Genomic DNA, 115,343 nt, shown 5'->3' with positions numbered 1-115,343 from the left:
GCTGCGCGGGTGCCCTGGCGGCGCCGCGCTGCCGTTCGGCGGATATGTCACCTTGACCTCGACCTCCCCCTTGGTCATCGGACGGTTCCTCCCGCCCGACGCACGCGGCGCGGGAAGAAGTGCACGGCCGCAAGTATTGCCCCAGGGACTGACATCCGCACAGGCCTTGTCGCGATCTTGCGCGGATCCCTGCCTTTGAACACGTATGGGGGAGAGGTTCGGTTCCCGCCCGCGCACACGGCGCGCGCGGGAACCGCCGCCGGCGCCGGTGTGCGCCGCCGTGTCGGGCGAGGCCCGGGGCGGGACTGACCTGTCTGTGCGTCAGTCCCGCGTGCCCCCTTCGTAATGGCTTCGTACGCGTGCGTACGTCTCGGAGGGTGCCCCTGCCTGGTCGAGGCCGAGTAGGGCCGCGCCCAGGACCGGGCGGGCCGTGACCACGCGTGGTTGGGCCTTGGGGGCCCGTTCGGAGAGCAACAGGCGGACGCGGTGGTCCAGTTGAGGGTGGCGGGCGGCCAGTACGCTGCCGCCGAGCAGTACCGGGGCCTCCTCGTCGAGCAGAGCCAGGCGGTCGAGCGCCACGGTCGACATGGCGACGACCTCATCGGCCATCCGGTCCACCAGCGAGCGCGCCACCGCGTCGCCCGCCGCCGCCGTGGCGAAGAGCACCGGTGTCAACTCATGCCGCCGAGCAGCGGCGATGTGACCCAGATGCAGCGCCTCGATCAGCGCGTACATGGACGGGAGGCCGAAGTGCGCGGGCAGCGCCTCCCGCAGTGCGGTCGGGCCGCCGCGGCCGTCCTCGGCGCGCGCCGCGTGCCACAGCGCCTCCTCGGCGAGGCCGCCGCCCCCGCCCCAGTCGCCGGAGATGCGGCCGATCGCGGGGAAGCGGGCGGTGCGTCCGTCGGGCAGCATGCCGACGCAGTTGATGCCCGCGCCGCACACCACGGCGACGCCCCGCGGCTCCGCGTCCTCCAGGAGCCCGGCGCGCAGCACCGCGAAGGTGTCGTTGTAGACCTGCGCCGACGTGCCCCAGCCGCGCCGGCGCAGCGCCCGCGCCAACTCCCGCTCCTCCACCGGGAGGTCGGCGTTGGCCAGGCACGCCGACACGTGGCCGACGGTGTCGGCGCCCGCCTGGGCGAGCGCCCGCGTCACCGCCTCCGCCAGCACGTCCACCGCCGGTTCGACACCGACCCGCGGCGGCTGGAACCCGCCGCCGCGGGCCGCGCCGACGACCTGGCCGTCGGCCGCGACCACCGCGACGTCGGTCTTGCTGTTGCCCGCGTCGATCGCGAGCACGCTCGTGCCTACGCCCACGCCAGGTGCTCCCGGTTGTGGGCGATGAGGTGGTCGGTGAGCGCCTCCGCGTACGCGTACTGGCCGACCAGCGGGTGGGCGAGCAGCGCCTTGAAGACGCGGTTCCGGCCGCCGTGCAGGGCCGCCCGGAGCGCCAGGTCCTCGTACCCGGTGACGTGGGAGATCAGCCCCGAGTGCAGCGGGTCCAGCTTCTCCACCGGGAGCGGCTTCGCGCCCGTGCCGTCCACCGTGGCCTGCACCTCGATGACCGCGTCGTCGGGGAGGAACGGCAGCGTGCCGTTGTTGACGGTGTTCACCACCTGGTAGGGGCTGCCGCCGTTGCCGAGCAGCGAAGCCGCCAGGTCCACGGCCGCCTCGGAGTAGAAGGCGCCGCCGCGCTTGGCCAGCAGCTCCGGCTTCTCGTCGAGCGCCGGGTCCCCGTACATCTCCAGCAACTGCCGCTCCATCGCCGCCACTTCGGCGGCCCGTGACGGCTTGGTCCGCAGCTCCTCCACCACCGCGTCGTGCTGGTAGTAGTAGCGCAGGTAGTACGAGGGCACGACGCCGAGCCGGTCGACGATCTCGCGCGGCATGTGCAGGTCCTCGGCGACCGCGTCCCCGTGCTCGGCCAGCAGCTTGGGCAGCACGTCGTCGCCGCCCGGACCCCCGATGCGTACGCCCGTCTCCCACGTCAGGTGGTTGAGCCCCACGTGATCGAGATGCACCTGCCCCGGCGCGACGTCGAGCAGCTTCGCGAACTTCCGCTGGAAGCCGATCGCCACGTTGCACAGTCCGACCGCCTTGTGCCCGGCCTGGAGCAGCGCCCGCGTCACGATGCCGACCGGGTTGGTGAAGTCGATGATCCAGGCGTCCGGGTTGGTGCGCCGTACGCGCTCGGCGATGTCCAGGACCACCGGTACCGTGCGCAGCGCCTTCGCGAGGCCGCCCGCCCCGGTCGTCTCCTGGCCGACGCAGCCGCACTCCAGCGGCCACGTCTCGTCCTGCTGCCGGGCCGCCTGCCCGCCGACGCGCAGCTGAAGGAGGACCGCGTCGGCGTCGGCGACGCCCGCGTCCACGTCGGACGTGGTGACGATGCGCCCCGGATGGCCCTGCTTGGCGAAGATCCGCCGCGCGAGGCCGCCCACGAGTTCGAGCCGGTCCGCGGCCGGGTCGACGAGGACCAGTTCCTCGATCGGCAAGGTGTCCCTCAAACGGGCGAAGCCGTCGATGAGTTCGGGTGTGTAGGTCGACCCTCCGCCGACCACTGCGAGCTTCATTACGTGTCTCAGCCCTTTACTCCGGTGAGGGTGACGCCTTCGACGAAGGCCTTCTGTGCGAAGAAGAAGACGAGGATGACCGGCGCCATGACGAGCAGTGTCGCCGCCATGGTCAGGTTCCAGTTGACGCTGTGGGCGCTCTTGAAGGACTCGAGGCCGTACGAAAGAGTCCACGCGCCGGGGTTCTGGGCCGCGTAGATCTGCGGCCCGAAGTAGTCGTTCCAGCAGTAGAAGAACTGGAAGAGCGCGATGGCGGCGATGCCGGGCTTGGCCATCGGCACCACGATCTTGACCATGGTGCGGAACTCCCCGCAGCCGTCCACCTTCGCCGACTCTATGTACTCCTTGGGAATGGTCAGGAGGAACTGCCGCAGCAGGAAGATCGAGTACGCGTCACCGAACGCCATCGGGATGATCAGCGGCCACAGCGTGCCCGACAGGTGCAGCTGCTGCGCCCACACCAGGTACATCGGGATCACGATGACCTGCGGCGGCAGCATCATCGTGGAGATGACGAGCATCATCGCGGTGCGCCGGCCGCGGAAGCGGAACTTGGCGAGCGCGTACGCCACGGGGATCGCCGAGCAGACCGTGAGGAGGGTGCCGAGCCCCGCGTACAGGAGCGAATTGCGCCACCAGTCCAGGAAGCCGGGTGTGTCGAACACCGTCTTGTAGTTGGACCAGTGCCAGGAGTCCGGCCACAGCTCGCCGCTCATCGCCTGGGAGTCGCTCATCACCGACGTCAGGAAGACGAAGACGAACGGCAGGACGAACAGCAGCGCGACCGCGATCGCCACACTGTGTACGGCGATCCAGTGCAGGATCCGCTTGCGGCGGGCGCGGGCTGCGGCGGGGCCCCGGAGCGGGGCGGCGGTGCGTTCGGGCGCGGCCGGCGCGCTGAGAGCGGTAGTCGTCATGAGTCCTCAGTCCTCCGCCGAGAGCAGTCCGGAGCGCTTGCGCATCAGGAGCATCGTCACGGCCATGGCGATGGCGAAGAGCACGAGCGAGAGCACGCACGCGGCGCCGGTGTTGAAGTTCTGGAAGCCCATCGAGTAGACGAGCTGGGGGACCGTGAGGGTCGAGTGCTCCGGATAGCCGGGCTGGATCACCGAGCCGGGGCCGATGTTGACGCCGGAGGCCACCTTCCCCGCGACCAGGGCCTGCGTGTAGTACTGCATGGTCTGCACGACACCCGTGACCACCGCGAACATCACGATCGGCGTGATCGAGGGCCAGGTGACGTAGCGGAACTTGGCCCATGCCCCGGCGCCGTCCAGTTCCGCGGCCTCGTACTGCTCCTTGGGTACGTCGAGCAGCGCGGCCATGAAGATCACCATCAGGTCGCCGATGCCCCACAGGGAGAGCAGCACCAGCGAGGGCTTGGCGGTGTCCGGGTCGTTGAACCAGTTGGGCCCGGAGATCCCCATCGTGCCGAGGATCTCGTTGACCGGGCCCGTGCCCGGGTTGAGCAGGAAGACGAAGGCGACGGTGGCGGCCACCGGCGGGGCCAGGTACGGGATGTAGAAGGCGGTGCGGAAGAACCCGGCGCCTGTCTTGATCTTCGTGATGAGCAGTCCGAGCGAGAGCCCGAAGACCACCCGCAGCGCCACCATGATCACGACCAGCCACAGGGTGTTCCACAGGGCGGGCCCGAAGAGCGGCATCTGGTCGAACACGTACGTCCAGTTCCTGAGGCCCACGAAGGTGGGCTCCTTGATCTGGTTGTAGTGCATGAAGGAGAAGTAGACGGTCGCGATCAGCGGGTACGCGAAGAAGACGCTGAAGCCGACCAGCCAGGGGGAGAGGAAGCCGAGCGTGCGCAGTCTGCGGCGCGCGGGGCGGGAGAGTGTCAGGGAACGTGCCATGGCGCAGGGGTCCTCAGCTCTTCGACTGGAGCGTGTCGGCGTCGATCTGGTCGTCGAGCTTCTTCAGGCCCGCGCGCAGGTCTCCCGCGCGCCCGGCTTCGACGGAGTACGCGAAGTCCGCAAGCGAGACGATGTAGGAGCCGCCGTTCGTGGAGGGCGGCAGGGCCTCGCTGTGCTTGTTCTCCAGGATCTTGAAGAAGGTGCGGAACGTCGGATCGGCGTCCAGGCGCGGGGACTTGAGCGCCGCGTACGTGGACGGCACGTTGTGGATGGCGTTGGCGAAGTCCACCACCTGATCGGTGTCGGTGGTCAGGAACCTCACCAGCTCCCACGCCGCGTTCTGGTGCTTGCTGCTGTGCGCGATGCCGGCGACCGTGCCGGTGATGAAGCCGCGTCCGTAGGTGTCCGCCTGGTCGTCGGGGACGGGCAGCGGCGCGACCCCCCAGTCGAAGTCGGCCTTGGCGTCCTTGAGCATGAGACCGCGCCACTCGCCGTCCAGGTGCATGGCGAGCTTGCCCGTGAGGAAGGCGTTCTGGCTGGACATCTCGTCGCCGAAGGTCAGCCGGAACTTCTCCAGGTCGTCGAAGCCGCCCTGGGCGTCGGCGAGCTGGCGGGCGGTCTTCAGGAAGTCGTACGTCGCCGGTTCCTCGGCGAGCCGCGAATTTCCGTCCGCGTCGAAGTACTTGGGTCCCCACTGCGCGAAGAGGCGGTCCGGACTGTTCTGGTAGAGCCGGAAGTTGGGCATGTACCCGACCCGCTCGTACGAGTCCTCGCCGCGGCGCACGGTGAGCTTCTTGGCGACCCGCTCGAACTCGGACATCGTGCGCGGCGGCCGCTCGATGCCGGCCTCTTCGAAGGCGTCCTTGTTGTAATACATGCCGAAGGCGTCGGCGAGGAGGGGGAGGGCGCACTGATTGCCCTGGTAGCTGGTGTAGTCGAGCAGCGTCTTGGGGAAGACCTCGCGCTTGTCGACGCCGGTCTTCTTCATGAAGGGGTCGAGGTCGACCCACATCCCGGAGTCGCAGTACTGCCCGACGTTGTTGGTGGTGAAGGATGACACCACATCCGGGGCCTTGTCGCCGCCCGCGCGCAGCGCCTGGTTGACGGTGGTGTCGGTGACGTTCCCGGTCGACTCCACCCTGATGTTGGGATGCAGCTTCTCGAACCGCTCGATGCTGTCGTCGACGGCCTTGACCTCGCCGGGCGTGGCCCAGCCGTGCCAGAACTTCAGGGTGACCGGCTTGGTCGGGTCGTCGTTCGCGCTGCCGACGCTCGGGTTGGCGCAGCCGGAGAGCAACAGGCCGGCTGCGGCGAGCGCCGCGGACGCGCAGGTGGACATGCGCCATCGCGGCATGGCGGGCTTCCTTTACGGGGAGGAGGAGGGAGCTACGGGGCTACGGGCTGGGAGGGCGGGGCTCAGGCGGTGTCGAAGACCTGGTCCCGGGCCTGGGTGAGGGCGGAGCGGAGGGCGCCGGTGAGGATCGGGTCGCCGTTCAGTTCGCTGATGCGGATCTCCGGGCGGGGCAGCGCGAGCCCGGTCAGCTCCTCCTCGACCCTGGCGCGCAGTTTGTCGCCGCCCGCCTGGGCCACGGAACCGGAGAGCACGACGAGTTCGGGGTCCACGACGGCGACGACGGCGGCGATGCCGGTGGCGATGCGCCGCGCGACTTCGCCGAGCGTGCCGTCGTCGGCCATGACGTCCGCCAGCGTCCCGCCCGGGCCCCCGAGTTCCCGCACGACGTACGCGGAGACGAGGCTTTCGAAGCCACCGTCACCGCCGCCGTCGCGGTTCTCCTGCGAGCCTCTGCGCACCAGGGGGGCGTCCGGCAGCGGCATGTAGCCGATCTCGCCCGCGCCGCCGGTGGCGCCGCGCAGCAGGGTGCCGCCGAGCACGATGGCGGCGCCGACGCCTTCGTCGAGCCACGTCAGGACGTAGTTGTCGTGGTCTTGGGCGGCGCCTTCGTACTGCTCGGCGACGGCGGCCAGGTTCACGTCGTTCTCGATGTCGACGGGGGTGCCGAGGACGGCGGCGAGGTCGTCGCGCAGCGTCCGCGAGTGCCAGCCCGGCAGGTGCGGGGCGTAGCGCAGCTGGCCGGTGTGCGGGTCGATGGCGCCGGGGGTGCCGATGACGGCGGCCCGCAGGTCGTCGTGGCCGAGGCCCGCCTGGCGCAGCGCTCCGTCGACGGCCTCCGCGACGAGCTGGGCGGTGCGGTGGCGCACGTCGTCGGCGATGGCGTCGGCCTCCACACGCTCGGTGCCGAGGACGGTGCCGGTGATGTCGGCGACGAGGGCGGTGATGCCGGTCGGGTCGGCGGACAGCGCCGCGACGTGCCCGGCGCCGGGGTCGATCTCGTACAGCAGGGCGTTGGGCCCCGGCCGCCCGCTGAGGCTGCCGGTGGTGTGCACGAGCCCGGCGGCTTCGAGCCGCCCGAGGAGCTGCGAGGTGGTCGGCTTGGACAGGCCCGTCAGCTCACCGATGCGGGTGCGGGTGAGGGGGCCGTGGGCGACCAGCAGGTCCAGGACGGCGCGGTCGTTCATGGCGCGCAGGACGCGCGGCGTACCCGGGGTTCCCGGCGTGCTGCCTCCCGCTGCCATGACGGCACCTGCCCTTCCGTGGCCACTAACTGTTAGGAAACTTTCCAATTGGTGAGGACCGTACGGCTGGCGTGAACAGGCCGTCAATAGAAGAGGCCCCCGCGGCAACCAAGTCGTTACCTGCGGGGGCGGGGTGTTGCACGGGGTGCGGCACGGCGTGCTCGCGGGCGCTACTCCTCCACGAGGAACGCCGTGTCGAGCTTCGGGTAGGGCTCGGGGAGCGGCAGCGGGTGGCCCAGCTCGACCTCGACCTTGGTGGCGTAGTGGGCCTTGGCGGGATCCTCCTCCTGGACCGGGTCGGAGTAGGCGTACGCCTTGCCCTCCTGGCGGTGGAGCAGTACGTAGACGGGGACGCCCGCGGCGGCGTAGGTGCGGTACTTCGGGCCGGTGTCGGTCTCGTGGTTGCTGGAGGTGACCTCGCCCACGAGGGCGAGCAGTTCGATGGAGTACCAGCCCTTGTGGGCCTTGCGGTACGACTCGTCGAGCTCCGACGGCCTGCGGCGGCGCACGTAGAAGTCGGGAATGACGAGGGCCGTGGTACGGCCCCCCCTGGGGCCGACGCGGTAGCCGTTGCCGAAGCCGGCCAGACGAATGCCGGCCGAGCGGAGCTGGAAGTACAGCTCGGCGGCCTCGTGGTTGTGTTCGTCGTCGGGCTGTGGTGGCACGATGCCCATCCCCTCGAAGTACTCGGGACGAATCGGCACCTCGGATGCCTCTTCGAACGCGATCAGTAGATCGATGGGGTCCTGCTGCGGCAGCATGCTCGGCTCCGTGATGGGATCGGCGCTCATCGCTGGTCCTCCCTGTCGCTGATGCCAGGCTACGCCCGTTCCGGGTGCCCCAGCGGGAGCATGGCGGCGCCGAGCGGGCGCCCGGGGAAGATCATGCGCGGTTCACCCGGACGGGCGGGTCTACTTCGACAGGTTCGGCGGCGGGGTTATCGGGGCCGTCGCCAGGGACTGCGGGGAGGTCGTCGAGGCGTACGCGGACGGGGGTGCCATGGCCGCCGTGGGGTCGCCGGACGGGGTCTCCTCCGGCTGGAGGGGCAGGCCGCCCACGATGCGGATGCCCGCCTCGTCGAAGGCCCGCTTGATGCGCCAGCGCAGCTCGCGCTCGACGCCCAGGGACTTGCCCGGCATCGTCTTCGCCGAGACGCGGATCACCATGGAGTCCAGGAGGACGCTGTCCAGGCCGAGGATCTCCACCGGGCCCCACAGGCGCTCGTTCCACGGCTCGTCCTTGGCCATGGCCTCGCCGACCTCCGCCAGCGTCGCCTTCACCTGGTCGAGGTCCTCGTCCGGGCGGACCGTCACGTCGACGCCCGCCGTGGACCAGCCCTGCGAGAGGTTGCCGATGCGCTTGACCTCGCCGTTGCGGACGTACCAGATCTCGCCGTTGTCACCCCGCAGCTTCGTCACGCGCAGGCCCACCTCGATCACCTCGCCGGAGGCGACGCCCGCGTCGATCGTGTCGCCCACCCCGTACTGGTCCTCCAGGATCATGAAGACACCGGAGAGGAAGTCCGTGACGAGGTTGCGGGCGCCGAAACCGATCGCCACGCCCGCCACACCCGCCGAGGCCAGCAGCGGGGCGAGGTTGATCTCGAAGGCGCCGAGGATCATCAGGGCCGCGGTGCCGAGGATCAGGAACGACGCCACCGAGCGGAGTACGGACCCGATGGCCTGCGAGCGCTGGCGGCGGCGCTCCACGTTCACCAGGAGGCCGCCGAGCGCCGTGCCGTCCACGGCGTTCGCGGTGCGGTTCATGCGGTCTATGAGCTTGGTGATGGCACGCCGGACCAGGATGCGCAGGACGACCGCGATCGTGACGATCAGCACGATGCGCAGGCCGATGCCGAGCCACGTGGACCAGTTCTGCTCGACCCAGCTCGCCGCGTTCGTGGCGCTCTCCTGGGCGTCCTCGAACGTGGGCGGCTTCGGCGTCGACGTGTCGTCCGGGTCCGTTCCGGCTGCCGACAGGACGGACAAGAACACGGCAGGTACCTCCAGGTATCGCGGCCTGCCCGGCGGACGAGAAGTCAAGGGGGGAAGCGGGCAGACACACCACACTAACGGGGCATTGTGTGTGGATCGTTGTCATGTTCGAGGGAGAGACGGGGCTCACCTGGGCAAGAAGCAGGTGACGTGCCGGTGGCATGTCGCTGTGGTCGAAAACACTTCGAGCCCGTTACCGGTACATGCTGGCGCTTCGACCAGGCATGAGGGGAGACTGTCCACAGATCGTCCCGGCGCGAGCCACGCGCCGCCGGCGTTATAGGAGGCATCCGTGCCGCACGTCCTGGTCCTCAACGCGTCGTACGAGCCCCTCGGCGTCGTACCGCTCCGCCGCGCGCTCGTCCTCGTCCTGGAGAACAAGGCTCTCTGCCTCGAGGAATCCGGCGCCTTCATGCACAGTGCGACTCGCACCGTCCCCGCACCCAGCGTGGTCCGCCTCAAGCGGTTCGTCCGGGTCCCTTATCGGGGGCCCGTTCCTCTGACCAGGCGGGCGCTGTTCGCCCGCGACGGCGGTCGGTGCATGTACTGCGGTGGCGTCGCAACCAGCGTCGACCACGTCGTTCCCAAGAGCCGGGGCGGACAGCACGCCTGGGAGAACGTGGTGGCCGCCTGCCGCCGCTGTAACCACGTCAAGGCCGACAGGCACCTCATGGAGCTCGGCTGGCGGCTGCGGCACAAGCCCGCGCCGCCCTCGGGCCTCGCGTGGCGCATCATCGGGACCGGACACAGGGATCCGCGCTGGCTGCCGTACTTGCAGCCGTTCGGCGCGGACGACGCGATGGCCCGGATCGATGGCATTTCCGCCTAGGAAACGATCCGGGCCTTCGTCGTAGGTGGGGCGTTCGCCGCGCGGTGCGCTAGCCGCGCGGCCGCTGCCCGTCGGCGACCGCGTACGCCTCGACCGACCAGAGCGAGTAGCCGAAGCGGGTGGCGCGCTTGTCGCCCTGGACGCGGAGGTAGCGCGTCCCACGCGCGTCCATGCGGATCGCCTCGCGCCCGCCCCTGCCGTCCCGCACGGTCGCGGCCGTGCGCCACGTCCTGCCGTCCGCCGACGTCTGCACGCGGTACTCCGCCGCGTACGCGTCCTGCCAGCGCAGCACGACCTGGCCGAGCCGCACCGGCTCCGCCAGCTCCACCTGCCACCACGCGCCGTCCTCGGCGGGCGAGGACCAGCGGGTCGACGGATCGCCGTCGTTCGCGGCCGACGCCGGGAAGTCCCTGGTCTCGTCGCCCGACGACGAGGCCTTCGCGCCGCGCGCCAGGTCCGGGCCCGCCGTGCGCGGATAGGCGCGGACCGACACCGTGCGCGTCTCGTCCCCGAAGGACACCGGGATCTCGTACGTCCCCGCCCGCGTGCCCGCGGCGACGCTGATCTCGACCGGCACCTCCACCTCCGTGCCGCGCGGCAGCGTGGTCCGCGCCGGCACCCGCACCTCGATGCCCTTCGGCGCCCTGGCCTCGACCTGCCCGCGCAGACTGCCGGGCCGCAGGGAGCGCAGCTTCGCCGTGACCTCGCGGGGCTCCCCGCCGATCTCCGCGTCGGCCTCGGTGCGGGCCAGCGAGAGCCGGGCCTCGGGGGCGTCGGCGTACCAGGGGACGACATGGCGCACCGTACCCGTGCCGTCGGTGAGGGAGACGCGGACGGCGTCGGCGCGCACGCCCTCGCCGTGCTTCTTCGCGCCCTCACCATCATCCGTACGGGTGAGGTCGAGCTCGGTGAAGCCGCTCCTGGCGAGGGCCCCGACGCGCCGCCATCCCTTGCCGGGCATGTGCACCTCGACGCTGCCCTTGGCGCCCGGGTCGGTCAGCGCCGTCACCGCCGCGAGCGGACGCTCACGGCCGAACCGCGCCGTCGCGCCGTCCGATGCCCGCCCGCCGTCGAGCCCCGCCCAGGACGCGTACGCCATACGGGCCCGCGTCAGGAACGGGTCGAGGACGCCCTCGCCGACGGTGACGCCATTGGCCCGCAGCTCCTTGCGGAGCTTCGTCAGCTCACGCGAGGCACGCCAGGCGGCCGCGCCGTCACCGTGGGCCTGCGCGCGCAGCATGTCCACGGCCGCCTCACCGGCCTCGCCGTACAGCGCCAGCTTCTCGATCCACGGGCGCACCTCGCCGTCGAGCGCGCTGCCCGCGAGCCGCCGCGGCGCCTCGCGCATCACACCGAACGCCGCGCGCAGCCGCCGGGCGGAGGCGTCCAGGCGGGCGCGGTCCGTCGTCGTGCGCGCACGCCAGAAGTCGTCCATCAGGGGCCGCAGGTACGCCGACTCGTCGGCGCCGAGCACGGAGGAGGCGTCGTTGCCCGCCAGCGCCCGCAGCGCGCCCCGCGCCTTCACGTCACCGCCCGCGAGGTCGTCGATCGCGGCGAGCCACGACTCGTGCGGGCGGTACGCGCGGGGGTTCCAGGCGTAGTCCGCGGCCGTGAAGAGCGGGATGCGGGAGGCGGCGGGCTGCTCCATGGCGTTGCCGAGGAGGGCGGCCGAGCCGGTGGCGACGGCGGGCTGGCGGCCGGTGTAGGGGCCGAGGAAGATACGGTCCTGCGCGAAGTCGTTGACCGGGTAGTTGTCCATCGTGACCAGCGGGTGCGGGCCGAACGCCTCGCGGGCGCCCGCCAGGTCGCGTCCCGTGATGGTCTTGGGGACCACGCCGACGCCGGTCCAGGCCACCTGCACCCGGTGGTCCAGGCCGGACGCGAGGGCCGCGCGGTACGCGGTCGTGCCGTCCTGGAAGTACTCGGTCGGCATCAGGGAGAGCGGCTCGGCGCCCCGGTGGCGCCCGGCCAGGTGCGCGGCGACGGCGTTGGCCACCCTGGCCTGCGCCTTCGCGGCGGCCTTCGGACCCCTGCCGAACGTCTCGGCGTCCTGCTCGCAGTGCCACTCGCTGTAGCTGACGTCCTGGAACTGGAGCTGGAAGGCCCGCACCCCGAGCGCCCACATCGCGTCGATCTTGCGGGTGAGGTCCCTGAGGTCCCGGTCGGACGACATGCACATCGCCTGGCCGGGGGAGACGGCCCAGGCCAGCGTGACGTGGTTGGCCTTCGCGCGGGCGGCGAGGGCCCGGAAGTCCGCGCGCTGGTCCGCCGGGTAGGGCTCGCGCCAGCGGGCCTGGCGGTAGAGGTCGTCGCCGGGGGCGTAGAGGTAGCGGTTCTGCTTGGTGCGGCCCATGAAGTCGAGCTGGGCCAGGCGCTGCTCGCGGGTCCAGGGGGTGCCGTAGAACCCCTCGGTCAGTCCGCGCACGGCGGTGCCGGGCCAGTCGCGGATCCGCACGCCGGGCAGGGTGCGGGCGCCCTTCGCCGGGCCCGCCCCGCCGGTGAGCTGCCGCAGGGTCTGCACCCCGTGGAAGAGGCCGTCCTCGCCGGCTCCCGCGAGCGCGACGGTGTCGCGCCCGTCGACGCGGCCGACGGCCAGGCGGTACCCGCCCGACGGCAGGTCGCCGCGCTCACCGGCGCCGAGGCCGCGCAGGGCCCGCTCGGCGCCGGGACCGCCGACGCGCACGACGAGGGCGCCGCCCATGGGCAGCGGCTCGCCTTCGCGCACCTCGGTGACACGGCGGGCACCGGCGTCGTGCAGCACTTCGCGGAGCGCTTCGAGGGCGTACGGGTCGAAGGCGTCGCCGGAGTCCTCGCCGAGCGTGCCGCTCCGGTCGCTCCGGTCGCCCCGGCCGCCTCGGCCGTCGTAGGTCGGCGTCACGAGGACGACATCGTCCCTCACGGTGACGGCGCTCCCGGCGGCGTCCATCGACTGGGGGCGCGGCCAGACGGACGGCAGCGCGACGCCGCTCCCACGGTCACCGGAGCCGATGCCGTCGCTGCCACCGTCCGGGGAGGTGGCCGGGGCGCTGGGTCCGCCGGGGCCCGGGGCCGCCATGGCGCCGGGCGCACCGCCGAGCGCACTCGCGATGACGGCTGCCGCGATGGCGACCGCGCCCTTCCTGCGCCGCACCTGCACGCCCACTCCTCGTTCTCGCCTCGTTCCACTGGGGGCCCTGACGTCACGTGTGCAGTGAGCCCACCACTGAGGTGCCGGGGGTGTCAACGGAAGTGAGGAAGAGGTGGGGGATTCTTCGCGGAACATGCGCGGACCACGGGGCTCCGGGCCCTCGCGAGACCTCCCGCGAAGCAACTCCCGCACGGGAGAAGCAATTGTGACCAGGGTCACGTTGATGCACGCTATACGTCTGCGGCCCCGCGCAGTGGGTAGGGCTGCCGTGACCTGCCCCCTGATTAGGAGCCCCCACGTGGCCGCTTCCGCGAATCTTCTGCTCTCCGCCCTCTCCAAACAGGTCCCCGCCCCCGACACGCATCTCATCTCCGCCCCCGGCACGCATCTCGTCTCCGGTCCCCACTCGCGCCGGCTCTCCGGCCTCGGCGCGCGCCAGGCCGCCAACCCGGACACGCGCCAGGTCTCCGGCCCCGACTCGGGCCTCGACGGCTCCTCCTCCTGCACCTGCCTGGAGCCGCCGCTCACCAGCGAGCCCCCGCTCGCCGACGCCGCGCCGCTCACCAGCGAGCCGCCCCTCGCCGACGCCGCCCCCCTCACCAGCGAGCCCACCGCCACCGGTACGGCCTCGGGCCTGGACCCCATGGGGGTCTGATGGCCCTTTCCCGGCTGGCCGCCTCGTACGGGGTGGCCACCTCCTACTCCCCGTCCCCCGGGCGCACCGTCCCCGTCAGCGACGCCGCGGTCGTCGCGGCCCTCGCCGCGCTCGGCGTGGACGCGAGCGGCCCCGAGGCGATCCGCGCCGCCCTCGCCGCGCGCGAGGCGCACCTGGCCGAACGCCTGCTCCCGCCGACGGTGGTCGCCTGGACGGACGAACCCCTGTCCGAGGCCGCACCCCTCGCGGGGCTGCCGCGGGGGACACGGGTGCGGGTGGAGGCCGAGCGGGGCGAGGTGATCGAGTGGACGGTGCCTCCGGCGGACGCCGCCGCCCCCGCGCCCGAAGGCCCGGCAGGGCTGCCGCCCGGCGTGCACCTGCTTCTCGTACGGAGCCCCGATGGGCGCCGCGCCGAGGCCCACCTCATCGCCGCCCCCCGCCGGATCAAGACCCCGCCGCGCCGTACGCACGGGCTGCTGGTGCAGCTGTACTCCCTGCTGTCCCGCGACTCCTGGGGCATGGGCGACCTCGGCGACCTGGCCGAGCTCGCCGCCTGGTCCGGCCACGCCCTGAACGCCGGGTTCGTGCAGGTGAACCCGTTGCACGCCGCCGTGCCGAGCCCGTCCGAAGGCCCGGGCGGCGACCCGTCCCCGTACCGCCCCTCCTCCCGCCGCTTCCCCGACCCGGTGCACCTGCGGGTCGAGGCCGTCCCGGAGTTCGCCCGGCTGACGGGGGACGCCCGCGACCGCGCCGACGCCCTGCGCCGCCGTGCCGGTGCGCTGCGCGAAGGGGTCCTGCGCGAGGGCCGGTTGATCGACCGGGACGCGGTCTGGGCCCTCAAGCGCGAAGCCCTCGAACTGCTCCACGAGGTGCCCCTCGGCCCCGGCCGCCGCGCCGACTACCACGCCTTCCTCGCCGGACAGGGCGCCCCCCTCGAGGCCCACGCCACCTGGTACGCCCTCGCCGAGGTCCACGGCCCCGACTGGCACTCCTGGCCGGCGGCCCTGCGCGACCCGTCCTCGCCCGCGACCGCCCGGGCCCGGCGCGAGCTGATGGACCGCGTCGACTTCCACTGCCGCCTCGCCTGGCTCACCGACGCCCAGCTGTCCGCCGCCCAGCGCACCGCCCGCGACGCGGGCATGGACATCGGCCTGGTGCACGACCTCGCGGTCGGCGTGCACCCGGGCGGCGCCGACGCCTGGGCCCAGCAGGACCACTTCGCGCCGCGCATGACGGTCGGGGCCCCGCCGGACGCGTTCAACGCGCGCGGCCAGGACTGGGGCCTGCCGCCCTGGCGCCCGGACCGCCTCGCGGAGTCCGGTTACGCCCCGTACCGCGCCCTCGTACGCGGACTGCTGCGGCACGCGGGGGCCCTGCGCATCGACCACGTCATGGGTCTGTTCCGCCTCTGGTGGGTCCCCGAGGGCCGCGAGCCCACCGAGGGGACGTACGTCCACTACGACGCCGAGGCGATGCTCGCCGTGCTCGCCCTGGAGGCGGACCGCGCGGACGCCCTCGTCATCGGCGAGGACCTCGGCACCGTCGAGCCGGGCGTGCGCGAGACGCTGCGCGAGCACGGCGTGCTCGGCACCTCGGTGCTCTGGTTCGAACGGGACTGGGCGGGCACCGGCCGCCCGCTGCCCGCCGAGGCGTGGCGCGCCGACTGCGTGGCCACCGCCACCACGCACGACCTGCCGCCGACCGCCGCCCGCCTCACCGGCGAGCACGTGCAACTCCGCCACGAACTGGGCCTGTTGACCCGCCCCCTGGCCGAGGAGCGGGCCGAGGCCGCCCTCGACGTGCGCGAGTGGCTCGGCCTGCTCTGCCGGCTCGGGATGCTGCCCGGCGGGACGGGCTGCGAGGAGGACGAGATCCGCGCCCTGCACCGCTTCCTGCTCGCCACGCCGGCCCGCATGATCGGCGTCTGGCTGCCGGACGCGGTCGGCGACCGCCGCCCGCAGAACCTCCCCGGCACCTGGGACCAGTACCCCAACTGGCGGCTGCCGGTCGCCGACGCCACCGGACGCCCCGTCACCCTGGAGGACCTCGCCGCCTCGCCGCGCCTGCACGCGTTCATGGCCGTCTTCCGGGAGGGCGCGGAGAGCGGCGACACGGCGCGTACGGCACCCCCGGGCGCGCGCCCCGTTTAGGAGTTCGCTACGTTTGCACCGTGGACAAGAAGAACGCTCTGCGCGCCGGCGCCCTGGCCTCCGGCACGACGCTGATGATGCTGCTCATGTCGTCCCCCGCGCTCGCGCTCACGCGCGACGACGGCGACGACCCGGGCCCCGGCCTGAGTGTCATCGACACGCTCGGCCTCTATGTCGCCGCGCCCATCGTGCTGTTCCTGGTGATCGCGGGCCTCGTGATGGTCGGCGACAAGTCCCGCAAGCAGCAGAAGCAGGGCTGACGCCACCTCTTTCGCAGACCTCGTCTTCGTAGCCTGGTCTTCGTAGCCTCGTCCGAGGGCCCGGTCCGCCGGCGTACGCGCAAGTCGCGCACGTCGGTGAACCGGGCCCTCGGCGTGCGTTCGGGCGCCCTCAGGGCCGGTCGGCCGTCAGATAGCGCTGGAGCGTCGGCGCCAGCCACTGGGTGATCTCCTCCCGCGTCAGCGCGGCCGACGGCGGGAACCGCAGGACGTAGCGCGTCAGCGCCAGGCCGAGCACCTGCGCGGCACAGAGCGCGGCCCGCGTCGGCGCCTCGGCCGGATCCGGGCAGACCTCGCGCGCCACCGGCAGCAGCTGCTCGGCGAAGATCTCCCGCATGCGCGCGGCGCCCGCCTGGTTCGTGATGCCCACGCGGAGCAGCGCGGTGAGTTCGTCCGCGTCCTCCCACACGTCCAGTACGTGGGTCACGAGGTGCCGCCCCACGTCCTCGCGCGGCACCCGCGTGAAGTCCGGCATCCGCAGGTCGACCGAGGTGGCGGCCGCGAAGAGGCCCTCCTTGTTGCCGTAGTAGCGCATCACCATCGACGGGTCGATCCGTGCGTCCCGGGCGATGGCGCGGATCGTGGCGCGCTCGTACCCGTCGGCGGCGAACCGTTCGCGGGCCGCCGCGAGGATGCCGGCGCGGGTGGCGTCGGAGCGGCGGGGCGGGGCGGCGGACGCGGGGGCCGTGGGGGATGTGGCGGAGGCTGGGGCGGGTGGGGCCGGGGGCTCGGGATCGGTGGGCGGCTCGGCGGTGGCGCGGGCTCTCTCGGTCATGCCAACAAACGTAGGCCAACATCTGTTGACAGTCCATAGTGGCAGTTCTACCGTGGCCAACAAGCGTTGACCAACAGGTGTTGGCATCAGGAGGCGGCCATGAACGGTACGACCGGGGACAAGGGCACCGCCGAGAGCGCGGCGGGCACGGACGGCGGCGGCGTCGTGGTCGTGGGGGCGGGGCCCACCGGGCTGCTGCTCGCCGGGGACCTCGCCGCGGCGGGCGTCCCCGTCACTCTCGTGGAGAAGCGGGCGCCCGGCATCAGCAACCTCTCCCGCGCGATGGTCGTGCACGCCCGCACGCTGGAGCAGCTCGACGCCCGCGGCCTCGCCGACGAACTGGAGGCCAAGGGGGAGCCGCTCGGCAGGCTGCGCCTCTTCGACCGCTTCTCGCTCGACCTCGCGCGGCTGCCCTCCCGCTTCCCGCACGTCCTGGTCCTGCCGCAGTACGAGGTCGAGCGGGTCCTGGAGCGGCGGGCGGCGGAGGCCGGGGTGCGGTTCGCGTACGAGACGGAGGTCGTCGGCCTCACCCAGGACGCCCACGGGGTGAGCATCGAGGTCCGGGGCGCCGAGGGTGGGCCGGGCACACTGCGCGCGGCCTACGCGGTCGGCGCCGACGGTCTGCGCAGCGCGGTGCGCGAGGCGGTGGGGCTGCCCTTCCCCGGCAGGTCCGTCATCCGCTCGCTCGTCCTCGCCGACGTCAGGCTCGCCGAGCCGCCGCCGACGCTGCTCACCGTCAACGCCGTCGGTGACGCCTTCGCCTTCGTCGCGCCCTTCGCCGACGGCTACCACCGCGTCATCGGCTGGAACCGCGCCCGCGACGTCGCCGACAGCGAGCCGCTCGGCCTCGACGAGGTCAAGGAGATCGTCCGGGCTGCGCTCGGCCGGGACTTCGGGATGCACGACCCCCGCTGGATGTCCCGCTTCCACAGCGACGAGCGGCAGGCGCCCGCGTACCGCGTGGGCCGGGTCTTCCTCGCCGGGGACGCCGCTCACATCCACTCACCGGCCGGCGGGCAGGGCATGAACACGGGGCTCCAGGACGCGGCCAACCTGAGCTGGAAGCTGGCGGCCGCCGTCAACGGCCGTGCGTCGAAGGGGGCGTTGGACGGCTCGTCGGACAGGCTGTTGGACACGTACCACGCCGAGCGGCACCCGGTCGGCAAGACGGTCCTGCGCACCAGCGGCGCGCTCGTCCGCCTCGCGATGGCCAAACATCCGTGGACGCGGGGCGCCCGGGCGGTGCTCGCCGCCGTCGCCACCCATGTGCGCCCGGTGCGGACGAAGGTGCTCGGCACGGTCACCGGCATCGGCTTCGCCTACCCGGCCCCGAGGGGCGCCCACCGCCTCGTCGGGCGGCGGGCCCCCGACGTCGCGCTCAAGGAAGGGCGGCTCCACGAAGTCCTGCGCGCGGGCGAGTTCGTCCTCATCGCACCGCAGGGCGAGGAGTGCGGGCGGGAGGCGGGGCGTGCGGTGGTGGCGCACTGGGCGAGCGCACGACGCATGTGGCTCCTGGTGCGGCCGGACGGGTACGTGGCGTGGGCGGGGGAGCGCCGCCCCACAACCGTTCGGTTCCCCTACAAATAAACAGCGGAAACTTTCGATGGACCTGATGGGTGCCGGGGTGTCACGGTGGTCGCGCAACACACCGAGACACCCCGCCGAGGCGGGGAGAGAGGCAAGGGATACCTCGTGGCACTCCTCGACCGGACCCCCGCTCCCACCCCGGGCGCCGTGGCGACCGCCACGGCGAAGGCCGCGCAGCCCATCGGTGTCGGCCTCGCCCTCGCGGCACTCGCCACGGTCGTCTGGTCGGGCAGCTTCGTCACCTCCCGTGCCCTGCACGACTCCGTCCCGCCCGTTCAGCACGCGTTCTGGCGCTGGATCATCGCCATCGTGGCGGTGGCGCCGTTCGCGGTGCGGGAGACCTGGCGGCAGCGGAAGCTGCTGCGCGAGCACCTCCGCTTCCTGCTGCTCGCCGCCCTGTTGGGCGTCACCGTCTACAACACCCTGGTGAACCAGGCCGGCCTGACGACCACCGCCGGCAACATGGGCATGATCATGGCCGCGTCGCCCGTCCTGATGGCCGTCCACGAACGCCTCGGCGGCACCCGGCTCGGCGTGCGCCGAGTCACCGGCATGCTCGTCGCCTGCGCGGGCGTCCTGCTGCTGGTCAGCAAGGGCTCCCTCGTCATGGATCTCGCGGTCGGTGACCTGTGGGTGATCGCGGCGGCGGTCTCCTTCGGCTCGTACAGCGCGCTGCTCAGGCGCAAGCCCGCGGCGATCGGCGGACTGCCCTTCCTCTTCACGACGTTCGTGCTCGGTGCGCTGATGCTGCTGCCGGTGTTCGTCGTCAGCTACGCCGTGCAGGGCGGGTTCGAACCGACGGCCGGCACGGTCTCGCCACTCCTGTACGTGGGCGTGGTCTCCTCGGCGGTCGCCTTCTTCGCCTGGAACAAGGCCATCTCGATCATCGGCGCCGCCCGCGCCGGAGTCGTCTACTACCTCCAGCCGGTCTGCGTGGCCCTGCTCTCCTTCGCGCTCCTCGGCGAGGCGATGGGGTGGCTCCAGGTGCTGTGCATGGGGCTGATCCTCGGCGGGGTCGTGCTCGGCGCGGCCCGCGCGAAGTAGGGGCGGGCGGGGGTGCGGCCGGGCCTGTCGGCCGGTCGGTACGTTGACCCCATGAGCGAGTGGGACATCAAGAAGCTCCAGATCCTGCGTACGTTGAGTGAACGGGGCACCGTCACGGCGACGGCGCAGGTGCTGCGCATGACGCCGTCGGCGGTGTCGCAGCAGCTGTCCAACCTCGCCAAGCAGCTCGGCGTACCGCTTCTGGAGGCCCATGGCCGCCGGGTGCGGCTGACCGACGCGGCCCATCTCGTGCTGCGGCACGCGGAAGCGGTCTTCGCCCAACTGGAGCGGGCGGACGCGGAGTTGGCGGCCTACGTGCAGGGCGAGGCGGGGGAGGTGCGGGTGGGGGCGTTCTCGACCGCCGTGCCCGCGCTCGTCGTGCCGGCGGTGCGGGCGCTGCGGGAGGCCGCGCCGGGCATCTCCGTACGGGTACGGGAGACCGAGGCGGCGGAGGCGTACGAGCTGCTCGCGGCGGGGGAGGTGGACGTCGCGCTGTCCCTCGCGGTGCAGGCGCCGGCCTCGTCCGACGCGGACACGCGCTTCACCCGGGAGTCGCTCGTCGCCGACCCCCTGGACGTGGCGCTCCCCGGTGACCATCCGCTGGCGGCGGCCGAGGGGCTGCGGCTGGCCGATCTGGCGGGGGAGCCGTGGATCTTCGGAGGGAGCGGGCCCTGGTCGGAGATCACGCGGGCGGCGTGCGAGGGGGCCGGGTTCACGCCGGAGCAGGCGCATTCGGCTTCCGGGTGGACGGCGATCCTCGCGATGGTGGAGGCGGGGATGGGCGTGGCGTTGGTGCCGCGGATGGCGGCGGTGCGGCGGGACGGGGTGGTGATGCGGGGCCTCACGGAGGACCGGCCGCGGCGGCATGTGATCGCGGCGGTGAGGAGGGGGGCGGCGGGTGGGGCGGGGGTGTCCCGGGTGCTGGCAGCGTTGCGGGGGGTTGTGGTGGGGCGGGGGTAGGGGACAGGTCTCTCACCCGCCCGCCCTGCACCGCGCCCCGCAGCCGAGAGCCACGGGGCGCGACCCCCGGCCGCCCGCGGCCGAAGCCCACGACCAGCCGCCCCCTGGAGGGCCCCGCCCCGCCAAACCGCTACACGTCAGCCGAGCGCGCCCGCAGGGCCCGCTCCACCCCCGCCCGTGACTCCGTGATCAGCCGCCGCAGGGCCGCGGACGGGTTCGCCGAGGCGAGCCACGCGTCCGTGGCGTCCAGCGTGGCCTGGGAGACCTGGAGCGCCGGGTAGAGGCCGACGGCGATCTGCTGGGCCATCTCGTGGGACCGGGAGTCCCACGCGTCCTTGACCACCGCGAAGAACTTCTCCGTGTAGGGCGCGAGCAGCTCCCGCTGATCCGTCTGGACGAAGCCGCCGATCACCGCTTCCTGCACGGCGTTGGGCAGCGTGTCGGACTCGACGACCGAGGCCCAGGCCGCCGCCTTCGCCTCCGCGGTGGGCCGCGCGGCCCGCGCGGACGCCGCGTGGCGTTCGCCCGCCGCCGTCTTGTCCCGCTCCAGCTCCGCCGCGATCCCCGCCTCGTCGAGGCGGCCCGTCGCCGCGAGCCGGCCCACGAACGCCCAGCGCAGCTCCGTGTCGACGGCCAGGCCCTCGATCGTCTCCGAGCCGTCGAGCAGCCGCTCGAGGAGCGACAGCTCCGCGTCCGTGCGGGCCGTCGCCGCGAAGGCGCGGGCCCACGCCAGCTGGTGGTCGCTGCCCGGCTCCGCGGCCCGCAGGTGGGCCAGCGTCGCCTCCGTCCAGCGCGTCAGCGCCTCCTCGCGGCGGGCGGGCGCCGCGTACAGGTCGAGGGCCAGCTTCACCTGGCGGTGCAGCGACTGCACGACGCCGATGTCGGACTCCTTGCCGATGCCGGAGAGGATCAGGGAGAGGTAGTCCCGCGTCGGGAGTTCCGCGTCGCGCGTCATGTCCCACGCCGAGGCCCAGCACAGCGCCCTCGGCAGCGACGCCTCGAAGTCGCCGATGTGCTCCGTGACGAAGGCGAGGGACTCGGTGTCCAGGCGGACCTTCGCGTACGAGAGGTCGTCGTCGTTCAGGAGGATCACCGCCGGGCGGGCCTTGCCCACCAGCGCGTCGACCGCCGTCAGTTCGCCGTCGACGTCCAGCTCCACGCGGTCCGTGCGCACCAGCTTGCCGGACGCCTCGTCCAGGTCGTAGAGGCCGATCGCGATGCGGTGGGGACGGAGCGTCGGCTCGCCCTTGGCGCCGGCCGGCAGCGCCGGGGCCTCCTGCTTGACCGCGAAGGAGGTGATGACGCCGCGCGTGTCGACGTCCACGACCGGACGCAGGACGTTGATGCCCGCCGTCTGGAGCCACTTCGTCGACCACGTCTTCAGGTCGCGCCCGCTGGTCTCCTCCAGCGCGCCCAGCAGGTCGGACAGGCGTGTGTTGCCGAACGCGTGCTGCTTGAAGTACGCCTGCACGCCCCGGAAGAACTCGTCCATGCCGACGTAGGCGACGAGCTGCTTGAGCACGCTCGCGCCCTTGGCGTACGTGATGCCGTCGAAGTTGACCAGGACGTCGTCCAGGTCACGGATGTCCGCCATGATCGGGTGCGTGGACGGCAACTGGTCCTGGCGGTACGCCCACGTCTTCATGGAGTTGGCGAACGTCGTCCAGGAGTGCGGCCAGCGCGAGCCCTCCGCGTACGCCTGGCAGGCGATGGAGGTGTACGTGGCGAACGACTCGTTCAGCCAGAGGTCGTTCCACCACTCCATCGTCACGAGGTCGCCGAACCACATGTGGGCCAGCTCGTGGAGGATGGTCTCCGCGCGCGTCTCGTACGCCGCGTCCGTCACCTTCGAACGGAACACGTACTGGTCGCGGATGGTCACCGCGCCAGCGTTCTCCATCGCGCCCGCGTTGAACTCCGGCACGAAGAGCTGGTCGTACTTGGCGAACGGGTAGGCGTAGTCGAACTTCTCCTGGAACCAGTCGAAGCCCTGCCGCGTCACCTCGAAGATCGCGTCCGAGTCGAGGAACTGGGCGAGCGAGGGCCGGCAGTAGATGCCGAGCGGCACCGACTGCCCGTCCGGGCCCTCGTACGAGGAGTGCACCGAGTGGTACGGGCCGGCGATCAGGGCCGTGATGTACGTCGAGATGCGCGGCGTCGGCTCGAAGACCCAGACGTTGCCGTCGGAGTCCTTGGGCTCGGGCGTCGGCGAGTTGGAGACGACCGTCCAGCCGTCCGGCGCCTTCACGGTGAACTGGAAGGTCGCCTTGAGGTCCGGCTGCTCGAAGCTCGCGAAGACCCGGCGCGCGTCCGGGACCTCGAACTGCGTGTACAGGTACGCCTGTTGGTCGACCGGGTCGACGAAGCGGTGCAGGCCCTCACCGGTGTTGGTGTAGTCGCAGTCGGCGACGACCCGCAGTTCGTTGCGGCCCGCCGCCAGGTGCCGCAGCTTGATGCGCGAGTCGCGGAAGACCGCGGCCACCTCCAGCGGGTGACCGTTCAGGGCGACCTCGTGGACCGCGGGGGCCACCAGGTCGATGAAGGTCTCCGCGCCCGCCTCGGCGCAGTCGAAGCGCACCGTGGTCACGGACCGGAAGGTGCCGCCCTCCTGCGCTCCGGAGAGATCGAGGTCGATCTCGTACGAGTCAACGGTCAGCAGCTTCGCCCGCTGCTGCGCCTCTTCGCGGGTCAGATTGGTGCCGGGCACGCGGTCATCTCCTCGGGTACGACGAGTGGTCTGTCGGACGGTGGTTCAGACGGATGGGTCAGACGGATGGTTCTGTCATTCGGGGGGTGCGACTTGTGGTGTTTCCGGCCATCCTTCCATGCGCGTTCGGGTGGCCGCCCGAGCCATTGTTCTCCCGCTGCCGTGCCGCTACGCTCCGCGCGACCGCCCCGGCCCGGACAGGCCGCCGACCACGGCCTGACGACCACCCGCCGGGACCACGGTGACCACAGGGGGATGCGGGGGATGCGGGAGATGCTGAGGACCGAAGGGCCGGGCGGCGCCGGCCCGGCCGCGCGGCAGTCATGATCGACGTACTCGTGGCGGGCGCCGGTATCGGCGGGCTCACCGCCGCGCTCAGCCTGCACGCGGCGGGCATCGACGTACGCGTGGTGGAAGCGGGCGACGAGCCGCGCCCGATCGGCGTGGGGATCAACCTCCTGCCGCACGCCGTACGGGAGTTGACCGAGCTGGGGCTCGGCGGCGAGCTGGCCGCGACCGCGGTGGCACCGGAGGCCATGGTCCACTTCGACCGGCACGGCAACCGCATCTGGGGCGAGCCCCGCGGCCTCGCGGCCGGCTACCACTGGCCGCAGTACTCCCTGCACCGCGGCGCCCTGCACCTCCTGCTGCTCGCCGCGGTCCGCGAACGGCTCGGCGACCACGTGGTGCACACCGGCACCGCCTTCGTCCGCCTCGCCGAGCGCGAGGGGACCGCCCTGCGGGTGATCCTGCGGGACGTGGCGCGCGGCCGGGAGCAGGCGGTGCGGGCGCGGGCCCTGATCGGCGCGGACGGCCTGCACTCGGCGGTACGGGCCATGCTGCACCCGGGCGAGGGACCGCCGCTGTGGAGCGGCATCCGGATGTGGCGCGGCGTCGCCGAGTGGCATCCGGTGCTCGGCGGCCGCACGGTCGCCGTGGCGGGCAGCAACGCCGCCGCCAAGCTCGTCGTCTACCCGATCTCGCGGGCGGCCGAGGAGCGGGGCAGGGCGCTGCTCAACTGGGTGGCGGAGGTGCGGTTCCCGCGCGCGCACCGGCACGCCATGGCGGGGCCCGCCGACTGGAACCGCTCGGGGCGGCTCTCGGACGTCCTGCCGTACTACGCGGGGTGGCGCGTCGGCGACCTGGACGTCCCCGCGCTGCTCGCCTCGACCCGGCAGATCCTGGAGAACCCCATGGTCGACCGGGACCCGCTGCCCCGCTGGGGCCGGGGCCCCGTCACGCTGCTCGGCGACGCCGCGCACCCCATGTACCCGGTGGGGTCCAACGGCGGCTCGCAGGCCGTCCTGGACGCCCGCGTCCTCGCCCGCTGCCTCGCGTACACCTCGCCGGACCGCGAGGCGGGGCTGCGGGCCTACGAGGAGGTGCGCACGGAGGCGGTCAACGCCCTCGTCCTCGCCAACCGCGACATGCCGGCCGACCGCGTCCTCCAGACGGTCGCGGAGCGGGCCCCGGACGGCTTCGAGCGCGTGACGGACGTCCTGACGCCGCAGGAGCTGGCCGCCCTGGGCACGGCGTACCGCAGGACCACCGGCGTGGACGCGGCGGAGCTGAACAGCCGCGGGTCGTGGGGCGTCGGCTGACCGCCCCGCGGCGCGAACGCCACGTCCGAAAACCGCCAGCCTCCGCCGCCCCCCGCGCGCGAGGCTCGACCCATGAACACCACCGCGCACCCCACTACCGCCTACGTCCCCCACCCCATCGCCCCCGACGCCCTCGCCCGGCTCCGCGACACCGACGACGCGGGGCGTCCCTGCGTCCCGTACGTCGACCACGAGGGCGGCTCCCCGCTGCGCTGCTGCCTGCGGCCGGTAGCCCCCGGTGAGCGCGTCGCCCTCGTCTCGTACGCGCCCCTGCGCCGCTGGGCCGCCGAGACCGGCGCGGACCCCGGCGCCTACGACGAGCAGGGCCCCGTCTTCATCCACGCCGACCCCTGCGGGGGACCGGCGCAGGAGCGTGCCGACTACCCCTTCTCCCGCGCCGGGGCCCTGCGGACGCTGCGCCGCTACAACGCGCGGGGGCAGATCATCGGCGGGCGCCTGCTGGAGATCCCCGAGGACGGGACGCGGGGCTTCGACGCCGCGTTCGACGAGGCCTTCGCCGACCCGGAGACCGCCCTCGTGCACGTGCGCGCCGTGGAGTACGGCTGCTTCCACTTCGAGGTGCGCAGGCCCGCCTGACGCGCTACCCCTCGCCCCCCGCCAGGACCCGTGCGAACTCCCGCACCCGCGCCGTCTCCCCGTCCCGGTGCCACACCATCCCGAGCACCGAATCCGGCAGCCCGTCCACCGGCACGAACGTGACGTCCTTGCGGCCGTGGTACTCCGCCGTCGGCCGGCACAGCAGCATCGCGCCCCGGTCCGCCGCCACCAGAGTCAGCCCCTCCTGGAGCGTGCGGACCGCGGGCGCGGGGACGTCCGAAGGGGCGTGCGCGGCGCGCCAGTACGCCGGCGCGGGCGCCGTCGCCGCGATCAGCGGGGTGTCCTTCAGGTCCGCCGCCGTCAGCGACTCCCGCCCCGCGAACGCGTGCCGCACCGAGACGGCGACGGTCTGCCGCTCGCTGGAGAAGACGGGCCCGAGGACCAGGTCCGGCTCGGCCACCGGCAGCAGCACGATCGCCGCGTCCACGTCGCCGTGGCGCACCGCGCCGAACGGATCGGCGAAGGGGATCTCCGCGATCTCCGTCACGCACCCGGGATGCCGCTCCTGGAAGGCCGCGATGGCCCGCATCAGCCGCGCGTCCGCCGTCCCCTGGAAGCCGATCCGCAGCGTGCCCTCGACACCCCGCGCCGCCGCCCGCGCCCGCTCGACCGCCGACGCCAACTCATCGTAGGAGGGGCGCAGTTCGCGCAGGAACCGCTCGCCGAGCGGGGTCAGCCGCACCCGGCGGCTCGTCCGCTCGACGAGCCGGGCGCCGATCCTGCGCTCCAGGGCGGCGAGCAGCTGGCTGACGCGGCTCTGCGAGACGTACAGCCGCTCGCCGGTCCGCCCGAAGTGCAGCTCCTCGGCGAGCACGAGGAAACATTCGAGCTCCCGGATCTCCAGCCCCTGCATGTCCGCGCCCCTCCCGTGCCATGCTCATGCGGGATCGATGAGCCTGGCTCATACAAGGATGAGATCTCCGGCGTTGTTCCGCGTGCGGCCACGCCCGAGGGTGGACGACATGTCACAGAGCGCACAACTCCCCCCACACCCGGCCCCCTTGGGCCGCGCCCCTCTCGGCCCCGCCGTCGTCGCCGTGGCCACCGCCACGTTCTCCGTCGTCACCACGGAGATGCTCCCCGTCGGCCTCCTCACCTCCCTCGGTTCCGGCCTGCGCGTCTCGGACGGCACCGCGGGCCTCGCCGTCACCCTGCCGGGCCTCGTCGCGGCGCTCGCCGCCCTGCTGCTGCCCGTCGCGGTGCGCCGCGCGGACCGGCGTACGGTCCTGTGCGCGTTGATGGCGCTGCTCGCCGCCGCCAACCTGGCCTCGGCGCTCGCTCCCGCCTTCGGCGTCCTGCTCGCCGCGCGCGTCCTGGTGGGCGTGTGCATCGGCGGCGTGTGGGCCATCGCAGCCGGTCTCGGGGTGCGGCTGGTCCGCGAGGAGGCGGCCGCCGGACGGGCCACCGCCGTGATCTTCAGCGGGATCGCGGTGGCGTCCGTCCTCGGCGTCCCCGCGGGCACGCTCCTCGGCGAACTGGCGGGCTGGCGCTGGGGGTTCGCGGCCCTCGCCGCGCTCTCGCTGGCGGTCGCGGCGCTGCTCGCCACGGTCCTGCCCGCGCTGCCCGCCGGCGAGGCCGTGCGGCTCGGCGCCTTCGCCCGGCTGCTGCGCATCGGGCGGCTGCGGGCCGGGCTGCTCGCCGTCACGCTCCTGGTCACCGGCCACTTCGCCGCGTACACCTACGTACGACCCGTCCTGGAGCGGGTGCCCGGCATCGGCGCGGGGCTGATCAGCGGACTGCTGCTCGCCTACGGGACGGCCGGCATCGCCGGCAACTTCGCGGGCGGCGCCGTCGCGGCCCGCGACCCGCGCCGGGCGCTGCTCGCCATCTGCGCGGGGCTCGGCACGGTGGTGCTCCTGCTGGTGCCCGCGGGCGGCTCGCTCGCCGCGTCGGCGGCGCTGCTCGTGGCGTGGGGCCTGGCGTACGGCGGGGTCTCGGTCTCCGCCCAGAACTGGGTGATGGCCGCCGCGCCGCACGCCCGCGAGGCCGCGTCGGCGCTCTTCGCCGCGGTCTTCAACGTGGCGATCGCCCTCGGCGCGTTCGCCGGGGGCCGGGTCGCGGACAGCCGCGGCGCCGACGACGTGCTGTGGCTGGGCGGCGGCCTCGCCGGGCTGGCGCTGATCACCGTGGCGTACGCGAGAGGGGCGGCCACCCGCGAAGGGTGACCGCCCCCGTCGGGACGTCGGGACGTACGCGGCTGAGGTCAGCCCTTGAGCTCGGCCGCGACCAGCTCCGCGATCTGCACGGCGTTCAGCGCCGCGCCCTTGCGGAGGTTGTCGTCGGAGATGAAGAACGCCAGGCCGTTGTCGACCGTCTCGTCCTTGCGGATGCGGCCGACGAAGGAGTCGTCCTTGCCCGCGGCGACCAGCGGCGTGGGCACGTCCGTGACGACGACACCCTCGGCCTGCGCGAGCAGCTCGGCGGCGCGCTCGGGGCTCAGCGGACGCGCGAAGCGGGCGTTGACCTGGAGGGAGTGGCCGGTGAAGACGGGCACGCGCACACAGGTGCCGGAGACCTTCAGCTCCGGGATCTCCAGGATCTTGCGCGATTCGTTGCGCAGCTTCTGCTCCTCGTCGGTCTCGTTCAGACCGTCGTCGACGATGGAGCCCGCCATCGGCAGGACGTTGTACGCGATGGGCGCGACGTACTTGTCCGGCTCGGGGAAGTCGACGGCCGAGCCGTCGTGCGTGAGCTTCGGGGCGTCCTCGCCGACCTTCTTGACCTGCTCGAACAGCTCGTCCACCCCGGCGAGGCCGGAACCGGACACCGCCTGGTAGGTCGCGACCACCAGCGCTTCGAGGCCCGCCTCGGCGTGCAGCGGCTTGAGGACCGGCATCGCGGCCATCGTCGTGCAGTTCGGGTTGGCGATGATGCCCTTGGGGCGGTCCGCCACCGCGTGCGGGTTCACCTCGGAGACGACGAGGGGGACCTCGGGGTCCATGCGCCAGGCGGAGGAGTTGTCGATCACGACGGCGCCCTGGGAGGCGACCCGCTCGGCGAGGGCCTTGGAGGTGGCGCCGCCGGCCGAGAAGAGCACGATGTCCAGGCCGGAGAAGTCGGCCGTGGAGGCGTCCTCGACGGTCACGCCGTCCACGACGGTGCCGGCGCTGCGGGCCGAGGCGAACAGGCGCAGCTCGTCGACCGGGAACTTCCGCTCGACGAGGATCTTGCGCATGACCTTGCCGACCTGACCGGTGGCTCCGACGATTCCGACCTTCACAGGGACTTCCTCCGTATGTGCGTGCGGCCTCGTGACCTCGGCCTGGCTGTGGGGGGTGGCTCCATCATGCGTCTGTCCGGGCCCGCCTTGTCCAATCCATTGTCCGAGGTGCGGGACGCCACACTCGCGGTGAACGTTTCCGGCGGCCCCGGCGTCGTAGGGGAAAGGCGGGGGAGGGGAGGGGCATTTTGCCGCGCATCGGGACGCGCCGCGCGCAGCGGCGCCGCGAGACGGAGCGGGCGGATCCGCTCGATCCGGCCCAGGAGGACCGGGTACGGGCGGTGCTCGCGCTCGGCGGGGTGCCGCACGCCGACCTGCCGGACGGGGTGCAGCAGGTCAGGCTGAAGCTCCTGGAGCGGGCCGCGGACGGGCGTGAGGCGCCGCGTGACGTCTCGGCGTGGGCGGCCGTCGTCGCCTCCAACCTCGCCATGGACTGGCACCGCGCCCGGCGCAGGCAGGAGCGGCTCGGGGAGCGCCTCGCCGTGCTGTGGCGGGAGACCACGGACGAGGACGGCGCGGAGTCCCGGGCCCTGTCCATGGCCGTGGCGCAGGGGCTCGGCGAGCTGCCGGACGCCCAGCGGCAGGTCGTCGTGCTGCGCTTCTACGCCGATCTGCCGGTGCGCGCCATCGCGGCGGAGCTGGGCATTCCGGAGGGCACGGTCAAGAGCAGGCTGCACACGGCGGTACGGCTGCTGCGCGCGCGGCTGCACGAAGGGGAGGTGGTGTGACGGTGCCCGGCGATGACGGCTTCGACGCGCTGATGGCGGCGATCACCGAGGACCCCGTCCCCGAGGAGGCGCTGCGCGACCCCGCCTTCGCCGCCGAGCACGCGGCGGCTGTGGCGGATGTCGCACTCCTGCGGGAGCGGCTCGGGGCGATCGGCGAGACGCTGGCGGCCGCTCCCGGGGCGCCGCCGGAACGGGTCGTCCCGCTCAGGGCCCCGCGTACGGCCCGGCAGCGGTTCACCCTCGCCCTCGGCGCGGTCGCCGCGGCGGTGGCCGCCGTCACCGTGATCGGCGGGCTCGGCTGGCTCGCCGTGGACGCGGGCATGGGGGTGGGCGGCGGTGACGCGGACGCGAGCGGGGCGAAGGCGGCGGCGCCCGACGAGCGGGGCGACGGCTCAGGGCACGCGGAGGCCGACCTCACCGCCGAGGGCTTCGTCGCGTGCTCGCGGCTCATCGTGGAGGGCGCGGTCACGGCGGTCGACGCGGTGCCGGGCGCCGCACGGGACCGGATCACGCTGCAGGTGACGCGGTACATCAAGCCCGCGTCCGGCGAGGGGACGGTCACGTTCCCGATGAGCCACGACGTGGATCCGCGCCTGCGGAAGGGCGACCACGTCCTGGTCACCATCCCCAGAGGCGCGGCGGAACCGGACAACTGGGCCACGGGCAAGGACGGCGACGAACTGCGCCGCATGATCCTCAAGGCCTTGCCGGGTTCGGCGGGCATCCGGTGCCGGGAATGAGAAACGCCGGGCGGGCTCGTTTCGAGCCCGCCCGGCGCTTGGGGTCAGCCGGTCACCGCTACGGCGTGACCTTCTCGATCTTCACGCTGCCGTTACCGGCCACCGTGCCGCCCGCGTTCAGCAGGGACACCTCGCCGAACAGCTCACGGCCCTCGGCGGCCGGGACCTTCGCCTCGACCGCGGCCTCGACCCGCGCCGAGTCGCCGTTGCCGAGCTTCACCGTCTTCGACCCGTCGACCGTGACCTTGCCGAGCGCGTCCGAGAAGAACACGTCCCGGTAGTCGTAGGCGGTCGAACCGGTCGGCACCGAGTAGCCCACGACCTCGATCGTGTACGTACCGGCGGCCGGCTTCGTCAGGCTCACGGACTCCTCCGAGTCGCCCTCCGCCGACGAGCCGACGACCTTGCCGTCCTTCTTGACGGACAGGTCCAGGTCGGCGGCGACATCGGCCGGGGAGCCGATGACGACGTCGAGCCGCTCCGCGCCCGCGGGCACGACCACCGTGGTGGTCTGCGTGGCGCCCTGGCCGATGGTGGGCCGCGCGGACTTGGACGAGCCGAGCGAGCCGCCCTTCAGCTTGCCCTCGACCGCGGCGAAGTTGTTCGTGGCCTTCCAGGCGACGGGCGCCGGCGTGCCGACCTTCGCCTCGGGGACCGTCTGCACGGCCGGGTCGAAGTCGACGCCGAGCGCGGAGACCTTCAGCTCGTAGGGGTTGTCGAGCAGCGGCGACGTGCGGCGCGACTCGACCTCGATCTCCCAGACACCGGGCTGCGGTTCCGCGTACGACCGCAGGTCCGGGCGGCAGGTGTTGGCCGGGTTCTCGTAGTTCGGGTAGCAGACGATCGACGACGTGGAGTCGACCGGGACGCCGTAGGGGTGCACGGCGATGAAGCGTGTCTGGCTCTTGCCCTTCAGGCCGCCGAGGGCGACCTCCAGGGACTTGGTGCCCTTGGGCACGGTGACGAAGTACGACGTGGTGCTGTTGCGCTGCACCGAGCCGTCCGCCTCGTACGTGAACGACGGCTTGTCGAGCGGCGCCGAGACGACGACGGTCGACATGATCTGCCGGTCGACGCCCTCGGTGCGCTCGTCGTCGACGGTGAGGATCGCGCTGTGCAGACCGGCGGACCCGGCCTTCGCCTGGACCTTGACGGTGACGGGCTTGTTCAGCGGCAGCGTCACGTCATCATCGCCGAGGAGGCGGAAGGTCCTGTCGTGGTTGTTGACGAGGTCCAGCTCGTGGCGGATGCCGCGGTCCGGGCCCGAGGTGCGGGTGATCGTGACGTCGTACGTCCGCTTCTGACCGGTCTTCAGGCCGCCCTCACGGTCGTAGATGCCGGTGCCGGGCTTCTTCAGCTCCTGCTCCAGGGCGGTGTCGACCGGGGCCTTCACCGTGTACGTGTGGGCCTTCGCGCCGTCCTCGATGGCGCGCCAGGCGCCGACCACGTCGATCAGGCCGCTGCCCTGCGCGTACGCCTGCTCGCCGCGGATGCGGTCGGCGGTCGAGGTGAGCGCGGTGCGCAGCTTCGCCGGGGTCAGCTCGACCTTCTCGCGCTTGGCGGCGGAGAGCAGCAGCGCCGAGGCGCCCGCGGCCTGCGGGGAGGCCATCGAGGTGCCCTGGAGCATCGAGTAACCGGCGGGGAGCTGGTAGCCGGCCTCGGCGACCGGGGAGCCCGGCAGCCAGGTCTGCGTGGTGTTGATGGCCGAGCCCGGCGCCGAGATGACCGGCGTGAAGCCGCCGTCCTCGCGCGGGCCGCGCGAGGAGAAGTTCATCATCGCGTACTTCTTCTCCACGACGGAGCCGTAGTTGGCGGCCCAGGTCTCCTTGGAGATCGAGGCGCCGACGGAGATGACCTTGTCCGCGAGGCTCGGGTCGCCGATGGTGTTCGCGCCGGGGCCGGAGTTGCCTGCGGAGATCACCAGCTGCACGCCGTAGGTGTCGATGAGGCGCGTGTACAGCTCGGCGCGCGCGTTGTTGCCGTCGTTGAGGGCGGGCAGACCGCCGATCGACATGTTGACGATGTCGACGCCGCGCTTGGTGACGAGGTCGATCATGCCCTCGGTGAGCGCGACGTTGGTGCAGCCGCCGGTCCAGGTGCAGGCGCGCGAGGAGACCAGCTTGGCGCCGGGGGCGGCGCCGTCCATCTCGCCGCCGAACAGGCCGTTGGCCGCGGTGATGCCCGCGACGTGCGTGCCGTGCTCGGACTCGATGACGCCGATGTTGACGAAGTCGGCCTTCTTGCCGACCCAGTCGCCGCCGTAGGGGTCGGTGGGGACGTCCTTGCGGATCTCGACGACGAACGGCACGCGCTCGACGACGTCGGTGTCCGGATTGTCCTTGCCGAAGTAGGCGACCTGGTGGTCGTCCTTGTACGGCTTCATCGTCTCGTCGTCGGTGAAGTCGTTGTTGTCGTTCAGGTCGACGCGCACGGTCCCGGCCGCCGCGTCGTACAGGACGCCCCAGCTGTCGGTGGTGTCGCCGTCGCGGTTGATGTCGCCCTTGGCGTCGCCGCCCGTGGTGGCCGACTCGCGGAAGCGGTCCACCTGGAAGGAGCCCGCGGGGGCCTTCCACGTCTCGCTGTCCCAGGTGAAGGTGGGTCCACTGACCGCGTCGGTCATGCGGCGCCAGGTGCCGTCGGCGTCCACGATCGGGTCGGTCGCCGTCACCCAGTCGGTGATCTTGCGCTCGCCGGTGGTGGTCTTCTTCAGCGCCGGGTGGCCGAGGTCGACGCCGGAGTCCAGGATGCCGATGGTGACGCCGCGGCCGTCCGCCTTCGGGTGCTTCTTGACGAAGTCGACGGCGCCCGTCTCGGCGGAGGGGTTGTACGGGTTCTTCGCCGGGGTCTTCCTGCCCGGACCCGGGTACGTGCCCTTCGCCCCGAGCGCCGCGCCCTTGGCACGGTCGGCGGCGGGCGTCGGGTCGTCCAGCTCGATCTCGTGGCGCAGGTCGATGGCGTGCACGGACGACAGCTTCACGGCGGACTTGATCGCGGCGTCGGCCCTGCCGGTCGGCACGGTCGCGCGGACGTAGCCGAGCTTGTCGTAGGTGCGGCCGACCGAGCCGCCCTTGACCGCGTCGAGCTGGTCGGCGACCCGCTCGGTGGCGCCGGGGGCGGTGGCGACCATCATCGTGACGGTCTTCTCGCCGTCCGCCTTGGCCTCGGCGAGCAGGTCGGCGTCGGCGGGGCCGAGCTTGCCCGCGGCCGACTTGGGCTCGGGCACGGGGGCGTCGTCCGCCGCGAAGGCCATGGGCGCCGCCCCGGTCGCGCAGAGCGCGGCGGTGAGGCCGATGGCTATCGCGAGGCGGGGCGCGCGTCCTGAGACCGGGGGTCTCGCGCTGGAACTGGATCTGGGCATCGGCATCCCTGTACGTGAAGGTCGGGAGGAGGGTTCATACGGCCCGGTTTCCGCGAAGTTCCGGAATCCGGGGCCGGATGACCGCTCAGCCTTACGTAAGTGACAGCTGTTTGGGGAGAGTTGTCCGAGCTGTGATCAGGGTGTGACGCAATTCCGCCATACGTCATGGTGGACAAGGCGGTTCATAAGGTGACTTGGGGCTACTGCTACCGGCCGTCGCGCGAGCGGGCGTAATGCCGCGAAGCCTTCGCGCGGTTGCCGCAGGCCGCCATGGAGCACCAGCGGCGCGTGCCGTTGCGCGAGGTGTCGAAGAAGTGCAGGACGCATGCCTCGTGGGCGCAGCCGCGGATCCGGTCGGGCGCGGTGGCCAGGAGGTTCAGATAGTCGCGGGCGGCGAGCCAGGCCGCGCCCCACGTCACGTCGGCGAACTCGGGCTCCTCGCCGGGGCCCTCGGCGGAGAGCGTCGCGCGGATCCGGCCGTGCCCGAGGATCCGGTCGACGCGGGCGGCGGCGGCCGGGTCACCGGGGGAGTCCACGGCGGAGGCGAGCGCGTCGCGGGCGCGCAGCACGTGCTCCAGGGTCGGGCCGTCGGCGGGGAAGCGCTCGGCGAGGCCGTTCGCCGCGAGCCAGACGGCGAGTCCCTCGACGCCGGTCAGCAGGTCCTGGCGTGTGCCGTCGTGCACCCAGCGGGTGTTGAGCAGGTCGAGGGAGAGCGGCTCGCCGGTGAGCGGGCGGGGGTCGTGGGGTGCGGCGGGCATGGGGTGCTCCCTTCAGTGCTAACCGCTCAAGGTTACGTGACCGGTTGACGCACACGACACCTAACCCCTAATCTCACATTCAACGGTTAGATCGCCCCGCTCGGGGCGGCGCCGCGACACGTCCACGACCAGGGGAGAGTCATGACCGCGAGCACCACATCCACCGCTCCGCGCACCGGCCACATCGGCTTGAACGTCACGGACCTCGAACGCTCGCTCGCCTTCTACCGCGACGTCCTCGGCTACGGGGTCATCGGCGAGGGCAAGGAGGAGGGCCGCCGCTTCGCCTTCCTCGGGGACGGCGCGCACCCGGTCCTCACGCTCTGGCAGCAGGCCGACGCCGCGTACTCGGGCGCCCACGCGGGCCTGCACCACCTCGCGATCGAGACCGACTCCATCGAACGCGTCAAGGAGTACGAGAGCGCGCTGCGGGCCCATGGCGTGGAGTTCGCCTACGAGGGCGTCGTACCGCACGGCGAGGGCGCCGCGTCCGGCGGCATCTTCTTCCACGACCCGGACGGCACCCGCCTGGAGATCTTCGCCCCCTCCGGAGCCCAGAACGAGCCCACCCCCGTGAAGTCGGCCCCAACCTGCGGCTTCTTCTAGCCCACCCCGCACGAGCGCCCCGAAAGGGGCGCGGGGAACTGCGCGACCAGCCCGAACGCACCCGCGGACGGACATCTACACGAGCGCCCCGAAGGGGGCGCGGGGAACTGCGCGACCAGCCACAACACACCCGCACCCGAACCCGAACCCACACACCCCCGGATCGGAGCCCCCATGGCCCCGCCAGCCGACCACCACACCCCCGACCACCACACCCCCTACCACCACGGCTCCCGAGCCATCCAGGACAAGGCCGGCGTACGCGAACTCGCCGACCACGTAGCCCGCTCCATAAGCCAAGGCATCCGCCCCATCGCCGCCGCCTTCCTGGAGATCCAGCCCCAGCTGGTGATCGCCGGCACCGACCCCACCGGCGCCGTCTGGGCCTCCCCCCTGACCGGCACCCCCGGCTTCGTACGAGCCACGGGCCCCCGCCAGATCTCGATCACCGGCACCCCCCGCGCCACCGACCCCCTCGCCCCCGCCCTGGCCCGCGAGAACACCCCCGTCGGCACCCTCGCCCTCGACCCCCGCACCAGGCGCCGCATGCGACTGAACGGCAGGTCGCGCCCCACACCCCGCGGCCTCGTGATCGAGGCCGACCAGGTCTTCGCCAACTGCCCGAAGTACCTGCAAAAGCGCACACTGCACGAGGGCCGGAGGCCGGAAGACCCCGGCGAACCCCACCGCACCACCCGCCTCACCGCCGAGCAGCACGCGTCCGTCGTCGCGAGCGACACCTTCTTCCTCGCCACCGTCCACGCGCACGGCGCCGACGCCGGACACCGCGGCGGCAACCCCGGTTTCGTACGCGTCACTTCACCGACCACCCTGGAGTGGGACGACTACCCCGGCAACGCCATGTTCCTCTCCCTCGGCAACCTCCACGAGGACCCCCGCGCCGGCCTCCTCTTCCTCGACTGGCGGACCGGCACCACCCTCCAACTCACCGGCACCGCCCGCACCGACCACGCCGACGACGGCTCCCGCACGGTCCGCTTCACCCTCACCGAGGCGGTCGAGACCCGCTCCGCGAGCCCTTGGCGCTGGTCCGACCCTGAGTACTCTCCTGCCAATCCAGCCGTGGGCGACTAGCGTCGGTCTGTGCACAAGGAGCTCAGGGTGGCGGCCTACGCCGTATGCGTACGCGACGGACAGGTACTGCTGGCCCGCTGGGTCGCGGGCGACGGCAGCAAACGCTGGACGCTGCCCGGCGGCGGCATGGACCACGGCGAGGACCCCTACGACACCGTGATCCGCGAGGCCGACGAGGAGACCGGATACGTCGTCGAACCGGTGACCCTCCTCGGCGTCGACTCCCTGCGCCGCCGCTACCCGCGCAGACTCGGCGCCGTCGCCGACTTCCACGGGCTGCGCATCCTGTACGAGGGCCGGGTCACCGGCGGCGAACTGCGCCACGAGACCGACGGCTCCACGGACCTCGCGGCCTGGCACGCCCTGGAGTCCGTCGCGGACCTCGACCGCGTCGGACTCGTCGACATCGGCCTCGCACTGTGGCGTGCCCGCCCCTCCGACGGTCACCTCCCTGACGGCGCCGCCCCCGGCCGCTGAGCGCCCGCCGAGCCTTCCCTTCCCTCGAAGGTGAACGTGGAGTGACCGCTTCCTCTCCGCACGGGAAGAGGTGCGTGACCGCGCAGGGTGCCCGGTGATCCACGTACGGTGATCGGCGCCGGTCGTTGCGGTCTCGTTCACACACAGGTCACCCCCGATGCCAACGATCCAGTGAGAGCGGGAAGTTCGCGGGCCGCACCCCGGCCTCCGGGCCCCGCGACCACTGTCGACGCGTTCGCACCCGGGGAGACCGCGCATGCCGCGCATACGCTCTGTCGCCACCGCACCCGCCACGGTCCGCCTCGACCGCCGCTCCGTCCTCGCCGCCGCCGGGGCGATCACCCTCTCCGCCGGGATGGGCTACGCGCTCGGCCCCGGCGCCGGCTCCGGCAACGCCGCGCCCGCGGGCCACGCCACCGTGCCCCGCTCCCGCCCGGCGCCCGCCGCGCCCCTCATGCCGTACAAGAGCGGCACCACCCTGCTCACCGCCGCCGCCCCGCGCGCACCTCCGGCTACCGGCGGCTCGGCGACGGGCCCGCCTGGCGGCGTACGGTGCGCGCGGACCTCGCGGCGGCGAAGCCGGGGCGGGAGAGGCGCCGGACCGCGCTCGCCGCCTTCGTGCAATTCACCGACCTGCACATCGTCGACGTACAACACCCTCTGCGGTACGAGTACTTGCGCGCGCAGACGGCGAGCGCCTGGCGCCCCCACGAGTCCCTGTCGGTGGCCGGCGCGGTCTCCCTCGTCGAGCGCGTCAACGCCCTGCGCGGCGCGCCCGCCACCGGCGCGCCCCTGCACTGCGTCGTCACGACCGGCGACAACACCGACAACAACTCCCGCACCGAACTCGACTGGTTCCTCAAGGTGATGAGCGGCGGCCGCATCACCCCCAACACCGGCGACCCGCGCCGCTACGAAGGCGTGCAGGACAGCGGCCTCAAGCTGTACTGGCACCCGGACGACGCCCTGCGCGACACCGACAAGGCGCTCGGCTTCCCGCGCCTGCCCGGCTTCCTCGACGCCGCCGTCCGCGAGGTCAACAGCCCGGGCCTCGGCCTGCCCTGGTACTCCACCGTCGGCAACCACGACGCGCTGCCCGGCGGCTGCTGGGCGCCGAAGGACTCGTACTTCACCGAGTTCGCCGTCGGCGGCAAGAAGCTGATGTCCCTCGACGAGATACGCGGCGCCGCGCTGTGGAAGGCCGTGAAGAAGGGCCGTGACCCCAAGGGCGCCCACTTCAAGGAGCTCCTGAAGAGCGAGGCGCGGCGCATGCGGTCCATCACGCCCGACGAGTCGCGGGCGCCCTTCACCCCCGCCGAGTACGTCAAGGCGCACCTGGACCCCGCCCACAAGGGCCCCGGCCCCGTCGGCCACGGCTACACCCGGGAGAACCTGGCGTCCGCCACCCAGTACTACTCCTTCCGGGTCAGCGACGACGTGCTCGGCATCAGCCTGGACACCACCGACCCCGGCGGCCACTACGAGGGCTCGCTCGGCACCGCCCAGCTGCGCTGGCTCGAGCGTGAACTGACGGCCAACGAACGGCGGGCCGGCGGACCTTCGTACGTCGTCGTCTTCAGCCACCACACCAGCAGGACCATGCGCAACCTCCGCCACGACCCGGCGCGGCCCGGCGAGGCGCGGCACGGCGGCGAGGAGGTCCTCGCGCTGCTCGGCCGCCACCGGTCCGTCGTCGCCTGGGTCAACGGCCACAGCCACAAGAACAAGATCACCCCGCACCACACCCCGGACGGCTCCTTCTGGGAGGTCTCCACCGCCTCCCACATCGACTTCCCGCAGCTGGCGCGGGTCGTGGAGCTCGCCGACAACCACGACGGCACCCTCTCCGTCTTCACCACGCTCATCGAATCCGCCGCGCCCCACCGCACGGATTTCGCCGATCTCTCCCAGACCGGTCTGGCCGCGCTCTACCGCGAGCTGTCCTTCAACGCCCCCGGCGCGAAGCCCGGTTCGGTCGGCGAGGCGGGCGACCGGAACACGGAACTGGTGCTGCGCAAAGGCCGATAACGGCTCAACCTCTCCCCGGTGGACAACCTGCGCGCCGCGCCCGGAGTCCCTCCCGCCGACCGACGCGGACAGCTCAGGAGAGGGCGGCACATGGCAGCGCGCAGGAGATGGACCGGGGTCGCGGCGACGCTGGCGGCGGCGGTGGCGGCGGGCGCCTTCGCGGCCCCGCGGTCGCGGCGCCGCCCGGAGACGGGGAGCGGCACCGGGCGACCCTGCGCGCCATGGAGAAGGCCCTGAACGAGGACGCCCCCGGCGTCACCGCCCAGGCCGGGGACCGGCACGGCCGCTGGAACGCCGCCGCCGGCCTGGGTGACCTGGAGCGCGGCACCCCGCGCGGGGCCCACGACCGCTACCGCGTCGGCAGCATCACCAAGACCTTCGTCGCGACCGTCCTGCTCCAGCTGGAGGCCGAGGGGAAGCTGTCCCTCGACGACAAGGTCGGCCGGTGGCTGCCGGGCGTCGTCGAGGGCAACGGCCACGACGGCGACCGCGTCACGGTGCGCCAGCTCCTCAACCACACCAGCGGCATCTTCGACGTCACGGCCGACGACGGCTTCCAGCGACGGGTGTTCAGCGAGGAGTTCCTCGCCCACCGCCACGACACCTGGACCCCCGAGCAGCTGGTGGGGATCGCCATGCGCCACGAGCCGGACTTCGCGCCCGGCACCGGCTGGAACTACTCCAACACCAACTACGTACTGGCGGGCATGGTCATCGAGCGGGTGACGGGCGCCCCGTACGCACAGGAGATCAAAAAGCGCGTCATCAAACCGCTCGGCCTGCGCGCCACGTCCGTCCCGGGGACCGCGTCGACGATGCCGGCGCCCGGCTCCCGCGCCTACACCAGGCTCTCCGACGCCCCCGGCGCCACGCGCCACGACGTCACGGAGCTCAATCCGTCCATGGCCGGCGCGGCGGGCGAGATGATCTCCGACTCGGCGGACCTGAACCGCTTCTACACGGCGCTGCTGCGCGGCAAGCTCCTGCCGAAGCGGCAGCTCGCGGCGTTGAAAACCACCGTGCCCAAGGGTGAGGACCGGCCCGGCCAGCGGTACGGCCTCGGCATCCAGCCCTTCACGACCTCGTGCGGCACGGTCGTGTGGGGCCACGGCGGCGACATCCACGGCTCGTCGTCCCTGGCGGGCACGACGGCGGACGGCCGCCACGCGCTGGCCCTCAACTTCAACGGTCCCGGCGGCGAAGCGGGCCCGGTCCTCGACGCCGAGTTCTGCGGGCGCGGGCAGGGATAGCGAAGACCCCGCCGGGGCGGCCGACGCGCTACCTGGGCAGCACCACGACGTACGCCGCCGAGTCACGGTCCGTCGACGCCATCAGCGCGGTCCGCACGACGGCCGCCTGCTGCTCCGCGGTGTCCCTGAGCTTCCTCGGGGTGATGTGGACGACCGTGATGCCGAGCCGCTCCAAGTGCTCGCGCTTGCGGGCGTACTCGGACCACAGCGCGTCGTCGTCCCGGCGCGCGCCCTGCCGGGGCGCGCGGGTGTCGAGCTCCACGGCGACGGACTGCTGAGGCCAGTAGGCGTCGACGCCGCCGAGGTGCGGGCCGCCGGGCAGCCGCAGGTCGACGTTCCACAAGGGGTCGGGCAGGCCGTGCTCGGCCACCAGCCGGTACAGCCGGTCCTCCGCGATGGCCCGCCCCTCGGCGAGCAGCGAGTCCACGGCGTCCACGACGTGTGGCAGGGTCAGCAGCCGGGCGTTGGCCAGCTCCCGTACGACGGCGGGCGGTTCGCAGTGCCCGCCGCGCACCGCCTCGCTGAGCAGCCGGCGTACCGAGTCCGCCTCGGTGAGCTGCGCCACCGCGTCGGCGAGGGCGCGTTCCACCGGGGCGACCGGAACTCCCCTGAAGTGCTGGGGAGTCGGCAGTGCGGAACCGCGCACCAGCCGCACGAACCCGGTGGACCGCAGGCGGCGCGTGCGAGGCACCAGGATGTCGATGCGGTCCAGGGAGAGCAGCGGGGGAGCGGACGAGAAGCGGTGCAGGGCGAGCGCCGCCAGGCCTGTGATCATCGCGTCGGCGTACGGGGCGTGCGGCTCGCCCGAGGTGGGCTGGGCGGGCACGGTGCGGGCCCGCTGGGCCGGTGCGCGCCCCGCGTAGAGCAGGGCGCCGTGCAGCCGCTCCTCACTGGTCGGCGGCCCCGGGTGCAGCAGGCAGACCCCGGGCAGAAGCTGCTGCCAGGGACCGCCGGGTCGGCAGTGGGTGCCCGCGTCCGTGGCGGAGACGCCGTGCTCGCGGAGCTGGGCGGTGCTCAGGACGCGGGGCTGGACGTCGGCGAGGTGCTGGAGAGGGAGCGGCGAGAGCGGGGTGTCGTGGTTCATGCCCCGGTCGTTCCCGCCCCCGCTCCGCTCCCTAACCGCTGTTACACACTCGTCGTCAAACCCGGACAAGCTCGCCCTAAAGCACGGGCGTTCGACTGCCGATGAGCTTTCCCCCTCAGTAGTCGAACGAACCCGTGGCCCGGCTCGTGCCCTTGAACTGGAGGAAGAACTTGGTGCCGTCGAGCACGTCCTCGGCAGCCAGCTTCCAGCTGCCTCCGATCCGCCGCCAGCTGTTGCACTCCCAGCCCGACCCCTTCTTGAAGCAGGTCCGCACGTCGCGGGCGGCGCTGCTGAGCTTCACGTTGATGTCCTTGCACCGGGTGGTGGTGGTCGCGTAGGTGCCCCTGGCGGGCCAGTACGCCGGGTCGTTGGCGCCGGTGCCCGGGTAGCTGGTGAAGCGCGGCGCGTTCTCCGTGCAGGCACGGGCCGGGCTGACGGGTGAGTCCGAGGCGGCGGACGGCCCCGCCACGGCGGCCGTCAGGCCACTGCCGAGCAGTACGGCGGACGCCGCCATCGATGCGATCTTGACCTTTCGCAAGGTGTTCCCCCTGTGTCTCAACGGGTTGTGCGGTCAAGACAGGAAGCTACGGGGGAAGCCCCTCACACCGCGTCCCGCGGACGTTTGACTTTCCGCTCCACCCCTCGCGGCAGCGGGTAAACCACGGCGGTACGCGGCAGTGGCATCATCAGGCACGCGGCGCGGGCGAGGCAGTCCCCGCACCACGTCCATGCCGATCTGGATGGACCGCTCCGCCCACACCCGCTCGATCGCCTCGAAGTACCTGGAGACGAACCCGCCCCCGGCGCTCGGACCGCTGGGCGCGGACCACGGCGGCCCACGCCTGCGCCTTGACCGCCGCCGAGGGCCGCGCGGCCAGGCACCGCACCTGGTGCCGCTTGCCGGAGGCCGTGTCGTCACGGGCCAGCTCGGCCGCGAGGGCCTCCTCGCCGGCGGCGCCGTGCGCGGCCAGCGGACCGAGCAGCGCCCAGCGCAGCTCCTGGTCGACCTCCAGGCCGTCGATCCTCGCCGTGCCCGCCAACAGGCCCTCCAGGAGCTGGAGATCGGCCGCCGAGGTGGCCACCGCCGCGAAGAACCGCGCCCAGGTGAGCTGGTGCTGGCTGCCCGGCTCCGCCAGGCGCAGCTCCCGCAGCGCGCCCTCGGCGAGCACCCGGCCGCCCTCCTCGCGCCAGTCGGGCGCGGCGTACTGCGTCAGGGCGGCGTTGGCCCACGTGTGCAGCATCTGGAGCACGCCGATGTCGCTCTCGCGCCCCGCGAAGCGCAGCACGAGGCCGATGAAGTCCCGCGCGGGCATGAGCGCGTCCCGCGTGAGGTTCCACAGCGCGGACCAGCACAGGGCGCGGGCGAGCGGGTCGGTCAGGTCGCCGAGGTGCTCCCGCAGCGTCTCGAGTGAGGTCTCGTCGAAGCGGATCTTGCAGTACGTCAGGTCGTCGTCGTTGGCCAGGACGAGCTCGGGGGCCGCCTCGCCGGCCAGCTCGGCCACCACCGTGCGCGGGCCGTCGACGTCGGCCTCCGCGCGGGCGTACCGCTCCAGGTCGCCGCCGGGCGTCCTGCGGTACAGGCCCACCGCCACGCGGTGCGGGCGCAGTTCGGGGTGCGACTCAGGGGCCTCCTGGAGCACGGACAGCTCGGTGATCCGGCCCTCCGCGTTCAGGATGACCTGCGGGGTCAGGGAGTTGACGCCCGCCGTCTGGAGCCAGGACCGCGACCAGGAGGACATGTCTCGGCCGGAGGTCTCCTCCAGGACCGACAGCAGGTCGCCGAGGACGGTGTTGCCGTACGCGTGCCGCTTGAAGTAGCGGCGGGCGCCCTCCAGGAAGGCGTCCCGGCCCGCGTACGCGACGAGCTGCTTGAGGACCGATGCGCCCTTGGCGTACGTGATCCCGTCGAAGTTGAGCTTGGCGTCCTCCAGGTCACGGATGTCGGCCGTGATCGGGTGGGTGGAGGGCAGCTGGTCGGCGCGGTAGGCCCAGGACTTGCGGTTGTTGGCGAAGGTGACCCAGCCGTTGGTGAAGCGGGTCGCCTCGACCATCGAGAAGGAGCCCATGAAGTCGGCGAAGGACTCCTTGAGCCACAGGTCGTCCCACCACCGCATGGTGACCAGGTCGCCGAACCACATGTGGGCCATCTCGTGGAGGATCACGTTGGCCCGGCGTTCGTACGACGCCTGGGTCACCTTGCCGCGGAAGACGAACTCCTCGCGGAACGTCACCAGGCCCGGGTTCTCCATCGCGCCGAGGTTGTACTCCGGCACGAACGCCTGGTCGTACTTCCCGAAGGGGTAGGGGTAGTCGAAGTTGTCGTGGAAGAAGTCCAGGCCCTGCTTGGTGACGAGGAAGATGTCGTCGGCGTCGAAGTGCGGGGCGAGGCCCTTGCGGCACATCGCGCCGAGGGGGATCTCCAGGCGCGTGCCGTCGGCCAGGACGCGCTCGTAGGAGTCCGTCACATAGTGGTAGGGGCCGGCGGCGATCGCCGTGATGTACGTGGAGATCGGCTTCGTCTCGGCGAACTTCCATACGCCGTCGGACAGTTCGCCCACGCCGTTCGACCACACCGTCCAGCCCTCGGGGGCCCGCACCTCGAAGCGGTAGGGGGCCTTCAAGTCGGGCTGCTCGAAGTTGGTGAAGACGCGGCGGGCGTCCGCGGGCTCGTACTGCGTGTAGAGGTAGACCTCGCCGTCCTCGGGGTCGACGAAGCGGTGCATGCCCTCACCGGTGCGGCTGTAGGCGCACTGGGCGTCCACCACCAGTTCGTTCTCCTCGGCCAGGTCCTCCAGCGTGATGCGGGTGCCGTCGAAGGCCTCGGCCGGGTCCAGGTCCTTGCCGTTGAGCGACAGGGCCGTGACGCTCGGCGCGATCAGGTCGGCGAAGCTCGCGGCGCCGGGCTCGGCGCGGAAGCGGATCGTGGTCACCGAGCGGAAGGTGCGCGGCTCCTGACCGCCCTCGCCCACCGCCGAGCGCAGGTCCAGAAAGACCTCGTAGCCATCGACGGACAGCAGCGCGGCCCTCTCGCGGGCCTCGTCGCGGGACAGATTCTCACCGGGCACGGGCGGCACTCCCTTGTGACTCGCATGACTCGTACGAATGTCTTTGATCCTCGCACGGGCCGTCGGCGGCCGACATCCGGGAATGCCCTGGCAGGCCCCCGACGTTCCCCTCCCCAGGCGCCGAACACATCCCCTAGGGAGAGACATGTCCGAGAACACGAACGCTGCGAGCACGGCCAAGACCCCGGTCGACTTCTGGTTCGACCCGCTGTGCCCCTGGGCTTGGATGACGTCGCGCTGGATGCTCGAGGTGGAGAAGGTCCGCGACGTCGAGGTCCGCTGGCACGTGATGAGCCTCGCCGTCCTGAACGAGGACAAGATCGACGAGCTCCCCGAGGAGTACCAGGAGATGCTCAGGACCAAGGCCTGGGGGCCGGTCCGCGTCGTCATCGCCGCTCAGCAGGAGCACGGCGAGGAGATCACCGGCAAGCTCTACACCGCGCTCGGCACCCGCTTCCACAACCGCGGCGAGGGCCCCACCCGGGAGGCCGTCGTCGGCGCCCTGGAGGACGTCGGCCTGCCCGCCGCCCTCGCCGACCACATGGACTCCGACGTGTACGACGCCCAGCTGCGCGCCTCCCACAAGGAGGGCATCGACAAGGTCGGCCAGGACGTCGGCACGCCGGTCATCGCCGTCCCCGGCGCCGACGGCGAGCAGATCGCCTTCTTCGGCCCGGTCGTCACCCCGGCCCCCAAGGGCGAGGCCGCGGCGAAGCTCTGGGACGGCACGCTGCTCGTCGCCTCGACACCGGGCTTCTACGAGATCAAGCGGACGCGCACGCAGGGCCCCATCTTCGACTGACCTGTCTTCGACTGACCTGTCCTCGACTGCCCCGCCTTCTACGGACCCGCCTTCTACGGACCCGCGCTAGCCGAAGGTCTCCTCGGGGAGACGGAACCCCTGGCTCCGCACGTGGTACGGCTGCACCCACCGGCAGCCGGGGTTGGTGCAGCGCCAGAAGCCGCGGGCCTTCGCGAGCCCCACTTCCCCGGCGATGTGGGCCTCCTCGTCGGGGGTGACCTTGCGGAAGAGGTGCAGTTGTCGACAGGTCGGGCAGTGCTTCTCGTCCACCATGCAGGACACGGTGCACCGGAACGCCGGGCACCGAAAGACCCCCGTGAGTCACGTCCTCACGGGGGTCTTTCCTCTATCCGCCTGCCTCGGCGAAGGTTGAGAAGACGATCACGAGGCAGGACGTTTCACGGGGCGGCGCGCCTCACGGGGCCAGGAGCAGGCTGTTCACGCGCTGCTTGGCGGCCTCGTAACGCTTGGCGACGTCCTGCCAGTTGACGACCTGCCACATCGCCTCGATGAAGTCCACCTTCTGGTTCTTGTACTGGAGGTAGAAGGCGTGCTCCCAGGCGTCGAAGACCAGGATCGGCGTCGAGCCCTGGCCGACGTTGCCCTGGTGGTCGTAGACCTGCTCGACGATGAGGCGGCCGCTGAGCGGCTCGTAGGCGAGCACGCCCCAGCCGGAACCCTGCGTCGTCGCCGAGGCCTTGGTCAGCTGGGCCTTGAACTTGGCGAAGGAGCCGAAGGACTCGGTGATCGCGTCCGCCAGCTCGCCGACACCGTCGGCGGCCAGCGGCTCGCCGCCGCCACCGTCCTTGGGGCTGTTCATGTTGTGCCAGTAGATGCTGTGCAGGATGTGGCCGGAGAGGTGGAAGGCGAGGTTCTTCTCCAGGCCGTTGATGGCCCCCCACGTCTCCTTGTCGCGCGCCTCCTCCAGCTGCTCAAGGGTGTCGTTCGCGCCCTTCACGTACGCCGCGTGGTGCTTGTCGTGGTGCAGCTCGATGATCTGCGGGTTGATGACCGGCTCGAGCGCCGCGTAGTCGTACGGAAGTTCAGGAAGCGTGTAAATGGCCATGACCGAGCCCTCCGACTGCTGCTTCTCACTGCTTATTGCAAGTTATGCGCAAGTGCAGGCTAACAGCAGGAGGCGCGCGAAGTTGATCAGCCCTTCGTCCTAGGACCTCCGGGTACGCGAAGGGGCCCGGGGTCGTCGTCGACCCCGGGCCCCAGCGCGTACGGCGTGTCCTACTCGGTGGCCGCGGCCACCGCACGCTCCGCCAGCTTCTGCCGCACGAACCCGATCACCGCGAGGCACAGCGTCAGCGTGCCCGTCGCGAGGAGCTGCTTGCGGGTGTCCGGCTGCTCCGTCATCAGGTAGAAGATGTACGCCATCGCGGCCAGCGCGACCCAGGTCAGGAAGGGGTACGCCCACATCTTCACGACCAGCTTCCGCGGCTCCTCGCGCTCCGTCCTGCGGCGCAGGATCAGCTGCGAGACGGCGATGAAGATCCAGACGACGAGGATCATCGCGCCGATCATGTTGAGCAGCCACGGGAAGACGTCGTCGGGGCGCCAGTAGCTGAGCAGCACGCAGACGAAGCCGAAGACCGAGGAGGCGAGCACCGCGAGGCGCGGCACGCCGCTGTACACCCGGCCGAGGACCTTCGGGCCCTGGCCGCGCGCGATCAGGGAGTACGACATGCGCGAGGCGCCGTAGATGTTGGCGTTCATCGCGGAGAGCAGGGCGATCAGGACGATGACGTTCATGATCTGTCCGGCGCCGGGGATGCCCAGGTGGTCGAGCGTGGCGACGTAGGGGCCCTTGGTGGCGACGTCCTTGTTGTCCCACGGCAGCAGCGTCACGACGACGAGCATGGAGCCGACGTAGAAGAGGGCGATGCGCCACATCGCCGTGCGCACGGCCTTGGCGACGCTCTGGACCGGGTTCTCGGACTCGGCGGCGGCGATCGTGACGGTCTCCAGACCGCCGTACGCGAAGACGGAGGCGAGCAGGCCGATGATCAGGCCGTCCGTACCGTTCGGCATGAAGCCGCCCTCGCCGGTGAGGTTCTCCAGGCCGGGGGCGGGGGTGTCCGAGCCGGGCAGGATGCCGAGGATCGCGAGGACGCCGATGCCGAGGAAGAGCGTGATGGCGCCGACCTTCAGGGCGGCGAACCAGAACTCGAATTCGCCGAAGTTCTTCACGGCCGTCAGGTTCGCGCCGCAGAACACGAGCATGAAGAGGGCGACCCAGGCCCACTCCGGGCTGTCGGGGAACCAGCCCACCATGATCTTCGCGGCGCCGATGCCCTCCAGGCCGACGGCGACGCAGAGCAGGAACCAGAAGCCCCAGCCCGCGGTGAAGCCCGCCCAGGGGCCGATCGCCCGCTCGGCGTGGACGGAGAAGGAGCCGGAGGCCGGGTTCGCGGCCGACATCTCGCCCAGCATGCGCATCACGAGCATGACGAGGGCGCCGGATATGGCGTAGGCGAGGACGATCGAGGGACCGGCCTTGGCGATGCCCGCTCCGGAGCCCACGAAGAGCCCGGCACCGATGACGCCGCCGAGGGCGATCATGGAGAGGTGCCGCTGCTTGAGGCCGTGGACGAGCGGGGAGTCGGCCTTGGGTGCCGCATCAGATGCTGCCGGGTCAGGCGCTGGTGCTGCGTCCTGCGGGGTGGACGTCCGAGACATGGGCGTGCCCTGTTCAGTAGCCGAGACGGGGGGACGAGCGGGCCCACAGTCTGAAGTCCTGTACCGCTGACAGGGAACAGCAGACCGCTATACGGACACGACGCTTACACGTTGTGAAGAAATGAACACATCATGTTCACGGGGTGTTCACTTCTGGTCGGACCGCCCCGCGCGCCGCTCCCGCCACTCCCGCAGACCGGCCACCGCGAGCACCACAGCAGTCGCCCCCGCGGACCACAGCAGCTGCGGCCGCGCCCCGTCGTCGCTCAGCATCAGGACGAGCACGGCGGCCATCGCGGCCAGCGCCGCCCAGGTCAGATAGGGGAAGGCCCACATGCGCAGGACGAGGCGCTCCGGCGCGTCCCGCTCGATGCGCCGGCGCAGCCGCAGCTGCGACACCGCGATCAGCGCCCACACGAACAGCAGCACCGCGCCGACCGCGTTGAGCATGTAGAGGAAGACCGAGTCCGGCCACTTCAGATTGAGGACGACCGATACGAAGCCGAAAGTGACCGACGCGAGGACCGCGCGGCGCGGCACCCCGCCGCCGGACACCTTCAGCAGGGCCTTCGGCGCCTCGCCGCGCTCGGCCAGGGAGAAGACCATGCGGGAGGAGCCGTAGAGGTTGGCGTTGAGCGCCGAGAGCAGGGCCACGAACACCACGATGTTCATGATCGTCCCGGCGGAGGGCACCCCGATCGAGTCCAGGACCGTGACGTACGGGCTGGCGCCCGCCTTCTGCGCCGTCCAGGGCAGCACCGTCACGATGACCAGCATCGAGCCGACGTAGAAGAAGAGGATGCGGTAGACGGCGCTGCGCACCGCGCGGGCCACCGAGCGGACCGGGTCGTCGGACTCGGCGGCCGCGATCGTGACGACCTCCAGGCCGCCGAAGGCGAAGACGACGGCGAGGACGCCGGAGATCACACCCTCCCAGCCGTTGGGCAGGAAGCCGCCGTCACCGGTGAGGTGGCTGAGGCCGGCCGGGTCCGTGTCGGGGAGCACCCCGAAGATCGCGAGCAGCCCGAGGACCAGGAACGCGACGATCGCGAAGATCTTCAGGGCCGCGAACCAGAACTCGAACTCGCCGAAGTTCTTCACCGCCGCGAGGTTGGCGCCGGTGAAGACCAGCATGAAGATCAGCACCCAGGCCCACTGCGGCACGGCGGGCGCCCAGCCGTTGGCGATCTGCGCGGCACCGGTCGCCTCCACGGCGAGCACGACCACCAGCAGGAACCAGTAGAGCCAGCCGACGCTGAACCCGGCCCAGCGGCCGAGCGCGCGCTCCGCGTGCACGGAGAAGGAGCCGGATGCGGGCATCGCGGCCGACATCTCGCCGAGCATCCGCATCACGCACATCGCGAGCGCGCCCGCGATCAGGTACGAGACGACGATGCCGGGCCCCGCGACGGCGATCCCCGCCCCCGAACCGACGAACAGACCGGCCCCGATGACCCCACCGAGCCCGAGCATCGTCAGATGCCGCTGCTTGAGCCCGCCGCCGAGCGGTTCCCTCTCGGCACCAAGAGGCCCGGCTCCGAGTGGCCCGTCCCCGAGGGGAGCGGCCGTGGCCTTGGGGTCGTGCATGGTGCTCAGCGCTGCTCTCGGGGTGCTCAGGGGGCCCAGAGGTGCCCAGAGGTGCCTCTGGGGGATCCGCGGGGTCACGGAAACTTTTGGCGGGACTCCACAGTCTCCCCGGGCGGCGGCCCTCTGCGCAAAACGAGCCGCCCACCCGCCCACCTCCGTGACGAGCGTCACGCCGTAAGGGGTGTACGCGAAGCCCTTTGTGCGGAGCCCACCAACGCCCCGCCCCCGGGTTGTCGCCCGGAGACCGTGTGGCGCCGCCCCCGCCTGGGATAGCGTCATCGCGTCCCAGCCTGCCCACGCCCTCGCGGAGTCCCGATGAGTATCGCCGCTGTCACCACCCGCCCCGGCCAGGTCCTCGCCGACCTGCTGCCCGCGTCCCGCGCGAAGGACGCGGTCCTCGTGCTCGGCGGCGCCGCGCTCACCGGCATCGCCGCCCAGATCGCGGTGCCCGTGCCGGGCTCCCCGGTGCCGGTGACCGGCCAGACCTTCGCCGCGCTGCTCGTCGGCACCGCGCTCGGCGCCCGCCGGGGCTTCCTCTCCCTCGCGCTGTACGCGCTGGTCGGCATGGCCGGCATGCCGTGGTTCGCGCAGGCGGGCTCGGGCGTCGCGGCCCCCTCCCTCGGCTACGTCCTCGGCATGCTGCTCGCCGCCACGGTGGTGGGCGCCCTCGCCCGGCGCGGCGGCGACCGCTCCGTGCTGCGCACCGCCGGCACGATGGTCCTCGGCTCCGCGATCATCTACGCCGTCGGCGTCCCCTACCTCGCCGCCGCGACCGGCATGTCGCTGACCCAGGCCGTCGCCGCCGGGCTCACGCCCTTCCTGATCGGCGACGCCCTGAAGGCCGCGCTCGCGATGGGCGCGCTGCCCACCGCGTGGAAGCTGCTCGACCGCTAGGGCCTGTCCGACGATTCTCGCCTGCCTCGCGACGCCATGCACGCTCCCCCGAGCTCTTCGAGCAGGGGGTGCCCCCACTCGCCGCACCGGGCGCAGAGCCAAGTACATCCAGTACGAGGCCCTACGCCCGGCACGCCGAGAGCACGCACCTGACGCCGCGAGGCCGCCCTCCGGGCGATGACGGGAATGGTCAGACAGGCCCTTGGGAGACGCCGTAGCGGACGCTGTAGTTCCGCCTGAAGAGGTTCGCCGGGTCGTACGTGGCCTTCAGCTCGGCGAGCCTCTTTCGCGTCCCCGCGTCGTACAGCCCCTCGGGGCGGTCCGCGCCGCCGAACGCGAAGTTCAGCGAGCGGCCGAGCGTCTGCCCCGCCACCTGCTCGAAGGCCCGCGCGTGCAGCTCCCGCGCGGCCGCGACGTCCGTGCCGTGCAGCGGGGTGAGGAGCCGGACGAGCCAGCCCGCCTCACGGAAGGGCACCGCGTTCCGCGCGGGCCGCCCTAGCGCGCCGCCCAGGTGGTTGATCTGCACGACGTGCATCGACTCGGCGTCCGGCCCGGCCAGCGCGAGCAGCTTGCCGGCGGCGGCGACATCGAGGCCGCTCAGGGCCACGCTGTCCCCGTAGTAGGCGTGCGGGAACTCCGGATCGCTGTGGATGGTCGCGTTCTCGGTGTACGGCATCTCCCGCAGCGTGTCCGACTCGGCGGGCCCGAGCGCGCGCAGCGGCGCCACCAGGCGCTCTCCCTCGTCCGCCGGGCCCGTGAACGCGACGCGCACCGAGACCAGGTACCGGCCGCGCAGGTGCGGCGGGAGCTGCGGGATCTCCGGGTAGACCACCGCCGCAAGGGACGACGTCAGCTCCTCTGGCAGGCTCCGCGTCCACTGCTCGTAGCCGCGCAGCAGGTCGGCGGCGTCCGTCGTGGCCCCGTCGAAGGTGATCGCCCCGCCGTACAGCCGCGCGACCGGCACCAGGCCGATCTCCAGCCGCGTCACCACGCCGAGGGTGGCGCCGCCGCCCAGCAGGCCCCAGAACAGCTCGGGGTCACCGTCGGCCGTGACGTGGCGCAGGGTGGCGTCGGCGGTGACGACGTCGAGGGAGCGGACGTGGTCGGCCGCGTAACCGAAGGTCCGGGCGAGGATGCCGAGGCCGCCGCCGAGCGTGTACGACACGGCGCCCACACTCGGTGCCGAACCGTTCAGCGGGGCAAGCCCGTGGGGCGCCGCCGCCTCGACGACCTGACCCCAGCGGGCGCCGGCGCCGACGGTGGCGGTGCGCGCGGCGGCGTCGACGGTGACGGAGTCCATCCGCCGCGTACTGATCAGGACGCCGCCCTCCGAGGCCCCCGGCAGCCCGTGCCCGGTGGCCTGCACGCCCACGGGCAGCGCGTGCTCGGCGGCGTGGGCCACGGCGGCGAGCACGTCGTCGGCGGTCTCGGCGCCGACGACGAGGGCGGGCCGGGTCGTGAAGCCGGTCTGGAACCCGGCGATCTCCTCGTCGTACCCGTCGTCGCCGGGCCGGAAGACGAAGCGCTGTGCGGTGAATTCCACGGGGTGCCTCCGTTGTGCCGCGTACGCCTGAGCCGCGTACGTCTGTCTGACAACGGAGAAGGTCCCGCGAAAAGCTGACAACCTCCGTCAGCTTTTCGCGGGACCCGGCAAGGAACGTCAGGCGTCGGCCTGCTCGCGGGGGCGGATCTTCTCGCGCACCACCGAGAACACGACCACGAACGCGGCCGCCAGGAGCGAGAGCAGCACCTGCTTGCGTCCGGTCTCGTCGGTCAGCATGTAGACGAGGACGAACGAGATCATCGCGATCGTCACCCACGTCAGATACGGGAAGAGCCACATCTTCACGACGAGCTTCTCCGGCTCCTCGCGCAGGATGATCCCGCGCATCCGCAGCTGGGTGAAGCAGATCATCAGCCACACGAAGAGGGCCACCGCGCCCGAGGAGTTGAGCAGGAAGTCGAAGACGGTGTCCTTCCACTGGTAGTTGAACCAGACGGCGAGGAAGCCGAAGACGACGGAGCCGAGGATCGCGGCCACCGGCACGCCCCGCCTGTTCGTCTGTGCGAAGGCCTTGGGCGCGTCGCCGCGCTGGCCGAGCGAGAAGGCCATCCGCGAGGCGGTGTAGAGGCCGGAGTTGAGGCAGGACAGGACGGCGGTGAGCACGATGACGTTCATGACCTGACCGGCGTGCGGGATGCCGATCGAGTTGAGCGCGGCGACGTAGCTGCCGTCCTCGGTGATCGACTTGTCGTTCCACGGCAGGAGCGTGATCACCACGAAGATCGAGCCCAGGTAGAAGACGCCGATGCGCCAGATGACGCTGTTGGTCGCCTTGGTGACCGCGCGCTGCGGGTCCTCGGACTCGCCGGCCGCCAGCGTGACGATCTCGCTGCCCATGAAGGAGAAGACGACCATCAGCACACCGGTGAGGATGGCTCCCGCGCCCTTGGGCATGAAGCCGCCCGCGTCGGTGAGGTGCCCGAATCCGGCGCCGGGGTTGTCCGAGCCGGGCAGCACGCCGAAGACGGCGAGCAGACCGATGGCGACGAACGCGCCGATCGCGACGACCTTGATGCCGGCGAACCAGAACTCGAACTCGCCGTACGAGCCGACCGAGACGAGGTTCGTCGCGGTGAGCACCACCATCACGATGAGCGCCCAGCCCCACTGCGGGACGGCGGGTATCCAGCCGTTGAGGATCACGGCCCCCGCGGTGGCCTCCACCGCGAGCACCACGACCCAGAAGAACCAGTACAGCCAGCCGATGGAGAAGCCGGCCCAGCGGCCGAGCGCCTGGTCGGCGTAGGTGGAGAAGGAGCCGGAGGTCGGCCGTGCGGCGGCCATCTCGCCCAGCATCCGCATCACGAGGACGACCATGGTGCCGACGAGGGCGTACGAGACGAGGATCGCGGGCCCGGCGGCGGCGATCCCGGAACCGGAACCGACGAAGAGACCGGCGCCGATCACACCGCCGATCGCGATCATGGAGAGATGGCGGTTCTTGAGACCCGCTTTCAGGCCGTCGCCGGTGTCGCCGGTGTCACCACTGCCGCCAGACCGCGGATCCCCAGGGGATGAGGGGTTGCTGTCTGCCTTCGCAAGGGAGGGTTGCGAGGTCATGGACGAATCCTTAAGTTCTCGGGTCACGAGCCCCCGCATTCAAACTCAGGAGCGATCGGGACGGAAGTCCTGAATCCGGATCGTTGCATTCCGGCCCTTTGGCCCAGACCAGTCCGGGACCTTCGTCCCAGAGGCCCGGCCCCGGTCGCGGCTACCCACCGCGCGACGTGCCACACTCGGTCGCATGCGCGTGTACCTCGGCTCGGATCATGCCGGCTACGAACTCAAGAACCACCTGGTCGAATGGCTCAAGAGCCACGGCCACGAGCCCGTCGACTGCGGGCCCCACATCTATGACGCCCAGGACGACTACCCGCCGTTCTGCCTGCGCGCCGCGGAGCGGACCGCCGCGGACCCCGAGGCCCTCGGCATCGTCATCGGCGGCTCGGGCAACGGCGAGCAGATCGCCGCGAACAAGGTCAAGGGCGTCCGTGCGGCGCTCGCCTGGAGCGAGCAGACCGCGGCGCTCGGCCGTGAGCACAACAACGCCAACGTGGTCTCGATCGGCGGCCGGATGCACTCCCAGGAAGAGGCGACGAAGTTCGTCGAGATCTTCCTGAACACGCCGTACTCGGGCGAGGAGCGCCACACCCGCCGCATCGACATGCTGTCGGCCTACGAGGAGACGGGGGAGCTTCCCCCGATCCCGCCTCACCACCCGCAGTCGTAGCGAGGCCACGGGGCTCCGCCCCGGACCCCGCTCCTCAAACGCCGGAGGGGCTGGTTTTCAGCCCGTCCGGCGTTTGAGGACGAGCCGTCAAGGCGATTCTCTGACCCGCACCACCCCCGGAGGGACCCCGTGCCGGAGGGGCACACCATTCATCGCCTCGCGGTCGACCACCGGGAGCGCTTCGTCGGCCGCCCGGTGGGGGCCCGCAGCCCGCAGGGCAAGTTCTCCGACAGCGCGGCGCTGCTCGACGGCCGGGTGCTGGAGACCGCCGAAGCCCACGGCAAACACCTCTTCCTCGGCTTCGGCGAAGGCGACTGGGTCCACATCCACCTCGGCCTCTTCGGCAAGTACACCCTCGGCGGGACGCCCGCCCCGCCCCCGACGGACACCGTCCGCCTCCGCCTGGCGAACGACACGTACTTCTCCGACCTGCGCGGCCCGACCGCCTGCGCGCTCATCACGGACGACGAGAAGCAGGCGATACACGACCGCCTCGGCCCCGACCCGCTGCGCGACGGCGACGACCCGGCCAAGGCGTACCGCAGGATCTCGCGCAGCCGCACGACCGTCGCCGCGCTCCTCATGGACCAGAAGGTCGTCTCGGGCGTCGGCAACGTCTACCGCGCCGAGGTCCTCTTCCGGCACGGCATCGACCCGTACACCCCGGGCAAGGACCTCACCGAGGAGCTGTGGGACGCGATCTGGGCGGACCTCGTTGAGCTGATGCGCGAGGGCGTACGCCTCAACCGCATCGACACCGTCCGGCCCGAGCACACCCCCGAAGCCATGGGCCGCCCGCCGCGCGTCGACGACCACGGCGGTGAGGTGTACGTCTACCGCAGGGCGAACCAGCCGTGCCACATCTGCGGCGGCGAGATCCGCACCGCCGACCTCGCCGCCCGCAACCTCTTCTGGTGCCCGGCCTGCCAGCGGCCCGGCCGGGCAGGTCAGCGGCACGGTTAAGATCGTGTTCACCAGTTCGATCGCCTGACCAGCGATTGTTCGACCAGCTCAATGGGGGTTCTCTTCATGTTCGGCTTCGACATGTCCGGCTTCGACTTCGGCTTCGAACTCGGTTCCATCGGCGGCCTCACTCTGGCGCTGCTCACCGTCGTGCTCTACGTGCTGCCGTCCCTGATCGCCTTCAACCGAGGGATCGAACTGCGCTGGGTGGTCCTCGTCCTCAACGTCGCCCTCGGCGCCTCGCTGATCGGCTGGCTGGTCGCCCTCTACCTCGCCACGCGCAAGCCGCAGATACCGCTGGCCCCCTCCGCCTGACCCCCTCGGCCCGAAGCCCCCGGCTAGAACCCGTGCGGCAGCCACGGCGCCACGTCCGACCCGAAGGCCACCGACGCCTCGGCCAGCGCCCCCTCGCGCAGCTCCCGCACCCGCCCCGCGCCCGCCAGTGACGCGAGGGACACGCCCCCGAGATACGCGGCCCCCAACTCCCGCACCGACAGGGCGAGGTCGGCCGCGTCCTCCGTACGCGCGCATGACGCGCCCTTGGTGTCGCCGGTGAGCCGCCAACGCCCGGCGTTCCAGGGGCAGAAGGCGTCCACCACCTCGAACACCAGGTCCACGGGCGCCTGGTACGTACGCGCCTCCAGCGCCGCGCCCACCTCGACGAGCCGCACATGCAGCGAGTCGCGCACCGTGATGTCGCACCGCCGGACGTCCGAGACGAGCTGGAGCAGCGGGTCGTCCACCGGGCGGCTGCGCGCGATGACCGACGACGTCAGGTCGATGTCGAAGAGGAACCGCCACAGCGCCGCGTACGCCGCCGGGTCCAGCGCCTCGATGTCGCGCACGTGCACCGCGCCCTTCGGGCCCTGCCAGTTCCAGTCCGGCTTGACGGCGAACCGCACATATCCGACGAGTGTCCCCGCGCGCTCCGCGACGACGCACTGCAACGGTGACGCCCCGGCGCGGTCGCTCTCCGGGTCGAGCAGCCCGTGCCGCTCCCAGCCCGGCCGCCGGGCGAGCATCCCGGGCCGCCCGGCGACCCTGCGGGCGTACAACTCCTCGCACGCGGCGTGGACATCGGCGGGCGCGGCGTAGCGCAGACGTACGTCATCCGTACCGGCCGGGACGGACAGCCGCACCCGGGTCGTGTCGATGTCGGCCTTCATCTGCGAGGTGGCCGCGCCGTACCCGAACCGGCCGTAGATGACCGGCTCGGAGGCGGTCAGCACGGCCAGCGGTTCACCGAGGGCGCGCACGTCGTCGAGCTGGCGCCGCATCATCGACGTCAGGACCCCGCGCCGCCGGTGCGTGGCCGCGACGCTCACCATCGTCACGCCCGCCGCGTCCACCAGCGCGCCGCCCGGCACCGAGAGCCGGAAGGAGAACGCTGACGTCGTCCCTATGCACGCGTCCCCGTCCCAGACCCCCAACGACCGGTCGAGCTCGACGAGGTCGCGCCACAGCTCCTGCTCCTGCGGCGCCTCCGGCACACCCCCGAACGCCAGGTCCAACGCCCCGTACCAGCACGCCCATTCGCTCTCCGCGAGCACCCGCAAGTCAGTCGTCATATGCCATGCCTACCAGGGTGATACGCCCGGAGCGACTGGATTTAGGCGGCTGGAACCGGCTGTCGTGAACCGTCGGGAAGCTGCCTCTGACGGGGGACAACCGGGACCTCCCGTGCGAAGTACGCGGCCCGCTGGATAGGGTCCACGAGCAATGGTGGTACGACGAGAAGGGCGCGCGCGGCGCGAGCGTGGCGAGCGGCGGGCGGAAGCCGAGACGTTCACGGCCCGGATGAAGAAGCGGCTGCACCGGGCCCGCATCGTGCTGCGCAAATCCGGGGTCGACTACTTCCGCGGCGACGGCTCCGACTGGGTCGCCCTGACCGGGCTGCTCCTCACCGTCCCGCTGATCACCGCCGCCACCATCCTCAACAGCGTGTGGTGCGCGCCCGCCGCCCTCGTCCTGCCCATCGTCGCGGGCGGCCTGCTCCTGCGCCCCGCCAGCCTCCTCGCGCTGTACGCGGCGTCCGCCGTCGCCCTGATCGTGGAGTCCGTCCAGCTCGGCCCGTACACCGACGGGCCCTCGCGGGTCACGCCGGGCGTGGTCCTCGTGGTGGCCGCCTGCGGTTTCTTCGGGCTGGTCATCGCCCAGTTCCGCAGCCGGGTCGGCGTGCCCTGGCGCGGCGGCAGCACGATGCTGTTCGACCTGCGCGAGCGCATCCGCGTCCAGAGCAAGCTGCCGAAACTGCCGCGCGGCTGGCACCGCGAGATGGCGCTGCGCCCGGCCGGCGGGCAGTCCTTCTCCGGCGACTTCGTCGTCGCGGCCCGCACCAACGGCGGCCGCACCCTGGAGGTCGTCCTCACCGACGTCTCCGGCAAGGGCATGGACGCCGGGTCGCGCGCCCTGCTCCTGTCCGGCGCCTTCGGCGGCCTCCTCGGTTCGCTGCCCCCGCACTCCTTCCTCCCCGCCGCCAACGGCTACCTGCTGCGCCAGGACTGGGACGAGGGCTTCGCGACCTCCATCCACCTGGTCCTCGACCTGGAGACCGGCGACTACGAACTCTTCTCCGCCGGACACCCGCCGGGCCTCCAGCTCAGCGCGGGCAGCGGCCGCTGGGAGGAGAAGACCGGCCACGGCCCGCTCCTCGGTGTCTACGACGGGGCGCAGTTCGACCCGGTCAAGGGCATGCTGCGCCCCGGCGACGTGCTGATGCTCTTCACCGACGGCCTCGTGGAGACCTCGGAGCGGGACATCGCCGAGGGCATCGACCGCCTCACGGGCGAGGCCGACCGGTACGTGGCCGGGGGCTTCCACGGCGCGGCCTGGCACCTCATCGAGGCGGTCGCGAAGGACGTCAACGACGACCGGGCGCTGCTGCTCATCTGCCGGGAGGCGTAAGCGCCTTGGGCTCCGGTGCCGCCACCGCGTACTCACGTCCGCCGGGCAGCACCCGCGCCAGCCACTGCGAGCGCCCCGCGGCCAGTGGGCCGAGGACGGCGAGCAGCAGGACGTACCCCGCGATGAAGGGGGAGAGCCGCTCGTCGAGGCCCGCGCCCGCCGCCATCGTGGCGAGGATCAGCGCGAACTCGCCGCGGGCCAGCAGCGTGGTGGAGATGTTCGCCGCGGGGCCCGGCCCGAACCCGTACACGCGTGCCGCGCCGAGTCCCGCGAGGACGTTCATCAACAGCGTCACGGCGACCGCCGCGAGCACCGGCCAGAGGACGACCGGCAGGTCACCGGGGTCGATGGAGAGCCCGAAGGCGAAGAAGAAGATCGCGCCGAACGCGTCCCGCAGCGGATGCACCAGGGTGCGGATGCGTTCGCCCGAGGCGGTGCTGCCCAGCATCAGGCCGACCATGAACGCGCCGATCGCGTCGGCGACGCCGAACCACTCCGAGACGCCCGCGACGAAGACGGCCGCGCCGAGGAAGGAGATGACGAGCAGCTCGTCGTCCCTGGTGGCGAAGAGGCGGCTGACGACGCGCGTGCCGAAGCGGGCCGCGAGCGCGAGCAGGAGCAGGAAGCCGAAGGCCTTGCCGCCGTCGAGCACGGCCGCGGCGAGGCTGTCCGCGCCGGACAGGACCGGCTGGAGCGCCGCGAGGTAGAGGGCCAGGAAGATGTCCTCGACGACGATGATGCCGAGGATCGGCTTCGTCTCCGCGTTGCCGAGGCGGCCGGTGTCGACGAGGACCTTCGTGACGATCGCCGAGGACGAGATGCCGAGCACCCCGGCGAGGACCAGCGCCTCGGAGGTGCCCCAGCCGAGCGCGAACCCGAAGCCCAGGCCCGCGCCGACGTTCAGCGCCAGATACGTCCCTCCGGCGAGGGCCATCTTGCGGCCGCCCGTCTTGAGGTCGTCCAGGTGGAATTCCAGGCCCAGGTAGAACAGCAGCAGCACCAGGCCGAGGGCCGAGAGCATCTCCAGGTCGTGGGGGTCGGAGACCAGCACCACGCCGGGGGTGTGGGGGCCGAGGAGGATCCCGGCCAGGATGAAGAGGGGAATGGTGGGCAGTCCGATGCGGCCGCCGAGGCGGGCGAGCACGGCGGCGGCGAGAAAGGCGCCGCCCATGGCTATCAGGGTGTCCGCGTGTCCGATGGGCCCGCTCCTTCGAGAGATTCGACAGATTCGACAGATTTGAGAGGTTCGAGAAGCTCAAGAGACAAGGTCAAGGGTTCACAAAGAAAGCGTCAATAGTTAGCTTACCAAAAGGGTTTGCGGGGCCGGTCCGCGCCGAGAGGTGGGGTTTGCCCTACCCGCCATCGGCCGGGAGCCGTCATGGTCCCCGACACCCCCCGCTCCGTAGGTTCGAGACGTCGAATTCGGTACGGAGAGGTGGACGGAAAAATGGGGCTGCGGCGGAAGAAGAACCGGGTCGTCGAGGAGGACGTACGCGTCCTCGGAGCGACGCACGGCGACTGGGCCGTCGAACTGCGTGGTGTCCGCCGTCAGTACGGCCGCGGGGCCGGCGCCGTGCACGCCCTCGCCGGCATCGACCTCGCCCTGCCGCGCGGCAGCTTCACCGCCGTCATGGGGCCCTCCGGATCCGGCAAGTCCACCTTCCTCCAGTGCGCGGCGGGCCTGGACCGGCCGAGCGCGGGCACCGTCCGCCTCGGCGGCACCGAGATCACCGGCATGAGCGAGAACAGGCTCACCGCGCTGCGCCGCACCCGCCTCGGCTTCGTCTTCCAGGCGTTCAACCTGCTGCCCTCGCTGACCGTCGAGCAGAACGTCGTCCTGCCGATGCGCCTCGCGGGACACCGCCCGGACCGGCGCAAGGCCGCCGAGATGCTCGCCCGCGTCGGGCTCGGCGACAAGGGAGGCCGCCGCCCCGGCCAGCTCTCCGGCGGCCAGCAGCAGCGCGTCGCCATCGCCCGCGCCCTGGTCACCGAGCCGGACGTGATCTTCGCCGACGAGCCGACCGGTGCCCTCGACACCACCACCGCCACCGAGATCCTCGGCCTGCTGCGCTCCGCGGTCGACGGCATGAACGCCACCGTCGTCATGGTCACCCACGACCCCGCCGCCGCGGCCTGGGCGGACCGCGTCCTCTTCCTCGCCGACGGCTCCGTCGTCGACCGCCTGGAGCGCGCCTCCGCGCAGCAGATCGCCGCCCGCATGACCGCGCTGACGGCTCCCGCCCACGCGGGGGTGGCCGCGTAATGGCGTACGTGCCCAACGGCCTGGCCCGCGCGGCCGTCCGCTTCAAACCCGCCGCCTTCGCCGGCACCTTCGTGGCGTTGATGATGGCCTCGCTGATCGTGACCGCCTGCGGCATCCTCCTGGAGACGGGCCTGCGCGCCTCCGTGCCGCCCGTCCGCTACGCGAACGCCCCCGTGGTGGCAGCCGCCGACCAGGAGGCGCACTTCGTCACCGGCAGCGGCGAGGACCGCACCGAGGAGAGCATCCCGCTGCCCGACCGCGCCCGGCTCGACGACGCCCTGGTCACGAAGGCCGCCGCCGTCCCCGGCGCGCGCACCGCCGTCGCGGATGTCACCTTCCCGGTGCGCTCCGGCGACCGGACCGTCACCGCGCACGGCTGGGGCTCCACCGCCTTCACCGGGGAGAAGCTGACCGAGGGCCGCGCCCCGCGCTCCGGTGAGGTGGCCCTCGCCACGCCCGGCTCCCGCGTCGGCGACCGCGTCACGCTCACCACGGCCGACGGGCCGCGCGCCTTCCGCGTCTCCGGCACGGTCGAGGCCGGGCAGGCCGCTCCCACCGCCTGGTTCGCCGACGCCGAGGCCCTCCGTCTCTCCGGGCACCCCGGACGCGTCGATGCCATCGCCGTCCTGCCCGAGCCGGGCGTCTCGGCCGACACCCTCAAGTCCCGGGTGGCACAGGCTCTCGGCGGCAAGGCCGAGGTCCACACCGGCGACGACCGCGGCGCCGTCGAGGACTCCGGGCTCGCCTACGCCAAGGAGATGCTGACCGGCCTCGGCGGCTCCTTCGGCGGCATCGCCGCCCTGGTCGCCGTCTTCACCGCCGCGGGCACCGTCGCGCTCTCCGTGGGACAGCGCGCCCGGGAGTACGCCCTGCTCCGCGCCATCGGCACCACCCCGCGCCAGATCCGCCGCACCATCGCCACCGAGTCGCTGCTCGTCGCCCCCCTCGCCGGCGCGGCCGGACTGCTGCCCGGCATCGTCCTGGCCCGCTGGTGGTTCGGGCAGTTGAAGGGGAAGGGCGCGATCCCGGAGGCCGTCGCCCTCACGATGTCCGGCATCCCGTTCGCCGCCGCCGTCGGCACCGCGGTCATCACCGCCCTGCTCGCGGGCTACCTGGCGGCGCGCCGCCCCTCCCGCGTCAAGCCCGGCCAGGCGCTCGCCGAGGCCTCCGTGGAGCGGCTGCGGCCCGGCAAGATCCGCACCCCGATCGGCGTCGCGGCGCTCGGCGGTGGCGTGGCCTTCGCGGGGATCGCCTCGCAGACCACCGGTGAGGACGCGGCGAACGCGGCGCTCGGCGTCGTCATGCTCTTCATGCTCGCCGTGGCCCTGCTCGGCCCGCTGGTCGCCCGCGGCTGCGCGGCGCTCTTCGGCCTCCCGCTGCGCAAGGCGGGTGCCCCCGGTGCGCTGGCGGCCGCCAACTCCCGTACGAACGCCCGTCGGCTGGCCTCCGCGATCACCCCGATCGTGCTCGCCATGGCCTTCTCCTCCGTCCTCGTCTTCCTGCACACCAGTACCGACAAGGCCACCGCCGACCAGCAGCGCGCGGGCATCACCGCCGACCACATCGTCTCCTCCGACGCGGGCCTCGCGCCGGGCGCGGTGACGAAGGCCGCCCGCACCGACGGGGTCACCTCCGCCGTCGGACTGCTCAAGACCTCCGTCGTCGTCCCGCAGTACTCGGTCGGCGACCGCCTGCTCGCGTCGGCGTCGGCGCAGGCCGTGACGGGCTCGGCCGCCGACCTCGCCGAGGTCCAGGACCTCGGGGTCGAGACCGGCGCCCTGAAGCTCGGCAAGGGTGACATCGCCGTCGACTCCGCGCTCGCCGACTCCGCCCGTGTCAAGGTCGGCGACCGCCTCGACATCCTCCTGCCCGACGGCACGAAGGCCTCCCCGAAGGTCGTGGCCACGTACGGCAGGGGCCTCGGCCTCTCGCAGGTCACCCTGCCCGCCGCCGCGCTGAAGCACCACGTCACCTCGGCCCTCGCCCAGGAGATCTGGACCAAGGGCGGCTCCGCCGAGGCCCTCTCCGGCCTCGGCACCCTCCACGACCGCGACGGCTACACCACCGCCCGGTCCGTGGACCGCGAGCTCAACGCCTGGGCGAACACCACGATGGCGGCCGTCCTCGGCGGCTTCGCGGCCGTCGCCGCGGTCAACACCCTGGTGATGACGGTCCTGGACCGCCGCCGCGAACTCGACACCCTGCGGCTGATCGGCTCCACGCGCCGCCAGGTGATGCGGATGATCCGCTGGGAGGCGCTGATCGTCGCCGTCGCGGGCATCGCCATCGGCTCGGCGATCGCACTCGCCACCCTCGTCCCGATGACGAACGGCCTGACCGGCGAGGCCCCTTACATCCCGCCGCTGGTCTACGGCTCCTTCGTGGGCGCGGTCCTCGTCCTCGGCCTGGCCGCGGCGACGATCCCGGCGAGGGCGGCACTAAAGTCGACGGCATGACGCCCGCAGCCGCACCGGACCGCGAGCCGCTGCCCCTCGCCGCAGTGGAAGCCCTCGCCCGCGCGGCCCACGCCGCCCAGACCGACAAGGCCGGCCGCCCCTACGCCGAGCACCTCCAGGCCGTGGCCGAGGGGGTACGGGCGAGGGGCGGCGACGACGAACAGATCGCGGCGGCCTGGCTGCACGACTCCGTCGAGGACGACGCGCTCACGGAGGACTGGCTGCGGGACGCCCCGCTGACGCCCCGGACGAAGGCCATCGTGCGGGCGCTCACCAAGATCCCGGGGGAGTCCCCGCAGGCGTACGCGGAACGCATCCTCGCGACGCCCGGCGCCCGCCTCGTCAAGGAGGCGGACCTCGCCCACAACGCCGACGCGGCCCGCCTCGCGGTCCTGGACGAAACGACGAGGGCGCGCCTGACGGCGAAGTATGCCGTCATGCGCGCCCTGCTGGGACTCTGAGGGGTCAGGCCGACCTGGTCCGCTCACGTGCCAGTTCCGCCGCGTCCCGCTTGAAGGCCCACTCCATCTTGGGCTCCATCGCGAAGCGGAACATCCGCTGCACCGGGGGAGTGCACAGCAGCGTCACCACGGTCGCCGCGACAGCCGTCACGAAGATCTCGCCGAGCGGCTTGTGCAGCCACTCGTAGTCCTCGAACCAGCCCCAGAAACGGGAGCCCTTGGCGAGGAAGCCGTGCAGCAGATAGCCGTACAGCGTGCCCGCGCCGAGGATCGTGAACCACATCTTGCGGCGCGGCACCCAGGCGAAGAAGCACGCGGTGAGCACCACGGAGCAGCCGAAGAGCGCCAGCGTCATCACGATGCCGACCCACCACGGCACGCCCAACTCCTGGGCGCTGTCCCGGCGGTAGAACCACACGGACGTCATGCGCGGCGCCGCCCAGTAGGCGAGCAGCACCGCGGCGGCGAAGACCGGGACGGACAGGATCCGCACCTCGCGGCGGCGCACCAGCTGGAAGTGCTCGGGCTTCAGGAAGAGGCCGAGCACGAAGAACGGCATGAACTGCAGGACGCGCTGGAGGTCGAGGTCGTCACCGATGTCCGGGGAGATCACGGCGAGCATGGCGATGGCCAGGGCGAGCGGCACGGGCCAGCGCACGATCTTCCACAGCGGCACGGTGAGCCGCCACACGAAGAGCGCCACCAGGAACCAGGTGAGGTACCAGGGGTCGAGCAGGCTGATCGGCTGGGACGGGTCGTCGTCCGCCCAGCGCTTGAAGAGGGTGTACGCGACCTCGAAGAGGACGTACGGCACGGCGACGCCGGTGACCAGCCGCCTCAGGCGGTCGGGCCGCATGTCGAAGCTGCGCGAGAAGTAGCCGGAGATCAGGATGAACGCCGGCATGTGGAAGGTGTAGACGGTCATGTACAGCGCCTCGGCGGCACGGCTGTGATCCGTCAGGGGTTCCCATGCGTGGGCCATCGCCACGAGGACGATCGCCAGGTACTTGGCGTTGTCGAAGAACGCGTCGCGCTGTTTGGCGGGCTTCGCCGCGCGGCCGGCGGCGCGGTGGCCGGACGGGGTGGGGGGAGCGGTGGCGGCCTGCGGGCTCGGATGGTGGGTGCGCGGGGGCGGGGGTCCGGCCGCGGGCACCTGGACCGGGGGGAGCGGCGCCCGGTGGCGTCCGTGCGGGTGCACCGAGTTGGTCACAGGCCCTCCCACCAAGAGCTCGGTGAGACGATCCGGGACCGCACTGCGCCTACGGGGGTGGTGGCAGCGTGGAACATCTGACGCACCCTAGCGTTGCCGCGCTGTCTTCGTAAAACCCTCGTCACTTTCGTCAACTCAACCCCTGTCAATCCCTGAGTCGATTATCGCTTATCGGCTCCACGTACCCGCGAATCGCGCGGGTAGACAGATAGATGCAGCTGTATGGCGTCCCATACGTCACAATTCATCCGGCTTAAATGGTGCATAACGCCCGCAGGCGACTCCAGTGGAATGTCCGGTTGGTCGGGGCGCCGTGAACGCATGGTGCGCCTCCAATGTGCCCCCGGCAACAATTCGAATTTCCTGCGAACGTCGTGTGTGGTGATGGAAACGATCAAGCTGAATTCCCGGTGTACGCGGGCCGTCGAATTAGCGTGCGGGGTACGCCGCTCACGCGCCCCCGGAGGGCGCCCCCGCATGCCGGGCCCGGGAAGCGTTGGCCGACGATGTCCCGACGATGTGTCAGCGGCGGCATACAGCGGGCGGGTTGGTGGCACGATGGTCGGTGGCGGGGGTGTGCGGGGCCGTACCCCCCGGGCCGGGAGAGCGACCGACCTAGGGTGTGATCAGTGTGGCCATTTCGCTGTCAGTGGTGCTGCTGTTGGCGATCATCCTTGTGGTGCTGATCCGCGGGGGATCGCTCAAGACGGGGCCCGCGATCGTCGCGGTGCTCTTCGGTTTCTTCCTCGCCTCGACCGGCATGGCGCCCTCCATAAACCGGTTCCTGAACGAACTGGCGGAGACCATCAACTCGATCAGCTTCTAGCCGGCGATCGGCTTCTGGTCGGCACGGCGGCCCGGGAACGCCGCCGGCCCGGCCCGCTGGAATCAGCGGGCCGGGCCGGAGGACTGCGGAGCGGGCGACGGGAATCGAACCCGCGTAGCTAGTTTGGAAGACTAGGGCTCTACCATTGAGCTACGCCCGCATATGCGCGCCAGGGCCGGAAGGCCGCGGCACGACAGGCATCGTAGCGGGTCGGCGGGGGTCGCCGCACGCCCCCTGCCGCGGTCCCGGTTCAGCGGGGGCCGCATGGCCTGCGGGCATGTACCCTACGTGTCGCACCGACGGGGTGTGGCGCAGCTTGGTAGCGCGTCCGCTTTGGGAGCGGAAGGCCGTGGGTTCAAATCCCGCCACCCCGACCACCTCATTCCTCGCCACCCCTCTCCGCGGCTTCGCGCCCCCTCCGCAAGATCGCATTGTGGGTCGGCTCCCGCTTGCCGTTACTATGCAAGCTGTGTGCCCGTGTGTCTCTGATCCGGGCAGAAACCAGCAGTCAGCCCACCAAGGAGACCGAACCGTGAAGAGCGCCGTGGAGACCCTGAACCCGACTCGGGTTCGGCTCACTGTCGAGGTGCCCTTCGAGGAGCTCAAGGACAGCCTCGACGCGGCGTACAAGAAGATCAACCAGCAGGTCACGGTGAAGGGCTTCCGCAAGGGCAAGATCCCGGCCCGCGTCATCGACCAGCGGTTCGGCCGCGGGGCCGTGCTGGAGGAGGCCGTCAACGACGCGCTTCCGAAGTTCTACACCGAGGCGGTCAACGAGGCCGAGCTCAACGTCCTGGGTCAGCCCGAGGTGGACATCACCGAGCTGAAGGACAACGAGACCCTCAACTTCACCGCCGAGGTCGACGTCCGCCCGACCATCGAGATCCCGGACTACTCCGGCATCGAGGTCGAGGTCGACGCGGTCGAGGTCAGCGACGAGGACGTCGACAAGGCCGTCGAGGAGCTGCGCGAGCGCTTCGCCTCCACGTCCCCGGTCGAGCGTGCCGCCGAGGACGGCGACGTCGTGACGATCGACCTTCAGGCGAAGGTCGACGGCGAGGTCCTGGAGGACGGCGTCGCGAAGGACGTCTCCTACACGATCGGCTCCGGCGAGCTCCTCGAGGGCATCGACGACGCCGTGAAGGGCCTGGAGGCCGGGGCTGAGGCCACCTTCACCTCCGAGCTCAAGGGCGGCTCGGCCGCCGGCAAGGAGTCCGAGGTCACCGTCAAGGTCACCCAGGTCGCCAAGCGTGAACTGCCGGAGCTGGACGACGACTTCGCGCAGCTCGCCTCCGAGTTCGACACCCTCGACGAGCTCAAGGCCGACAGCCGCAAGCGCCTCGAGAACATGAAGCAGTACGACCAGGCGACGCAGGCCCAGGAGCGTGTCCTGGAGAAGCTGCTCGAGCTGGTCGAGGTCCCCGTCCCCGAGAAGCTCCTCGCGGACGAGATCCAGACCCGCAAGCACAACCTGGTGAACCACCAGCTCGGCCAGATGGGCCTCGACCTCGCGAAGTACCTGGAGATCCAGGGCAAGACCGAGGAAGAGTTCGACGCCGAGACCAAGGAGCAGGCCGAGAAGGGCATCAAGACGCAGTTCGTCCTCGACGAGCTCGTCAACAAGGAGAAGCTGAACGTGAACCAGGAGGAGCTCACCGAGCACCTCATGCGTCGCGCGCAGTCCTCCGGCATGTCCCCCGACCAGTTCGCCCAGGCCGTCGTCGAGGGCGGCCAGGTCCCGATGCTGGTCGGCGAGGTCGCCCGCGGCAAGGCCCTCGCGGTCGTCGTCGAGGCCGCCACGGTCAAGGACACGAAGGGCGAGGTCGTCGACCTCGGCGACGAGGACGAGGCGGACGAGTCCGCCGAGGCCTCCGGCGACGCCGACGCCTCCGGCGAGGAGAAGACCGAGGCGTGATCGCTTCGCTCTGACGCACGCATCATGGGCCCCCGGGATCTCGACCCCGGGGGCCCATGCCGTGCCCCGCCCCGTAAGGGGCGCGGGGAACTGCGCGCTCAGCCCCCGCCGGGGCGCGGCCGCGTCTGCCCCGTCAGGCTCCACGGCGAGTGCGGCTCGTACCCGGCTGGCCGCGCAGTTCCCCGCGCCCCTGGCGGGGCCCCTGGCCGGGGCCCGCGACCTGCGCTCACAGCGAACAGTTACGTCTGCGGGATTCCCCGGAGGGGCCCGCGCGTTAGGGTCCATGAATACGAGGGCAGGGGAGTCCCCGGAGCCGCCCCGGAGCGGCTGGCACGCGGGGTCCCAGCCCCAGCTGAAGACGTGAGACGGCCCGGCGCCGTCGTAAGACGAGCAGGTGGATACGTGACGAATCTGATGCCCTCCGCCGCCGGCGACCCCTCCATCGGTGGTGGCCTCGGCGACCAGGTCTACAACCGACTGCTCGGCGAGCGGATCATCTTCCTCGGCCAGGCCGTGGACGACGACATTGCCAACAAGATCACCGCCCAGTTGCTGCTCCTTGCCGCAGAGCCGGACAAGGACATCTTCCTTTACATCAACAGCCCCGGCGGCTCGATCACGGCCGGCATGGCGGTCTACGACACCATGCAGTACATCAAGAACGACGTGGTCACGATCGCGATGGGCATGGCGGCCTCCATGGGCCAGTTCCTGCTCAGCGCCGGTACGCCCGGCAAGCGCTTCGCCCTGCCGAACGCCGAGATCCTGATCCACCAGCCCTCCGCGGGCCTGGCGGGTTCCGCGTCGGACATCAAGATCCACGCCGAGCGTCTGCTGCACACCAAGAAGCGGATGGCCGAGCTCACCGCTCACCACACCGGCCAGACCGTCGAGCAGATCACCCGCGACTCGGACCGCGACCGCTGGTTCGACCCGCAGGAGGCCAAGGAGTACGGCCTCATCGACGACATCATGCCCACCGCCGCCGGCATGCCGGGCGGGGGCGGCACGGGAGCCTGAGGCACCCCTCAGCGCCCGGTAAGCCGAAACCTCAGCCCCCGCTCCCTCAGGAGACCAAGAGAGATGAACAACCACCCCGGCAGCGGCCTCTACGCCCGCACCCAGGCCGAGCTCGGCCCGGCCGCGCAGGCCGAGTTCACCGGCGCCCGCGCCGAGTCCCGCTACGTCATCCCGCGCTTCGTCGAGCGCACCTCGCAGGGCGTGCGCGAGTACGACCCGTACGCGAAGCTCTTCGAGGAGCGCGTGATCTTCCTCGGCGTGCAGATCGACGACGCCTCCGCCAACGACGTCATGGCGCAGCTCCTGTGCCTGGAGTCGATGGACCCGGACCGCGACATCTCGATCTACATCAACAGCCCCGGCGGTTCGTTCACGGCCCTCACGGCCATCTACGACACGATGCAGTTCGTGAAGCCGGACGTACAGACCGTCTGCATGGGCCAGGCCGCCTCGGCCGCCGCGGTCCTGCTCGCGGCCGGCACGCCGGGCAAGCGCATGGCGCTCCCGAACGCCCGCGTCCTGATCCACCAGCCCTACAGCGAGACGGGCCGCGGTCAGGTCTCGGATCTGGAGATCGCCGCCAACGAGATCCTCCGGATGCGCGCGCAGCTGGAGGAGATGCTGGCCAAGCACTCCACGACGCCGATCGAGAAGATCCGCGACGACATCGAGCGCGACAAGATCCTCACGGCCGAGGACGCGCTCTCGTACGGCCTGGTCGATCAGATCATCTCCACCCGGAAGATGAACAACGCCTCGGTCGTCTGACGCGGCGCTGTAGCATCTGCCGCTCCTTGGCATGGTTCGCGTACGACTCGCGTCGAAGCGAACCGTGCCAAGGGGGGCCCGAACGGGGGGCCCGGCAAGGTACCGTCGGATATGAGGCACCAGGAGCCGCTGAACGTGGCGTCTCCCAGGCGAAGGGGAAGCACCTCGTGGCACGCATCGGTGACGGCGGCGATCTGCTCAAGTGCTCGTTCTGCGGAAAGAGTCAGAAGCAGGTCAAGAAGCTCATCGCAGGCCCCGGTGTGTACATCTGCGACGAGTGCATCGACCTCTGTAACGAGATCATCGAGGAAGAGCTCGCGGAGACGAGCGAGGTCCGCTGGGAGGAACTCCCGAAGCCTCGCGAGATCTACGAATTCCTTGAGGGCTACGTCGTGGGCCAGGAGCCCGCGAAGAAGGCCCTCTCGGTAGCGGTGTACAACCACTACAAGCGGGTCCAGGCAGGGGAGAACGGCGGCGCGCAGGGCCGTGACGACGCGATCGAACTCGCGAAGTCCAACATCCTGCTGCTCGGCCCGACCGGTTCCGGAAAGACGCTCCTGGCGCAGACGCTCGCCCGGATGCTGAACGTCCCGTTCGCCATCGCGGACGCGACGGCGCTGACGGAGGCGGGCTATGTCGGCGAGGACGTCGAGAACATCCTGCTCAAGCTGATCCAGGCGGCCGACTACGACGTCAAGAAGGCCGAGACCGGGATCATCTACATCGACGAGATCGACAAGGTGGCCCGCAAGAGCGAGAACCCGTCGATCACGCGCGATGTCTCGGGCGAGGGCGTCCAGCAGGCTCTGCTGAAGATCCTGGAGGGCACCACGGCCTCGGTCCCGCCGCAGGGCGGCCGCAAGCACCCGCACCAGGAGTTCATCCAGATCGACACGACGAACGTGCTCTTCATCGTGGGCGGTGCCTTCTCCGGCCTCGAAAAGATCATCGAGTCGCGGGCGGGCGCGAAGGGCATCGGCTTCGGCGCCACCATCCGCTCCAAGCGCGAGATGGAGGAGAAGGACCAGTTCGAGGACATCATGCCGGAGGACCTGGTGAAGTTCGGGATGATCCCCGAGTTCATCGGCCGCCTCCCCGTGATCACCTCGGTCCACAACCTCGACCGCGAGGCCCTGCTCCAGATCCTGGTCGAGCCGCGCAACGCGCTGGTGAAGCAGTACCAGCGCCTGTTCGAACTCGACGGCGTGGAGCTGGACTTCGAGCGCGAGGCCCTGGAGGCCATCGCGGACCAGGCGATCCTGCGCCAGACCGGCGCGCGCGGCCTGCGCGCCATCATGGAGGAGGTCCTCCAGTCGGTGATGTACGAGGTGCCGTCCCGCAAGGACGTCGCCCGCGTCGTCATCACGGCGGACGTCGTCCGGTCGAACGTGAACCCGACGCTGGTGCCGCGCGAGGTGCGGGGCCCGGGTGCCGGGGAGCAGAAGTCCGCGTAGGTACCGAGCCAGAAAGGGGCGCCCGGCGATTCGATCGCCGGGCGCCCCTTTGTGTGTGGTGAGGGTTACTTGACCTCGACGCGGACGTCGTCGCGCAGGTTGGCCACCTGGGTGGCGACGTCCCTCAGGGCGATGTCCTCGCCGGCGCGGGTCGCGGCGGCGTCGGAGTACACGGCGACGGCGACGGTGCTGTGGTCACCCCAGACGCACATCGGCGTCTGGAAGCTGTTGGGGACGTCCGCGTCGTCCGTGCCGACCGAGCCCATCCTGTACTCGGCCTTCTGGCACTTCATGATGCCGTTCTCGAAGCCGTCGGGCGTGAACTCCTCCGGTTCACCGATGAGCTTCATGCCGCCGTCGGAGCCGTTCATCGAGTTCTTCTCCGTCTCGGCGAACATCGCGTCGACGACCTTCTCCGGGTCGGCCACCTCGCCGTACACACCGGAGTAGTTGAGGGACTTCATGGCCGCGCCCTCGCCGTACTGGTACGCGGCGTGAACGTCCTTGGGGTCGCTGACGCCCCGCTTCTCCAAGTCCTCCAGGTCACTCGACGACATGCCGCCACCGCCGCCGGAGCCCCCCACCTTCTTGAAGCTGCCGAGGACGGTCGCGGGCGCCGTCAGCTTGTACGTCTTGCCGTCGTCGGCGACGGAGGAACTGTCGCTCTTGGCGAAGAGGAAGTACCCGCCGACGGCAGCGACGGCCACGACCGCCGCGGCACCGATGATGAGCGCGGTCTTCTTGCCTCCGCCACCCTGCGGGGGCGCGGGGTACTGCCCGTACGGGGCGGGCTGTTGGGGGTACTGCCCGTAGGGGGCAGGCTGCTGGGGCTGGCCGTGACCGCCCGGCTGGGCGTAGGGCTGCTGCGGCGGGGCGCCCTGGGGCGGCTGGCCGCCGTACGGGCCGGGCTGGTTGTAGCTCACTGCGTCGGGGTTCCCCTCGTTGGTGGTGCGGCGGTGCGGTGCTGCGTACGGGCGTCAGAGCTTGACGCGGACTTCCTTGCGGACCTTGAGCGTGGTCGCCGAGGCGTCGTCGAGCGAGACCTTGCCCGCGAGGGCGTCGGCGACCTCGACGGGGACGACGACGGCGACGGTGCTGTGGTCGCCCCAGATGCAGACCGGCATGCGGACCTCCTTGGGGGCGGAGGACGAGCCGGTGCTCGGACCTTCGTTCTTGATCAGGGATTCCTGGCACTTGAGGACGACGTCGTCGGTGCTGAAGTCCTTGGGGCTGCCGACCAGCTTGCCCGTGTTCGAGCCGCCGGGCTCCATGGAGTCCTTCTTGACCTTGGCGAACATGCCGTCGACGACCTTGCCCGGGTCGCCGACCTCGCCGTAGACACCCATGAACTGGATGGCCTTCTGCGCGAGGGGGTTGTCGCCGGCCTCCGTCTTGTAGCCGGCGTCGACGTCCTCGGGGTTCTTCACGCCGGCTTTCTCGGCGGCCTCGATGTCGCTGGAGTTGAAGCCGCCGGTCCGCGTGGCGTCCTTCTCGTACTCGCTCAGCAGCTTCTCGGGCGTGACCAGCTTGTGGGCGCCGTCGTCCGCCACGGAGGAGGAACCGCCCCCGCTGCCGCTGTCACTGCCGCCGAAGGCGAAGTACGCGCCGACGCCGAGGGCGGCGACCACCGCGACGGCGCCGATGATCAGGCCGGTCTTCTTCTTGCCGCCGCCACCGGGGGGCGGGGGCGGGACCTGCCCGTAGGGGGCCTGCTGCGGGTAGCCGTACCCGGGCTGCGGCTGCGGCTGCGGGGCCTGCGGAGGGTAGCCGTAGCCGGGCTGCGGGGCCTGCGGCGGCTGGCCGTAGGGGCCAGGCTGCTGGGGCTGCTGCCCGCCGTACGGGCCCGGCTGGTTGTAGCTCATGGGGTCCCCCTCCGAAATGCTTATGTGTTCCCGACATCCTGACGCAAGAGGGCCCGGCGGAATCACCGGGCCCTCTTTGCCGGCGCCGAGGGGCCGCACGCGGCCCGCGGCGGACGTCAGCGCTTGACGCGTACCTCGCCACGGAACTTGGCCGTGGTCGTCGCGGCCTCGTCGAGGTCGGCGCTCTGGCCGGAGAGCGCGCTCGCCACGTCGGTGGTGACGACGTAGCCGATGGTGCTGTGGTCGCCCCAGATGCAGGTCGCGGCGGACATCTCGCTGGGCCCGGAGGAACCGGTCGTCGTACCGGCCGTGCCCGCGGCGCCGCCCAGATCGACCTTCATCTCCTGGCACTTGAGGACGGCGCCGTCCAGCCCGCTCGGCGTATACGCCTTCGGGCTGCCGACCAGGGTGACCTTCTGGCCACCACTGCTCGCGCCGTCCTTCGCCTCCTTCTCGGCGTTCGTGAACATGTGGTCGACGACGCCCTCCGGGTCCTCGATGTCGCCGTAGACACCGCCGAAGCTCAGGACCTTCTGCGCCATCGGGTTGTCCTTGCTGCCCGACTGGTACTGGGCCCGCACGTCCTCGGGGTTCTTCACGCCCGCCGCCTCGGCCTTGTCGAGGTCGACGCTGTCGAGGCCGCTGGAACGCGCCGGGTCCTTCTTGTAGTCGATCAGCACGGTCTCGGGCGTCGTCAGCTTGTGCGGGCCGTCGTCCTTGACGCCGGAGCCGTCACCGCCGCTCCCCGCCACGTTCGACGAACCGCCGTTCTTGCCGCCGCCCTTGTCGTCGTCACCGCCCGCGAGGAGGAAGTAGCCGCCGACCGCGGCGGCGGCCACCACGGCCACCGCGCCGATGATCAGGCCGGTCTTCTTCTTGCCGCCGCCACCGGGGGGCGGGGGCGGGACCTGCCCGTAGGGGGCCTGCTGCGGGAACTGCCCGTAGGGGCCGGGCTGCTGGGGCTGGCCGTAGCCGCCGGGGGCCTGCTGCGGGTAGCCGTACCCGGGCTGCGGCTGCGGCTGCGGGGCCTGCGGGGGGTAGCCGTAGCCGGGCTGCGGGGCCTGCGGCGGCTGGCCGTAGGGGCCCGGCTGCTGGCCGTACGGCCCGGGCTGCTGGGGCTGCTGCCCGCCGTACGGGCCCGGCTGGTTGTAGCTCATTGCTGGGGTTCCCTCCCGATGCTTATGTGTTCCGAACATCCTGTCGGATGAGCGCGGGAGGGCGGGGCGGCCGGAGCGGATCGATGCGGAGTTGTTGAAGGGCTGTGCCACACCCCGGACGTGGCACCCATCAGGCGAAGGCCGGCAGCGTCCCTCAGTTCCCGTGGCTCCCGCCGCCCTCGGCACCCCCGGGCGCCTGGAATCCGGTGGTGTCGAGGTCGCAGTCGAAGGGGGCCGGGATGCGGACCGTCTTGCCGAACGGGGCGGTGAGGTGCGACTCGTACCCCTTGACGGTCGGTGACCAGTAGACGGTGGCGAGTTCCTCCTGCATGTCGAGCAGGAGATAGCTCGGCACACCCGCCTTTCCGTACCGCTCGACCTTGTCGGTGAGGTCGTCGTCCCGGGTGGACGGTGAGGTCAGCTCGGCGACGAAGGAGAGGCCGTCGCCGTCCAGTTGGTTGCTCGTGGTCAGGCGGGTCCGCCGGTCGGCCGCGTGTACGCCCGACCGTAGGCCCGTTCGAGCCCGGGGAACACGTACAGCGCGGGTGCCGAGCTGATCCGGTGTTCCTGGGGCAGGTGGGGGCGCAGCTGGTCGCAGACCAGGTCCATGACGTCGAGGTAGTACGCCTTCGACCACGGTGACACGACGATGTTCCCCCTGATGATCTCGGCCTTGAAGCCGACGGGCACACTCAGCTCTTCGAGCGCCTTGCACAGCTCCTCGAAGTGGCGGGGGTCGGTGCCGCTTATCGTCGGTCGTTCCAGCATCACAGACATGATGCGTCTCCCTCGCGCTGCGGGCCAGTCAGTACGGAGGGCAGTCGTTCACTGCGCCATGTGTGACGGTGCTGGACAGACCACGACATCTGCGTCGTCACGCCTTGACGCGTGCCGCCTTGCGGAGGTCGGCCGCGAAGGAGGCCACCTCGTCGGTGGTCAAGCCGCCGCCCTTCACCATCGCCGCGAAGTCGATGCCGAAGACGATGCCGTACGTGCTGTGATCGGCCCAGATGCAGATCGGCAGCTTCACCGGCTTGTCGCCCTCGTTGAAGTTGGCGGTCTGGCACTTCATGACGGCGTTGTCGAGGCCGTCGGGTTCAACGGTCTCGGGGCTGCCGACCAGCTCGACCTTCTCGCCGTCGCCCGCGTTGTCGCCCGACTCCTTCTCGGCGTTCTCGCCGGCCTTGGCGAAGCCGTCGTCGACGGCCTTCTCCGGGTCGTCGATCTCGCCGTACATCCCCTGGAAGCTCATCTGCTTCCCCTTGAGCGCCTCGCCCGACTCGTATGAGGCCGCCACGTTCTCGGGGTTCTTGATGCCGATCTCCTCGGCGTTCTTCTTGTCGCCGGAGCCGAGCGGGCCGTCGTCGGGCGAGTCCGAGTCGCTCCCCTTCTTGTACTCGCCCACCGAGGTCGGCGGCACCAGCTTGTGCGCCCCGTCGTCCTCGACCGACGCCGAGCCGCCGCCACCGAAGAGGAAGTACGCGCCGACGCCGAGCGCGGCGACCACCGCGACCGCGCCGATGATCAGGCCGGTCTTCTTCTTGCCGCCGCCCTGCGGGGGCGGAGGGGGCGGGACCTGCCCGTAGGGGCCCTGCGGCTGCTGCCCGTACGGGCCGGGCTGCGGCTGCCCGTAGGGGCCCGGCTGCTGCGGCTGCTGTCCGTACGGGCCGGACTGCTGACCGTCGTACGGGCCTGGCTGGTTGTGGCTCATCGCGGGGTCCCCCTCCGAACTCTGATGTGTCCCGGACATCCTGAACCAAGGACTGCGCCCGTGGAGCCCCGGACCGCAAGCGATGTCGAACATTCCGGTTTCGGGACCGCTCCATGACCCCTCTAAACTGACCGCGTGACCGAGAACGCTCAGCAGCAGCCCCCAGCGACCACTCCCGAACTGCCGACCCAGTACGCGCCGGCCGAGGTAGAGGGGCCGCTGTACGAGCGCTGGGTAGAACGGGGCTACTTCTCCGCCGACGAGAAGAGCGAGAAGCCGCCGTACACCGTCGTCATCCCCCCGCCGAACGTCACCGGCGCCCTCCACCTCGGCCACGCCTTCGAGCACACGCTGATCGACGCCCTCACCCGCCGCAAGCGCATGCAGGGCTTCGAGACGCTCTGGCAGCCCGGCATGGACCACGCCGGCATCGCCACGCAGAACGTGGTCGAGCGCGAGCTCGGCAAGGAGGGCAAGTCCCGCCACGACCTCGGGCGCGAGGCGTTCATCGAGCGCGTCTGGAAGTGGAAGGGCGAGTCCGGCGGCCAGATCTCCGGCCAGATGCGCCGCCTCGGCGACGGCGTCGACTGGGAGCGCGAGCGCTTCACCATGGACGAGGGCCTCTCGCAGGCCGTCCAGACCATCTTCAAGAAGCTCTACGACGACGAGCTGATCTACCGCGCCGAGCGCATCATCAACTGGTGCCCGCGCTGTCTGACGGCGATCTCGGACATCGAGGTCGAGTACCAGGACGACGACGGCGAGCTGGTGTCGATCAAGTACGGCGAGGGGGACGAGACGCTCGTCGTCGCCACCACCCGCGCCGAGACGATGCTCGGTGACACCGCCGTCGCGGTCCACCCGGAGGACGAGCGCTACAAGCACCTCGTCGGCAAGCAGATCAAGCTGCCGCTGACCGACCGCACGATCCCGGTCGTCGCCGACGAGCACGTCGACCCCGAGTTCGGCACCGGCGCCGTCAAGGTGACCCCGGCCCACGACCCGAACGACTTCGAGATCGGCCAGCGCCACTCGCTGCCGAACATCGCGGTCATGGACGAGCACGCCGTGATCACCGCGCACGGCCCCTTCCAGGGCCTGGACCGCCTGGAGGCCCGTTCCGCCATCGTCGGCGCGCTGCGCGCCGAGGGCCGCATCGTCGCCGAGAAGCGCCCGTACACGCACTCGGTCGGCCACTGCTCGCGCTGCAAGACCACCATCGAGCCGCGCCTGTCGATGCAGTGGTGGGTCAAGGTCGCCCCGCTCGCGAAGGCCGCCGGTGACGCGGTCCGCGACGGCAAGGTCAAGATCCACCCGCAGGAGATGGAGAAGCGGTACTTCGACTGGGTCGACAACCTCCACGACTGGTGCATCTCGCGCCAGCTCTGGTGGGGCCACCGCATCCCCGTCTGGTACGGGCCGAACGGTGAAGTCGTCTGCGTCGGACCCGACGACGAGGCTCCCACGGGCGAGGGCTGGACCCAGGACAACGACGTGCTCGACACGTGGTTCTCCTCCGGCCTGTGGCCGTTCTCCACGCTCGGCTGGCCCGAGCAGACCGAATCGCTCGCGAAGTTCTACCCGAACTCCGTCCTGGTCACCGGCTACGACATCCTCTTCTTCTGGGTCGCCCGGATGATGATGTTCGGCCTGTACGCGATGGACGGCACCCCGCCGTTCCACACGATCGTGCTGCACGGCATGGTCCGCGATCAGTTCGGCAAGAAGATGTCGAAGTCCTTCGGCAACGCCGTCAACCCCATCGACTGGATGGACAAGTACGGCTCGGACGCCCTGCGCTTCACCCTCGCCCGCGGCGCCAACCCGGGCACCGACGTGCCGATCGGCGAGGACTGGGTCCAGGGCTCGCGCAACTTCGCCAACAAGATCTGGAACGCCACGCGCTTCGCGATGATGAACGGCGCCACGATCGAGGGCGACCTGCCCCCGGTCGAGCAGCTGTCCGCCACCGACCGCTGGGTCCTCTCCCGGCTGAACGCGACGGTCGCCGAAGTCGACGCGCTCTACGACGACTTCCAGTTCGCCAAGCTCTCCGACGCCCTCTTCCACTTCGCGTGGGACGAGGTCTTCGACTGGTACGTCGAGCTGTCCAAGACGACGTTCATGGCGGGCGGCGAGGGCGCCAAGGTCTCGGCCCGCGTCCTCGGCGAAGTCCTCGACGTGACGCTGCGGCTGCTCCACCCGATCGTGCCGTTCGTGACCGAGACGCTGTGGACCGCGCTGACCGGCGGCGAGTCCCTCGTCATCGCCGACTGGCCCGCCGACAGCGGCTTCCGGGACGCCGGTGCCGAGCGGGAGATCGAGACGCTTCAGCAGGTCATCACCGAGGTGCGTCGCTTCCGCGCCGACCAGGGGCTCCAGCCGGGCCAGAAGGTGCCGGCCCGCCTGACCCTGGACGCGTCCCCTGCCTCCGGCGGGGAGGCCCCTTTGGCCCTCGCCCCGCACGAGGCCGCCATCCGCCAGCTGCTGCGCCTCCAGCCGGAGGGCGACGCCTTCACGGCGACGGCGACGCTGCCGGTCTCGGGCGCCACGGTCGCGCTCGACCTGTCCGGCACGATCGACGTCGAGGCCGAGCGCAAGCGCCTGGCCAAGGACCTCGCCGCCGCCGAGAAGGAGAAGGCGCAGGCGCAGGCGAAGCTCGGCAACGAAGCGTTCCTGGCCAAGGCTCCCGACCAGGTCGTGGACAAGATCCGCGGCCGCCTCACGAAGGCGGAGGCCGACATCGCCCGCCTGACGGCGCAGCTGGAGGCGCTGCCGGCCGCGTAACGGCACGTCGTGGTCGAAGGCTCCCGGGACCGGCTCATGGCCGGTCCCGGGAGCCTTGGCCGTTCAGCCCACCGGCCGGGCGTCCGCCGACGGTTCGTCCACCGGGCCCGCCGGGCCGATCAGCTCCACCTGTTGCTCGTAAACCTGTTGCTCGAAGACCTCGACGGGGCCGTCGTCCCGCGGCGGGGCTTCAAGCCCGAGCCGCTCCAGCTCGGCGCCGGCCAGGGCGTCCAGCATCTCCGGGTCGCCGTGCCGCCAGCCCCAGGCGAGGCTGCCCGGCGTCGCGTCCGGGATCTGCGCGGCGGTGGCGGCCACCTCGTCCAGCGGTCTGAGCAGCGAGCGCAGGGCCAGCAGGTCGCGGCCGTCGTCGGTGGCGGCGAGGTCACGGGCCGCCCCCGCCTGACGGATCCAGCGCAGCCGGCGCGGCAGCCAGAGGACGAGGACCAGGCCTACGGGTACGACGAAGAGGGCGACGGCGCCCACGGCCACGGCCGTGCGCACCGCCACCGGGTCCATGGCGTCGACGGCGTCCGCCACACGTCGCAGCGCCGTGTCGACGCGTCCGCCGACCAGGGGGAGCGGCGCCCTGCGCTCCTGGAGGGCGCGGGGCAGGGCGAGCAGACAGGCCAGCCGGTACGCCGTGACGGCGGCGGCGGCCCACAGCGCGGTCCACAGCAGGATTCCGGCGTCACCGGCGAGCTGATGGGTCCTGCGGGCCGAATTCTGGGCATACCACATGGTCAGATCTGACCCCCGGGACCGGCCGCGGCCCGTCAGCCGCGCCGTGGGCCAGTGCCGCACATCACCAAATCAGGGTCATTAGTCAGATGAATCGGGTCGAAAGACCTTGGATGATGGAGGGCATGCACGACCGTCCCGCCGTCCAGGCGCTACGCCGGGCGGCGGCCACCGGCCGTCGCCTCGCCGGGCGCTGGGCCCAGGCGGCCAGGACCGTGGACCTGCTCACAGCGCTGAGCGCGCTGGCGCTGATGAGCCTGGACGTGCCGGGCCTCGCGGCGGCGGACAACCCCCTCAACGGCCCCTTGGCCGCCCTCGTCCTGACGGCGGGCGCCGCCTCGCTGATGCTGCGCCGCTCGGCGCCCTGGCTGACGTACGCCGTCGCACTGTTCCTGCTCGGCTGGCTGTTCGAGCTGACGCTGGTGCAGTTCGCGCTGTACTCCCTGGGCCGGTACCGCGGCCGCCGGGCCGGAACGCTCGGCGTCATCGGCTACGTCACGTTCGCCTACGCGCTGTTCCAGCTGCCCGGCTGGCCGCCCCACCGGGGCGAGACGCTCGCCGAGTTCCTGAGCCTCGTCGTGCCGGTCGGCGTGCTCGCGGCGGGGGTCGGCGTGGCCGCGAACCGGCAGGACCTGGTGCGCGCCCTGGAGGCGCAGCGCGTGGAGACCGAGACGCTGCACGCCGTCCAGCAGGAGCGCGCCCGCATCGCGCGCGACGTGCACGACTTCGTCGGCCGCGAGCTGACACTGCTGAGCGTGCGCTCCCAGGTGCTCGCGCGCCGGGCCGAGGGCGGGCCCTTCGCGGACGGCTTCGAGGAACTCTCGGAGACGGCGCGCAGCGCACACCGCATGCTGAACGAGATCATCGTCCAGCGCGGCACGGACGGCGCCCCCACCCCCGGCCTCGACGCCCTGCCCGAACTCGCCGAGCGCAGCGGCCACGCGGGCAGCCCCGTGGAGCTGCGGATCGACCCGGTGGCCCACCGCCTCTCCCCGCTGCGGCAGGCGGCGGTCCACCGCGTGGTCCAGGAGTGCCTGACGAACGCGGCGAAACACGCGCCGGGGGAGCGGGTGACCGTCCGGGTGGACGTGGAGGGCGAACGCCTCGGCATCACGGTGCGCAACGCCCTGCCGGCCACGCGCCCCGCCACGGCCCCGGTCTCGGCGGGCATCGGCACGACCGGCATGGCGGAGCGCATCCGCGCGGTGGGCGGCGAGTTCTCGGCGGGGCCTGTCGACGGGACGTACGAGGTCCGAGCCTGCCTTCCGGCGGGCGAACTGGCCTGAGCCGCGCCCGCACCGCGAGGACAGACACCTACGCCGCCGACATCATCCGCTCGAGACCGTCGAAGTCCTCCACGCACTTCCCGCAGCCCAGCGCGACGCTGTCGAGCGGGTCCTCGGCCACGAACACCGGGATGCCGGTGGCCGACGCGATGCGCAGGTCGAGGCCGGGCAGGAGGGCGCCGCCGCCGGTGAGCACGATGCCGTGCTCCATGATGTCGCCGGACAGCTCGGGCGGGCACTCCTCCAGGGTCGTCTTCACCGCCGCGATGATGTGCTCCACGGGCTCGTCGACAGCGCCCCGTACCTCTCGCACCGTCAGGTCGACGGTCTTGGGCAGCCCGCCGACCTTCTCCCGGCCCCGCACGGTGAACGTCCGCCCCTCGAACTCCTCCTCGCCCGGCACCGGCCACGCCGACCCGATCGCGACCTTGATGTCCTCGGCGGTGCGCTCGCCCACGAGCAGCGAGTGCTCCTTGCGCACGTAGTCGGTGATCGCCTGGTCGAGCCGGTCGCCGCCCACCCGCAGCGACTGCGCCGTGACGACCCCGCCCAGGGAGACGACGGCGACCTCGGTCGTGCCGCCGCCGATGTCGACGACCATCGACCCCTGCGGCTCGGCGACCGGCAGCCCCGCCCCGATCGCGGCGGCCATCGGCTCCTCCACGAGGTGCACGGCCCGCGCCCCCGCCCGCTGCGACGCGTGCACGATGGCGCGCCGCTCGACGGGCGTGACCCCGCTCGGCACGCACACGACCATGCGGATACGGGGGCGCCGGCCCGGCACGGCCTTGCGCACGAAGTGCCGGATCATCTCCTCGGCGGCCTCGTAGTCACTGATCACGCCGTCCCGCAGCGGCCGGATGGCGGTGATGGACCCGGGCGTCCTGCCGATCGTCTCCTTGGCCTCCGTGCCCACGGCGAGCACTGCGCCCTTGCCGCCTCGGTCCGACCGCACGGCGACCACGGACGGTTCGTTGAGCACGATCCCCTTGCCACGGACGTAGAGAAGGGTGTTCGCAGTGCCGAGATCGATACCTATGTCCATGATCGCAAGTCTGCCGGGCGGCCCCCCGAAGCGGAGGGACCAAGGTCCCGAATCGGACGGGCCGAAAGTCCCGACGACGCGGAGCGGCGTCCTCCGCCCGGTCCGGACGCCGAGTGTCGGTGGCGCTCCGTAGACTGGCGTACGTGAGTGACCTCCCGCCGCACGACGACGACCGCCCGACCGACCCCGCCGACCCCACCGACGCCGCCTTCGAGGACATCGTCGGCGCCGAGACGGACCGCGACCCCGACCTCGCGGTCATCGAGGCGGGCAGCCGCACCCTGCGCGCCCAGGCGGGTCCGCCGCAGGGCGACATCCCCGCCCGCCCCACCGACCCGGAGGTGGACAAGGCGCTGCGCGAGGTCGAGACGGAGCTCGCGAGCCGCTGGGGCGAGACGAAGCTGGAGCCCTCCGTCAGCCGCATCGCCGCGCTGATGGACGTCCTCGGCGAGCCCCAGCGCGCGTACCCCTCGGTCCACATCACGGGGACGAACGGCAAGACGTCCACGGCCCGCATGATCGAGGCCCTGCTCTCCGCCTTCGAGCTGCGCACCGGGCGGTACACCTCGCCCCACGTCCAGTCGATCACCGAGCGGATCAGCCTGGACGGCGCCCCCATCGAGGCCGAGCGCTTCGTGGAGACGTACAACGACATCAAGCCCTACGTGGAGATGGTCGACTCCCGCCAGGAGTACCGCCTGTCCTTCTTCGAGGTCCTCACCGGCATGGCGTACGCGTCCTTCGCGGACGCCCCGGTGGACGTGGCCGTCGTCGAGGTCGGCATGGGCGGCAGCTGGGACGCCACGAACGTGATCGACGGCTCGGTCGCCGTCATCACCCCCATCGACCTGGACCACACGGACCGCCTGGGCTCCACGCCCGGCGAGATCGCCGCGGAGAAGTCCGGCATCATCAAGCCGGGCGCGACGGTGATCATGGCCCAGCAGCCGGTGGACGCGGCCCAGGTGCTCCTGAAGAAGGCCGTCGAGGTCGACGCGACGGTGGCCCGCGAGGGCCTGGAGTTCGGCGTCGTCGCCCGCCGGATGGCGGTCGGCGGCCAGCTCCTGACGCTGCGCGGCCTCGGCGGGGAGTACGAGGAGATCTTCCTGCCCCTGCACGGCGAGTACCAGGCGCACAACGCCTCGGTGGCGCTCGCCGCAGTGGAGGCGTTCTTCGGCATCGGCTCGCAGCACGCGCGCCCGCTGGACATCGACACCATCCGCAAGGCCTTCGCCTCGGTCGCCTCGCCGGGCCGCCTGGAGGTCGTGCGGCGCTCGCCCACCGTCGTCCTGGACGCCGCGCACAACCCCGCGGGCGCCCGCGCCACCGCCGCCGCGATCAGCGAGGTCTTCGACTTCAGCAACCTCATCGGCGTGGTCGGCGCGAGTGACGGCAAGGACATGCGGGGGCTGCTCGAAGCCTTCGAACCGATCTTCGCCGAGGTCGTCATCACGCAGAACACCAGCCACCGCGCGATGGACGCGGACGAGCTGGCCGCGATCGCCGTCGAGGTCTTCGGCGACGAGCGCGTCCAGGTCGAGCCGCGCCTGCCGGACGCGCTGGAGGCCGCGATCACCCTCGCCGAGGAAGAGGGCGAGTTCGCGGGCGGCGGCGTCCTCGTCACCGGTTCCGTCATCACGGTCGGCGAGGCCCGACTGCTCCTCGGGAGGGGCTGACACCTGTGCGTACGCTCTGCGCTTCGACGCTGATCGGCGAGTTCTTCGTCATCGGCTTCGCCGGCCTCGTCGCCATGAAGGACCCGGACCTGTCCATGGGCACGGTCTGGGCGGTCAGCGGCATCGCGATGCTGCTGTGCCTGCTGCTGTGCGGCGTGATCACCAGGCCGGGCGGGGTGCAGCTGGGCTGGGCCCTCCAGATCGCGCTGATCGCGAGCGGCTTCGTGGTGCCGACGATGTTCTTCATGGGCGCCCTCTTCGCCGCCCTGTGGTGGGCGTCGGTCCACTTCGGGCGCAAGATCGACGAGGCGAAGGCCAGGTTCGCGGCCATGGCCGAGGGGCAGCAGGCGGAGGCCGGAGGTAACACCGCGTAGCCGCCCCCGGTATCGTGCGGCCCAATCCCACGCGATCGCGGAGATCAACAGATCGACAGGTCGTAAGAACACCTTTGGTGAACACCTTGGAGCCGCACATGAGCCAGCGCACCCTCGTCCTGCTGAAGCCCGACGCCGTCCGTCGCGGCCTGATCGGGGAGATCATCGGCCGCATCGAGCGCAAGGCGGGCTGGACGATCTCCGCGCTGGAGCTGCGCTCCCTGGACCAGGAGACCCTGGAGCAGCACTACGGCGAGCACAAGGGCAAGCCGTTCTACGAGCCGCTGGTCGCGTTCATGTCGTCCGGTCCGGTCGTCGCGCTCGTCGTCGAGGGCGAGCGGGTCATCGAGGGCGTGCGCGCGCTGGCCGGCCCCACCGACCCGATCGCCGCCGCCCCGGGCTCCATCCGCGGCGACTTCGGCACGATCGTGCGGGAGAACCTGATCCACGCCTCGGACTCCGAGGAGTCCGCCGAGCGCGAGCTGAAGATCTTCTTCCCGGGCGTGGCGTAACGCCCCTCGTGCGACTCGCTGACGGTGTGTCAGTCGGGCGCCGCGCTGACCTGGACGGCCGGAGGGATTCGGCCGTCCATTGGCATCTGCGCCCCAATTGGGGGAACCCGTGCCCCCGATGGCACGTCTCCAAGAGCGGGGCGGTACATCATCTGCTGACAATGGCGCAGACCCTCGCGCCGTCTTCGCGCGGCCGAGACTACGATGGAAGCCTCCACTGCCACTCAGCACCCACCTCGCCTACCTAAAAAGCCATCACAAGCTCCAATAGGGAAGGCCAGACGCATCCTCATGGGGAACAACATGTCGTTCATCGGCCGTGACATGGCTGTCGACCTCGGGACCGCCAACACGCTGGTGTACGTCAGGGGTCGGGGGATCGTACTCAACGAACCGTCCGTCGTCGCGATCAACACCAACACCGGTGGCATCCTCGCGGTCGGCGCGGAAGCGAAGAAGATGATCGGGCGCACGCCCGGCAACATCGTGGCGGTCCGCCCGCTGAAGGACGGCGTCATCGCCGACTTCGAGATCACCGAGCGGATGCTCCGCTACTTCATCCTCAAGATCCACAAGCGGCGCTACCTCGCCCGCCCGCGCGTGGTCGTCTGCGTACCCTCGGGCATCACCGGAGTGGAGCGCCGCGCCGTCATCGAGGCCTCCTCGCAGGCCGGCGCCCGCCAGGTGCACATCATCGAGGAGCCCATGGCGGCCGCCATCGGCTCCGGCCTGCCGGTCCACGAGGCCACGGGCAACATGGTGGTCGACATCGGCGGCGGCACCACCGAGGTCGCCGTCATCTCGCTCGGCGGAATCGTCACGGCACAGTCGATCCGCGTCGCGGGCGACGAGCTGGACAACGCGATCATCCAGCACATCAAGAAGGAGTACTCCCTCCTCCTCGGTGAGCGCACGGCCGAGCAGATCAAGATCACCATCGGTTCGGCATACGACATGGACGCCGACGAGCACACCGAGATCCGCGGCCGTGACCTGGTCTCGGGGCTGCCCAAGACGGTGGTCATCTCGGCCGCCGAGGTCCGCAAGGCCATCGAGGAGCCGGTCAACGCCATCGTCGACGCGGTCAAGACGACCCTCGACAAGTGCCCGCCCGAGCTCTCGGGTGACGTCATGGACCGCGGCATCGTCCTGACCGGCGGCGGCGCCCTGCTGCGCGGCCTCGACGAGCGGCTGCGCCGCGAGACCGGCATGCCGATCCACATCGCCGAGGACCCGCTGGACAGCGTGGCGCTCGGCTCCGGAAAGTGCGTCGAGGAGTTCGAGGCGTTGCAGCAGGTGCTGGACGCCCAGCCCCGCAGATGATCTGAACGGAAAACATCCGCCGTACGAGTGCCTGCCACCTCGTGCGGCGGATCGTTGATATAGAGGCAAGAACAGAATTCAGGCAAGGCAGAACAATTCCCCAGAACCCCGTGGAACGCGCAGTGTCCACGGAATCCGATTGAGGAAGGCACGCCGCCGCACGTGAGGGACACACGAGAGAGCCGGCTGCTCCTGGTGCTGCTGATCGCCATCGCGTTCGCTTTGATCACGGTGGACATCCGCGGTGGTGAGGACTCACCGGTCGACGGTGCCCGCCGGGCCGCCGCCCGCGTCTTCGGTCCGGTCGAGGAGGGGATGTCCTCCGCCGTCGACCCGATCGGCAACGCCATCGGCGCGGTCCGTGACTCCGGTGAGCGTCACGACCGCATCGCCGAACTGGAGCGCCAGAACGCCGCGTTGAAGGCGAAGCTCGGCAGCGACGACCGCAACCGCAGCCGACTGCGGCAGCTCGACGGCATGCTGAAGAAGGCCGGCGCCGGACAGTACGGCATCAAGGGCGCCGAGGTCATCGGCATAGGAGCGGCCCAGGGCTTCTCCTGGACCGTCACCATCGACGCCGGCGCCCACGACGGCATCAAGCGGGACATGACCGTCCTGAACGCCGACGGCCTGGTCGGCCGCGTCACCACCGTCGGACCCGGCACCGCGACCGTCCTGCTCGCCAACGACCCCGACTTCACCGTCGGCACCCGCCTGGAGAAGACCGACGAACTCGGCTTCGCCACCGGCCAGGGAGACCGCCCGCTCTCCGTCCAGATGCTCAACGGCAAGGCCAAGGTCAAGAAGGGCGACCGCCTCGTCACCTTCGGCTCGCAGCAGGACAGGCCGTTCGTGCCCGGTGTACCGGTCGGCGAGGTCGTCCGCGTCGACCCCTCCGGCGGCGACCTCACCCGCAACGTCTACGTGAAGCCGTACGTCGGGTTCACCAAGCTCGACATCGTCGGCGTCGTCGTCGAGGCGCCCCGCGAGGACCCGCGCGACACGGTCCTGCCGAAGAAGCCCGAGAAGCCCAAGCCGATCCCGACGGTGACCGTCACGGCCACCCCGTCGGGCAAGCCGGAGGACGGCGCGGCCGAGGGCACAGCACAGGGTGCGGCCGAGGACACAGCCGACGGTGCCGCCGACAACGACGAGCAGTAGGAGACCCGGACCCATGCGCTTCAACCGAATCCTGCTCTCCACCACCCTCGTCGTCGTCGCCCTGGTCATCCAGGTCAGCGTCCTCGCCCGGCTCCAGCTGCCGGGCGCCGTGCCGGACCTGGTGCTGCTCACCGTCCTCGGCCTCGCCCTGGTCTACGGCCACGTCGGCGGAGCCCTCATCGGCTTCGGCGCGGGCCTGCTGTCCGACCTGGCCCCGCCCGCCGACCACGCGGCCGGGCGGTACGCGCTGGTGCTGTGCGTCGTCGGCTACCTCGCGGGCCTCGCCAAGCCCGAGAGCGGGCGGCTGCGCTCGGCCACCGGCCCGCTCGTCGTGGTCGTCGGGGCCGCCCTCGGGTCGACGCTGCTGTACGCGGGCGTCGGCGCCCTCGTCGGGGACACCGCCGCCCGCCACGTGGGTCTGACCGGGCTGCTGTTCACCGCCGCGCTCTACGACCTGCTGCTCGCGCCCTTCACGGTGCCGCTGATCATCGCGCTCGCCCGGCGGGCCGAGAACGACCCGCTGGGGGAGGGCACGCACGCCAACTCGGCCACCGACGTCTCCGCCGGCTGGCTCTCCTCCGGCACCGGGCTGAGCATCGGCGGCCAGCGCGGCGGCCTGCGGGCGAAGGCGGCCAGGGCCCGCGTCGCACGCGCCGGACGCATCAAGGGGGTCAAGCGCCTGTGAGGGCGAAGCACTTCGCTGACCGCATCAGGGGAGCCGACCGCATCAGGGAAGCCGACCGCACCCGGGGAGGGGAGAAGTGACCAACATTCCGGAGACCGGACGGACCCCACGCGTCCAGATCCGTCTCATCGTCATCCAGATCCTCGTGGTCTCCCTCCTGCTCACCCTCGGCGGCCGCCTCTGGTACCTCCAGATCCGCAACGGCGAGGAGTACGCCAAGGAGGCCTCGGGCAACCACGTCCAGCAGGTCGTCCAGCCCGCCGTGCGCGGCTCGATCCTGGACGCCCGCGGCGTGCCGATCGCCGACAACCACACCCGCCTCGTCGTCTCCGCGTCCCGCACGGATCTGATGAAGATGAAGGACGACGGCAAGGCGGTCCTCGCCAAGCTCGCCGACGTCCTCGCCATGGACCCCAAGGACGTCGCCGACAAGGTCCGCCTGTGCGACTCCAAGACCCCGCAGCCCTGCTGGAACGGCTCGCCCTACCAGCCGATCCCGATCACCGCCGAGGCCACGCCCAAGCAGGCCCTCCAGATCCGTGAGCGCTCCGAGGACTTCCCGGGCATCACCGCCGAACCCACGGCCGTGCGCCGCTACCCCGCGCCCGGCAAGTCCAACACCGCGCAGGTCCTCGGCTACCTCTCGCCCGTCACCGACGAAGAGATCAACAAGGCCAAGGACACCGACTCCCCGTTCCTCCGCTCCGACCAGGTCGGCCGCTCCGGGCTCGAACGGACGTATGACAAGCAGCTGCGCGGCAAGGCGGGCGTCACCCGCTACGAGGTCGACAACCTCGGCCGCGTCATCGGCAAGGCCGAGTCCGACGAGGCGAAGCCGGGGGCGAACGTCGTCACCAGCATCGACGCGCGCGTCCAGGCCGTCTCCGAGTACTGGCTGAACGACGCGATGAAGAAGGCCCGCCAGGAGTTCGACAAGAACACCGGCGAGAACTACAAGGCCGACGCGGGCGCCGTCGTCGTCATGGAGAACAAGACCGGCCGCGTCGTCGCCATGGCCTCCAACCCGACGTACGATCCGAACGCCTGGGTCGGCGGCATCTCCGGCAAGGACTACGCCGAGCTCACCGGCAAGAAGTCCAACTACCCGCTGCTGAACCGCGCCATCCAGGGCCAGGCGGCCCCCGGCTCGATCTTCAAGGTCATCCCGACGACGGCCGCCGTCAACGCGGGCTACGACTTCAACGCCCGCTACCCCTGCCCCAGTTCGTACTCCATCGGTGGCCAGACCTTCAAGAACTTCGAGTCCAAGGGCCACGGCTCCATCACCCTCGGCCAGGCCCTCGAAGTCTCCTGCGACACCGTCTTCTACAAGCTCGCGCACGACCAGTGGGCCAAGGACGGCGGCAACAAGCCGAAGCCCGACGCCAAGGACTGGTTCTACAAGACCGCCCACCAGTTCGGCCTCGGCAAGGAGACCGGCATCGACCTGCCCAACGAGGTCACCGGCCGCGTCCCCGACCGCCAGTGGAAGAAGGACTACTGGAAGGCCAACAAGGACGCCTGGTGCAAGCAGGGCAAGAAGAGCGGCGACGACTACGCCGCGCGCATCGCGTACGAGAACTGCCTCGAAGGCATGAAGATGCGCGCCGGTGACTCCGTGAACTACTCCATCGGCCAGGGCGACACCCTCGTCACGCCGATCCAGATGGCCACGGTCTACTCCGCCATCGCCAACGGCGGCACGATGTACGACCCCACCGTCGGCAAGGCGATCATCAGCGCCGACGGCAGGCACATCGAGGAGATCAAGCCCAAGGCCCACGGCAGGCTGCCGATGGACGCCGCGCTGCGCAAGGACATAGACGGTGCCCTCGCGGACGTCGCGACGCGCGGTACCGCGGCGTGGCGGTTCGGCGGCTGGCCGCAGGACAAGATCCCGATGCACGCCAAGACGGGTACCGCCGAGGTCTACGGCAAGCAGACCACCTCGTGGTTCGCGACCTACACCAAGGACTACTCGATCGTCATGACGATCTCCCAGGGCGGTACGGGCTCCGGCGCCTCAGGACCCGCCGTCCGCAAGATCTACGACGCGATCTACGGCCTCGACGACAGCGGCAAGCAGGACCTGAAGAAGGCGCTCCTGCCCGAGCCGCAGAAGACCCTGCCGAAGATCCAGCCCGACGGCTCCATCGACGCCCCGAAGGTCAAGCCGTACAAGCCCGAGGCGCCCAAGCCCAAGGACGAACAGCAGGAACTGGCCGGCGCCCCGGCCAACTGGAGGCGCGACTGATGACCGGCAGCGGCTTCTCCGTCTCCGGGTACGGCCCCGAGCGCTCGAACATGTCCCGGCTCCTCGCCCGCGACTCGATAGTGCGCCGGCTCGACTGGCCGATGCTCCTCGCGGCGATCGCGCTCTCCGGCATCGGCGCCGCGCTCGTCTACTCGGCGACCCGCAACCGCACCGAGCTGGTCGGCGACGACCCGTACTCGTTCATGCTCAAGCACGTCCTGAACACCGGCATCGGCTTCGCCCTGATGATCGGCACGGTCTGGCTCGGCCACCGCACCCTGCGCACGGCCGTGCCGATCCTCTACGGCATCTCCGTCTTCCTGGTCCTGCTCGTGCTCACTCCGCTCGGCGCGACCATCAACGGCGCGCACGCGTGGATCGTGCTCGGCGGCGGCTTCTCGCTCCAGCCCTCCGAGTTCGTCAAGATCACGATCATCCTCGGCATGGCGATGCTGCTCGCCGCCCGCGTCGACGCGGGCGACCGGGAGCACCCCGACCACCGCACCGTCGTGCAGGCCCTCGGCCTCGCGGCCGTCCCGATCGCGATCGTCATGCTGATGCCCGACCTCGGTTCGGTCATGGTCATGGTGATGATCGTGCTCGGCGTCCTGCTCGCCTCCGGCGCCTCCAACCGCTGGGTCTTCGGACTGCTCGGCACGGGCGCCCTCGGCGGCGTCGCCATATGGCAGCTCGGCGTGCTCGACGACTACCAGATCGCCCGGTTCGCGGCCTTCGCCAACCCCGCGCTCGACCCGGCGGGCGTCGGCTACAACACCAACCAGGCACGCATCGCCATCGGCTCCGGCGGTCTCACCGGCACCGGCCTGACGAAGGGCTCCCAGACCACCGGCCAGTTCGTCCCCGAGCAGCAGACCGACTTCGTCTTCACGGTCGCGGGCGAGGAGCTCGGCTTCATCGGCGCGGGCGCGATCCTTCTCCTGCTCGGCGTCGTCCTGTGGCGCGCCTGCCGCATCGCACGCGAGACGACCGAGCTGTACGGCACGATCGTCGCCGCCGGCATCATCGCCTGGTTCGCCTTCCAGTCCTTCGAGAACGTCGGGATGACGCTGGGCATCATGCCCGTCGCGGGCCTTCCGCTGCCCTTCGTCAGCTACGGCGGCTCGTCGATGTTCGCCGTCTGGGTGGCCGTCGGACTGCTCCAGTCGATCAAGGTGCAGCGCCCCATGTCCGCATAGCCCCGCAGAACCCTGTTTGGCTTTCCCTTCTGCGTCTAGATTCAATTCATGGCGGATACGAAGCGCGAGATCGAGCGGAAGTACGACGTCGGGGCAGACGCGGAGCTGCCCGACCTGACCGAAGTGCCCGGGGTCGGGGAGGTACTGGACAAGGGCGTCGTCGAACTGGACGCCGTCTACTGGGACACCCCCGACCAACGCCTGGCCGCCGCCTCCATCACGCTGCGCCGCCGCACCGGCGGCACGGACGCGGGCTGGCACCTGAAGCTGCCGGTATCGCTCGCCGAAGGCGTACGGGACGAGATCCACGCGCCGCTCTCCGACACCGTTCCGGGCGACCTGCTCGCCCTCGTGCGCTCCCGCGTCCGCGAGGCCGAACTCGTCCCCCTCGTGCGCCTGTTGTCCGCACGCGACCTGCGCCACCTCGTCGACTCCCGGGGCGAGCTGCTCGCCGAGGTCAGCATCGACGCGGTGCGGGCGGAGCGGCTCGCCAAGGGCGGCGGCACGGCCGCGTGGTCCGAGATCGAGGTGGAGCTGGCGGACGGCGGCGACCCCGCGCTCCTCGACAAGGTCGAGAAGAAGCTGAAGAAGGCGGGCGTACGCCGCTCCACCTCGTCCTCCAAGCTCGGCCGGGCCCTGGCACAGACCGCGCCGAAGGGCCGCAAGGCCGAGAAGGCGGGGCTCAAGCCCGCCGAGGGAGCGGTCCGCCTCGGCAAGAAGGCCGGCAAGAGCGAGGCCGTCGCCGAGGCCGTGCGGGAGAGCGTCGGTGACGGCCGCGGCAGTGCGGGCGACCACCTCGTCGCCTACCTCCGCGCCCAGCGCGACGCGATCGTCTCGCTCGACCCCGCCGTCCGCCGCGACCTGCCCGACGCCGTGCACCAGATGCGGGTCGCCACCCGCCGGATGCGCAGCGCCTTCAAGTCGTACCGGAAGATCCTCGACCACGCCGTCACCGACCCGGTGGGCGACGAACTCAAATGGCTCGCGGCGGAGCTGGGCGTCGACCGCGACCAGGAAGTCCTCGCCGCCCGGTTCGCCGGCCGCATGGACGCCCTGCCGAAGACCCTCCTCCTCGGCCCGGTCGACGCCCGGCTGCGCATCTGGTCCACCGCGCGGGGCGCCGACGCGCGGCGCGGCACCCTGGCCGTACTGGAGAGCGAGCGCTACCTCGCGCTCCTGGACGCCGTCGACACTCTCCTCGCCGCGCCCCCGCTGCGCCCGGCCGCCTCCGCGCCGCCCGGCAAGGCGCTCCCCAAGGCGCTCCTCAAGGACTACGCCCGCCTCGCCACCCGCGTCGAGCACGCCCTCGCGCTGGCCCCCGGCCAGGAACGCGACCGTGCCATGCACGAGGCCCGCAAGGCCGCCAAGCGTGCCCGGTACGCGGGCGAGGCGGCGGTCCCCGCGCTCGGGACGCCCGCCAGGCGCTTCGCGAAGCGGATGAAGGCCGTGCAGAGCGTGCTCGGCGACCACCAGGACAGCGTGGTCGCCCGCGAAGCCGTACGGGCCCTCGGCACCCAGGCCCATCTGGCCGGGGAGAGCGCCTTTACCTGGGGGCTGCTGTACGGCCGGGAGGAAGCCGTCGCCGCCGACCGGGAGCGGGAACTGCCGGAGGTCTGGGCGAAGGCGTCGGAGGCGAAAATCCGGGCGGCTCTGGGCAGCTGAACGCCGGGGTACGCTTGATGGTCACCCCTGCCGGCTCATGAAGGTTCGCGATGTCTGTCGAATCGGTCTTCCCACAGCTCGAAGCTCTGCTCCCGCATGTGCAGAAGCCAATCCAGTACGTCGGCGGTGAGCTGAACTCCACCGTCAAGCCGTGGGACAGCTGCGACGTCCGCTGGGCGCTCATGTACCCCGACGCCTACGAGGTCGGACTGCCCAACCAGGGCGTCATGATCCTCTACGAGGTGCTCAACGAACGCGACGGCGTCCTCGCCGAGCGCACCTACAGCGTGTGGCCGGACCTGGAGGCGCTCATGCGTGAGCACCGGGTCCCGCAGTTCACGGTGGACAGCCACCGTCCGGTGAAGGCGTTCGACGTCTTCGGGCTCAGCTTCTCCACCGAGCTGGGGTACACCAACATGCTGACCGCCCTGGACCTCGCGGGCATCCCGCTGGAGTCCAAGGACCGCACGCTGGACGACCCGATCGTCCTCGCCGGCGGCCACGCGGCCTTCAACCCCGAGCCGATCGCCGACTTCATCGACGCGGTGATCATCGGCGACGGCGAGCAGGCCGTGCTCGACATGACGGAGATCATCCGCGCCTGGAAGGCGGAGGGCCGCCCCGGCGGCCGCGAGGAGGTCCTCCTGCGCCTCGCGAAGACCGGCTCGGTCTACATCCCGGCGTTCTACGACGTCGAGTACCTCCCGGACGGGCGGATCGCACGCGTCGTACCGAACCGCTCGGGCGTGCCGTGGCGCGTCTCCAAGCACACCGTCATGGACCTCGACGAGTGGCCCTACCCCAAGCAGCCCCTCGTCCCGCTCGCGGAGACCGTCCACGAGCGCATGTCCGTCGAGATCTTCCGCGGCTGCACCCGCGGCTGCCGTTTCTGCCAGGCCGGCATGATCACGCGCCCCGTGCGGGAGCGAAGCATCACCGGCATCGGCGACATGGTCGAGAAGGGCCTGAAGGCGACCGGCTTCGAAGAGGTCGGCCTGCTCTCGCTCTCCTCCGCGGACCACAGCGAGATCGCCGACGTCGCCAAGGGCCTCGCCGACCGGTACGAGGAGGACAAGATCGGCCTGTCCCTCCCCTCGACCCGCGTCGACGCCTTCAACGTCGATCTCGCCAACGAGCTGACCAGGAACGGCCGCCGTTCGGGCCTGACCTTCGCCCCCGAGGGCGGCTCCGAGCGCATGCGCAAGGTCATCAACAAGATGGTGTCCGAGGAAGACCTCATCCGCACCGTCTCCACCGCGTACGGCAACGGCTGGCGCCAGGTGAAGCTGTACTTCATGTGCGGCCTGCCCACCGAGACCGACGACGACGTCCTCCAGATCGCCGACATGGCGACGAAGGTCATCCAGAAGGGCCGCGAGGTCTCCGGCTCGAACGACATCCGCTGCACGGTGTCGATCGGCGGCTTCGTGCCCAAGCCGCACACCCCCTTCCAGTGGGCCCCGCAGCTCTCCGCCGAGGAGACCGACGCCCGCCTGACCAAGCTCCGCGACAAGATCCGCGGCGACAAGAAATACGGCCGCTCCATCGGCTTCCGCTACCACGACGGCAAGCCCGGCATCGTCGAGGGCCTGCTCTCGCGCGGCGACCGCCGCATCGGCGCCGTCATCCGCGCCGTCTACGAGGACGGCGGCCGCTTCGACGGCTGGCGCGAGCACTTCAGCTACGAGCGCTGGATGCGCTGCGCCGACAAGACGCTGCCCGAGATGGGCGTCGACGTCGACTGGTACACGACGCGTGAGCGCACGTACGAAGAGGTCCTGCCCTGGGACCACCTGGACTCCGGTCTCGACAAGGACTGGCTCTGGGAGGACTGGCAGGACTCGCTCGACGAGACCGAGGTCGAGGACTGCCGCTGGACGCCGTGCTTCGACTGCGGTGTCTGCCCCGCCATGCAGACGGAGATCCAGATCGGCCCCACCGGCAAGAAGCTGCTGCCGCTCACGGTCGTGAAGTAGCGGCGGCGCACGTGCCCGAACTCGCCCCGCCCTCCGGCCTGGTGCACCGCTCCTACATCACCGCGATGGAGGAGTTCCGGGCCGAGGGGCGCGGCGGGCCCGCCGACGACACGACGCTCGGCGACACCCTGCGCGAGTACGGCGACAAGTGGCACGACCCCGCCGTCTTCGAGCGGTACGTCGCCGAAGTGCTCGCCGCCGCCGAACAACCCGCCGAGCCGCTCGCCGTCCCCGTCACCACCCTCTGGTACGTCGACGGCGACGACTACCTCGGCCGCATCGCCATCCGGCACACCATCGCCACCCGCTTCCTGCGCGAGTACGGCGGCCACATCGGCTACGACGTACGCCCCACCGCCCGCCGCCGCGGCCACGCCACCGAGATGCTGCGCGCCTGCCTGCCGTACGCCGCCGGGCTCGGCCTGGAATCCGTGCTGGTGACCTGCGACACCGACAACACCGGTTCGCGCAAGGTCATCGAGGCATCCGGCGGCGTCTTCGAGGACGAGCGGCGCGGAAAACTGCGGTACTGGATCCGAACCGGACTCCCACGCGTCTAGGACGACATGGACCTGGAGAAACGACCTGCCCGCGAGGCTGAACCGCAGCCGCTCTCGCCGGTGCAGGCCGAACGGCACCCTGAGCACCCTCCGCAGCCTCCGCGGGCCGAAGGCTGCCTCGCCGTAGCGATCCGACTGCCGGTACGGATCGTGGTGCTCGTGCTCGTCGTACCGGTGCGCCTCGTCTGGGACGCGCTCGCGGTGTGCGGCCGCTTCCTGTACTTCAGGGGACTGCGACCGGTCGGGCGTGGCATCGGTGCCGTCCTGACGTGGCTGTTCAGGGCCGTGTTCGTGTGGCCGTGGGTGGGTCTTTGGCGGTACGCGGTGGTGCCGGTCGGGACGGCGCTGGCCTGGCTGGGGCGGGTGCTGGTCGTGGTGCCCTCGCTGTGGTTCTACCGGACGCTCCTCACACCGATCGGCCATGGCATCGCCTGGCTGGCCCGGGGCATCGCCCGAGGCATCGCGATCACCGCGCTCGGCCTCGGCGCGGGCTGCGCCTGGCTGTGGCGTCACCTCGTCGCGATCCCGGCCGCCTGGCTCTACGCGCGCGTGCTCACCCCGATCGGCCACGGCATCGCCTGGCTGGCCCGCGCCCTGGGCGCTGGGGCCGCGGCGGCCGGGCGTGGCATCGGTGCCGTCCTGACGTGGCTGTTCAAGGCCGTGTTCGTGTGGCCGTGGGTGGGTCTTTGGCGGTACGTGGTGGTGCCGGTCGGGATCGCGCTGGCCTGGCTGGGGCGGGTGCTGATCGTGGTGCCCTCGGTGTGGCTCTACCGGTCGGTCCTCACGCCGGTCGGGCACGGCATCGCGTGGCTGGCGCGGGGGATCGGTGCCGGTGCCGCATGGCTCGGACGCGGCATCTGGGCCGTCGTCTCGACACTGTGCCGCTGGATCTTCGTGGTGCCCCTGGTGGCCGTGTGGCGCTGGGTGCTCGCACCCCTCGGGCGGGCCGTCGCCGTCGTCGCGCGGGAGGTCGGCGACGCGCTCGGACACGCCTGGCGCATCGCGGGGCACATCTCCCTCGTCGTCGGCCGCTTCCTCGCCAAGCTCCTCCGGTGGATCTTCGTCGAGCCGGTGCGGTGGGCCTACCGCACGGTCCTCACCCCCGTCGGCCACGTGGTGCGCGACGCCGTGTGGCGCCCCGCCGCCAGGGCCGTCAAGGAGGTCCGCCGCGCCACCCGGCAGGCCCTGGCCTCCGCGCGGGAGAGCGTGCGACAGGCGCGGGCCGACGTGCGCCGCATGCTGTTCGGAGCACCGAAGCGGGCGGTGCCGGTGGGAGCGGTGCCGGGGGAGCCGGTCCCGCTACCGGCGGCCCGGCGGGAACCTGACGCGCCCGGGGCACGTACTCTAGGTAGCAGTACGACCGCTCTCACGAAGGACTGAACGACACTGGGCAAGCGACAGCCCGAAGGCCCGCCGCCCGCACCCGCGGTGCAGCGCATCCGCCTGCGCTACACCAAGCGCGGCCGCCTCCGGTTCACCAGCCACCGTGACTTCCAGCGCGCCTTCGAGCGTGCGCTGCGCCGCGCCGAGGTGCCCATGGCGTACTCGGCGGGGTTCACCCCGCACCCGAAGGTGTCGTACGCCAATGCCGCACCCACCGGCACGGGCAGTGAGGCCGAGTACCTGGAGATCGCGCTCACCGCGCCGCGTGACCCCGACCAGCTCCGCGAGCTGCTCAACGAGTCGCTGCCGGACGGCCTGGACGTCACCGACGCCGTCGAGTCCCGCACCTCGGGCCTCGCCGACCGGCTGACCGCCTCCGTCTGGGAGTTGCGCCTCGACGGCGTGGAGCCGGCAGCGGCGCGGCGCGCGGCCGACCTGTTCCGCGCCGCGGACAAGGTCGAGGTGCAGCGCCGCACGAAGAACGGCATGCGCACCTTCGACGCGCGCGAGGCCGTCGTGAGCCTGGAAGCCATCACTGATGGTGACGTGATCACGCACGACACTGATAGGCCGACCGACAAGCCCTGTGCGATACTGCGGCTGGTTGTTCGGCACGTGACACCTGCCGTACGACCTGACGACGTCCTGTCCGGTCTCCGAGCTGTGGCCGACCTGGCGCCGCCGGTCCCCGCAGCGGTGACCAGGCTGGCGCAGGGGCTATTCGATGAAGAGACCGGCACGGTGACCGACCCGCTCGCGCCCGACCGCGAGGCAGTCACGGCCGCATCACCCACGGCCGCCGTACCTGCCGCCGCGAAGGCGCCGGTGCCGGAAGGCCCCCGGTAAGGACGTATGTCACAGCGCAGCCCTGGTACTCGGGAGCCACCTGGGTCGGGCAGCGCACTGACCGAGACTTTCGCCAGGCCGTCCGCAGTTGGGCGTACGGAACCGGCGAGACAAGACATAGAGAGCTCCCGTGCGGCGCCCACGCCCCCGGATGGCGGCCCCGCGCATCTAGCGCGAGCCGCGGACATCACCGGACAGGCGCGGCGCCCGGGAGCGTGACGGGAGAACCGCCCGCATGCTTGAGCCGAACGACCCCACTGAGGGATCGCAGAACAACAGCCCCAGCGACACCCTGCCGCCGCGCCGTCGGCGCCGCGCCGCGTCGCGTCCCGCGGGCCCGCCCGCGGGTACCGCCGAAGCCGCGGCTCCGGCCATACCGGCCACCCCCGCCGCCGAAGATGATCTGACCGCTGACCAGGTGGACCAGGTCGACGAGGTCGACGAGGTCGCGGAGACCGAAGAGGTGGCCGAGGAGGCCGCTGCCGCACCGCGTACGCGCCGTCGTGCCACTCGCCGCGCTTCCGCGCCGGTCGGTGCGCCGCAGGCCGCCGAGGTGACGGAGCCCGCCGCCGCGGACGACGCTGAGGAGGCTGCTCCGGCGCCGCGTGCGCGTCGTCGTGCGAGCCGTCGCGCCTCCGCTCCCGCCGGTGCGCCGCAGGCCGCTGAGGTTGCCGAGGCCGTGACGGTCGCTGCTGAGGCTGTCGCGCCTGCTGAGGTTCCTGCCGCTGTCGAGGAGGAGGCTGCTCCGGCGCCGCGTGCGCGTCGTCGTGCGAGCCGTCGTGCTTCCGCTCCCGCCGGTGCGCCGCAGGCCGCTGAGGTTGCCGAGGCCGTGACGGTCGCTGCTGAGGCCGTTGCGCCTGCCGAGCCCTCCGTGCCGGTTGCGGAGGAGGCCGAGGAGGCCGCTCCGGCGCCGCGTGCGCGTCGTCGTGCGAGCCGTCGTGCTTCCGCTCCCGCCGGTGCGCCGCAGGCCGCTGAGGTTGCCGAGGCCGTGACGGTCGCTGCTGAGGCCGTTGCGCCTGCCGAGCCCTCCGTGCCGGTTGCGGAGGAGGCCGAGGAGGCCGCTCCGGCGCCGCGTGCGCGTCGTCGTGCGAGCCGTCGCGCTTCCGCCCCCGCCGGTGCGCCGCAGGCCGCCGCAGAGGAGACGCCCGTCGTCGAGGAAGCGCCCGCCGCCCCGGCCGCCGCCGAGCCCGGAGCCGCCGCCGAGGACGCCGCACCGCGCCGTGCACGCCGCCGCGCCACCCGTGGCACCGCCGCGCCCGTCGCGGAGGCGCAGGCCACCGAGAAGGCGGCCGAGGAGCGCATCGACGCGCCTGCCGAGCCTGCCGAGCCCGCCGCGCCGGTCGAGGAGGCCCCGCCGAGGCCGACGACGACGCCCCCGCGGCCGTCGCCGCCGCGCCACCCGCAAGACCGCGGCCGCCGGGTTCTCCGCGGCCGGGCACAAGGCCCGCAAGGCCCAGGTCGCCGACGACTCCGAGGAGGGTGGCCGCAAGCCCGCCCGCCCCGCCGTGGCCGTCTTCCAGGCGCCCGTGTTCGCCGAGCCGATGTTCCAGACCCCGGAGCGCGCCGCCGCGGCGCGCCGCCGCCGAGGCCGCGCAGGAGCCCGCCGAGCCCGCCGCCCCGTGGTGGAGGAGGAGGCGGCCCCGCGCCGTCGCCGCCGCCGTCGGGCCGCCGACGAGCAGCCTGCCGCCGTCGAGGAGCGGGAGCCCGTCAAGGTCGCCGAGGAGCCCGTCGCCGCCGAGCAGGCCGAATCCGCCGAATCCGCCGACAGCGATGACTCTGTCGACTCCGCCGACGACACGGAGGAGTCCGGTGAGCGCCACGGCCGCCGTCGCCGCCGTGGTGGCCGTCGCCGTCGCCGCGGTGATCTGGCCGACCAGGACGACGCCTCGGCCGAGTCCGACGACGACACCGACACCGCCGAGCAGGCGGAGCGCGGCACCGAGGACGCCGAGGAGAGCGCCGAGCAGGCCGCCGAGGACTCCGAGGAGGCGGAAGAGGCCGCTTCGGAGAACGGCGGGACGGGCTCCAGCAGCAGCCGTCGCCGTCGTCGCCGCCGCCGTCGTGCCGGTGACTCCGCCGAGGGCGAGCCGGGCGACAGCGACCCGGAGCGTACGGTCGTCAAGGTCCGCGAGCCGCGGGAGCGGCGCGCGAAGGACCCGGAGCGCGAGCTCGGCACCGGCGTCGACGAGGTCCAGTCCATCAAGGGCTCGACCCGCCTGGAGGCCAAGAAGCAGCGCCGCCGCGAGGGCCGCGAGCAGGGCCGCCGCCGGGTGCCGATCATCACCGAGGCCGAGTTCCTGGCGCGCCGCGAGGCCGTCGAGCGCGTCATGGTCGTACGCCAGAACGGTGAGCGCACCCAGATCGGCGTCCTTGAGGACAACGTGCTCGTCGAGCACTACGTCAACAAGGAGCAGGCGACCTCATACGTCGGGAACGTCTACCTCGGCAAGGTGCAGAACGTCCTGCCGTCGATGGAGGCCGCCTTCATCGACATCGGCAAGGGCCGCAACGCCGTGCTGTACGCCGGTGAGGTCAACTTCGAGGCGCTCGGCATGGCCAACGGCCCCCGGCGCATCGAGTCCGCCCTGAAGTCCGGCCAGTCGGTCCTCGTACAGGTCACGAAAGACCCGATCGGCCACAAGGGCGCCCGTCTGACCAGCCAGGTCTCGCTCCCCGGCCGCTATCTGGTCTACGTCCCCGAGGGGTCGATGACCGGCATCAGCCGCAAGCTGCCCGACACCGAGCGCGCGCGTCTGAAGACCATCCTCAAGAAGATCGTCCCCGAGGACGCGGGCGTCATCGTGCGCACCGCCGCCGAGGGCGCGAGCGAGGACGAGCTGCGCCGCGACGTCGAGCGTCTCCAGGAGCAGTGGGAGGACATCCAGAAGAAGGCGAAGGCGGCCTCCACCAGCTCGCCGAGCCTGCTGTACGGCGAGCCGGACATGACCGTCCGCGTGGTCCGCGACATCTTCAACGAGGACTTCTCCAAGGTCATCGTCAGCGGTGACGACGCGTGGCAGACCATCCACGGTTACGTCTCGCACGTCGCGCCCGACCTGGCCGACCGCCTCTCGAAGTGGACCTCCGAGGTCGACGTCTTCGCGACGTACCGCATCGACGAGCAGCTGGCGAAGGCGCTGGACCGCAAGGTCTGGCTGCCGAGCGGCGGCTCGCTGGTGATCGACAAGACCGAGGCGATGATCGTCGTCGACGTCAACACCGGCAAGTTCACCGGGCAGGGCGGCAACCTCGAAGAGACCGTGACGAGGAACAACCTCGAAGCGGCCGAGGAGATCGTGCGCCAGCTGCGCCTGCGTGACCTGGGCGGCATCGTCGTCATCGACTTCATCGACATGGTCCTGGAGTCCAACCGGGACCTGGTCCTGCGCCGCCTTCTCGAATGCCTCGGGCGCGACCGTACGAAGCACCAGGTCGCCGAGGTGACCTCGCTCGGCCTGGTCCAGATGACCCGCAAGCGGGTGGGCCAGGGGCTCCTGGAGTCCTTCTCCGAGACCTGCGTGCACTGCAACGGCCGCGGTGTCATCGTGCACATGGAGCAGCCGACCTCCGCCGGTGGCGGCGGCAAGCGCAAGAAGCGCGGGCGCGGTGGGGACCAGCAGGACCACGGTCACGAGCACACCACCCACGAGCACGAGCACGAGCACGAGGCCGACACCGAGGCCATGGACGGTGCCGAGACGGAGGCCGAGGTCGCCGCCGAGGCCGCCGCTCCGGTGGCGCTGCCCGAGCCCGAGTTCGTCCCGGACGAGGAGCTCTACAGCAGCGCCGCCGAGGCCGAGGCAGCCGCCTCGCGCGGTGGCCGCTCCCGGCGCCGGGCGACGCGGCGGGCTTCGGCCCCGGCGGGCGCACCGCGTACCGAGGCCGCCCCTGAGGAGGCCCCGCAGGCGGAGACGCCGAAGCGGTCGGGCAAGCGGGCCAAGGCGGCCGAGCGGGCCGCCGAGCGGGCGGCGAAGGCCGAGGCGGAGGCCGAGCGGGCCGAGATCCCGGTCGTCGAGTCCGACGTCGCGCGCACCGTCGCACCGGCCGCCGAGGATCCCATCGTCGGCACTCCGGAGGCCGTCGAGGCGGCCCACGAGGTACCCGCCGAGGCGCCCGCGCAGGACGACGCAGCCCCGAAGGGACGTACGCGCCGTCGTGCCGTCCGCAAGGCGACGTCGCCCGCCGGTTCGCCGAAGGCCGCGCAGAGCGCCGAGCCAGAGGCCGCCGAGGTGGTCATCGCCCCGGTGCCGAAGGCCGAGCCGGTCGCGGAGCCCGCCGCCGAGCCCGTGGCCGAGGCGCCCGCCGCCGAAGCTGCTCCGGCCCGTCCGCGCCGCCGTGCGGTGCGCAAGGCCACGGCGCCGACCGCCCCGGAGGAGGCGGCCGTGGTGGTCGTCCCGTCGGCGGAGAAGCCCGAGCCGAAGAAGGCCGAGGCGCAGGACAAGGTCGAGCCGGAGAAGACCGAGGCGGAGGCCGAGGCCCCCGCCGAGGAAGCCGCTCCGGCGAAGAAGACGGCGCGTAAGACCGCCAAGAAGGCGACGGCGAAGAAGGCCGCCACCAAGAAGACCGCGGCCAAGAAGACGGCCGCCAAGAAGACGACGGCCAAGAAGGCGTCGAAGGCGACGGCGAAGAAGGCCGCGGCGGCGGAGCAGACGCCGTCCGGTGTCTCCGCGAGCGCCGCCGACGAGGGCTGACCGCTTCCGCGACCCGGTGCCCCCCTGTCCGCCCGTGAGGGCCGGGCAGGGGGGCACCGGTCTGTCCGGAAAACGAGGTCACCACAGCTCGAAAGCGTGAAGCGGGCCCCCTGACCTTTGAGTACGGCGCAACACCTGTAAAAATCAGGCGGTCTGACGGTTCAACAGGGACGTGAGCGCGCGTGTGGGGAGCCCGCGCGCCCGTGTCAGGGAGGGATGACAGATGGCGCAGACGCGCCTGCGAGGCACGGGACGGCACCGTGCGGTGAAACCGGTCAAGGGCGGCCGGCAGGCGGTGGCGCTGGCCACGGTGCTGTCGGCGGCGGGCATCCAGGCCGTGGGCACGGCGGGGACCGCCTCGGCGGACGGGACGCCGACGCCGACCTGGACCGAGGGCCCGATCTTCAACAATCCGAAGGGAAACGTCGACCAGCAGCACGCGATCCGCACCCGGCTGATCGAGCTGACGAACTCCGCGGTGCCCGGCTCGACGATCAAGGTCGCGGTCTATCACGTCTGGGAGGGATCCGTCGTCGACGCGCTGGTCGCCGCCAAGAAGCGCGGCGTGCACGTCCAGGTGCTGCTGGACGAGACCAGCAAGAGCGACCGGCCGGCGAACGGCGCGTACGCCATGCTCGCCGCGGCGCTCGGCACGAGCACCGGCAAGCCGTCCTTCGTGAAGCTCTGCCCGACCGGGAAGTCGTGCCTCGGCGACCCGAGGTACGGCAAGTCGATCATGCACAACAAGTTCTGGCTGTTCTCGCAGGTCGAGGGCGCCAGGGACGTCGTCGTGCAGACCACGTCGAACTCGACGCCGTCCGCGCACACGAAGTTCTTCAACGACGCGCTGCTGCTGCCGAACAATCCGGCCATGTACGACGCGTACGCCGACTACTTCACGGACATGCTCGGCAAGAGCTGGCAGGGCTGGGACTACCGCACGGTCAGCAGCGGCCGCTACAAGGCCTACTTCTTCCCGCGCAACGGCACGGTCAACGAGACCGACACCATGTACTCGGTGATGAACAACGTCCGCTGCACCTACAAGGACGCGGCCGGGGTGACGAAGCGCACGAAGGTCCGCGCCGCCATCTTCAAGATCACGCGCAAGCAGATCGCCGACAAGCTGGTCTCCCTGAAGAAGGCCGGCTGCGACGTGAGCCTCCTGTACGCGGAGAGCGACAGCGCCAAGAGCCAGGGCGGCACCCCCGGCACCTGGGAGCAGCTCCACGCCCCGGGCGGCCCCTCCGTGCGCTGCTACAACGACGACAGGGACCCGCTGAACGCGGGTGCCAGGCTGACGACGCCCTACATCATCCACTCGAAGTACCTGCTGATCGACGGCATGTACGACGGCAAGCGGAACAAGGTCTCCTTCACCGGCTCGCAGAACTACACGGCGCCCGCGCTGCGCGAGAACGACGAGGCGATCGTCAAGGTCGACGACGACTCGGTGCACGACACCTACCGCGCGCACTTCGACCGCACGCGGGCCGTGGCCTGGCCGGGCACCGCCGACAAGACGGACCTGTGCAAGGGCGTCAAGCCGCTGCCGCCGGACGGTGAGAAGCCGACCACGTGAGCGGGGGTGCGGGGCCCGGTTTGACCCTTCCGGGTGGGCCCCGTAACCTTGACCGTCGGCGTGTTCCTATGCACGCCCGCCCCCTGTAAACCCTTTTCCTCCTGAACCGCGGGCACTGCTTCCGGGTCGGGAGAGGCCGCCTGCTTCCGCGGGTGGCTGGACTGCGGGGGTCCCGTTCCGAGCGAGAGAGAGATCCGCGTGTACGCCATCGTGCGCAGCGGTGGTCGCCAGCACAAGGTTGCTGTCGACGACATCGTTGAGGTTGACAAGATTCCCACGGCCAAGGTTGGCGACACGGTCGAGCTCTCGACCCTGCTCGTTGTCGACGGCGACGCCGTCACCAGCGACCCGTGGGTGCTGGCCGGCATCAAGGTCACGGCCGAGGTCGTGGACCACCACAAGGGTGCCAAGATCGACATCCTTCGGTACAAGAACAAGACCGGCTACCGCCGTCGCCAGGGTCACCGCCAGCAGTACACGGCGATCAAGGTCACCGGTATCCCCACGGCTGCGAAGTAAGGGACTGAGACAAGATGGCACACAAGAAGGGCGCATCGTCCACTCGGAACGGTCGCGACTCCAATGCTCAGCGGCTCGGCGTGAAGCGCTTCGGCGGTCAGGTCGTCAACGCCGGTGAGATCCTGGTCCGCCAGCGTGGCACCCACTTCCACCCGGGCTCGGGCGTCGGCCGAGGCAAGGACGACACCCTGTTCGCGCTGGACGCGGGCGCGGTCGAGTTCGGCACGCACCGTGGCCGCAAGGTCGTGAACATCGTTCCGGTCGCCTGATCGGTTCTTTTCGCGAGGCGGACCTCACTTCCCCGGCGGGGAAGCGGGTCCGCCTTTCGCGTGTTACGCAAGAGACATCCCCGCACGTTTCTTCTGGAGGCACCCCACCATGACCACCTTCGTGGACCGCGTCGAGCTGCACGTCGCCGCGGGTAGCGGAGGCCACGGCTGTGCCTCCGTTCACCGTGAGAAGTTCAAGCCGCTCGGCGGCCCGGACGGCGGCAACGGCGGCCGTGGCGGTGACGTGATCCTGGTCGTCGACCAGGACGTCACCACGCTGCTCGACTACCACCACAGCCCGCACCGCAAGGCCACCAACGGCCAGCCCGGCGCCGGCGACAACCGCTCCGGCAAGGACGGCCAGGACCTCGTCCTGCCCGTCCCCGACGGCACGGTCGTCATGGACCGCGACGGCAACGTCCTCGCGGACATGGTCGGCCAGGGCACCACCTTCGTCGCGGGCCAGGGCGGCCGCGGCGGCCTCGGCAACGCGGCGCTGGCCTCCGCCCGGCGCAAGGCCCCCGGCTTCGCGCTGCTCGGCGTGCCCGGTGAGGAGCGGGACCTCGTCCTGGAGCTCAAGACCGTCGCCGACGTCGCCCTGGTGGGCTACCCGAGCGCCGGCAAGTCCTCGCTGATCTCCGTCCTGAGCGCGGCGAAGCCGAAGATCGCGGACTACCCGTTCACGACGCTCGTCCCGAACCTCGGCGTCGTGACGGCGGGATCGACCGTCTACACCGTCGCCGACGTGCCCGGCCTCATCCCGGGCGCCAGCCAGGGCCGCGGCCTCGGCCTGGAGTTCCTGCGGCACGTCGAGCGGTGCAGCGTCCTCGTCCACGTACTGGACACGGCGACCCTGGAGTCCGACCGCGACCCCGTCTCCGACCTCGACGTCATCGAGGAGGAGCTGCGGCAGTACGGCGCGGGCCTGGAGAACCGTCCGCGCATCGTCGTCCTCAACAAGATCGACGTGCCCGACGGCCAGGACCTCGCCGAGATGGTCCGGCCCGACCTGGAGGCCCGCGGCTACCGCGTCTTCGAGGTGTCGGCCGTTGCCCACAAGGGCCTCAAGGAGCTCTCCTTCGGCCTGGCCGAGCTGGTCGCCGCCGCGCGCGCCGCGAAGCCGAAGGAGGAGGCGACCCGCATCGTCATCCGTCCCAAGGCGGTCGACGACTCCGGCTTCACGGTCAAGCGCGAGGACGACGGCATCTACCGCGTGCGCGGCGAGAAGCCCGAGCGCTGGATCCGGCAGACCGACTTCAACAACGACGAGGCCGTCGGCTACCTCGCGGACCGCCTCAGCCGCCTCGGCGTCGAGGACGAGCTGATGAAGGCCGGCGCCCGCGCCGGTGACGGCGTCGCCATCGGCCCGGAGGAGAACGCGGTCGTCTTCGACTGGGAGCCCAGCATGATGGCGGGCGCCGAGATGCTCGGCCGCCGTGGCGAGGACCACCGCCTGGAGGCCCCCCGCCCGGCCGCCCAGCGCCGCAGGGACCGCGAGGCGGAGCGGGACGAGGCGCAGCGCGCGTACGACGACTTCGAGCCGTTCCAGGACCGGTAGGCCGGTCCAGCGGCAAGCGGTACGAGGAAGGGCCCCGGAGCTTGAAGCTCCGGGGCCCTTCCTCGTACGTACGTGCCGTCAGGCGGGGGTCACGCGGTGACCGAGTCCTCCGCGCCGTTCGACTCCGTCGGGTCCTGCTCCATCTCCTCGGCCGCCTCCTCCGCGACGCGCTGGCCGGGGATGTCCGCGTCGATGCGGGAGGCCATCCGGGCACGGCGGGCGTCGGACTTGGCGCACAGCGCGACAGCCGCCGCGTTGAAGCGGGCCAGGGACGGCGGGTCCGAGGGGCCCAGGAGGTGCTCCTTGAGCTCCGCACGGGCCTCGGCGTGGGAATCCAGCTCCGGGGCGCGTACGGCCTTCAGGAGGGCCGCCACGCCGTCCGCCTCGGGGGTGAGGATCGTCGCCGCGGACACCGTCGGGAAGCTCGCGCGGAACTCGGCCTCGGACATGCCGGCCGTGTTGGCGACGGCGTACGGCTTCTCGCTGCTCAGCCAGTCGGAGACGACCGACGAGACGTCACTGATCAGCAGGTCGGCCTGGTTGAAGCAGGAGAAGATCGCCGGGCGCGGGCCCGTGATGATCTGGTGCTCCCACTCGGGGAAGGACGCCCAGAACGCGGCCTCCCACGCGGCGGTCGCCTCGGCCACGGCGGCCTGCGCGTCGCCGTCCGGAGCGCCCTGGAGCATCATCCGCTCCTGTTCGTCCGCGCTCTTGCGGAACTTCCGGGCGGTCAGCTCGTCCAGGGCGGCGGTGCGGCGCGCCAGCTCGGCCGCGGCCTCGGGGCCGGGGCGGGCGCCGGAGCGCTTGGCGTTGGCCGCGAGGATCATCGCCTTGATGCGTTCGTTGGCGGCGCCCGCGCGCGGGTCCTGCGAGCCGGTCATCGGGTGCGGCTTGTAGAGCAGGCGCACGCCCGGGTCGGCCAGCAGCTCGCGGACGATGTTCTCGCCGGCCAGGACCACCGAGGTGTTGCCGGGGTTGCCGTCCCAGCCCTCCCAGGTGGGGGCGTACAGAACGGTCGTGTACGGGCCCGTGGGCGCCCCCGAGAACGGCAGGATCGGGGAGAGCTGCGGGCGGCCCACCTCGACGACGTCCTTGTCCTCGACGCCGATGTCCGCGAGCTGGTAGCGGTCGCGGGCCGCGGGGCCCGCCACCCACACCTCGTCGTAGGCCTTGGCGTAGGGGTTGCAGGAGGAGAGCTTGTCGCTCTCGCCGTGGTTGATGAAGGCGTGCTTGATCGTCGGGATGCGCAGGACCTGCGAGGTCTTCGCGGCGTTCGCCGGGTGCAGCAGCATCTTCAGCGTCGACGTCTCCAGGGAGAACATCGTCGCGACCTTCGGGAAGCAGATGATCGGGACGTCCGTCGCGTCGATCTTCTGCACCATGAACCGCTCACGGAGCACGATCAGCGGCTTGCCGTCCAGCTTGGAGAGCGTGGAGAGCCACATGTTCGCCTGGTACGCGGAGGTGGAACCGCCCGAGAAGTACATGCCCACGGTCGGCTTGTACTCGGCCAGCCACTGGTCGAGCCACTCCATGACCTGCTCGTCGTTCTTCGCCCGCTTCTTGGGCAGCAGCCAGGTGGCGAGGTACAGCGCACCGCCGCCGATCAGCGCGAGCGAGACGCAGAGACCGATGACGCCCCAGTACGCGTGGGTGGTGGCCGCCGTGAGGAGCAGGCCCACCGTCCCGGGCACCGAGAACGTCAGCAGGCGGTGGGCCTGGCGACGGGAGAGGATCCGCGGGGGAGCGGCCGTCAGGTGCAGCGCGGAAGCGTCGATGTTGCGCGTGACGATCGGCAGCGCGCGGCTGCGGCGCACCATCACGGCGACGGCCTGGCAGCCGAAGTGCAGGGCGTAGAACGCGAGCAGCGTGATCGTCAGCGGCGACTGCTCGGCCAGCGGCTCTATGCCGTCGATGCGCAGCAGGCCGACCAGGACCAGCATGTCGCGCAGGAGCTGGCGGACCGTGACGTCGAAACGGATCTTGCCAAGGAGCGAGAGAAGGCCCGGCTGCTTGTACTGCAGATAGATGTCGAGCGCGAGATTCGCGGCGGCCGCGGCGATGAACACCGGGACGTAGGGGAGCAGCGCGCTCACGAGCTGGGCCGTGAAGAGCGCGAGCATCGCGAACAGCGCGGAAAGCTGCACGATGCGTCGGGGGACGAGTCCGGCAGAGGGCACGGGCGTGGGCTCCTGGCGGGAATGAAGAGGGATGAAGAAGGGGGAATGAAGAGGGATGACGACGGGTGACGAGACAGTGGGGGGAAGTCGACCACTGACCGTATGACGCGCGGCGCCTCCGGAGCAATCTTCCGTGACGGCAATCACCGGAAAAAGGGGCAAAGGAGACTGAACCCCGGGGGGCTTTTTCCCCTCGGGGGGCCGGTCGGGTGCCCGCCCCTCGGAATGCGGGGGCGCTCCCCGGACGCACTCACGTAGATTGCGGGTACGGCACCATCGGGATCATTTGGGGAAGCGCGTGACAGCGGCAAGGCAGTCGGTGGCAGAGGCCCAGCGGGTCGTCGTCAAGGTCGGGTCCTCGTCCCTGACCACCGCCTCTGGGGGGCTGGACGCCGACCGCGTGGACGCCTTGGTGGACGTCCTGGCCAAGAGCCGCAGCGGGGGTGAGCGCGAGATCGTGTTGGTCTCCTCCGGTGCCATCGCCGCCGGCCTCGCCCCCCTCGGCCTCGTGCGTCGCCCCAAGGACCTCGCCCGCCAGCAGGCCGCCGCCAGCGTCGGGCAGGGGCTGCTCGTGGCCCGCTACACCGCCTCCTTCGCGCGGTACGGCGTACGCGTCGGGCAGGTGCTCCTCACCTCCGACGACATGGCCCGCCGCGCCCACCACCGCAACGCGTCCCGCACCCTGGACCAGCTGCTCGCGATGGGCGCGCTGCCCGTGGTCAACGAGAACGACACCGTGGCCACCGACGAGATCCGCTTCGGCGACAACGACCGCCTGGCCGCCCTCGTCGCCCACCTCGTCCACGCCGACCTGCTCGTGCTGCTCTCCGACGTGGACGGCCTGTACGACGGCGACCCCGCCAGGCCCGGCACCTCCAGGATCGACGAGGTGCGGGGCCCCGCCGACATAGCGCACGTCGAGATCGGCAGCGCGGGCAAGGCGGGCGTCGGCACCGGCGGCATGGTCACCAAGGTCGAGGCCGCGCGGATCGCCGCCGCCGCCGGGATCCCGGTCGTCCTGACCTCCGCCAGCCAGGCCGGTGACGCCCTCGCGGGCCGCGCCACGGGCACGTACTTCCACCGCACGGGACGCCGCTCCGCCGACCGGCTCCTGTGGCTCCAGCACGCCTCGGAGCCGCGCGGCGCGCTCACCCTGGACGACGGGGCGGTGCGCGCGGTCGTCGAGGGGCGCAAATCGCTGCTGCCCGCGGGGATCGCGGGGGTCGAGGGCGACTTCACCGCGGGCGACCCGGTCGAGCTGCGGGACGTCGCGGGGCGGGCCGTCGCGCGCGGCCTGGTGAACTTCGACGCGAAGGAGCTGCCGCAGCTCCTCGGCCGCTCCACGCGGGATCTCGCGCGGGAGCTCGGACCCGCGTACGAGCGGGAGGTCGTGCACCGGGACGACCTCGTCCTGCTCCACGGGTAAAACCGACCGCTCGGCCGAAAACCGCCCAGGACGGCTTCGGCGGGGCGGTCCGCGGAAGGTGAAACTCCCCAAAACCGCCCCACGGGACGGCTCGGGCTGGTCAACTTTGTTGAAGACAGTTCCGCACGACCGTTGTGTGTCCGCACCGACATCGCGTACGACATTGCGTAAAGGAGGCCGTCGTGAGACGAGTGCGCCCAGGGGCGGCGTCCCGCGGCTCGGCTGAGCGGGCGCTGACGAGCGTCGCCGCGGGGGAGGCGTACGAGAGCGAGGCGCACGCCGGGCACGGGAGCCAGGCGCGCGAGAGCGCCGAGGGCGAGACGGTACACGCGCCCCGCCTGTGGCACGTCACCCTGAGCGTCTCGGGCGCGGAGGCCCCGCTGAAGGAACTCAGGCGCGGCCTCGAACAGCTCGCCCACGACCATCCCTTTCTCCTCACCAGCCGGTACGCCCCCGACCACGCCGAGATCCGCTACTGGGAAGAGGCCCGCGATCTGCACGACGCCGCCGCGGTCGCGCTGCGGTTGTGGGGCGAGCACCGGCAGAGCGCGCAGCTGCCGCCGTGGGAGATCGTGGGGCTCGAAGTGATCGACCGCGACACGTATCACCAGCGGATCGCGGAGGGGTACGGTCCGCTTCCGGCCACGCCGGTGGGCGTACACCCGTTCTGATCCGGCGCTCGTTTCGAGCCGTCGTCTTACGGCCGCCGCCGCGCGGTCTCGGGGACTGGAACACAGGGCGGATGCCCCGGGCGCGGGGATTACCCTGCGAGCATGACGTCGCTCTCTCCCGTCTCGCCCTACGACAACCTCTCGCCGGTCGCCCAGGCCGCCTACCGCGCCCGCGGCGCCTCCGCCACGCTCGCGCCGCTGCCGCGCGCCGCCAAGGACGACGCGCTGCTCGCGATCGCCGACGCCCTGGAGGTACGGACCGCCGAGATCGTCGAGGCCAACGCCAAGGACATCGAGCGCGCCCGGGAGGCCGGGACCAGCGAGGGGATCATCGACCGGCTCACCCTCACCCCCGAGCGGGTCCGCGCCATCGCCGGCGACGTGCGCGACGTGGCGGCCCTGCCCGACCCGGTGGGCGAGGTCGTCCGCGGCTCCACGCTCCCCAACGGCATCGACCTGCGCCAGGTCCGCGTCCCCCTCGGCGTCGTCGGGATCATCTACGAGGCCCGGCCGAACGTCACCGTGGACGCGGCCGCCCTCTGCCTGAAGTCCGGCAACGCCGTCCTGCTGCGGGGCTCGTCATCGGCGTACGAATCGAACACGGCGCTCGTGCGCGTCCTGCGCGACGCGGTGCACGGCGCCGGCCTGCCCGCGGACGCCGTCCAGCTCGTGCCGGGCGAGAGCCGGGACTCCGTACGCGAGCTGATGCGCGCCCGCGGCCTCGTCGACGTGCTCATCCCGCGCGGCGGCGCCTCGCTGATCAAGACCGTCGTCGAGGAGTCCACCGTCCCGGTCATCGAGACCGGCACCGGCAACTGCCACGTGTACGTGGACGCCGCCGCCGACATCGACATGGCCGTCGACATCCTGATCAACTCCAAGGCGCAGCGGCCCAGCGTCTGCAACGCCGCCGAGACGCTCCTCGTCCACCGGGACATCGCCGACGCGTTCCTGCCGCGCGCCCTGGACGCCCTCGCGGAGGCCGGGGTGACCGTGCACGCGGACGAGCGGGTGCTCGGCCACGTGGACAAGGCAGGCGGCTCCAAGGCCACCGTCGTACCCGCGACGACCGAGGACTGGGAGACCGAGTACCTCAGCCACGACATCGCGGCCGCCGTCGTCGACACGCTGGAGCAGGCCGTCGAGCACATCCGGCTGTGGACCTCCGGGCACACGGAGGCCATCGTCACCACCTCGCAGCAGGCCGCGCGCCGCTTCACGCAGCTCGTGGACTCCACGACCGTCGCCGTGAACGCCTCGACGCGCTTCACCGACGGCGGGCAGTTCGGCTTCGGCGCCGAGATCGGCATCTCCACGCAGAAGCTGCACGCCCGGGGCCCGATGGGGCTGCCCGAACTGACGTCGACCAAGTACATCGTGACGGGCGACGGGCACGTGCGGTGATGTCCGGCCGATGACATCCAGCCGGTGACACCCGTGGTGTCTAATTCCCTTACGGTCTGCCCAAATTGCCCCTCCCAGGTCTACGCTGGGAGGGTGCCGGAGGACGTGGGGGGCACGCCGTCGTTCCCTGACGGCTGGGAGCCCGACGACGACCGCGACCGCGGGGGTGCGGACGAAGAGTTCGCCTCCGTGGTCTTCGACGAGGATTTCGTACGGGCCGCCGACATACATGAACCATCCGCCGTGGAGCGGCTGTTGGCCGCGGCCCAGGCGCGCGCGGAGGCCTCCGAGGCCGAGGCCCGCCGGGCCCGCACCCGCCGCGTCCGCGACGCGGGCGACGACGACTTCCCCGACGACGGCTTCGGCCCCGACGGCAGCGGCGAGTTCGGCCACGACGACTTCGACGACGCCTACGATTACGACGCCCCGGACGAGGGTTACGGCCGCCCCGGACGCCACCCAGGCCGCGCCCGCTGGCACCGCCCCGTGGCCTGGATGCTCGCCCTCCTGATGGGCATCGGCATGGTCGCCCTCGCCTTCACCGCCGTCTACCGCGGCGCCTCCTCCGGCCGCCAGGACCGCGTGCCCGCGCCCGCCTCCACGGAGGTGGACCAGGGCGCCGACAAGGCCGACAAGGACGCCCCGGCCGGCCCCTCGGCCTCCGCCGAATTCGGCCGCCCCGCCGCTTCCGCGGTCCCGCGCACACCGTGAGCAGTTGGCGGAACTTGACATGTACCAGGGCGTTTACCCGACCGTCCGGAGACCTACTCTGAAGGTATGGGCGAGCCAGGAGACCCACCCCCGGGGACACCCGAGGGCGGCCCCAGCGGTGGTGAGGACGAGTACCGATCCGTTGTCTTCGACGAGTCGTTCGTGCGCGCTGCCCGTCTCCAGGAGTTCTCCGCACAGGAGCGCCTGAGCGACCACGCGCCCGCCGTGCGCCGCCGCCCCGCCCTGCACCGTGGCCTGTCCCGCCAGGCCCTGCTGCTCGTCGTACTGATCGCCCTGGCCTTCGGCACGGCGATCTACATGGGCGTACGGCATCCGTACCCCACTCCCCAGGCCAAGCGTCCCGAGCCGCTGCGGATGACGGTGATCCCGCTCGCCCCGCACGGCGCCGTGCCCGGCGCCACGAAGGCCGCCGACCTGTACGCGCACAGCCCCGCCGCGCAGTTCCGGGTGGGCGCCGAGGGCATCAATCTGCCGGCCGTGCGGCGCACCTCGCACTTCTCGGACAGCCAGGTCATGGCCGCCGTGACCACCGCAAGGGACTACCTCGTCGAATCCTCGCTCGACCCGGACACGCTCACCGGTGGCTCGCCGGGCGCCGTGCGGCTGCTGCTCGATCCCGAGCAGTTCGACCAGTTCGACCGGAGCTTCGCGCACCCCGCCGCCGACGAGCGGCACGCTCCCATGGGCTGGCTGGTGCGGTTCGACCCGGCCAAGGCCGTGCTCGCCGATCAGCGGGCCAGGGTCGAGGGCACTCTGCGGGTCGCCGAGGCGGACCGGAACACGCTGGAGGTCACCTCGGACCACACGTTCGTGTACGCGCTGCGAGCGGCCCGCGAGGACGGCGGCAAGGTGTCCCTGTTCACCGTCCGCCGCGAGCTGCGGTTCCGCTTCGACCGCGACGACCTGCGGATGCACCGCGCCGAGCTGCTGCTCTCCGCAGCCCAGGCCGGGCCGCTCAGCTGCGGGGACGACACGGCGAACCATCTGCGGCCGCTGCTCGCGGGGCAGCGGGCGAAGGCGGGCGGCCCGGCCGGCACCGACCCCTACGAGACGGGGAGGGCGACGGCGCTCTGCGGCTCGCTGGCGGCTTCGGCCCAGCCTTCGCCGCCGCTCTGAGGGACGCCTTCGCGCTGGGGGTCACTTGTCCCCGGAGGTGTCGCCGCCGTCCTGCCCGCTCTGTCCGCCCTGCCCCGTGAACTTCCCGCGCAGCTTGCCGCCCAGGTCGCCCGCGCCGCCCGCGATGTCGCTGACCAGCTTCATCAGCGGGTCCTTGCTGTTGCGTACGTCGTCCGCGTACGCCGAGGCCGACTGCCGGAAGGAGTCGGAGACCGAGGTGTCCTTGTCCTCGTCACGGCGCGGATAGTGGCCGTCCATGATCCGCTGGAAGTCGCGGGTCCCTGCCCACTTCTTCAGCTCGGCGGCGCGGACGGTGGCGAAGGGGTGCGTGCGCGGCAGCACGTTCATGATCTTCAGGACCGAGTCGCGCAGATCGCCCCCGGCCTCGTACTCCTCGGCCTGCTCCAGGAACGCGTCCACGTTCATCTCGTGCAGGTGGTTGCCGCCCGCGAGCTTCATCAGGCCCCGCATCGAGGCATTCAGGTCCTGGCCGACCAGCAGGCCGGCCCGGTCCGCCGACAGCTCCGACTTGCGGAACCACTCGCGCAGCGCCGTCACGATCGCCATGATCGCGACGTTGCCCAGCGGGATCCACGCGACCTTCAGCGCGAGGTTCGTGAGGAACAGCAGGATCGTGCGGTAGACGGAGTGGCCGGAGAGGGCGTGCCCCACCTCGTGGCCGACGACCGCCCGCATCTCCTCCTCGTCGAGCAGCTCGACCAGGCCCGTGGTCACGACGATGATCGGCTCGTCGAGGCCGATGCACATCGCGTTCGGATTCGGGTCCTGGTTGACGTACATCGGCGGGACCTTCTCCAGGTCCAGGATGTAGCAGGCGTCCCGCAGCATGGTGTTGAGGTGCGCGAACTGCACGTCGGAGACCCGCACGGAGTCGGACAGGAACAGCAGTCGCAGGCTGCGCTCGGGCAGCAGGCCGCTGAGCGCCTTGAAGACCGTGTCGAACCCGCTGAGCCTGCGCAGGGCCACCAGGGCCGAGCGGTCCGCGGGATGCTCGTAGGCCCGCGAGGAGATGCCGGGGAAGCGCCGGCGCTGCCGGCTCGGGACGCGCTCGTGCCCCGTCCCGTCCCCGCCGCCGTCGTGGTGGTTGCCGTCGGTCATGCCGATTCCCCCATGTCTGGTCCTCTCGTGCCCCCGAGGTGGGGTCCAGCCTAGGCGGAGATACCGTGACAGGGCAGCACACAGAAGGAGTCGTCCGTCATGGAGCACAACGCTGGGGCCGTCTGGCTCACGGAGGCGGCCAAGGCCGCGGAGCGGCAGGGACCCGGCAATCTGCTGCGGGTCGTGCTGATCGTCATGGTCGTCGGGTGCGTCCTGGTGGGCTGGTTCCTGCTGCGCGGCTACCGCCGCGACGGTGACGAGGACCAGCGGGGCGGCGGCGCCGGCGACCACCGGGGCGGCGACGACGAGGGCCGCAAGGGCTGAGTCGGCGTGAGCCGGGGCCGGGGCCCCGCTTACGATGGCCCGGAAGTCTTTACGTCCATCCCACCCCCGGATAGGTCCTGCCTGAGATGAGCCTCCACAGCACCGCCGCCCAGCTGGTCACTCTCGCCTCCGAGGGCGGCGAGCACGGCGGCAACCACGAAAGCCTCAACCCGCTCTTCATCGGTGGCGGCGCGTTCGTCGCCCTCCTGCTGCTCCTGTGGATCACCACCCGCTTCAACCGCGACCGCTAGGACCGGAGCAGGGCCCCTCGACCGGGCCGGTAGGGTCTGCACGCATGGGAGAGCAGGACATGCCTACCGGTCCGGAGATCTTTCCGGGGACCGGTCCGGTGAGCAACGGCAAGCGCCGCCTCGGCGTCATGGGCGGAACGTTTGACCCGATCCACCACGGACACCTCGTGGCGGCCAGTGAGGTCGCCGCGCAATTCCACCTCGACGAGGTGGTGTTCGTGCCGACCGGACAGCCGTGGCAGAAGAGCGACAAGCGGGTGTCCCCGGCCGAGGACCGCTATCTGATGACGGTCATCGCGACCGCCGAGAACCCGCAGTTCTCGGTGAGCCGCATCGACATCGACCGCGGCGGCGCGACGTACACCACGGACACGCTGCGCGACCTGCGTGCCCTCAACCCCGACACGGACCTCTTCTTCATCACGGGCGCCGACGCCCTCGGCCAGATCCTCACCTGGCGGGACACGGAAGAGCTGTTCTCCCTCGCGCACTTCATCGGGGTCACCCGGCCCGGCCACACGCTGGCCGACCCCGGCCTCCCCAAGGGCGGTGTCTCCCTGGTGGAGGTCCCGGCCCTCGCCATCTCGTCCACGGACTGCCGCGCGCGGGTCGCCAAGGGCGATCCCGTCTGGTACCTGGTGCCGGACGGTGTGGTGCGTTATATCGACAAGCGCGAGCTGTACCGCGGCGAATGAGCCGAGAGGGGCACCGGTGAACGACCGACAGTACGACCCTTATGCGGGCAGTGACCCGTATGCGGGCGAGTACGTGGGTGAGTACGCGGCCGACCAGTACGCGGAGCAGTACCAGGTCGTCGGGTACGACGAGTACGGGCGGCCGGTGTATCAGTTGGTGCAGCAGCAGCAGCAGCAGCAGCAGCAGCAGCAGCAGCCTCAGGTGCCTCAGCAGTACCAGGGGTACGGGTACGACCCGTATGCCGGTGGGCAGCCGCAGGCGTACGACACCGCCTGGGTCCCTCAGCAGCAGCAACCGCAGCCACAGCAGCAACCGCAGCACGAGCAGCAGCCCCAGCCGCAGTGGGAGCCCGAGCGTCCTCAGCCCGGACCCGAGCCGGAGCGTGCGCCGCGTGCGCCGGAGCCCGAGCGTGCGCCGGAGCCCGAGTACAAGACCGAGCAGTTCTCGTTCATCGAGGAGCCGGACGAGGACTCCGAAGACGTCATCGACTGGCTGAAGTTCACCGAGAGCCGCACCGAGCGGCGCGAGGAGGCCAAGCGGCGCGGGCGCTCCCGCGTCGTCGCGCTCGTCGTGGTCCTCGCCCTGGTGATCGCGGGTGGCGTCGGCTACCTGTGGTTCGCGGGCAAGCTGCCCGGCCAGTCGGACGGCGCGGGCGGCGCGGCCGATGCGACGGGACCGCAGAAGCGCGACGTCATCGTCGTCCACCTGCACGACACCAAGGGCGGCGGCACCTCCACCGCCCTGCTGGTGAACAACGCCACCACCGGGCAGGGCACCACCGTCCTGCTGCCGAACTCCCTCGCCGTGTCGGACGACGAGGGCAGCGCGACGACGCTCGGCAAGTC

General features: G+C 71.6%; 94 protein-coding genes, 2 tRNA genes and 3 pseudogenes (1 of these 99 only partly in view). 61 read left to right on the top strand and 38 right to left on the bottom strand.

What is annotated here, in order from left to right; translation table 11 throughout:
• Positions 1-321: 321 nt before the first annotated feature.
• The 8 genes from KKZ08_RS13585 to KKZ08_RS13550 form a co-directional block, all read right to left on the bottom strand.
• The gene (locus KKZ08_RS13585) at positions 322-1,314 is read right to left on the bottom strand and encodes a BadF/BadG/BcrA/BcrD ATPase family protein (protein ID WP_223774692.1); all 993 of its coding nucleotides are present in this window, start codon (positions 1,312-1,314) and stop codon (positions 322-324) included.
• Positions 1,305-2,570, bottom strand: coding sequence for a 6-phospho-beta-glucosidase (locus KKZ08_RS13580; protein WP_223774691.1), 1,266 nt, complete (start codon positions 2,568-2,570; stop codon positions 1,305-1,307). The genes KKZ08_RS13585 and KKZ08_RS13580 overlap by 10 nt, the downstream gene beginning before the upstream one ends.
• 8 nt (positions 2,571-2,578) lie before the next feature.
• Entirely contained in the window at positions 2,579-3,487 is a 909-nt protein-coding gene (locus tag KKZ08_RS13575; protein ID WP_223774690.1) for a carbohydrate ABC transporter permease, read from the bottom strand.
• Positions 3,488-3,493: 6 nt separating this feature from the next.
• The gene (locus KKZ08_RS13570; protein ID WP_223774689.1) at positions 3,494-4,435 is read right to left on the bottom strand and encodes a sugar ABC transporter permease; all 942 of its coding nucleotides are present in this window, start codon (positions 4,433-4,435) and stop codon (positions 3,494-3,496) included.
• A gap of 13 nt (positions 4,436-4,448) precedes the next feature.
• Positions 4,449-5,789, bottom strand: coding sequence for an ABC transporter substrate-binding protein (locus tag KKZ08_RS13565; RefSeq protein WP_223774688.1), 1,341 nt, complete (start codon positions 5,787-5,789; stop codon positions 4,449-4,451).
• A 62-nt stretch (positions 5,790-5,851) separates the two neighbouring features.
• On the bottom strand, positions 5,852-7,030 hold the full coding sequence (locus tag KKZ08_RS13560) for an ROK family transcriptional regulator (protein WP_223774687.1): 1,179 nt from the start codon (positions 7,028-7,030) through the stop codon (positions 5,852-5,854).
• Positions 7,031-7,200: 170 nt separating this feature from the next.
• Entirely contained in the window at positions 7,201-7,821 is a 621-nt protein-coding gene (locus tag KKZ08_RS13555; protein WP_223774686.1) for a Uma2 family endonuclease, read from the bottom strand.
• A gap of 120 nt (positions 7,822-7,941) precedes the next feature.
• A complete protein-coding gene (locus KKZ08_RS13550; protein ID WP_223774685.1) occupies positions 7,942-9,024 on the bottom strand; it encodes a mechanosensitive ion channel family protein in 1,083 nt (360 codons plus the stop codon).
• Between the two features lie 292 nt (positions 9,025-9,316).
• On the opposite strand from KKZ08_RS13550, the gene KKZ08_RS13545 reads away from it, so the two are divergent.
• Entirely contained in the window at positions 9,317-9,853 is a 537-nt protein-coding gene (locus tag KKZ08_RS13545) for an HNH endonuclease (RefSeq protein ID WP_205039954.1), read from the top strand.
• 49 nt (positions 9,854-9,902) lie between these two features.
• On the opposite strand, the gene KKZ08_RS13540 is transcribed toward KKZ08_RS13545, so the two are convergent.
• Positions 9,903-12,989 carry a beta-N-acetylglucosaminidase domain-containing protein gene (locus KKZ08_RS13540; protein WP_223774684.1) on the bottom strand — a complete coding sequence of 1,029 codons (3,087 nt, stop codon included), beginning with the start codon at positions 12,987-12,989 and terminating at the stop codon, positions 9,903-9,905.
• Positions 12,990-13,278: 289 nt separating this feature from the next.
• Between KKZ08_RS13540 and KKZ08_RS13535 the strand changes: the two genes are divergently transcribed.
• Genes KKZ08_RS13535 through KKZ08_RS13525 form a run of 3 tightly spaced genes read left to right on the top strand, consistent with a single transcriptional unit; the run spans position 13,279 to position 16,045 of the window.
• Positions 13,279-13,635 (top strand): hypothetical protein, encoded by a 357-nt coding sequence (locus KKZ08_RS13535; RefSeq protein ID WP_223774683.1) that lies wholly within the window; start codon positions 13,279-13,281, stop codon positions 13,633-13,635.
• Positions 13,635-15,785 (top strand): 4-alpha-glucanotransferase, encoded by a 2,151-nt coding sequence (gene malQ / locus KKZ08_RS13530; RefSeq protein ID WP_223774682.1) that lies wholly within the window; start codon positions 13,635-13,637, stop codon positions 15,783-15,785. The genes KKZ08_RS13535 and malQ overlap by 1 nt, the downstream gene beginning before the upstream one ends.
• A 20-nt stretch (positions 15,786-15,805) precedes the next feature.
• Positions 15,806-16,045, top strand: a complete 240-nt coding sequence (locus KKZ08_RS13525; protein WP_030791007.1) for a hypothetical protein — start codon at positions 15,806-15,808, stop codon at positions 16,043-16,045.
• Positions 16,046-16,175: 130 nt separating this feature from the next.
• On the opposite strand, the gene KKZ08_RS13520 is transcribed toward KKZ08_RS13525, so the two are convergent.
• Positions 16,176-16,838 (bottom strand): TetR family transcriptional regulator, encoded by a 663-nt coding sequence (locus KKZ08_RS13520; protein ID WP_223774681.1) that lies wholly within the window; start codon positions 16,836-16,838, stop codon positions 16,176-16,178.
• 99 nt (positions 16,839-16,937) lie between these two features.
• Between KKZ08_RS13520 and KKZ08_RS13515 the strand changes: the two genes are divergently transcribed.
• The 3 genes from KKZ08_RS13515 to KKZ08_RS13505 all read left to right on the top strand — a co-directional run bounded on the left by KKZ08_RS13515 (position 16,938) and on the right by KKZ08_RS13505 (position 20,429).
• Positions 16,938-18,425, top strand: coding sequence for an FAD-dependent monooxygenase (locus KKZ08_RS13515; protein WP_223774680.1), 1,488 nt, complete (start codon positions 16,938-16,940; stop codon positions 18,423-18,425).
• Between the two features lie 147 nt (positions 18,426-18,572).
• A complete protein-coding gene (locus tag KKZ08_RS13510; protein ID WP_223779042.1) occupies positions 18,573-19,469 on the top strand; it encodes a DMT family transporter in 897 nt (298 codons plus the stop codon).
• A 51-nt stretch (positions 19,470-19,520) separates the two neighbouring features.
• Positions 19,521-20,429, top strand: coding sequence for a LysR family transcriptional regulator (locus tag KKZ08_RS13505; RefSeq protein WP_223774679.1), 909 nt, complete (start codon positions 19,521-19,523; stop codon positions 20,427-20,429).
• A gap of 130 nt (positions 20,430-20,559) precedes the next feature.
• Here the strand turns inward: KKZ08_RS13505 and pepN (KKZ08_RS13500) are convergent, their stop codons facing one another.
• Positions 20,560-23,136: an aminopeptidase N gene (gene pepN, locus KKZ08_RS13500; RefSeq protein WP_223774678.1), complete on the bottom strand. Its 2,577-nt coding sequence runs from the start codon at positions 23,134-23,136 to the stop codon at positions 20,560-20,562.
• Positions 23,137-23,459: 323 nt separating this feature from the next.
• On the opposite strand from pepN (KKZ08_RS13500), the gene KKZ08_RS13495 reads away from it, so the two are divergent.
• Positions 23,460-24,737, top strand: a complete 1,278-nt coding sequence (locus KKZ08_RS13495; protein WP_223774677.1) for a flavin-dependent oxidoreductase — start codon at positions 23,460-23,462, stop codon at positions 24,735-24,737.
• Positions 24,738-24,809: 72 nt separating this feature from the next.
• A complete protein-coding gene (locus tag KKZ08_RS13490; RefSeq protein ID WP_223774676.1) occupies positions 24,810-25,334 on the top strand; it encodes a DUF1203 domain-containing protein in 525 nt (174 codons plus the stop codon).
• 4 nt (positions 25,335-25,338) lie between these two features.
• Here KKZ08_RS13490 and KKZ08_RS13485 read toward each other — a convergent pair whose 3' ends face one another.
• Positions 25,339-26,208: a LysR family transcriptional regulator gene (locus tag KKZ08_RS13485; protein ID WP_223774675.1), complete on the bottom strand. Its 870-nt coding sequence runs from the start codon at positions 26,206-26,208 to the stop codon at positions 25,339-25,341.
• Between the two features lie 109 nt (positions 26,209-26,317).
• On the opposite strand from KKZ08_RS13485, the gene KKZ08_RS13480 reads away from it, so the two are divergent.
• On the top strand, positions 26,318-27,520 hold the full coding sequence (locus KKZ08_RS13480) for an MFS transporter (protein WP_223774674.1): 1,203 nt from the start codon (positions 26,318-26,320) through the stop codon (positions 27,518-27,520).
• Between the two features lie 38 nt (positions 27,521-27,558).
• On the opposite strand, the gene KKZ08_RS13475 is transcribed toward KKZ08_RS13480, so the two are convergent.
• Positions 27,559-28,575, bottom strand: coding sequence for an aspartate-semialdehyde dehydrogenase (locus KKZ08_RS13475; RefSeq protein WP_223774673.1), 1,017 nt, complete (start codon positions 28,573-28,575; stop codon positions 27,559-27,561).
• Between the two features lie 197 nt (positions 28,576-28,772).
• Here KKZ08_RS13475 and KKZ08_RS13470 point away from each other — a divergent pair, with 197 nt between their 5' ends.
• Both KKZ08_RS13470 and KKZ08_RS13465 read left to right on the top strand, forming a co-directional pair.
• Positions 28,773-29,303, top strand: coding sequence for a sigma-70 family RNA polymerase sigma factor (locus tag KKZ08_RS13470; protein ID WP_223779041.1), 531 nt, complete (start codon positions 28,773-28,775; stop codon positions 29,301-29,303).
• A gap of 2 nt (positions 29,304-29,305) precedes the next feature.
• Positions 29,306-30,043 carry a hypothetical protein gene (locus tag KKZ08_RS13465; protein ID WP_223774672.1) on the top strand — a complete coding sequence of 246 codons (738 nt, stop codon included), beginning with the start codon at positions 29,306-29,308 and terminating at the stop codon, positions 30,041-30,043.
• Between the two features lie 58 nt (positions 30,044-30,101).
• On the opposite strand, the gene KKZ08_RS13460 is transcribed toward KKZ08_RS13465, so the two are convergent.
• A complete protein-coding gene (locus KKZ08_RS13460; protein ID WP_223774671.1) occupies positions 30,102-33,401 on the bottom strand; it encodes a S8 family serine peptidase in 3,300 nt (1,099 codons plus the stop codon).
• A 206-nt stretch (positions 33,402-33,607) separates the two neighbouring features.
• Complete coding sequence (locus KKZ08_RS13455) at positions 33,608-34,159, bottom strand: CGNR zinc finger domain-containing protein (protein WP_223774670.1); 552 nt, start codon at positions 34,157-34,159, stop codon at positions 33,608-33,610.
• 141 nt (positions 34,160-34,300) lie between these two features.
• Here KKZ08_RS13455 and KKZ08_RS13450 point away from each other — a divergent pair, with 141 nt between their 5' ends.
• From KKZ08_RS13450 to KKZ08_RS13430, 5 genes and pseudogenes are all read left to right on the top strand, one after another.
• Entirely contained in the window at positions 34,301-34,765 is a 465-nt protein-coding gene (locus tag KKZ08_RS13450; protein ID WP_223774669.1) for a VOC family protein, read from the top strand.
• A gap of 174 nt (positions 34,766-34,939) precedes the next feature.
• Positions 34,940-35,860, top strand: coding sequence for a pyridoxamine 5'-phosphate oxidase family protein (locus KKZ08_RS13445; RefSeq protein ID WP_223774668.1), 921 nt, complete (start codon positions 34,940-34,942; stop codon positions 35,858-35,860).
• A 9-nt stretch (positions 35,861-35,869) separates the two neighbouring features.
• Positions 35,870-36,337 (top strand): NUDIX hydrolase, encoded by a 468-nt coding sequence (locus KKZ08_RS13440; protein WP_223774667.1) that lies wholly within the window; start codon positions 35,870-35,872, stop codon positions 36,335-36,337.
• Between the two features lie 256 nt (positions 36,338-36,593).
• Positions 36,594-38,365: pseudogene (locus KKZ08_RS13435) on the top strand (TIGR03767 family metallophosphoesterase).
• 221 nt (positions 38,366-38,586) lie between these two features.
• Positions 38,587-39,615 (top strand): serine hydrolase domain-containing protein, encoded by a 1,029-nt coding sequence (locus KKZ08_RS13430; protein WP_346657877.1) that lies wholly within the window; start codon positions 38,587-38,589, stop codon positions 39,613-39,615.
• A 28-nt stretch (positions 39,616-39,643) separates the two neighbouring features.
• Here KKZ08_RS13430 and KKZ08_RS13425 read toward each other — a convergent pair whose 3' ends face one another.
• The 3 genes and pseudogenes from KKZ08_RS13425 to pepN (KKZ08_RS13415) form a co-directional block, all read right to left on the bottom strand.
• Positions 39,644-40,699: a hypothetical protein gene (locus KKZ08_RS13425; RefSeq protein ID WP_223774666.1), complete on the bottom strand. Its 1,056-nt coding sequence runs from the start codon at positions 40,697-40,699 to the stop codon at positions 39,644-39,646.
• Positions 40,700-40,814: 115 nt separating this feature from the next.
• A complete protein-coding gene (locus KKZ08_RS13420; RefSeq protein ID WP_223774665.1) occupies positions 40,815-41,237 on the bottom strand; it encodes a hypothetical protein in 423 nt (140 codons plus the stop codon).
• Between the two features lie 171 nt (positions 41,238-41,408).
• Positions 41,409-43,764 (bottom strand): annotated as a pseudogene (gene pepN / locus KKZ08_RS13415) (aminopeptidase N); the annotation flags it as partial.
• A 145-nt stretch (positions 43,765-43,909) separates the two neighbouring features.
• On the opposite strand from pepN (KKZ08_RS13415), the gene KKZ08_RS13410 reads away from it, so the two are divergent.
• Entirely contained in the window at positions 43,910-44,566 is a 657-nt protein-coding gene (locus KKZ08_RS13410; protein ID WP_223774664.1) for a DsbA family protein, read from the top strand.
• Positions 44,567-44,632: 66 nt separating this feature from the next.
• Here KKZ08_RS13410 and KKZ08_RS13405 read toward each other — a convergent pair whose 3' ends face one another.
• From KKZ08_RS13405 to KKZ08_RS13390, 4 genes are all read right to left on the bottom strand, one after another.
• Positions 44,633-44,839 (bottom strand): hypothetical protein, encoded by a 207-nt coding sequence (locus tag KKZ08_RS13405; protein ID WP_223774663.1) that lies wholly within the window; start codon positions 44,837-44,839, stop codon positions 44,633-44,635.
• Between the two features lie 142 nt (positions 44,840-44,981).
• Positions 44,982-45,632, bottom strand: a complete 651-nt coding sequence (locus KKZ08_RS13400; RefSeq protein ID WP_062773926.1) for a superoxide dismutase — start codon at positions 45,630-45,632, stop codon at positions 44,982-44,984.
• A 170-nt stretch (positions 45,633-45,802) separates the two neighbouring features.
• A complete protein-coding gene (locus KKZ08_RS13395; protein WP_223774662.1) occupies positions 45,803-47,251 on the bottom strand; it encodes an amino acid permease in 1,449 nt (482 codons plus the stop codon).
• Positions 47,252-47,398: 147 nt separating this feature from the next.
• Positions 47,399-48,724, bottom strand: a complete 1,326-nt coding sequence (locus KKZ08_RS13390; RefSeq protein WP_223779040.1) for an amino acid permease — start codon at positions 48,722-48,724, stop codon at positions 47,399-47,401.
• A 429-nt stretch (positions 48,725-49,153) separates the two neighbouring features.
• Between KKZ08_RS13390 and KKZ08_RS13385 the strand changes: the two genes are divergently transcribed.
• Complete coding sequence (locus tag KKZ08_RS13385; RefSeq protein ID WP_223774661.1) at positions 49,154-49,732, top strand: biotin transporter BioY; 579 nt, start codon at positions 49,154-49,156, stop codon at positions 49,730-49,732.
• A gap of 190 nt (positions 49,733-49,922) precedes the next feature.
• Here the strand turns inward: KKZ08_RS13385 and KKZ08_RS13380 are convergent, their stop codons facing one another.
• Both KKZ08_RS13380 and KKZ08_RS13375 read right to left on the bottom strand, forming a co-directional pair.
• Positions 49,923-51,275: an FAD-binding oxidoreductase gene (locus KKZ08_RS13380; protein WP_223774660.1), complete on the bottom strand. Its 1,353-nt coding sequence runs from the start codon at positions 51,273-51,275 to the stop codon at positions 49,923-49,925.
• Between the two features lie 117 nt (positions 51,276-51,392).
• Positions 51,393-52,856, bottom strand: a complete 1,464-nt coding sequence (locus KKZ08_RS13375; RefSeq protein ID WP_223774659.1) for an amino acid permease — start codon at positions 52,854-52,856, stop codon at positions 51,393-51,395.
• A 184-nt stretch (positions 52,857-53,040) separates the two neighbouring features.
• Here KKZ08_RS13375 and KKZ08_RS13370 point away from each other — a divergent pair, with 184 nt between their 5' ends.
• From KKZ08_RS13370 to KKZ08_RS13360, 3 genes are all read left to right on the top strand, one after another.
• Complete coding sequence (locus KKZ08_RS13370) at positions 53,041-53,526, top strand: ribose-5-phosphate isomerase (protein ID WP_223774658.1); 486 nt, start codon at positions 53,041-53,043, stop codon at positions 53,524-53,526.
• A 129-nt stretch (positions 53,527-53,655) separates the two neighbouring features.
• Positions 53,656-54,489, top strand: a complete 834-nt coding sequence (locus KKZ08_RS13365) for a DNA-formamidopyrimidine glycosylase family protein (protein ID WP_223774657.1) — start codon at positions 53,656-53,658, stop codon at positions 54,487-54,489.
• 51 nt (positions 54,490-54,540) lie between these two features.
• Positions 54,541-54,804 (top strand): superinfection immunity protein, encoded by a 264-nt coding sequence (locus KKZ08_RS13360; protein WP_223774656.1) that lies wholly within the window; start codon positions 54,541-54,543, stop codon positions 54,802-54,804.
• A gap of 23 nt (positions 54,805-54,827) precedes the next feature.
• Here the strand turns inward: KKZ08_RS13360 and KKZ08_RS13355 are convergent, their stop codons facing one another.
• Positions 54,828-56,057 carry a GNAT family N-acetyltransferase gene (locus KKZ08_RS13355; RefSeq protein ID WP_223774655.1) on the bottom strand — a complete coding sequence of 410 codons (1,230 nt, stop codon included), beginning with the start codon at positions 56,055-56,057 and terminating at the stop codon, positions 54,828-54,830.
• A 151-nt stretch (positions 56,058-56,208) separates the two neighbouring features.
• Between KKZ08_RS13355 and KKZ08_RS13350 the strand changes: the two genes are divergently transcribed.
• The gene (locus KKZ08_RS13350) at positions 56,209-57,393 is read left to right on the top strand and encodes a PP2C family protein-serine/threonine phosphatase (protein WP_223774654.1); all 1,185 of its coding nucleotides are present in this window, start codon (positions 56,209-56,211) and stop codon (positions 57,391-57,393) included.
• Here the strand turns inward: KKZ08_RS13350 and KKZ08_RS13345 are convergent.
• Positions 57,374-58,564, bottom strand: coding sequence for a cation:proton antiporter (locus KKZ08_RS13345; protein ID WP_223774653.1), 1,191 nt, complete (start codon positions 58,562-58,564; stop codon positions 57,374-57,376). The genes KKZ08_RS13350 and KKZ08_RS13345 overlap by 20 nt on opposite strands.
• Positions 58,565-58,840: 276 nt before the next feature.
• Here KKZ08_RS13345 and KKZ08_RS13340 point away from each other — a divergent pair, with 276 nt between their 5' ends.
• Genes KKZ08_RS13340 through KKZ08_RS13330 form a run of 3 tightly spaced genes read left to right on the top strand, consistent with a single transcriptional unit; the run spans position 58,841 to position 62,573 of the window.
• Positions 58,841-59,656 carry an ABC transporter ATP-binding protein gene (locus KKZ08_RS13340; RefSeq protein ID WP_223774652.1) on the top strand — a complete coding sequence of 272 codons (816 nt, stop codon included), beginning with the start codon at positions 58,841-58,843 and terminating at the stop codon, positions 59,654-59,656.
• Entirely contained in the window at positions 59,656-62,112 is a 2,457-nt protein-coding gene (locus tag KKZ08_RS13335) for an ABC transporter permease (RefSeq protein WP_223774651.1), read from the top strand. The genes KKZ08_RS13340 and KKZ08_RS13335 overlap by 1 nt, the downstream gene beginning before the upstream one ends.
• Positions 62,109-62,573, top strand: coding sequence for an HD domain-containing protein (locus KKZ08_RS13330; protein ID WP_223774650.1), 465 nt, complete (start codon positions 62,109-62,111; stop codon positions 62,571-62,573). The genes KKZ08_RS13335 and KKZ08_RS13330 overlap by 4 nt, the downstream gene beginning before the upstream one ends.
• A gap of 4 nt (positions 62,574-62,577) precedes the next feature.
• Here the strand turns inward: KKZ08_RS13330 and KKZ08_RS13325 are convergent, their stop codons facing one another.
• Complete coding sequence (locus tag KKZ08_RS13325) at positions 62,578-63,783, bottom strand: acyltransferase family protein (protein ID WP_223774649.1); 1,206 nt, start codon at positions 63,781-63,783, stop codon at positions 62,578-62,580.
• A 631-nt stretch (positions 63,784-64,414) separates the two neighbouring features.
• Here KKZ08_RS13325 and KKZ08_RS13320 point away from each other — a divergent pair.
• Complete coding sequence (locus tag KKZ08_RS13320) at positions 64,415-64,609, top strand: hypothetical protein (RefSeq protein ID WP_125512773.1); 195 nt, start codon at positions 64,415-64,417, stop codon at positions 64,607-64,609.
• Between the two features lie 89 nt (positions 64,610-64,698).
• On the opposite strand, the gene KKZ08_RS13315 is transcribed toward KKZ08_RS13320, so the two are convergent.
• Positions 64,699-64,769 (bottom strand) — tRNA-Gly (locus tag KKZ08_RS13315).
• A gap of 140 nt (positions 64,770-64,909) precedes the next feature.
• Here KKZ08_RS13315 and KKZ08_RS13310 point away from each other — a divergent pair.
• The 5 genes from KKZ08_RS13310 (at position 64,910) to clpX (ending at position 69,766) form a co-directional block, all read left to right on the top strand.
• Positions 64,910-64,986, top strand: a tRNA-Pro gene (locus tag KKZ08_RS13310).
• Between the two features lie 155 nt (positions 64,987-65,141).
• Positions 65,142-66,524 carry a trigger factor gene (tig, locus tag KKZ08_RS13305; RefSeq protein WP_223774648.1) on the top strand — a complete coding sequence of 461 codons (1,383 nt, stop codon included), beginning with the start codon at positions 65,142-65,144 and terminating at the stop codon, positions 66,522-66,524.
• 414 nt (positions 66,525-66,938) lie between these two features.
• Positions 66,939-67,544 carry an ATP-dependent Clp protease proteolytic subunit gene (locus tag KKZ08_RS13300; RefSeq protein ID WP_030783279.1) on the top strand — a complete coding sequence of 202 codons (606 nt, stop codon included), beginning with the start codon at positions 66,939-66,941 and terminating at the stop codon, positions 67,542-67,544.
• 63 nt (positions 67,545-67,607) lie between these two features.
• On the top strand, positions 67,608-68,312 hold the full coding sequence (locus KKZ08_RS13295; RefSeq protein WP_223774647.1) for an ATP-dependent Clp protease proteolytic subunit: 705 nt from the start codon (positions 67,608-67,610) through the stop codon (positions 68,310-68,312).
• Between the two features lie 167 nt (positions 68,313-68,479).
• Positions 68,480-69,766, top strand: a complete 1,287-nt coding sequence (clpX, locus tag KKZ08_RS13290) for an ATP-dependent Clp protease ATP-binding subunit ClpX (protein WP_205034543.1) — start codon at positions 68,480-68,482, stop codon at positions 69,764-69,766.
• A gap of 65 nt (positions 69,767-69,831) precedes the next feature.
• On the opposite strand, the gene KKZ08_RS13285 is transcribed toward clpX, so the two are convergent.
• The 5 genes and pseudogenes from KKZ08_RS13285 to KKZ08_RS13265 all read right to left on the bottom strand — a co-directional run bounded on the left by KKZ08_RS13285 (position 69,832) and on the right by KKZ08_RS13265 (position 74,496).
• On the bottom strand, positions 69,832-70,689 hold the full coding sequence (locus KKZ08_RS13285; protein WP_223774646.1) for a hypothetical protein: 858 nt from the start codon (positions 70,687-70,689) through the stop codon (positions 69,832-69,834).
• A 54-nt stretch (positions 70,690-70,743) separates the two neighbouring features.
• The gene (locus tag KKZ08_RS13280; protein ID WP_223774645.1) at positions 70,744-71,628 is read right to left on the bottom strand and encodes a hypothetical protein; all 885 of its coding nucleotides are present in this window, start codon (positions 71,626-71,628) and stop codon (positions 70,744-70,746) included.
• Positions 71,629-71,744: 116 nt separating this feature from the next.
• The gene (locus tag KKZ08_RS13275) at positions 71,745-72,785 is read right to left on the bottom strand and encodes a hypothetical protein (protein ID WP_223774644.1); all 1,041 of its coding nucleotides are present in this window, start codon (positions 72,783-72,785) and stop codon (positions 71,745-71,747) included.
• Between the two features lie 154 nt (positions 72,786-72,939).
• Positions 72,940-73,562, bottom strand: a pseudogene (locus KKZ08_RS13270) (Uma2 family endonuclease).
• A gap of 97 nt (positions 73,563-73,659) precedes the next feature.
• Entirely contained in the window at positions 73,660-74,496 is an 837-nt protein-coding gene (locus KKZ08_RS13265; protein ID WP_223774643.1) for a hypothetical protein, read from the bottom strand.
• 135 nt (positions 74,497-74,631) lie between these two features.
• On the opposite strand from KKZ08_RS13265, the gene KKZ08_RS13260 reads away from it, so the two are divergent.
• Complete coding sequence (locus tag KKZ08_RS13260) at positions 74,632-77,283, top strand: valine--tRNA ligase (protein ID WP_223774642.1); 2,652 nt, start codon at positions 74,632-74,634, stop codon at positions 77,281-77,283.
• A 63-nt stretch (positions 77,284-77,346) separates the two neighbouring features.
• On the opposite strand, the gene KKZ08_RS13255 is transcribed toward KKZ08_RS13260, so the two are convergent.
• Positions 77,347-78,021 carry a hypothetical protein gene (locus KKZ08_RS13255; RefSeq protein WP_223774641.1) on the bottom strand — a complete coding sequence of 225 codons (675 nt, stop codon included), beginning with the start codon at positions 78,019-78,021 and terminating at the stop codon, positions 77,347-77,349.
• A 125-nt stretch (positions 78,022-78,146) separates the two neighbouring features.
• Here KKZ08_RS13255 and KKZ08_RS13250 point away from each other — a divergent pair, with 125 nt between their 5' ends.
• Positions 78,147-79,307 (top strand): histidine kinase, encoded by a 1,161-nt coding sequence (locus KKZ08_RS13250; protein WP_223774640.1) that lies wholly within the window; start codon positions 78,147-78,149, stop codon positions 79,305-79,307.
• A 28-nt stretch (positions 79,308-79,335) separates the two neighbouring features.
• Here the strand turns inward: KKZ08_RS13250 and KKZ08_RS13245 are convergent, their stop codons facing one another.
• Complete coding sequence (locus tag KKZ08_RS13245; RefSeq protein ID WP_223774639.1) at positions 79,336-80,352, bottom strand: rod shape-determining protein; 1,017 nt, start codon at positions 80,350-80,352, stop codon at positions 79,336-79,338.
• Between the two features lie 143 nt (positions 80,353-80,495).
• Between KKZ08_RS13245 and KKZ08_RS13240 the strand changes: the two genes are divergently transcribed.
• The 13 genes from KKZ08_RS13240 (at position 80,496) to KKZ08_RS13180 (ending at position 95,960) form a co-directional block, all read left to right on the top strand.
• Positions 80,496-82,028 carry a folylpolyglutamate synthase/dihydrofolate synthase family protein gene (locus KKZ08_RS13240; RefSeq protein ID WP_223774638.1) on the top strand — a complete coding sequence of 511 codons (1,533 nt, stop codon included), beginning with the start codon at positions 80,496-80,498 and terminating at the stop codon, positions 82,026-82,028.
• A gap of 5 nt (positions 82,029-82,033) precedes the next feature.
• Positions 82,034-82,402 (top strand): DUF4233 domain-containing protein, encoded by a 369-nt coding sequence (locus KKZ08_RS13235; RefSeq protein ID WP_223774637.1) that lies wholly within the window; start codon positions 82,034-82,036, stop codon positions 82,400-82,402.
• 98 nt (positions 82,403-82,500) lie between these two features.
• Positions 82,501-82,914, top strand: a complete 414-nt coding sequence (ndk, locus tag KKZ08_RS13230; RefSeq protein ID WP_127911807.1) for a nucleoside-diphosphate kinase — start codon at positions 82,501-82,503, stop codon at positions 82,912-82,914.
• Positions 82,915-83,217: 303 nt separating this feature from the next.
• Entirely contained in the window at positions 83,218-84,237 is a 1,020-nt protein-coding gene (locus tag KKZ08_RS13225; protein WP_030362602.1) for a rod shape-determining protein, read from the top strand.
• A gap of 162 nt (positions 84,238-84,399) precedes the next feature.
• The gene (mreC, locus tag KKZ08_RS13220) at positions 84,400-85,398 is read left to right on the top strand and encodes a rod shape-determining protein MreC (RefSeq protein ID WP_223774636.1); all 999 of its coding nucleotides are present in this window, start codon (positions 84,400-84,402) and stop codon (positions 85,396-85,398) included.
• Positions 85,399-85,411: 13 nt separating this feature from the next.
• Entirely contained in the window at positions 85,412-86,083 is a 672-nt protein-coding gene (mreD, locus tag KKZ08_RS13215) for a rod shape-determining protein MreD (protein WP_223774635.1), read from the top strand.
• A gap of 76 nt (positions 86,084-86,159) precedes the next feature.
• Positions 86,160-88,337 (top strand): penicillin-binding protein 2, encoded by a 2,178-nt coding sequence (gene mrdA / locus KKZ08_RS13210; RefSeq protein ID WP_223774634.1) that lies wholly within the window; start codon positions 86,160-86,162, stop codon positions 88,335-88,337.
• Positions 88,337-89,533: a rod shape-determining protein RodA gene (gene rodA, locus KKZ08_RS13205; protein WP_223774633.1), complete on the top strand. Its 1,197-nt coding sequence runs from the start codon at positions 88,337-88,339 to the stop codon at positions 89,531-89,533. The genes mrdA and rodA overlap by 1 nt, the downstream gene beginning before the upstream one ends.
• 48 nt (positions 89,534-89,581) lie before the next feature.
• Positions 89,582-91,195, top strand: a complete 1,614-nt coding sequence (locus KKZ08_RS13200; protein WP_223774632.1) for a CYTH and CHAD domain-containing protein — start codon at positions 89,582-89,584, stop codon at positions 91,193-91,195.
• A gap of 50 nt (positions 91,196-91,245) precedes the next feature.
• On the top strand, positions 91,246-93,171 hold the full coding sequence (locus KKZ08_RS13195; protein ID WP_223774631.1) for a TIGR03960 family B12-binding radical SAM protein: 1,926 nt from the start codon (positions 91,246-91,248) through the stop codon (positions 93,169-93,171).
• Between the two features lie 65 nt (positions 93,172-93,236).
• Entirely contained in the window at positions 93,237-93,731 is a 495-nt protein-coding gene (locus KKZ08_RS13190; RefSeq protein WP_223779039.1) for a GNAT family N-acetyltransferase, read from the top strand.
• A 6-nt stretch (positions 93,732-93,737) separates the two neighbouring features.
• Positions 93,738-95,111 carry a hypothetical protein gene (locus KKZ08_RS13185; protein ID WP_223774630.1) on the top strand — a complete coding sequence of 458 codons (1,374 nt, stop codon included), beginning with the start codon at positions 93,738-93,740 and terminating at the stop codon, positions 95,109-95,111.
• A gap of 48 nt (positions 95,112-95,159) precedes the next feature.
• Positions 95,160-95,960 carry a TIGR03936 family radical SAM-associated protein gene (locus KKZ08_RS13180; protein ID WP_223774629.1) on the top strand — a complete coding sequence of 267 codons (801 nt, stop codon included), beginning with the start codon at positions 95,160-95,162 and terminating at the stop codon, positions 95,958-95,960.
• Between the two features lie 187 nt (positions 95,961-96,147).
• Here the strand turns inward: KKZ08_RS13180 and KKZ08_RS13175 are convergent, their stop codons facing one another.
• Entirely contained in the window at positions 96,148-97,449 is a 1,302-nt protein-coding gene (locus tag KKZ08_RS13175; RefSeq protein WP_223774628.1) for a hypothetical protein, read from the bottom strand.
• A 16-nt stretch (positions 97,450-97,465) separates the two neighbouring features.
• On the opposite strand from KKZ08_RS13175, the gene KKZ08_RS13170 reads away from it, so the two are divergent.
• The 5 genes from KKZ08_RS13170 (at position 97,466) to obgE (ending at position 104,579) form a co-directional block, all read left to right on the top strand.
• Positions 97,466-100,651, top strand: coding sequence for an Rne/Rng family ribonuclease (locus KKZ08_RS13170; RefSeq protein ID WP_223774627.1), 3,186 nt, complete (start codon positions 97,466-97,468; stop codon positions 100,649-100,651).
• A 223-nt stretch (positions 100,652-100,874) separates the two neighbouring features.
• Positions 100,875-102,233 carry a phospholipase D-like domain-containing protein gene (locus KKZ08_RS13165; protein ID WP_223774626.1) on the top strand — a complete coding sequence of 453 codons (1,359 nt, stop codon included), beginning with the start codon at positions 100,875-100,877 and terminating at the stop codon, positions 102,231-102,233.
• A gap of 198 nt (positions 102,234-102,431) precedes the next feature.
• Positions 102,432-102,752: a 50S ribosomal protein L21 gene (gene rplU, locus KKZ08_RS13160; RefSeq protein ID WP_223774625.1), complete on the top strand. Its 321-nt coding sequence runs from the start codon at positions 102,432-102,434 to the stop codon at positions 102,750-102,752.
• A 14-nt stretch (positions 102,753-102,766) separates the two neighbouring features.
• Complete coding sequence (gene rpmA, locus KKZ08_RS13155; protein ID WP_010986870.1) at positions 102,767-103,021, top strand: 50S ribosomal protein L27; 255 nt, start codon at positions 102,767-102,769, stop codon at positions 103,019-103,021.
• Between the two features lie 109 nt (positions 103,022-103,130).
• Positions 103,131-104,579: a GTPase ObgE gene (gene obgE / locus KKZ08_RS13150; protein ID WP_223774624.1), complete on the top strand. Its 1,449-nt coding sequence runs from the start codon at positions 103,131-103,133 to the stop codon at positions 104,577-104,579.
• A gap of 89 nt (positions 104,580-104,668) precedes the next feature.
• Here the strand turns inward: obgE and KKZ08_RS13145 are convergent, their stop codons facing one another.
• A complete protein-coding gene (locus KKZ08_RS13145; protein WP_223774623.1) occupies positions 104,669-106,759 on the bottom strand; it encodes a hypothetical protein in 2,091 nt (696 codons plus the stop codon).
• Positions 106,760-107,057: 298 nt separating this feature from the next.
• Here KKZ08_RS13145 and proB point away from each other — a divergent pair, with 298 nt between their 5' ends.
• The 5 genes from proB (at position 107,058) to KKZ08_RS13120 (ending at position 112,108) form a co-directional block, all read left to right on the top strand.
• Positions 107,058-108,185, top strand: coding sequence for a glutamate 5-kinase (proB, locus tag KKZ08_RS13140; RefSeq protein WP_223774622.1), 1,128 nt, complete (start codon positions 107,058-107,060; stop codon positions 108,183-108,185).
• A gap of 182 nt (positions 108,186-108,367) precedes the next feature.
• Positions 108,368-108,856, top strand: coding sequence for a hypothetical protein (locus KKZ08_RS13135; protein ID WP_223774621.1), 489 nt, complete (start codon positions 108,368-108,370; stop codon positions 108,854-108,856).
• A 102-nt stretch (positions 108,857-108,958) separates the two neighbouring features.
• Complete coding sequence (locus tag KKZ08_RS13130; protein ID WP_223774620.1) at positions 108,959-110,260, top strand: glutamate-5-semialdehyde dehydrogenase; 1,302 nt, start codon at positions 108,959-108,961, stop codon at positions 110,258-110,260.
• Between the two features lie 93 nt (positions 110,261-110,353).
• Positions 110,354-110,971 carry a hypothetical protein gene (locus KKZ08_RS13125; RefSeq protein ID WP_223774619.1) on the top strand — a complete coding sequence of 206 codons (618 nt, stop codon included), beginning with the start codon at positions 110,354-110,356 and terminating at the stop codon, positions 110,969-110,971.
• Between the two features lie 66 nt (positions 110,972-111,037).
• A complete protein-coding gene (locus KKZ08_RS13120) occupies positions 111,038-112,108 on the top strand; it encodes a hypothetical protein (RefSeq protein ID WP_223774618.1) in 1,071 nt (356 codons plus the stop codon).
• A 21-nt stretch (positions 112,109-112,129) separates the two neighbouring features.
• Here KKZ08_RS13120 and KKZ08_RS13115 read toward each other — a convergent pair whose 3' ends face one another.
• Entirely contained in the window at positions 112,130-113,227 is a 1,098-nt protein-coding gene (locus tag KKZ08_RS13115; protein WP_223774617.1) for a M48 family metallopeptidase, read from the bottom strand.
• A gap of 99 nt (positions 113,228-113,326) precedes the next feature.
• Here KKZ08_RS13115 and KKZ08_RS13110 point away from each other — a divergent pair, with 99 nt between their 5' ends.
• From KKZ08_RS13110 to KKZ08_RS13095, 4 genes are all read left to right on the top strand, one after another.
• On the top strand, positions 113,327-113,551 hold the full coding sequence (locus KKZ08_RS13110) for a hypothetical protein (protein ID WP_223779376.1): 225 nt from the start codon (positions 113,327-113,329) through the stop codon (positions 113,549-113,551).
• Positions 113,552-113,637: 86 nt separating this feature from the next.
• Positions 113,638-113,802 carry a hypothetical protein gene (locus KKZ08_RS13105; RefSeq protein ID WP_223774616.1) on the top strand — a complete coding sequence of 55 codons (165 nt, stop codon included), beginning with the start codon at positions 113,638-113,640 and terminating at the stop codon, positions 113,800-113,802.
• A 44-nt stretch (positions 113,803-113,846) separates the two neighbouring features.
• Complete coding sequence (nadD, locus tag KKZ08_RS13100) at positions 113,847-114,497, top strand: nicotinate-nucleotide adenylyltransferase (protein ID WP_223774615.1); 651 nt, start codon at positions 113,847-113,849, stop codon at positions 114,495-114,497.
• A 16-nt stretch (positions 114,498-114,513) separates the two neighbouring features.
• On the top strand, positions 114,514-115,343 hold the beginning of the coding sequence (locus KKZ08_RS13095) for an LCP family protein (RefSeq protein WP_276573893.1). It continues 844 nt past the right edge of the window; 830 of the gene's 1,674 nt are visible here — the first part of the coding sequence; the start codon lies at positions 114,514-114,516; the stop codon falls past the right edge of the window.

This window comes from Streptomyces sp. 135, from assembly GCF_020026305.1.
In the GTDB taxonomy this organism is placed as follows: Bacteria; Actinomycetota; Actinomycetes; order Streptomycetales; family Streptomycetaceae; genus Streptomyces.
Note: the sequence above shows the minus strand (reverse complement) of the source record. Positions and strands in the feature narration are given on the sequence as shown.

What these genes read in the sequence shown, in the direction of transcription:
- KKZ08_RS13485 (WP_223774675.1), bottom strand. Translation starts at nt 26,208, where the DNA reads ATGCAGGGGCTGGAGATCCGGGAGCTCGAATGTTTCCTCGTGCTCGCC.
- KKZ08_RS13330 (WP_223774650.1), top strand. Translation starts at nt 62,109, where the DNA reads ATGACGCCCGCAGCCGCACCGGACCGCGAGCCGCTGCCCCTCGCCGCA.
- KKZ08_RS13490 (WP_223774676.1), top strand. Translation starts at nt 24,810, where the DNA reads ATGAACACCACCGCGCACCCCACTACCGCCTACGTCCCCCACCCCATC.
- KKZ08_RS13570 (WP_223774689.1), bottom strand. Translation starts at nt 4,435, where the DNA reads ATGGCACGTTCCCTGACACTCTCCCGCCCCGCGCGCCGCAGACTGCGC.
- KKZ08_RS13120 (WP_223774618.1), top strand. Translation starts at nt 111,038, where the DNA reads ATGGGCGAGCCAGGAGACCCACCCCCGGGGACACCCGAGGGCGGCCCC.
- KKZ08_RS13340 (WP_223774652.1), top strand. Translation starts at nt 58,841, where the DNA reads ATGGGGCTGCGGCGGAAGAAGAACCGGGTCGTCGAGGAGGACGTACGC.
- KKZ08_RS13460 (WP_223774671.1), bottom strand. Translation starts at nt 33,401, where the DNA reads ATGCCCAGATCCAGTTCCAGCGCGAGACCCCCGGTCTCAGGACGCGCG.
- KKZ08_RS13195 (WP_223774631.1), top strand. Translation starts at nt 91,246, where the DNA reads ATGTCTGTCGAATCGGTCTTCCCACAGCTCGAAGCTCTGCTCCCGCAT.
- rodA (WP_223774633.1), top strand. Translation starts at nt 88,337, where the DNA reads ATGACCGGCAGCGGCTTCTCCGTCTCCGGGTACGGCCCCGAGCGCTCG.
- KKZ08_RS13255 (WP_223774641.1), bottom strand. Translation starts at nt 78,021, where the DNA reads ATGTGGTATGCCCAGAATTCGGCCCGCAGGACCCATCAGCTCGCCGGT.
- KKZ08_RS13425 (WP_223774666.1), bottom strand. Translation starts at nt 40,699, where the DNA reads ATGAACCACGACACCCCGCTCTCGCCGCTCCCTCTCCAGCACCTCGCC.
- KKZ08_RS13450 (WP_223774669.1), top strand. Translation starts at nt 34,301, where the DNA reads ATGACCGCGAGCACCACATCCACCGCTCCGCGCACCGGCCACATCGGC.
- KKZ08_RS13190 (WP_223779039.1), top strand. Translation starts at nt 93,237, where the DNA reads ATGGAGGAGTTCCGGGCCGAGGGGCGCGGCGGGCCCGCCGACGACACG.
- KKZ08_RS13455 (WP_223774670.1), bottom strand. Translation starts at nt 34,159, where the DNA reads ATGCCCGCCGCACCCCACGACCCCCGCCCGCTCACCGGCGAGCCGCTC.
- KKZ08_RS13115 (WP_223774617.1), bottom strand. Translation starts at nt 113,227, where the DNA reads ATGACCGACGGCAACCACCACGACGGCGGCGGGGACGGGACGGGGCAC.
- KKZ08_RS13565 (WP_223774688.1), bottom strand. Translation starts at nt 5,789, where the DNA reads ATGCCGCGATGGCGCATGTCCACCTGCGCGTCCGCGGCGCTCGCCGCA.
- KKZ08_RS13355 (WP_223774655.1), bottom strand. Translation starts at nt 56,057, where the DNA reads ATGACGACTGACTTGCGGGTGCTCGCGGAGAGCGAATGGGCGTGCTGG.
- KKZ08_RS13375 (WP_223774659.1), bottom strand. Translation starts at nt 52,856, where the DNA reads ATGACCTCGCAACCCTCCCTTGCGAAGGCAGACAGCAACCCCTCATCC.
- KKZ08_RS13410 (WP_223774664.1), top strand. Translation starts at nt 43,910, where the DNA reads ATGTCCGAGAACACGAACGCTGCGAGCACGGCCAAGACCCCGGTCGAC.
- KKZ08_RS13250 (WP_223774640.1), top strand. Translation starts at nt 78,147, where the DNA reads ATGCACGACCGTCCCGCCGTCCAGGCGCTACGCCGGGCGGCGGCCACC.
- KKZ08_RS13200 (WP_223774632.1), top strand. Translation starts at nt 89,582, where the DNA reads ATGGCGGATACGAAGCGCGAGATCGAGCGGAAGTACGACGTCGGGGCA.
- KKZ08_RS13295 (WP_223774647.1), top strand. Translation starts at nt 67,608, where the DNA reads ATGAACAACCACCCCGGCAGCGGCCTCTACGCCCGCACCCAGGCCGAG.
- KKZ08_RS13300 (WP_030783279.1), top strand. Translation starts at nt 66,939, where the DNA reads ATGCCCTCCGCCGCCGGCGACCCCTCCATCGGTGGTGGCCTCGGCGAC.
- KKZ08_RS13405 (WP_223774663.1), bottom strand. Translation starts at nt 44,839, where the DNA reads ATGGTGGACGAGAAGCACTGCCCGACCTGTCGACAACTGCACCTCTTC.
- KKZ08_RS13370 (WP_223774658.1), top strand. Translation starts at nt 53,041, where the DNA reads ATGCGCGTGTACCTCGGCTCGGATCATGCCGGCTACGAACTCAAGAAC.
- KKZ08_RS13350 (WP_223774654.1), top strand. Translation starts at nt 56,209, where the DNA reads ATGGTGGTACGACGAGAAGGGCGCGCGCGGCGCGAGCGTGGCGAGCGG.
- nadD (WP_223774615.1), top strand. Translation starts at nt 113,847, where the DNA reads ATGGGAGAGCAGGACATGCCTACCGGTCCGGAGATCTTTCCGGGGACC.
- KKZ08_RS13265 (WP_223774643.1), bottom strand. Translation starts at nt 74,496, where the DNA reads ATGAGCCACAACCAGCCAGGCCCGTACGACGGTCAGCAGTCCGGCCCG.
- ndk (WP_127911807.1), top strand. Translation starts at nt 82,501, where the DNA reads ATGAGCCAGCGCACCCTCGTCCTGCTGAAGCCCGACGCCGTCCGTCGC.
- KKZ08_RS13165 (WP_223774626.1), top strand. Translation starts at nt 100,875, where the DNA reads ATGGCGCAGACGCGCCTGCGAGGCACGGGACGGCACCGTGCGGTGAAA.
- KKZ08_RS13515 (WP_223774680.1), top strand. Translation starts at nt 16,938, where the DNA reads ATGAACGGTACGACCGGGGACAAGGGCACCGCCGAGAGCGCGGCGGGC.
- KKZ08_RS13505 (WP_223774679.1), top strand. Translation starts at nt 19,521, where the DNA reads ATGAGCGAGTGGGACATCAAGAAGCTCCAGATCCTGCGTACGTTGAGT.
- KKZ08_RS13280 (WP_223774645.1), bottom strand. Translation starts at nt 71,628, where the DNA reads ATGAGCTACAACCAGCCGGGCCCGTACGGCGGGCAGCAGCCCCAGCAG.
- KKZ08_RS13495 (WP_223774677.1), top strand. Translation starts at nt 23,460, where the DNA reads ATGATCGACGTACTCGTGGCGGGCGCCGGTATCGGCGGGCTCACCGCC.
- KKZ08_RS13445 (WP_223774668.1), top strand. Translation starts at nt 34,940, where the DNA reads ATGGCCCCGCCAGCCGACCACCACACCCCCGACCACCACACCCCCTAC.
- KKZ08_RS13385 (WP_223774661.1), top strand. Translation starts at nt 49,154, where the DNA reads ATGAGTATCGCCGCTGTCACCACCCGCCCCGGCCAGGTCCTCGCCGAC.
- KKZ08_RS13185 (WP_223774630.1), top strand. Translation starts at nt 93,738, where the DNA reads ATGGACCTGGAGAAACGACCTGCCCGCGAGGCTGAACCGCAGCCGCTC.
- rpmA (WP_010986870.1), top strand. Translation starts at nt 102,767, where the DNA reads ATGGCACACAAGAAGGGCGCATCGTCCACTCGGAACGGTCGCGACTCC.
- obgE (WP_223774624.1), top strand. Translation starts at nt 103,131, where the DNA reads ATGACCACCTTCGTGGACCGCGTCGAGCTGCACGTCGCCGCGGGTAGC.
- KKZ08_RS13520 (WP_223774681.1), bottom strand. Translation starts at nt 16,838, where the DNA reads ATGACCGAGAGAGCCCGCGCCACCGCCGAGCCGCCCACCGATCCCGAG.
- KKZ08_RS13110 (WP_223779376.1), top strand. Translation starts at nt 113,327, where the DNA reads ATGGAGCACAACGCTGGGGCCGTCTGGCTCACGGAGGCGGCCAAGGCC.
- KKZ08_RS13225 (WP_030362602.1), top strand. Translation starts at nt 83,218, where the DNA reads ATGTCGTTCATCGGCCGTGACATGGCTGTCGACCTCGGGACCGCCAAC.
- KKZ08_RS13575 (WP_223774690.1), bottom strand. Translation starts at nt 3,487, where the DNA reads ATGACGACTACCGCTCTCAGCGCGCCGGCCGCGCCCGAACGCACCGCC.
- KKZ08_RS13335 (WP_223774651.1), top strand. Translation starts at nt 59,656, where the DNA reads ATGGCGTACGTGCCCAACGGCCTGGCCCGCGCGGCCGTCCGCTTCAAA.
- KKZ08_RS13560 (WP_223774687.1), bottom strand. Translation starts at nt 7,030, where the DNA reads ATGGCAGCGGGAGGCAGCACGCCGGGAACCCCGGGTACGCCGCGCGTC.
- KKZ08_RS13580 (WP_223774691.1), bottom strand. Translation starts at nt 2,570, where the DNA reads ATGAAGCTCGCAGTGGTCGGCGGAGGGTCGACCTACACACCCGAACTC.
- KKZ08_RS13395 (WP_223774662.1), bottom strand. Translation starts at nt 47,251, where the DNA reads ATGTCTCGGACGTCCACCCCGCAGGACGCAGCACCAGCGCCTGACCCG.
- KKZ08_RS13245 (WP_223774639.1), bottom strand. Translation starts at nt 80,352, where the DNA reads ATGGACATAGGTATCGATCTCGGCACTGCGAACACCCTTCTCTACGTC.
- KKZ08_RS13360 (WP_223774656.1), top strand. Translation starts at nt 54,541, where the DNA reads ATGGGGGTTCTCTTCATGTTCGGCTTCGACATGTCCGGCTTCGACTTC.
- KKZ08_RS13105 (WP_223774616.1), top strand. Translation starts at nt 113,638, where the DNA reads ATGAGCCTCCACAGCACCGCCGCCCAGCTGGTCACTCTCGCCTCCGAG.
- malQ (WP_223774682.1), top strand. Translation starts at nt 13,635, where the DNA reads ATGGCCCTTTCCCGGCTGGCCGCCTCGTACGGGGTGGCCACCTCCTAC.
- KKZ08_RS13345 (WP_223774653.1), bottom strand. Translation starts at nt 58,564, where the DNA reads ATGGGCGGCGCCTTTCTCGCCGCCGCCGTGCTCGCCCGCCTCGGCGGC.
- mreD (WP_223774635.1), top strand. Translation starts at nt 85,412, where the DNA reads ATGCGCTTCAACCGAATCCTGCTCTCCACCACCCTCGTCGTCGTCGCC.
- KKZ08_RS13555 (WP_223774686.1), bottom strand. Translation starts at nt 7,821, where the DNA reads ATGAGCGCCGATCCCATCACGGAGCCGAGCATGCTGCCGCAGCAGGAC.
- KKZ08_RS13480 (WP_223774674.1), top strand. Translation starts at nt 26,318, where the DNA reads ATGTCACAGAGCGCACAACTCCCCCCACACCCGGCCCCCTTGGGCCGC.
- KKZ08_RS13275 (WP_223774644.1), bottom strand. Translation starts at nt 72,785, where the DNA reads ATGAGCTACAACCAGCCGGGCCCGTACGGCGGGCAGCAGCCCCAGCAG.
- KKZ08_RS13400 (WP_062773926.1), bottom strand. Translation starts at nt 45,632, where the DNA reads ATGGCCATTTACACGCTTCCTGAACTTCCGTACGACTACGCGGCGCTC.
- KKZ08_RS13430 (WP_346657877.1), top strand. Translation starts at nt 38,587, where the DNA reads ATGGAGAAGGCCCTGAACGAGGACGCCCCCGGCGTCACCGCCCAGGCC.
- KKZ08_RS13390 (WP_223779040.1), bottom strand. Translation starts at nt 48,724, where the DNA reads ATGCTCGGGCTCGGTGGGGTCATCGGGGCCGGTCTGTTCGTCGGTTCG.
- KKZ08_RS13130 (WP_223774620.1), top strand. Translation starts at nt 108,959, where the DNA reads ATGACGTCGCTCTCTCCCGTCTCGCCCTACGACAACCTCTCGCCGGTC.